This is a genomic window from Achromobacter sp. GW823-FHT04E03 (genome assembly GCF_058796095.1).
This window is the reverse complement of the sequence record NZ_JBXAIJ010000002.1, coordinates 617,888-729,194: the sequence shown is the minus strand read 5'-3', so window position 1 is coordinate 729,194 and position 111,307 is coordinate 617,888. Positions and strand designations below refer to the sequence as shown.

Sequence of the window (111,307 nt, the reverse complement as noted above, 5' to 3'; positions counted from 1 at the left end):
CGGCCAAGCCGCACCCGCATGCTTTCCAGGCAGGCCGGCTGCATGATGAAATCCGACGCGCCCAGTCTCAGCAGGTCTTCGATCGCGGGCGCCTTCACATCGGAGATCAGCAACAGCACCGGCGTGCTCAATGCGCTGCCCGCCTGTTGCAGCGCCATGCGCGTCCAGGCGAGCGATGATGGCGCCACCGGCAGGATGCAGCAGTCGTAGCGCCTGAGCGCCACCGCCAGCCGGGCCAGCGCCTGCACGTCCGCTTCCTGGCTGTCGGCCTGCGCGTCGGCGTCGGTCTGCGCGCCTGACACGGCATCGCGCGCCGCCATGCCCGCGGTCGCATAGCGCACCGGACTCAGCGACACCAGATGGAGCCGCACGCGCGTCTGCCTGGCCGGGTGCAGCGCGACCAGATCGCGCATCGGCCCATCATGGCCGGGCGCCAGCAATACCCCGCAATCCAGGACTTCTCGCACGCTTCCCCCTACGCTTGACTAGGAAGATTGAAGGCTACTGTTGCAACCGGCGTGCAGCTATTCGTAGTGATCGCATTGCGGCCCGCACAAAGGACGGCGGACCTTCACTCGGCAATGAAAAACAGGCATGAAAAAAGCGGCCCTGAGGCCGCTTCTTTCGATTCCGGGGCGAACCCCGGGGCACAGCTTCGCCGCTTAGTGCGAACGGCCGCCTTGGCGCAGCTTGCGCGCCGCGATGGCTTGCGCAGCCAGCATGGCGAGTTCCGCTTCGACCACGGCGATGTCCGCCTTGTCCTTGGCGTTGGCCAGGGCCTGTTCGGCCTTCTGGCGCGCTTCCAGGGCGCGGGCTTCGTCCAGGTCGGCGGCACGGATAGCCGTGTCGGCCAGAACCGTCACGCTGCCCGGCTGCACTTCCAGAATGCCCCCGGCGACGAAGATGTTTTCCTCGCCTTGGTCGGCACGAACGATCTTGACCGTCCCGGGGCGTATGCGCGAAATCAGCGGGGTGTGGCCGGGCAGAATGCCCAGTTCACCCGCTTCGCCAGGCAGCACCACGAACTTCGCCTCACCGGAGAAGATCGCTTCCTCTGCGCTGACGACATCCACATGCAGGGTAGCCATATCGGTTCCTTATTGCAGTTTCTTGGCCTTCTCGAAGGCCTCGTCGATCGAGCCGACCATGTAGAAGGCCTGTTCCGGCAGCGCATCGCACTCGCCGTTCACGATCATCTTGAAACCACGGATGGTTTCGGCCAGCGGAACGTACTTGCCGGGCGAACCGGTGAACACTTCTGCAACGTGGAACGGCTGCGACAGGAAGCGCTGGATCTTACGGGCGCGGGCCACGGCCTGCTTGTCTTCCGGCGACAGTTCGTCCATGCCCAGAATCGCGATGATGTCGCGCAGTTCCTTGTAGCGCTGCAGCGTTTGCTGCACGCCACGGGCCACGGCGTAGTGCTCTTCGCCCACGACTTGCGGGTCGAGCTGGCGGCTGGACGAATCCAGCGGGTCCACGGCCGGGTAGATACCCAGGGCGGCGATGTCACGCGACAGCACGACGGTGGAGTCCAAGTGCTGGAAGGTCGTGGCAGGCGACGGGTCGGTCAAGTCGTCCGCAGGGACGTACACGGCCTGGATCGAGGTGATCGAGCCGGTCTTGGTCGACGTGATGCGCTCTTGCAGCTTGCCCATTTCTTCGGCCAGCGTGGGCTGGTAGCCCACTGCCGACGGCATACGGCCCAGCAGTGCCGACACTTCGGTACCGGCCAGGGTGTAGCGGTAGATGTTGTCCACGAAGAACAGGATGTCGCGGCCTTCGTCGCGGAACTTCTCGGCCATGGTCAGGCCGGTCAGCGCCACGCGCAGACGGTTGCCCGGGGGTTCGTTCATCTGACCGAACACCATCGCAACCTTGTCCAGAACGTTCGACTCTTCCATTTCGTGGTAGAAGTCGTTGCCTTCGCGGGTACGCTCGCCCACGCCGGCGAACACCGACAAGCCGCTGTGCTGCTTGGCGATGTTGTTGATCAGTTCCATCATGTTGACGGTCTTGCCCACGCCGGCGCCGCCGAACAGGCCGACCTTGCCGCCCTTGGCGAACGGGCAAACCAGGTCAATAACCTTGATGCCGGTTTCCAGCAGTTCCACCGACGGCGACAGCTCGTCGAAACGGGGAGCCGCTTGGTGAATGCCACGCTTTTCGTCGTGCTGGATCGGGCCGGCTTCGTCGATGGGACGACCCAGCACGTCCATGATGCGGCCCAGCGTGCCGGTGCCGACGGGCACCGAGATCGGGGCGCCCGTGCCGGTGACCTTCATGCCGCGGCGCAGGCCGTCGCTGGAGCCCAGCGCAATGGTACGCACCACGCCGTCGCCCAGCTGTTGCTGCACTTCCAGCGTCAGACCCTTTTCGGCGAACGAGGAACCCTCGTCGGCCAGGGTAAGCGCTTCGTAGATCTTGGGCATTTGATCGCGGGGGAACTGAATATCCACCACGGCGCCGATGCACTGAACGATGGTTCCGTTGCTCATGTCGATTCCTTGCTTGATAGCTTTTGACGGGATGCTGCCTGCCTCAAACGGCGGCAGCGCCCCCTACGATTTCCGAAATTTCTTTGGTGATCGCGGCCTGACGGGTCTTGTTGTAGACCAGTTGCAGATCGCCGATGACCTTCTTGGCGTTGTCCGACGCCGCCTTCATGGCGACCATCCGGGCCGACTGCTCCGAAGCCATGTTCTCGGCCACGGCTTGGTACAGCAGGCCTTCAACGTAACGCTGCAGCAGGTCGTCGATCACGCTACGGGCGTCGGGTTCGTAGATGTAATCCCAGCTGTAGTCCGACTTCACTTCCGAGGTCTTGGCCAGGCTATCAGCGCCCGTCTGGTACGGATCATCCAAACCGCTGGCCAGAGGCAGCAGGCGCAAGAACAACGGCTCCTGCTTCATCGTGTTGACGAAGCGGGTCGAGGCCACGTACAGCGCGTCGATGCGGCCTTCCAGGTAGGCGTCCAGCTGCACCTTGATCGCGCCCAGCAGGCGGTCGAGTTGCGGCTTGTCGCCCAGTTGCACTTCCTGGGAAACCAGTTTGGCGCCGATGCGGGTCAGCACGCCCACGCCCTTGTTGCCGAAAGCGGTCGCTTGCACGGCGATGCCGTTCTTCTCGAACTCTTTCAGCTTGCCCAACGTCACGCGGGTGATGTTGGTGTTCAAGCCGCCGCACAGGCCCTTGTCGGTCGTGACCATGATCACGCCGACCGCCTTGACTTCGCGTTCGACCAGGTACGGGTGGCTGTACTCGGGGTTGGCCTGCATCAGGTGCGCAGCAATCTCGCGCACCTTGGTGGCATACGGACGGCCAGCACGCATCCGCTCCTGCGCCTTGCGCATCTTGGATGCGGCGACCATTTCCATCGCCTTGGTGATCTTGCGCGTGTTTTGCACGCTCTTGATCTTGGTTCGGATTTCCTTAATTCCGGGCATTGCGCTTTCCTGTGAAGACTGGCCGATGGGTTCCGCTGGCGCCTCATCCATCCGGGAAGGATGGGTGAGGCGTCGCGGACGCCTAACCCATCACTTTCTTAAAAAGCACCGTGCTTCTTGAATTCCTGGATGGCGGCGGCCAATTCGGCTTCGTCATCCTTGGACAGTTCCTTGGTGTCTTCGATGCGCTGGATCAGGGCCGCATGCTTGGCCTTCAGTTGATCCTTCAGCGACTTCTCGAACGACAGCACTTGGGCCACGTCCACTTCATCCAGGTAGCCGTTGTTGACCGTGTACAGCGTGACGGCCAGTTCCCACACTTGCAGCGGCTGGTATTGCGGCTGCTTGAGCAGTTCCACCACGCGCTTGCCGCGTTCCAGCTGGCGACGGGTCGCGTCGTCCAGGTCGGAAGCGAACTGCGCGAAGGCGGCCAGTTCACGGTACTGCGCCAAGTCGGTACGGATACCGCCGGACAGCTTCTTGACGACCTTGGTCTGAGCAGCGCCACCCACACGCGACACCGAGATACCGGCGTTGATTGCGGGGCGGACACCGGCGTTGAACAGGTCGGTTTCCAGGAAGATCTGGCCGTCGGTGATCGAGATCACGTTGGTCGGAACGAAGGCCGACACGTCGCCTGCCTGGGTTTCGATGATCGGCAGCGCGGTCAGCGAGCCGGTCTTGCCCTTGACGGCGCCGTTGGTGAACTTCTCGACGTACTCTTCGTTCACGCGGGCAGCGCGTTCCAGCAGGCGCGAGTGCAGGTAGAACACGTCGCCCGGGTAGGCTTCACGGCCCGGCGGACGGCGCAGCAGCAGCGACACTTGGCGATAGGCCCAGGCTTGCTTGGTCAGGTCGTCATAAACGATCAGGGCGTCTTCGCCGCGGTCGCGGAAGTATTCGCCCATCGTGCAGCCGGCGTAGGCGGCCAGGTACTGCATGGCGGCCGAGTCGGAGGCCGAAGCGGCCACGACGATGGTGTATTCCATCGCGCCGTGCTCTTCCAGCTTGCGCACCACGTTGTTGATCGTCGAAGCCTTCTGGCCGATAGCGACGTACACGCAGGTGACGCCCTTGCCCTTCTGGCTGATGATCGTGTCGACAGCGACGGCGGTCTTGCCGGTCTGGCGGTCGCCAATGATCAGTTCGCGCTGGCCGCGGCCGATCGGCACCATCGAGTCGATAGCCTTGATGCCGGTTTGCAGCGGCTGCGACACCGAGCGGCGGGCGATAACGCCAGGCGCCACTTTTTCGATGATGTCGGTGGCCTTGGCGTTGACCGGGCCCTTGCCGTCGATCGGCTCGCCCAGCGTGTTGACCACGCGGCCTTTCAGTTCGGGACCGACCGGAACTTCCAGAATGCGGCCGGTCGTCTTGACCTGGTCGCCTTCGGAAACGCCGGTGTAGTCGCCGAGAATAACGGCGCCGACGGAATCACGCTCGAGGTTGAGCGCCAGACCGAAAACGTTGTTGGGGAATTCGAGCATTTCGCCCTGCATCACGTCGGACAAGCCGTGGATGCGGGTAATACCGTCGGTCACGGACACGACGGTGCCCTGAGTACGGACATCAGCCGAAGCGCCCAGGCCCTCGATGCGGCTCTTGAGCAGTTCGCTGATCTCGGAGGGATTGAGTTGCATATTGACTCCTGGAATCCTGTTAGTTGCCTTAAGCGGCGAGCTGATCGCGCATGCGGGCCAATTGGGCTTGTACGGAAGTATCGAGCACCTGGTCACCGACGGCCACGCGCACGCCGCCGATCAGCGACGGATCAACGGTGACGCTGGGCTTGAGCTTGAGGCCGAATTTTTGTTCGAGCGCGCTGACCAGTTCTTTGACCTGGGCATCGCTCATTTCGAACGCGCTGGTAATTTCCGCCTGCGCCGTGCCGTCGTGACGATTCCGCAGCACCGCGAATTGCGCGGCGATGTCGGGCAGCAGCAGCAGCCGGTCGTTTTCGACCAGCAGCTCGATGAAATTGCGGGCGGCTTGAGGCAGTTCGGCCTTTACCAGGCCGGAGAACAGCTCGACGCGCTGCTTGTCGCCCAGACGCGGGTCGGCCATGGCCTCGCGCACGTCGGGGTTGGAGGCGACCTGAGCCAGTTCGCTGACCAGATCGGACCAGGCCGGCAAGCCGGCGCGGTCGTCGCGCGCCGCGCTGAAGAGCGCTTCAGCGTAGGGCCGGGCAACAGTGGAAAGTTCAGCCATGACGGTCCCGGATTAAAGCTGCGCGCGAAGCTGGTTGAGCAGCTCGGCGTGTGCGCGGGCGTCAACCTCGCGCTTGAGGATCTGTTCAGCACCCTTGACGGCCAGCGCAGCGACGTCGTCGCGCAGCAGGTCGCGGGCGCGCTGGACTTCCTGCGCGGCATCCTGGGCAGCCTGCGCCACGATGCGGGCGCGTTCGGCTTCCGCTTCACGGCGGGCCTGCTCGATCAGGGAGGCGGCTTGCTTCTCGGCCTCGATGATGCGGGCGTGGTTTTCGGACTTGGCAGAAGCCTCGATCAGACTGACGCGCGCCTGGGCTTGAGCCAAATCGGCTTTGCCCTTCTCGGCGGCGGCCAGGCCGTCGGCGATTTTCTGGCGGCGCTCGTCCATCGCCTTCGTCAGGGGAGGCCACACGAATTTCATCGTGAACCAGCCAAGAACGAAGAACACGAGCATCTGGAAAATGATCGTCGCGTTCAGATTCACGGTCGTTCCTTTAACACCTTGCGGCTCCGACCGCACCCGGAAAGGGGCGTCACGGAGCACTCGATACTTTGCTAGTCGGCGACGGAGCTTGCACCCACATCGCCGCCAGCGTCATGACCCGCCTTTTCGCCGGCGGGCGGTGCCTTAGCCGACGAACGGGTTGGCGAAGGCGAACAGCATGGCGATACCCACGCCGATCAGGAATGCCGCGTCGATCAGGCCAGCCAGCAGGAACATCTTCGTTTGCAGAGCGTTCATCAGTTCAGGCTGACGAGCCGAGGCTTCCAGATACTTGCCGCCCATCAGTGCGATGCCGATGCAAGCGCCGATAGCGCCCAGACCGATGATAAGACCGCAAGCGAGGGCAACGAAAGCGACGTTGGTCATGACAACTCCTTGGTTAGAAATCTGAAGTCAAAAATTGAAAAATAAGGGGTACTGCTCAATGCAAGATAATCTTGCTATCCCATGCTGGCCGGGTGGCCAGCATGGGAAATTCGGGGGATCAGTGGCCTTCGTGAGCCTGGCCGAGGTACACCAGCGTCAGCATCATGAAGATGAAGGCCTGCAGCAGAACGATCAGGATGTGGAAGATCGCCCAGATGGAGCCGGCCAGGATGTGGCCGATGCCCAGGCCGATGCTGGCGCCGTTGAAGCCGGTCCAGGCGCCGCCCAGCAGGGCGATTAGCATGAAAATCAGTTCGCCGGCGAACATGTTGCCGAACAACCGCATGCCCAGCGACACGGACTTGGCGGCGTATTCGATCAGGTTCAGCAGCAGGTTGAACGGGGCCAGCACGATGGCGCCGATGCCGTGCGCGTGGAACGGCGCGGTGAACAGTTCCTTGACGAAGCCGCCCGGGTGCTTGATCTTGATGCCGTAGTAGAACATCAGCAGCAGCACGCCCAGCGACATGCCCATCGGCACGTTCAGGTCGGCGGTCGGCAGAATGCGGTGGTAGTAGAGCGGATCGCCGTGCTCAGCGCCCAGGCCGGTCAGGCGCCAGATGGAGGGCAGCAGGTCGACGGGCAGCAGGTCCAGCGCGTTCATCAGGATGATCCAGAGGAACACGGTGAGCGCCAGCGGGGCAATGAAAAGACGGCTCTTGGCGTTGTGGACGATGCCCTTGGCCTGGTCGTCGACCATGTCGACGATCATTTCCACGAAGGCCTGGAAACGGCCCGGCACGCCACTGGTGGCGCGGCGCGCAGCGCGCCACAGGAAGAAAATGACGATCAGACCCATCAGGCCCGACCAGAACAACGAGTCGTAGTTGATGATGTCGAACTGAGCGATAGCGCTCTGTTTCTCACCCGTATTGTTCAGATGCACCAGGTGGTGCTGAATATACGCGGACTGAGGCGACACGTCGCTGGCAGCAGCCATTTGAATCCTACCCTATTTGCTGTGCCCGGCCCTTGCGAACCGGACGATTCCACGATTTCGTTTGCCGTAAACCTGCTCGGCGCTATGACAACTTGCGGAACATCAAGAGCAGGAGATAGCCCTTCAATGTGAGTATCAGACCGAGCAACGCGGCAGGCCATACGAGGCTATCCTGCGTCACACGCGAAAGCAGCCACAACAGCAGCGCCGTTGCGAACAACTTGATCAACTCACCAGAGAGAAAGGTAAAGGGACTGGCCTTACCGGCCCGTACGCTGACAGCCAGGCGCAATGCGAACAACGCATTGGGAATGAAATACGCTCCCGCCCCCGCCAGCGCCGACCAACCTGCCGCCGCCCCTCCGACAACCCCCGCAATTACTGCTGCTGCGAGCCCCATGGCACCTTGCGCTGCCAATGCCAACAGGAGCCCGCGGCTAGCTTGAGCATTCAGCGCCGCGCGATCCGCGTCACTGAGAACCAGAACTTTATCCGTCATGTCGTGGTCAAACATTGCTTGCTGCTGACCCTGACCGTCAACCGGACCCTGCCGCACTTCATGCTGCATGGAGTTCTGTTGCATCAAACTTCCTCGCTTTGCTTCTTTGCCCCTATCAGAACCGGCGCGTCTCGCTGCCCGTAGCTGCCCCCATAGCCGGCGCCAAGTCGTTGATTTCAAAAGGCTCATCAACACCGTGCCCGCTACTTGTCAGCCGCTACGTGTTCTTATCCCGCAAGCGTCAAACCCGCAGAGTATAGCGTGATTCTTTTTACCCTAGCAAATGAACTTTCGGCCGTTTGTAAGGCGCAAACAACGCTTGGATCGGCCGAAATTAGGGACGCGAATCACCCCTCGCAGCATGCTGCGCAAACCCTGCTCAATGAACCGCGGCCTCCGTCATGGAGGCCGCGCTTTATACCATCAAACCAGGATCAATCCTCCTTGACCGGCGGCGGCGCCCACAGTCCGTCCAACGCCGTATCCTGCGGCGAATACAGGCGCATGCTGAGCAGGAACGGCGCATCGGCGGCCGGGGTGGCGATCCAGTTCGAGCGCTTGCGCTCGCCGGGATCGCGGCGCTGGATGTAGATGTCCAGCGAACCGTCGGCGTTGTACTTCAGGCCATCGGTGCTGCGCAGTACGTAGCGGTTGGCCGGATTGTCGGCGAAGCCGTGCTTGTCGTCATAGACGTGCAGCGACCAGAAAGCGTTGACCGGCGGCAACTGCCCCTTGTCGAAGTGCAATACATAGTCTTCATCGGAATTCAGCGCGCGGCCCTTGGAGTCGGACACCGTGACCGGGTACAGCACGTCTTCCGGCGTCGGCGCGCCCAGGCCGGCATAGGCGATGGCGGCGCGGCGCGTGTAGTCGGTGCCATAAGTACCGATGCCGGACAGCACGGTGCTCCAGCCGTTCATGGGCGTACCCAGGCGCGACACGCCATCAGCGATGCGCCGGCCGGCCAACGGCTGGGCCTGCGCCAGCGCCTGCTGCACGGCCGGACTCAGGCGGCCATACGAGAACGGCTGGCGGCTGTCCAGGCCGATGCGGCGCATGCGGTCCAGAATGGGCGTGTCGTTGGCATGCGGCGGGTTGCTGCGCATCACGTCGAAGAACAGCGTGAAGAACGAGGCGGCGTCCATGCCGGCCGCCTGTTCGGCCGGCGTGCCGTCGGGCACCGTCACGGGCATAGGCGGCGGCAGGTCGCTGCCGATCGGCGCCGAACCCACGCCGGGCCCCGTTTGCGGATAGGCGCTGCGGGAACCGCGGTTGGCAGCGGGCCTGGCGAGCACGGGCGCGGCCATTGGGCTGGCGGTCATGCCGGCCTGGATCTGATTGACGGCCGCGTAGTCCTGCGGACCGCCCGCCTGGGTCCAGCCGATCAACCAGCCGGTGGCCGTAGGGCTGTGGATCACGTCCATGCCGGGGGGCACGCTACCCTGCCAGCCTGGGCCGACGATGGCGAACGACTGAGCGCCGTTGCCGTTGGTGCGCGTGCCGCGCGAGGCGAATACGTCGCTCCACATGTCCAACGCCGACAACACCATATAGCGGTCGCCGGTCGCGGGCAGGTTCACGATCAGCGGGGCGCGCGACACGTCGAACCAGAGGCTGGAATAGAGCGCGTCGGCGCTGGGCCAGGGCACGTCGCCTGCGCGCGGATCGGGGAAGGCGGCCTTGTGGCCGAACTGGTTCACCGGCGCCTTGCCGTCCAGCGGCGTCTGCACGGCGGTGGCCTTGCGGCGGGCCAACTCCATCAGCACCATCGGATAAGCATAGACATAGGCGTCGATGGCGATGTCGCGCAGCTCTTGCTCGCTCATCTGCGCCGCGGGCGCGGAGGCGGCCGGGTACGGCGTCTCGGACACCAGGCGCAAAGTAGGCCGCGGCGATTGCGCCTGGGCGGCGGTGACGAAGCAGGCGCTCAGTGCGCCAGCAAGGACCGCGGCGGACCAGCGGCGGGTAGCGATGGATGTACGCATGCAAGGCTCCTTATTGATTTTGTCTGCAAGCGAGCCGCCGCGCCGGGCTTGCCAGTTCGGGCAAGCCTCTCTGGCGCGGCACCTCGCGGTGACGCTTTTTCAGGATAGGGCCGAACTCTGCAACAAGGTGCTGCCGAACCGTTTCAAGGCGCAACTCCGCTCATGGGCCTGGAAGCGCGCAAAAAAACGCGCCCTGGGAGGGCGCGCGGGGCGGATCCTGGTGCACCCGGACAGGCCGCCCGGGCGTAACAAGGATTAACGGTGTTTGAAGTCCGGTTTGCGCTTCTCGGTGAAGGCGGCCATGCCTTCCTTCTGGTCTTCGGTCGCAAACAGCGAATGGAACACGCGGCGCTCGAACAGCAGGCCTTCGTTGAGCGAGCCTTCGAAGGCGCGGTTGACGCATTCCTTGGCCATCATGACCGACGGCAGGGACATGGAGGCGATGACGGTGGCCGCGTCCATGGCTTCTTCCATGAGCTTGTCGGCCGGAACCACGCGCGACACCAGGCCGGCGCGTTCCGCTTCCTCGGCGCCCATCATGCGGGCGGTCAGCGCCAGGTCCATGGCCTTGGCCTTGCCCACCGCGCGCGGCAGGCGCTGGGTGCCGCCCGCGCCCGGAATCACGCCCAGCTTGATTTCGGGCTGGCCGAACTTGGCGGTGTCGGCGGCGATGATGATGTCGCACATCATGGCCAGTTCGCAGCCGCCGCCCAGGGCGTAGCCGGCCACGGCCGCGATCACGGGTTTACGGATGCGCTTGAGGGTTTCCCAGTTGCGCGTGATGTATTCGCTGCCATACACGTCCATGTAGGACCAGTCTTTCATGGCGCCGATGTCGGCGCCCGCGGCGAAGGCTTTTTCGCTGCCGGTGATGACCACGGCGCCGATATCGGCGTCCGCTTCGAACGCCAGCAGGGCCGCGCCGAGCTCATCCATCAGTTGATCGTTCAAGGCGTTCAGGGCCTTGGGACGGTTCAGCGTCAGCAGGCCGACGCGGCCCCGGGTTTCGACCAGCACAAACGACTCGCTCATTGATGTCTCCGAATAAGTATGAAAGTAAGATATGGCCATGGAAAAAGACTACGCTTTGCCGCTACTTTACCGCCTCGCGCCCCATGATCCGGCCGGACACCGCTACCGGATAACCCTAAGCATCGCCGCGCCCTCCCCCGACGGCCAGCGCCTGTCGCTGCCGGCCTGGATTCCGGGCAGCTACCTGATCCGCGATTTCTCGCGCCAGATCGAATCGCTGGCGGCCTATTCGGGCACGCGGCGCGTGCCTGTCGAGAAGATCGACAACCACACTTGGCAGGCCGCGCCCTGCGAGGGTCCGCTGCGGGTGGAGTACGAGGTCTACGCCTGGGACCTGTCGGTGCGCGGCGCGCATCTGGACGAAACCCACGGCTTTTTCAACGGCACCAGCGTGTTCCTGCGCGTGCATGGCCAGGACCATCTGCCCTGCCTGGTGGACCTGGCGCCGCCGCGCTCGATCCAGGGCTGGAAGGTCTACACCAGCCTGCCTGAAGCGCGCGGCCACAAGGGCGCTGCGCGCCGCCACGGTTTCGGGCTGTACCTGGCGCCGGACTATGACGCGCTGATCGACCATCCGGTGGAGATGGGCACGCCACAGGTTTCGAGCTTCGTGGCGCATGGCGCCGAACACGAACTGGTGTTCACGGGCGTTGCACCCAATCTGGACCTGGCACGGATCACGGAAGACGTGCGCAAGATCTGCGAAACGCAGATTGCGTTCTTCGAGCCCCGCAGCAAGCGCGCGCCGTTCCTGGACAGCTCGGACCGCTATGTGTTCATGACCATGGTGACGGGCGACGGCTATGGCGGCCTGGAGCATCGCGCCAGCACGGCGCTGATGACGGCCCGCAAGGATCTGCCGGTGATGGGCCAGCAAGGCCAGGGCGAAGGCTATCGCGGCTTTCTGGGCCTGGTAAGCCATGAGTATTTCCATACCTGGAACGTGAAGCGGATCAAGCCGGAAGCCTTCGTGCCCTACGATCTTTCGCAGCCGGATCTGACGCGTCTGCTGTGGGTATTCGAAGGCTTCACGTCCTATTACGACGATCTGCTGCTGTTGCGCTCGGGCGCGATCACGCAGCCTGACTATCTGCGGCTGCTGGCCAAGACCATCACCAGCGTGGCGCGTACGCCGGGCCGGTTGAAGCAGTCGGTGGCGGAGAGTTCGTTCGATGCCTGGACGCGCTATTACAAGCAGGATGAAAATTCGCCGAACGCGCTGGTCAGCTATTACACCAAGGGCGCGTTGGTGGCACTGGGACTGGATCTGCTGATCCGCCGGGAAACGGGTGGCGCGCACTCGCTGGATGATGTGATGCGCTTGCTTTGGAGCCGCTATGGACGCGATTTCTATCAGGGCAAGCCGCAAGGGTTGCCGGAAGATGGACTGCCGGCGCTGATTCGTGAAGCCACTGGCGTGGATACGCGGCGCTTCATCGCGCGCCATGCCTATGGGACGGCGGATGTGCCGCTGACGGAACTGCTGGAGCCGCAGGGCATCAAGCTGCAATGGAAGACGGCGGCCAATATTCCTTCGCTGGATGTGCGTACGCGCAAGCAGGGGGAATCGCTGGCGCTGGCGACAGTGCTGGAGGGCGGCGCGGGGCATAAGGGCGGGTTGTCCGCCGGGGATGTGCTGGTGGCGGTGGACGGCTTGCGGGTGGATGCGCCGGCGGGGCTGGAACTGTTGCTGGCGCAGTACCGGGTGGGGGATCGGGTGACTGTGCATGTGTTCCGGCGGGATGAGTTGAGGGAGTTCCGGGTGCGGTTGGGTGCGCCGGAGGCTTTGGATTGTGTGTTGACGGGCTGAGTGCTTTCTTTGTTCGTCTTTGGGGGCCGTCTATTTGGGACGGCCCTTTTTGTTTCTTAAGGCCGCCTGGCGCGGCGGCCCGGCCGGTGGCGCGGGGCAACGATTGCGGTCCGGAGCGTTCGCTCCGGACTTCCCCTGCGTCATCCTCGTCCGCCTTCGGCTCCCTACGGATTCCCTTGGGCTTATCGACGCCCCGCGCCACCGGCCGGGCCGCCGCGCCAGGCTGTGCTGTCTGAATCTCGGCGGGCGCTGGGAAGAGTTGTTTGCTTGGGGTTCTCGCCTCGGTCTGGGTGGGTGGCGAGATCTTGCGGGGTTCGCCCCAGGGCGGCCGCGCGGGCGGCCTTCTGGGGCTTATGCGGTGTCTTGCGATTGGTGATGGCGCTGCGCGCAGCAGGGGGCTGGCTTGCTTTGACTGTCTCGCAGCGCATGCGATGGCCGCATGGTCGTCATCATTCGTCTTTCATCTGCGCCGCCGTCTGCAGAAACGTATCCAGCGCGCGTCTCCTGCCTTGCCGGCGCGTGACGGCGTAGACCATGGCGCGGGAGATGTCGGCGGGCAGCGTGCAAACGGCAATGCGGTCGGTTGCATGGCGGCATGTGGAACGCGGCACCAAGGCCACCCCCAGGCCCGCGGCGACCAGAGCCAGCTGGGCCGGGACTTCGGCGACGGTTTGGGCGGCGGACAGGGGCAGGCCGGCGCGGGCGCAGGTTTCGGCCAGCGTGCGGGCGAAGGCGGAGGTGTCCTGGCGCAGCATGACGAAGGCCTCGCCGGCGAGGTCGCCGAGCGCCAGCCGCTTGCGGGCGGACAGAGGGTGGCCCTTGGGGAGCACGGCCACGACGGGATCGGGCCATAGGGGCATGGACTGTAGTTCCTCGTCGTCGACGGCGGTGCGGGAGATGCTGACGTCGATGCGGTGGCCGCGCAGCGCGTCCAGTTGCGCGGCGGGGTTCATTTCGTTGAGCAGGACTGAGACCTGGGGGTGGGAGGCCTTGTAGCGGGCGATCAGCGCGGGTACCGGGCCCATGAAGTGCGAGCCGGACAGGCCGACCTCGATGCGGCCGGCCAGGCCCTGGTCCACGGCGCGGGCTCGGACGGTGGCGTCCTTCAGGCTGGCGAGGAGCGCGCGCACGTCGTTGAGAAAGGCTTCGCCGGCTTCGGTCAGGGTGACGCGGCGGTTGTTGCGGTCGAACAGCTTGACCTCGAGTTCGCGCTCCAGCTGCGCGATCTGCAGGCTGAGCGGCGGTTGCGAGATGTGCAGGCGCGCGGCGGCCCGGGTGAAGTTCAGCTCTTCGGCCAGCACGGCGAAATAACGGAGTTGGCGGATTTCCATGGCGGCCAGTTATTTGGGAAAGATATCAAACCAGATAAAAACTATATTGGAAAATATCGTTCCCGGCGACCAGAATAAGCCTTGCCGATAGAGCACACGACAAACATCCGGGGACCTGCCATGAGACCAGCGCTCACCGCCGCAGGCACTGCCACCGGCTGACATCCGTATTCCGCATTGCCGGGTTCCCGCGCGCCGCCGCGGGCCGGCCCTCTTACGCCTTTCGAGGAGCATCGCCATGACCGCATCCCCCCGCGCCCTGCGCATCGGCCAGATCGTCCCCAGTTCCAACACCACCATGGAAACGGAAATCCCGGCCATGCTGCGCCTGCGCGAGACCATCGCGCCGGAGCGTTTCACTTTCCATTCCAGCCGCATGCGCATGAAGCAGGTGACGGCGGCGGAACTGGCGTCGATGGACCGGGAGTCGGACCGTTGCGCACAGGAACTGTCCGATGCGCGCGTGGACGTGCTGGGCTATGCCTGCCTGGTGGCGATCATGAGCCAAGGGCTCGGCTATCACCGCGTCTCGCAGGAACGCCTGCACCAGGCCACGGTGGACAACGGCGCGCCGGCGCCGGTGATCTCCAGCGCAGGCGCGCTGGTGGAGGGCCTGCACGCCATCGGCGCGCGCAAGGTCGCTATCCTGACGCCCTACATGAAGCCGCTGACCAAGCTGGTGGTGGACTACATCGAGAACGAAGGCATCGAGGTGCAGGACAGCCTGTCGCTGGAGATTCCCGACAACCTGAAGGTTGGCGCGCAGGATCCGATGGCGCCGGCCAGCCACGTGGAACGCCTGAACACGCGCGGCGTGGACGCGGTGGTGCTGTCCGCCTGCGTGCAGATGCCGTCCCTGGCGTCGATTCAGCCGGTGCAGGACCGCCTGGGTCTGCCGGTGGTGACGGCGGCCGCGGCCACCGTCTATCGCATGCTGAAGGTGCTGGACCTGGAAGCGCGCGTGCCCAACGCGGGCGAGTTGCTGACGGGCAAGTACTGAAGCTGCGCGGCGCGCCCTACTTGCCCAGCGAAAGGATTTCGTTGGCGTTGACGATGGCGCCCGCGATCTCTTCGGTGGTGACGCGCTTGTTCATGGCCTGCTCGCGGATCAGGTCGTAGGCCTGGTCCTCGGTGACGTTGCGCGTGCGCATGAGGATGCTCTTGGCTTCCGCGATGCGGCGCACGCCCAGGAGTTTTCCCTCCAGCTTGCGCAGGCGCCGGGCATGCGACTTGATGTCGTCGTAGACCTGGCGCGCCACCACCAATGAAGACAACAGGCCGAACGAGCGCACGGGCGAAGGCAGCACTGCTTTCGCGCCGATGCGCAGCACGGCCTCGACGATGGTCGGATTCTCGTAGGTGACGATGGCGATGACCATGGGCGCGTCTTCGCTCTTGGCCCATTCGAAGCCCAGGTCGATCACATCTGGCCGCACGGCCAGGAACACCGCGTCCAGCCCTTCGGGCAACGTGGGCGCCGGAGGCCAGAAGGTCTGCACCTGACAGCCGATCCGTTGCAGCTGCTGCGTCAGTTGGCGGCCGTCGGCGTCGTCGGGATGATAGACGGCGATCCGCAGCGTACGCAGGTCCTTGAGCAGGGATGGCGTCGCGCGCTCCGCGCGCTGGCGGCTGGCGGTATCGCCCATCAGATATCCAGCGAACTCAGGGTGGCCGTCCAGTCGCCCAACGAATGGGTGACCAGGTACGGATCGGGATGCACGGGCCGCGTGGCCTCGCGCACGATGGTGAACTGGCCCTTGCCGTTGACCCGGCCGACGCGCGGATACAGGCAGGTGTGGTGGTTGGTGGGGTCGATGCGCACGCGGCCCTGGGGCGCCTGGAATTCGCTTTGCAGCACGCGCGGCAGGATCTGCGCGATCTCGTCGGTGCCGGTGTCGCGGAAAGCGTTGGCGAAGATGTGCATCTGGAAGTACGCCGCTTCCCAGCAGAGATTGGGCACGCAGTCATGCCCGAAGCGCCGCCGCAATCGTTCCAGGCAGCGCCGGTTGATGTCGGAATCGATGGATTGGAAATACGGCGCGGAAGTGAAGTGGCCGGCGGCGACCTCGGGCTCCATCTGGGAGATCTCCGCTTCGGAGGTCGTCAGGCTGGCGATGGGCATGGTCTTCGGATCGAAGCCCGCGTCCGCGTAGGCGCGGTACAGGCAGGCCGTGGAATTGCCCACCACCGTGGAGAAAATGAAGTCCGGACGCTTGTTGCGGATGTCGTCCAGGATCTCCCGGTAGTCGCGTTCCGTCGCGGTCAAAGGCACATAGCGTTCGCCCAGCTTGGCGCTGTCCTGCCGCTGCAGCACGAGTTCGCCCATGATGCGGTTGGACTCGTAGGGATAGATGTAGTCCGAACCAATCAGGTAGACCCGCGCGCCGAAGTTGGCGGTCATGAATTCGGCCAGTTGCACGCTGTTCTGGTTGGGCGCGGCGCCGGTGTAGATGATGTTGTTCGAAAACTCGAACCCTTCGTACAGCGTCGGGTAGAACAGCAGGCGGTTCCATTTCTCGACCACCGGCAGCACGGCCTTGCGGCTGCTGGACATGTAGCAGCCGAATATGACGTTGACGCGGTCTTGCGTGATGAGTCTTTCAGCCAGCACGCTGTAGGTGGCGGGGTCCGATCTCGGGTCGTAGCGCACCGGCACGATCTCGCGGCCGTCGACCCCGCCCGCCTCGTTGATCTCGTCGATGGCCAGCAAGGTGCCATGCAGCTGGGACCGGCCTATGGTCGATGTGGCACCTGTTTCGGAAAACAGCACGCCTACGCGGATAGGATCTTTGTTTGCCATGATCGGGAGGCCCGCTGGCGCGGACATCCATCCTTTGTCGAGTTCATCAGTTTCAGCACAGCCGCAGCCGCCGTCAACACGTGGATTCCTGGGGTGGTCATGGCGCGGTCCTGGCATAGGCGCGAACCAGCGCCTGCGGCAATGCCGCCGGGTTCGTCACGATCCGGTAACCGCGAAAGCCGAACATCGCGCGCAACTGCGGTTCGGCCTGCGCGTCCAACGCGACGCAATGCACGCTGACGCCTCGCCCGCGCAGTTCCAGCACCGCCTCGCGCGCATCGTCCACCAAATAGCGCGGGTCGTGCACATCGACATCGGAGGGTTCGCCGTCGGTGACGACGATGATGGCGCGCCGCTCTCCCGGCGCCTGCAGCGCCAGCGCGCCGGCATGCCGCAGCGCCGCGCCCAGGCGCGTTGAATAACGGGCCTGGGCGCCGCCTATGCGGCCCAACGCCGCCGCGACCGGGGCGCCGGATTCAAGCAGGCGGTAGTAGTACACCGCCGCCCGCGTGTCCGAACAAAAGCCGTGCACGGCGATCAGGTCGCCTTCGCCTGATGTGGCCTGCGCCAGCAGCATCGCCGCCCGCTTCTCCAATTCCAGCACTGTCGCCCCTGCGTCGGACGCCAGGTCGTTGGCCGAGGCCGACAGGTCCAGCAGCACCAGCGTGCTGCTGGCGCAGGGCTGGCTGCCCGGGCGCATGAAGAAGCGGGCGTCGGGCGCCAGGTCCAGGCGCCGGTCGATCAGGACCTCGATCGCGGCGTTCAGGTCGATGTCATCGCCCTCCCATTGGCGCCTCAGACGGCGCGCGCGGCTCAGGCGGCGCGACTGCGGCAGGGCCAGGCGCTGCGCGGGTCCGGCGAGCGCGGGCGGCGGCATGCCGGTCCAACCCGGCAGCTTCTCGATCACGGTGCACCAGTCCGGCCGGCTTCGGTCCAGCTTGTAGTCCCATTCGGGATAACGGTAGCGTCCCAGTTCCGTTTCGCTGGCCGCTCGCGCGGGCTGCTCCTGGCCTTGCGGCGCGGCGTCGCGCCGCTCGGGCGCCACACCCTGCGACCCCAGGGTCAGCTCAGGCGGCGGCTCTGCCGCGTCGCCGTAGTCCCACAGATAGGCGTTGTCGTCGCGGTAGGGCACGGGTACGGCGTACTGCTGTGGATTGAAGCGCACCCGCATCTGGCCCAGGTCATTCGCCAGCACCGACGCCAGGCGACGGAAGGCCGCCGTGTCACGCAGGTCGGCGGCCTGCGCCTCGAATAACGTGCGCGCCTTGTTCACCCAATGGTTGTCGTCGTGCAGCGACGGATCCATCAACAGCCGGCTCATGCGCTGGATCAGGGCCGCGAATCCCAAGTCCGCCGGATCGGGCGGCGGCGGCACGAAGGACAGGAACCAGCGCCGCACGCCGGGATAGTCGGCCGCCAGCAGCCGCTCCACCCGCGCATCCTCGATGGCGGATACCACCGCCACGCCCATGGGCTTGAGGCTCAGTACCGGCTGCGCCACTGGCGAGTAACGCAGATGGGCGGCCGCATGCGCCACCGCCGCGCGGTACAGCGCCCAGCGGTCGGCGCCGTCCAGCACGGTGTAGCTGTCCGGCACCAGCAGGTGCGAGGGCGCGAGGATGGGGCGCGACGGCGGGCCATCCAGCGCCGGACGCCGCAAGGCTTCGACCGTCATGCCCCTGCCCGACAGGCCGCACAAGAGCCACGCCAGCCTGGCCTGCGCGGCTTCCAGTTCCGGCGCGCCTGCTTCGCCGTTCAAGGCCTCGCGGGCGTAGGCGTCGCGCAGTTGGAAATATGCGCGCAGAGGACCGGGCTGGCGCTCGTAGCGCCGCAGGCCCGCCAGCATCCAGCGCCCCAGCCCGCCGGCCGTCAACTTCGCCATCAACTGGTCGAACCGCTCTGCCACCGCGGCGGCGCAATCGGGGTCTTCGCCGTGCAGCGCGTCGATCCAGCGCCGCGCTTGGACCGCCTGGTCCTCGCCGCTGCGCGCAGCCAGCCGGCGCAGCTTGTCATCCAGCGTCCCGGCCAGGCCTGCGCCGGCGCCAGCCCCTTCCCCCGCGGACAGGACGGCTCGCATGTTCATTCCAGGTTCGCGTCGACCAGCGCCCGCAGCGCCGCGGCCATGTCGGGGTCGTCGGTCAGCGCGCGGGTCATGGTCATGTCGCAACTTTCGGCAGGACTGACGCCGTCGCGGATGAGGATGCCCGCGTAGATCAGCATACGGGTGGACACGCCCTCGTCCAACCCATGGCGCTTGAGTTCGCGCGAACTGTGCGCGATGCGCACCAGTCGCTGCGCCAAGCCGGTGTCTATGCCGGCCTCGTGCGCCACGATCTCCGCTTCGCGCCCGGGCTCCGGATAGTCGAAATCCAGCGCCACGAAGCGCTGCCGGGTAGAGGGCTTGAGATCCTTGGCGCTGCTCTGGTAGCCGGGGTTGTAGGACACCACCAGTTGGAAGTCGGGATGGGCCCGCACCACCTCGCCCTTCTTGTCCAGGGGCAGGATGCGCCTCGCGTCGGTCAGCGGATGGATGACCACCGTAGTGTCCTGGCGCGCTTCGACGATCTCGTCCAGGTAGCAGATGCCGCCATGGCGCACGGCCTGCGTCAGCGGGCCGTCGTGCCATGCGGTGCCGTCAGCGTCCAGCAGGTAGCGGCCCACCAAGTCGGAAGCCGTCATGTCCTCGTTGCACGCCAGCGTGACCAGCGGGCGTCCCAGCTTCCAGGCCATGTACTCCACGAAGCGCGTCTTGCCGCAACCGGTGGGGCCCTTCAGGATCATGGGCAGCCGGTGCGCGTACGCATGTTCGTACAGCGCGGTTTCCCGCCCGGAGGGACGGTAGAAGGGTTCTTGCGCAATCCGGTAGGTTTCGAGCGGAGACGGCACGATTCATGTCCTCGGGAATCGTCCGTCCGGCGCGGCGGGCCGGACGGACCGGATGGTCGGCAGGCACGCCTAGCGGTGCTTGGCGTCCTCGTTGGGGATGCCGTCCATGGGGCACTCCGGCGTACCCACGGTGGACCGCGTGAAGGATTCGACCATCTTGCGCGTGCCCTCCGGATCGTTGATCCAGTTGGCGTAGAAGTTGTACGGGCATGCCGCGACGCCGGTGGCCTCTTCGCCGGAATTGATCTTGCCGGTGTAGCCGCGGTGCACCAGCTTGAACAAGTGGTTCTGCGACTGCATGTTCTTGCGCGCGTCGCGGATCAGGCTGGTGGAGAGCTCGGCGTACTGCACGCCCATGTCTTCTTCACCGCATTCGCCCAGCGTGCGGCCGTCGAAGCCGATGATGGCCGAATGGCCGAAGTAGGAATACACGCCGTCGAAGCCCGCGGCATTGGCCACCGCCACGTAGACGTTGTTCATCCACGCCATGGCCTTGGACACCATGACCTGCTGGTCCTTGGCCGGGTACATGTATCCCTGGCAACGCACGATCAGCTCGGCGCCGCGCATGGCGCAATCGCGCCAGATCTCGGGGTAATTGCCGTCGTCGCAGATGATGAGGCTGATCTTCAGTCCCTTGGGGCCTTCCGACACATAGGTGCAATCGCCCGGATACCAGCCTTCGATCGGCACCCAGGGCATGATCTTGCGGTACTTCTGCACGATCTCGCCCTTGTTGTTCATCAGGATGAGCGTGTTGTACGGCGCCTTGTTCGGGTGCTCTTCGTGGCGCTCGCCCGTCAGCGAAAACACGCCCCATACGTTGGCCTTGCGGCAGGCGTCGGCGAACACAGCGGTCTCTTCGCCCGGAATGGCCGAAGCGGTTTCGTACATTTCCTTGGCGTCGTACATGATGCCGTGGGTGGAGTACTCGGGGAAGATGACCAGGTCCATGCCGGGCAGGCCGCGCTTCATGCCCACGACCATGTCGGCGATCTTGCGGGCGTTCTCCATCACCTCCGCGCGGGTATGCAGCCGCGGCATCTTGTAGTTCACGACGGCCACGCCCACGCAATCGTTGCTGCTGGAGATATCTCCGTGTCTCATGACAATGCTCCTCGGTGGTTGACGGTCATACCGTCAGGAAAGATCTGACTTTGTCCTGGTCCAGGCTCTCGCGGCAGGCCTCGTGCACGATGCGGCCCCGGTCTATCACCAGGAAGCGGTCGGCCAGGTCCAGCGCGAAGCTCAGCATCTGTTCCGACACGACGATGGCGAAGCCGCGCTCCTCGCGCAGCGCGTTCAGGATCCGTGCGATGTCCTTGATGATGGAGGGCTGGATGCCTTCGGTGGGCTCGTCCAGGATCAGCACGCGCGGATCGGAAATCAGCGCGCGGGCGATCGCCAGTTGCTGCTGCTGCCCGCCGGACAGGTTGCCGCCCTTGCGCCGGCGCATCTCGTGCAGCACCGGGAAAAAGCGGTACAGGTATTCCGGCACGGCCTTCAGGCCGCTGCGCTCCGCGCCGGTCAGGATGTTCTGCTCCACGGTCAGGAAGGGAAAGATCATCCTGCCTTGCGGCACGAAGGCCAACCCGTTGCGCACGCGCTGGTAGCTCTCCATGCCGGCCAGCTCCACGCCGTCCAGCCGGATGCTGCCCGAGCCCGACCGCAGCATGCCGATCAGCGCCTTGAGCAAGGTGGTCTTGCCCATGCCATTGCGGCCCATGATGGCCACGGATTCCCGGGGCGCAACTTCGAAGCACACATCGTGGACGACGTGCGATTCGCCGTAACTCACGTTCAACCTGTCGATCCGGAACATGGCGCGTCCTCCTCTCAATGGCCCAGGTACACGTCCAGCACACGCGGGTCGGCCTGCACTTCGCCCACCGTGCCTTCGCTCAGCAAACGTCCCTGGTGCAACACCGTGACCTTGTGCGCGATGCGCTTGACGAAATCCATGTCGTGCTCGATGACCACCATCGACTTGCCGCGCGAGATGCGCGCCAGGAGCTCGGCCGTCTGTTCGCGTTCGCGCGGACTCATGCCGGCCACGGGTTCATCCAGCAACAGCAGCTGCGGGTTCTGCATCAGCAGCATGCCGATCTCCAGCCATTGCTTCTGTCCATGGCTCAGGCGGCCAGCCTTCTCCGCCAGGCGGTCCTGCAGGAAAACCTGCGCGGCCATGTCCTGGATGCGCTCGCGGATTTCCGCCGTGCGCCGGAACCGCAGCGAGCGGACCACCCCGTGCGCGTTCGGCAGCGAGATCTCGAAGTTCTCCAGCACCGTCAGGTCTTCATAAACCGACGGCGTCTGGAACTTGCGCCCGACGCCGGCCCGCACGATATCGAATTCCGCCATGCGCACCAGATCGCGGCCCTGGAACATAACGCGGCCCGCCGATGGCCGGGTCTTGCCGCAGATGATGTCCAGCAGCGTGGTCTTGCCCGCGCCATTCGGGCCGATGATGACGCGCAGCTCATCCTGCGCCACGCGCAGGCTCAGGCCGTCCACTGCGCGAAAGCCATCGAACGAGACCGTCAGGTCCTCGACGCTCAGGATGGCGCCGGGCGCCGGGCGGTCGCTGCTCATTTCCATGCTGGCGGGCTCCTGCAGGTCCAGGGTGGCACTCATCGCGTGCTCCCCGCGGCGCGGCGCGCCTGAATCTGGCCGAACACGCCGGCCAGGCCGTTGGGCATGACCACGACGACCGCGATGAAGATGGCCCCCAGGAAATACAGCCAGACTTCCGGAAACGTCTCTGACAGGTAGGACTTGAGAAAGCCGATCAGCAAGGCCCCGACCACGGCCCCGGGAATCGACAGCCGGCCGCCGACGGCCGCATAGATCACCATCTCGATCGACGCCACCACGCCAATGGCGCCCGGAGAGATCAGGCCTACCTGCAGGGTGAAGAACGCGCCGCCGATGGAGGACAGGACCGCCGCCACGCAAAAGATGCAGGCCTTTACGTGCGCGGTGTCGTAACCCGAGAACCGCACGCGATCTTCGCGGTCTCGGATGGCGATCAGGATCTTGCCCAGCCGGCTGCGCACGATGGCCAGCGCCGCCAGCATCGCCACGACCAGTGCGCCGGCTTCGATGAAGTACAGCGCCTGCTTGCCTTCGTCGCCGACGATGTCCCAGCCCAGCAGCGTGCGGAAGTCGGTAATGCCGTTGGCGCCGCCCGTGTCCCCCTGCTGGCCGATGATGAGCACGGTCAGCGTCATCGCCAGGGCCAGGGTCACGATGGCGAAATACACGCCGCTGACCCGCTTGCGGAAGATCGCCAACGAAAACAGGTACGCGGCCAGTCCCGGCAGGACCACGATCAGCAGCAGCGTCAAAGTCAGCGAGTGGAACGGTTGCCACCAGACAGGCAGGCTCTCCACGCTGCTCCACACCATGAAGTCGGGCAGCTCCGGCGCGGACGCCTCCAGCTTCAGGAACATGGCCATCATGTACCCGCCCAGCCCAAAGAAAATGCCTTGCCCCAGGCTCAGCACGCCGCTATAGCCCCAGGTCAGCACGATGCCTATCGCCACGAAGGCGAACGCCATGTACTTGCCGACCAGGTTCAGCCGGAACGGATCCAGCGACAGGGGCAGGACGGCCAGGATCAGCGCCGCGACCAGCAGGATCGCGATCTCTTCGGTTTTCCGGTGCAGGGTCTTCATCGCATCACCCCCGAGTCTTGTTGGCGAACAGCCCGTTCGGGCGGAAATAGAGGACCAGGATCACCAGGACGAGGATCGTGACCTTGGCCATCGAACCGCTCATCAGGTACTCCAGCGTGGTCTGCGACTGTGCGATCGCAAGGCCGGAGAACGCCGTCCCCAGCAAGCTCTGCACGCCGCCGAACACCACAACGATGAATGAATCCACGATGTAGAGCTGGCCCGTGCCGGGGTTGGTCGATCCGATCATGGTGAAGACGCAGCCCGCGATGCCCGCCAGGCCGGAGCCCAGCGCGAAGGTCAGCGCATCCACGCGCCGCGTGTTGATGCCGACGGCGCCCGCCATCGCGCGATTCTGGGTGACGGCGCGCACGCGCAGTCCCCAAGCGCTGCGGTAAAGCAGCAGATACACGCCCACCGCCACCAGCAGCGTCAGGCCCAGGATGAAGATGCGATTCAGCGGGAACTGCAGGTCGGGCGTGGGCTCCCACGCGCCGCTGAGCCAGGAGGCCAGCGGCACGCTGACCTCCTGCGCGCCGAACAGCGAGCGATAGGCCTGCTGCAGGATCAGGCTCAGGCCCCAGGTCGCCAGCAGCGTGTCCAGCGGACGGTTGTAGAACCAGCGGATGAAGCCGCGCTCCAGCACATAGCCGAATGCGAAGGTGACCAGAAACGCCAACGGAATCGCCGCGAACAGGTAGACGCCCATCCAGCCTGGTGCCCAATGCTGGAACGCCACCGAGACCAGATAGGTCGTGTAGGCGCCCATGGCCATCAGCTCGCCGTGCGCCATGTTGATGACGCCCATCAGGCCGAACACAACGGCCAGGCCGATCGCCATCAGCAGAAGGATGCTGAACAGGCTGATCCCGTTGAATAGCTGCATTGCCGCGATGTCGATATTCATGGTCACGTTCCTGGCTGCGCCGGCGGCAAGGCCGCCGGCCAAGGGCTTGCGCGCGTCCCGCAAGCGCGGGCTACAGCTTCGGGAAGGGATTGGGCTCGATCAGGTCGGCCGATTCCCAGACGATGTCGAACTGCCCGTCCGGCCTCGCCTTACCCACCCGAACCTTCTTCCAGACGTGATGGTTGGTCTCGTGCACGCGCACGGTCCCCTCCGGCGCCTGGAGCGTCAGCCCGGCGGACGCCGCGATCACCTTGTCGGGATCGAACGAACCGGCCTTCTCCACGCCGAGCTTCCACAGGTACACGCTGTTGTAGGCAACCTCCATCGGGTCGCCGATTACGCGGTCCTGGCCGTACTTGGCCTTGAAGGCCTTGACGAATTTTTCGTTGGCCGGATTCTGCAGGCTCTGGAAGTAACCCATGCAGGCGTAGTAGCCCGCCGCGTTGTCCTTGCCGATGCCTTCGATCTCGTTTTCGGACACCACGGTGGACAGCAGCACGACGCGCGTGCCGTCCAGGCCGGCCGCGCGCAGCTGCTTGTAGAACGCCACGTTCGAGCCGCCCACCACGGTGCTGTAGATGCACTCGGGCTTGGCGGCCTTGATCTTGTTGATGATGGAAGAGAACTCGGTGTGGCCCAGCGGCGCGTACTCCTCGCCCACCACCTTGGCATTCATGCGGGCGATGGCCGGCTTGGCGATCTTGTTGCAGGTGCGCGGATAGATGTAGTCGGAGCCGACCAGGAAAAAGGTCTTGCCCTTCTCCCGCGCCATCCACTCCACCGCCGCGATCACGGACTGCGTGGCTTCCTGCGACGGATAGAACACCCGCGCGTCCTGTTCCTGGCCTTCGTAATAGGTGGGGTAGTAGAGCAAGCCTTTGCTGCGCGCGAGCACCGGCAACAGCGCCTTGCGCGAAGCCGAGGTATAGCAGCCCACGATGGCGGCCACCTTGTCGCGGTCGAGCAGCTTGCGCGCCTTCTCGGCAAACACGGCATTCTCGCTCGCGCCGTCTTCTACCACGGGCTCGATCTTGCGCCCCATCACGCCGCCCGAGGCGTTGATCTCTTCGATCGCCAGCTTCTCCGCGTCCACCAACGACGCCTCGGCGATGGCGATGGTGCCGGACAGCGAGTGCAGCAGGCCCAGTTTGACTGTGTCTTGGGCATAGGCCTGGCGGGGCAAGGCTGCCATCCCCGACGCGGCGCTCAGTAGGACCATGGAGCCGCTGTGCTGCAGAAAGCGGCGGCGGTTGTATACGCTCATCGTTGCGCTCCTGTGCGTTTCTGAAGGCAAGCCTCCGGCTGGGGCTTGCACGCAAGCCCTGAACTGCCCGGGATTGGGCAGGCGCCTTTGCCCACCACATCACGACGACTGCCGTCCGCCCGCTGCCTGCCACGTTTCTTCAGGCAAAGCTGCGCCCACGGCGCAGCGAAACGCCATTCGAAGAAAAGCGATGGACAAACGGAAAACGAAAAGGCCCGAGCCGGAAATTCCGGCTCGGGCCTTTTTGCCCTACGCCTGACTGGCAACACTGGCAGTCGGCGAAAATTTGAAGACGAACGTGCGTCTGGAAGGCATTCTGAAGAAGCGTGTGGCGCTATGCCATGCGTATTTTCCCTTAGCGGCTGCGGCTCGCTGCCAAGGCGCGGCGCAAGGCTGGCGCGGCATTCTGCAGGTAGCGCCACAAGCGGTTCGAGACCGGGCCCTGCGCGCGGTCCGTGCGCCGCGCCGCGACCAGTTCTTCGACGCTGCCCGGCAGATGGCGGTTGGCAATCGAGATCAGGCGACCGTCGCGCAGTTCCTCATCGACGAGAAAGCGCGGCATGTGGCCCCAGCCCATGCCTTGCAGGATGATTTCCTTCTTCATCAGCTGGTCCGCCACCGTGCACTGGCGCGCGCCTTCCACGGTGAAGTAATCCTGCGGCGGCGTATGCCTGGCGGTGTCGCGCATGACGCATTGCGTGTAGTCGCGCATCAGCGCGGGCTTGATAGCACGCGGCACGGGCTCACGCAGAAAGCCGGGCGCCACCACGGGCACGAAAGGCACCTTGGCCAGGTCGACCCATTCAATGCGGGCATCGTTCTTGTCGACGCGATGCAGGATGAGGTCGGCCTCGCCGTCGTAAAGGCGTTCCAGCGGCCCGGACACGGCCTCGAAGTGCAGGTCCAGGCGCGTGGCCTGACAGTCGGCGAAAAAGCGGCTCAAGAGACCCAGCACATAAGGGCGCGGACAGAAGTCGCCGATCACGATGCGCAGTTCGGTTTCCTCGCCCATGGCCAGTTGCTCGGCGTGCGCGCGCAAGGCGGTCAGCTCGCGCAGCAGCGATTGCGCGCGCGCATGGAACGACTGCCCCGCGGCCGTCAGGCTCACGCGGTAGCCGCTGCGGTCCAGCAAGGCCAGACCCAGCTGCCGCTCCAGCTTGGCCACGGCGGCGAACACCGCCGGGTGCGAGCGGTGCAGCGTTGCCGCGGCCGCCTGGAAGCCGCCGTCGCGCGCCACCGCGTCGAAGCATTGAAGATCGTGCAGCGTGAATTCGCTCATGTCTGTTTTTCCGACAATGATTGTGCGAACTTTGTAATTTTTTCTTTAACGACGCGCAACTACGATTTGCCTCACACCCATCACCCAGAGGCGAATCATCATGCAAGACATCTCCCACTACACCGCCGGCGACGGCGCCCGCATCGCCTACCGCTACGATGGCCGCGCGGACCTGCCCACCCTGGTGCTGGCGAACTCCATCGGCACCACCCTGCACATGTGGGACGCGCAGATTCCCGCGCTGACCCGCCACTTCCGCGTGCTGCGCTACGACTACCGCGGCCATGGCGCGTCCAGCGTGCCGCAAGGCCCCTACTCTCTGGACCGCCTGGGCCGCGACGTGCTGGAGCTGATGGACGGGCTGGGCGTCGAGCACGCGCATTTCCTGGGCTTGTCGCTGGGCGGCATCGTCGGACTATGGCTGGGCGTGCACGCGCCGCAGCGCATCGACCGCCTGGTCCTCAGCAATACCTCGGCTTATCTGGGACCGGCGCCGCAATGGGACGAGCGCATCGCCGCCACGCTACAGGCAGAGAACATGTCGGAAACGGCCGAGACCTTCCTGAAGAACTGGTTTCCCGCGGCCTGGCTGCAGCAGAGCAATCCCGCCGTCGAACCGTTCCGCGCCATGCTGCTGGACACCGACAAGCATGGCCTGGCGGGCGCATTCGCCGCGGTGCGGGACTTCGACCTGCGCCGCACCATGGCGCTGATCCCCAATCCGACGCTGGTCATCGCCGGCCAGCACGACACGGTCACCGCGGCCAGCCACGGCGAGCAGATCGCCGCAACCATCCCCGGCGCCAGGCTGCTGACGCTGCCGGCCGTGCATTTGGCGAACATCGAACTGCCCCAGGCCTTCGAGGCCGCGGTGCTGGAGTTCCTGCTCGAAGGCTGAATAGCTAGTCCGCGCCGCGCTCCCAACGGCGCTGGATGGCCTTGGCCGCGACCACGCCGTCGGCCATGGAGGTCACCACGCAGGGATGCATGCGGTGCGCCACCTCGCCCACGGCGTAGATGTCGGGCACGCTGGTCTCGGCGGTGGCGAAGTCCGTGCGGATGTAGCCGCGCTCGTCGCGGGCCAGGTGCAGGCTGTCGGCAAAGCCGGCCTGAGGCTCCCAGCCGTAGAAGACCAGGATCAGGTCGTACTGCTTGCCGTCCACGCTGCGGGTGGCGGGGTCCACCTTGTATGGGCCGATATGCACGCCTTCGCGGCCGGCGCGCGTCACCCATTGCTGTTGGGCGCGGACGCTGCGGGCATAGAGATGCACGCTGCGGGCGCCGCGGTTGCGCACGTAAACGTAGTTTTCGAAGGCGTTGTCGCCCCCGCCCAGCACCGCCACCGACAGGCCCGAATAGTCCTGCGCCACGATGGGCGAGCCCGGGCCGATCAGCACGCCGGGCCAGGATGCGCCCGGCGGGTGGTCCGGCAGCCCCTTGGCGCGCACGCCCGAGGCGATCACCAGGGTGCGCCCGCGCACCAGGGATTCGGCGCCGTCTGCGTCTGCCAGCGTCGCCTCGATGCCGCCTTTGCAGGGACGCACCCCGGTTACGCGGGTTTCCAGGCGCAGCGGCACGCCGGCCGCGCGCACGCTGGCGTCGATGTTGGCGGCCACCTGCTGTCCGGTCACGCCCGGCAGCACGGCGATCCAGTCGTCGGCGAAGGGATTGTCATTGCCCAACCCGCCCAGCCGGGGGCCAGCCTCGACCAATAGCGGGGACAGGCCCAGGCGCGCCAACCACAGGGCGCAGGAAGCGCCGGCCGGGCCGCCGCCTACAATGACCGAATCGTGCATCTGTTGCATTTCACCCCTTATTGACTGCGCCGGCGCCTCACGGACGCCCGGACATGGCCGGATTGTAGCCAGCGCGCCGCCCCCGTTCCGCTGTCGCCTTACAATTCCGGGCTACCCCACCCAGGTTTTCATCATGCCTACACGCCGCATCATTCTTTCCGGGCTTGCGCTCGACGCCCGCATCGGCATCCTCGAGCACGAGCGCCGCGCCACCCAGCCCCTGCATGTCGACGCCGACTTCGACGTGGACATCCAGCGCTCGGTCGACGACCACGACATCCACAGCGTGCTGGACTACCGCCGGCTGCGCGAGGCCATCGTGGAAGAATGCACGCAGGCGCACGTGAACCTGATCGAAACCCTGTCGGAGCAGGTCGCGGCGCGCCTGCTGGCCGACTTCCAGGAAATCCGCACGCTGCGCCTGCGCATCAGCAAGCCCATGGCCTTTTCCGACTGCGCGGCGGTAGGCGTGGAAATCCAGATCACGCGTTGACCATGAACGATATCGCTACCCCTGAGGTGCGCTTTCGCACCGAGGCCGAAGAAAAGGCCCGCCACGAAGGCAACAAGCTGACCAAGCGCCTGGCCCGCGAAACCACGCGCGCCCTGTCCGACTACAACATGATCGAAGCAGGCGACCGCGTCATGGTCTGCCTGTCGGGCGGCAAGGATTCCTACGCGCTCCTGGACATCCTGCTGCAGCTGCAGAAGCGCGCCCCCTTCAAGTTCGAGCTGATCGCGGTCAACCTGGACCAGAAGCAGCCAGGCTTTCCCGACCACATCCTGCCGCAGTACCTGACGGAACTGGGCGTGCCCTTCCACATCGAGACGCAGGATACGTATTCCATCGTCACGCGCGTGCTGGAAGAGGGCAAGACCATGTGCTCGCTCTGTTCGCGCCTGCGTCGCGGCATCCTGTACCGCGTCGCCTCTGAACTGGGCGCGACCAAGATCGCGCTGGGCCATCACCGCGACGACATCCTGGGCACGTTCTTCCTGAACCTGTTCTACGGCGGCAAGGCCAAGGGCATGCCGCCCAAGCTGGTGTCCGACGACGGCCGCCACACGGTGATCCGCCCCCTGGCCTATGTGCCGGAAACCGACCTGATCGCCTACGCGGAGCTCAAGCAGTTCCCCATCATTCCCTGCAATCTCTGCGGTTCGCAAGAGAACCTGAAGCGCAAGGAAGTGGGCCGCATGATCAAGGAATGGGACAAGCAGCATCCGGGCCGCTCGTGGAACGTGTTCAACGCGCTGTCGCGCGTGGTGCCTTCGCACTTGATGGACCGCGACCTGTTCGACTTCGTGGGTTTGAAGCCTACTGGCCAGCCGGACGCCAATGGCGACACGGCGTTCGACGCCGAGGATCCGCAGGAAGATGCTGGCGAAGCCTGTGGCGATACGCCGCAAGCGCTGGAGCCCGGCGCCATTGTCGAAAAGAAGGTGACGTTCACGCGCAGCTGAAAACTGCGCGCAGAAATGAAAAAGGCTGCCCTGCGCAGCCTTTTTCATTTGCAGGCGCTACGCCTACGCGTTCAGCACGCGGATGGGCTTGCCGGCTTTCCACGCCTTCACCGCTTCCAGCGCATTCTGATAGAAGGCTTCGAAGTTCTCGCGGCTGACGTAGCCCAGGTGCGGCGTCAGGATCACGTTGTCCAGGTCCCGCACGGAATCCGTGGGCGACAGCGGCTCTTCGGGATAGACGTCCAGGCCGGCGCCGGCGATGCGGAACTTCACCAGCGCGTCCATCAAGGCTTCCTGGTCCACCAGGCCGGCGCGCGAAGTGTTGACCAGGTACGCGGTCGGTTTCATCGCGGCCAGCGCGGCCGCGTCGACCACATGGCGGCTGCGCTCGGACAGGATCAGATGCAGGCTGACCACGTCGGACGTGGCGAAGAGTTCGTGCTTGTCCACCCGCTTCACGCCCGCCGCCTCGGCGCGCTCGTCGGTCAGGTTGGGGCTCCAGGCCACCACGTCCATGCCGAAGGCCAGGCCTGCCTTGGCGACCGCCGCGCCCAGCTTGCCCAGGCCCAGCACGCCCAGGCGCTTGCCTGCCAATGGTTCAGGCATGGCCGTCTGCCACATGCCGCGGCGCATGGCCGCGTCTTCGGCCGGCAGGTGCTTGAACAGGCCCAGGATGTGCGCCCAGGCCAGTTCGGCCGTGGCGGTGTTGGCGTCGGCGCTGCCGGGCGCGCCGCAGACGATGATGCCCTGCTCGGCGCAGGCCCGCATGTCGATGGCGTTGTTGCGCATGCCGGTGGTGACCAGCAGGCGCAGGTTCGGCAGGGCGCGGATCCGCTCCGCGGGGAACGGCGTGCGCTCGCGCATGGCGACAATCACGTCGTAGGGTTCAAGCGTGGGCTCGACCTGTTCTTCGGGAATGAAGTTATTGAAGATCTGCACCTCGGCGTCACCGCCCAGCGAGGTCCAATCCGCATAGCGCTTGGCTACGTCGTGGTAATCGTCGAGTATTGCGATTTTCAAAAGCTGTCTCCGGGGGCTTGGCGCCTGTGGCGCCAGCCTCCCGGCCGGCGCCGCGCGCCGGTCAGTTCAAACGGGCTTTGAATTGCTCCAGCGGCAAGGCGCCGCTGACGCGCGAGCCGTCTGCAAAGAACGTGGTCGGCGTGCCGCGCACCATCAGCTTCTGGCCCAAGGCCAGCAGCTTGTCCTCGGGCACGTCGCAATTGGCGGTGGCGGGCTTCTTGCCGCGCAGCATCCAGTCATCCCAGGTGGCGCCCGGGTCCTTCGAGCACCACACATCGCGCACCTTGTCCTTGGAATCGGGCGACAGGATGGGATAGAGGAAGGTGTAGACGGTGATGTTGTCGACGTTTTCCAGCGTCTTGCGCAATTGCTTGCAGTAGCCGCAGTTGGGGTCTTCGAAGATAGCGACCTTGCGCGAACCGTCGCCCTTGACCTGCTTGATGGCGAGATCCAGCGGCAACTGGTCGAACGACACGGCGCTCAGGCGTTCCTGCGTTTCGCGGGTGACGTCGCGACGCGTCATGGCGTCGATCAGCGGACCTTCCATGACCCAGGTCACTTTTTCATCCGTGTAGATGAGGTCCATGCCCAGCTGCACTTCGAACAGGCCGTAGGGCGTGCGGCGCACGGCCGTGACGTCCATGCCGTCGAAACGCTGGCGGAAACGCTCCTTGACCGCGTCCGCCACGGGATCGGCCGGCGCCACCTGGGTGGTGGAGTAGCTCTTGTCGCCCTTGGCGGGCTGCCCCACGGACTGGGTGGAGACAGACTTGTCGCCCTGGGCCGCCGCGCCGGCGGACATGCCCAGGCCCGCGGCCAGGAAACAAGCCGCCAAGGTGGCGGATATGCGGAAATTCATCGGTACTCCTGTACTCATCTATCGTGTTCTTGTGCGGAAAGGGTAACCGATCCGCGCCTGGGCGAATCCGGTCTGCGGGCAGGCGCCCCCTAAGGATCAGACAATCCGCCCGCGGGCGAGGTTCCGCGGGACGGATCCGGCCCTAGTTGGCCGAGGCCCCGGTTATCAGGCGGCGCTTGATCAAAGGCGCCCGCTCTACCCAGTGCATGCCGGCATTGCGCAGCCAGACCAGCGGCGTCGCCCGCGACGCGAACAGCTTGTGCAAGCCGTCAGTGGCCAGGCGCATAGCCAGCACCGGCTCGGCGCGCGCGCGCTGGTAGCGGTGCAGCACGCGCAGGTCGCCCGCCGAGCGATAGGCTTCGCGGCCCGCGACCACGCGGGCCAGCGCCTCGACGTCGCCCAGGCCCAGGTTCAGCCCCTGGCCCGCCAGCGGGTGCAGGCGGTGGGCCGCGTCGCCCGCCAGCGCGATACCCGGCGCAACCATCTGGGCGCGCTCCAGCGTCAAGGGAAAGCCATGCAGCTTGCTGCGGACCTTCAGCGCGCCCAGGCGGCCTTCGGCGGCGTCGGCCAGCAGGGTTTCGAGGCGAGCGGCCTGCTCCTCGGGCGGCAGGGCCAGCAGTGCCTGGGCCAGCTCGGTGCGCATGGACCAGACCATGGAAACCTGCGGACCGGCAGAGGTATCGGGCAGCGGCAGCAGGGCCAGCACGCCGTCGTCTCGGAACCACTGGAAAGCGGTGCCCTGGTGCGGACGCTCAGCGTCCAGGTGCACCACCAGGCCCGTGTCGTCGTAGGACACGGATTCATGCTTCAGGCCGGCGGCCTCGCGCAGCGGCGACGCCGCGCCATCGGCGCCCACGAACAGCTCGGCCTCGATGCGCGCGCCGCTTTCGGTGTCGATGGCGCCGTCGCGGTAACCCGTGCAGCGGTCCTCCAGCCACGGGATGCCGAACATGCGGACCGCCTGGATCAGCACGCGCTCGATTTCGCCGGACTCGACGATCCAGGCCAGCTGCGGCAGCGCCGCCTGCCAGGCGCTCAGGTTCACCTGGCCGTCGGCGTCGCCGTGGATTTCCATGGCGTTGACCGGCGTCAGCCGGGACGCGGGCATGGCGTCCCACACGCCGAGCTCGGCCAGGAAACGCTGGCTGGCGGGCGAAATGGCGTAGACGCGCGGGTGGTAGCGGTCGGGATCGGCCGGCGGCACGCTGGCGCGCGGCGCCAGCACGGCCACGCGCTGGCCGCGGCGGGCCAGCGCCAGGGCAGTGGACAGGCCGACGATGCCGGCCCCGCAAACGACGATCTGATGGCTCATCTTGCGCTCGGCTCCCCAGCCTGTTTCGGCCACAGCACCCACATCTGGCCGCGTTGCTTCATGCGGCCGGCCTGCTGGCCGGCGTCGTCGCCGTAGCCCCAATAGAAGTCGGCGCGCGCGGCGCCGCGGATGGCCGTGCCCGTGTCCTGGGCCAGCACCAGGCGCTGCAGCGGCCGGTCGGACGCCGGATAGGTCGTGGCCAGGAACACCGGCGTGCCCAGCGGCACGAAACCCGCGTCGACCGCGATCGAACGCATGGGGGCCAGCGGCACCGCGTAGGCGCCCTTGGGACCTTGTTCCGGATCGACCACCGCCTCTTCGCGGAAGAACACCACCGCCGGGTTGGCGTTGAGCATTTCCGGCACGCGCTTGGGATTGCGCTGGGCCCAGGCGCGGATGTTCTGCATGGAAGCCTGGTCGGCCGACAACTCGCCGCGGTCGATCAGCCAGCGGCCGATGGAGGCGTAAGGCTGGCCGTTGTGGTCGGCATAGGCCACGCGGATGGTCTTGCCGGAATCGGGACCGTCGGTCAGCTGCACGCGGCCCGAGCCCTGCACCTGCAGGAAGAAGTTGTCGACGGGGTCATCCACCCACACCAGCACAGGCGGACGGCGGCCGGAGGACTCGATGGCGGCGCGCGAGTCATAAGGCACCACCCGCTTGCCGTCCAGCTTGCCGCGCACGCGCTTGCCCGCCAGTTCCGGATAGATCGAGCCCAGGTCGATGGTCAGCAGGTCCGCGGGCACGGTGTACAGCGGCCACTGATGGCTGCCGCCCTGGCGGCGCGAGCCGCGCACCAGGGGCTCGTAATAGCCTGTCACGGTGTTGGTGGCCGGCTTGCCGTCGGCGGCGATCAGACGCCAGGGCTGCAGATAGGTCTGCAGGAAGCGGCGCACGCCCTCGCCATCGCCCGCGGCAGGCGCGCGGGACGGATCCGCGGCGGCCGCGCAGACCGGCTGCCAGGCCCGCGGCGTGGCGCGCGCGGGCGCGGCCAGGTTGCCGCTGGTCGGCCGCATCAGGCCGCGGCAATTGCGCAGGAACAGAGGCCAGAAGCGCGACAGGTCATCGTTGGTCCAGCCGGGCATCTCGGCCCAGTTGGCCGCCTTGTACTTGCCAGCCAGCGCGCGCGGCGGAGTATCGGGCAAGGACGCCAGCGACGGCACCACCAGCGGGCCGTCGGCCGCGGGCGCGGACGGGCCGGGGATGCCGGCCGAACCGGAGTCGGGAGGAATGTCAGAGGGGGTGGAACATGCCGCCAGCAATACGGACAGCACGGACAGACTGAGAATGCGCTTCATGAGCAAATGAAAAAACGTGCGACGGATGGCCGGGCCATTCAATGCAGGGTACGCGGCATGGCCAGGACGAATTCGGAGATCGGCACTTCGAACGGTATGCCGTTCTCGCCGACGCAGTGGTAGGTGCCGCGCATCGTGCCCACCGGCGTGGGCAGGGGACAGCCGCTGGTGTACTCGAAGGTTTCGCCGGGCGCGAGCAAGGGCTGCTGGCCCACGATGCCCAGCCCGCGCACTTCCTGCACGCGCTGGTTGCCATCGGTGATGATCCAGTGGCGGCTGATCACCTGGGCGGGATGCTCGCCGGTATTGGTGATGCGGACGGTATAGGCGAACACGAACTGCTGTTCGCCAGGATCGGACTGTTCAGGCACGAAGCGCGGAGAGACAGAGACGCTCAGGTCGTAAGGTTTCACAGTCCTTCCCTGTGTGGTGCTGGCGGGCGGCCGTGGTACGGCGCCGGACGCTGGAAAAGACGCGGTTCCCGGACCCGCCGGGCCGGGCCATTCCCGGTACCGCGCCTCAAACTGCAATAATGGCACATTATGCCCTCCCCGATCCCGAACATCATGTCTACCCAACAGGCTTCCACCCGCATCACCCCCAGCATCCTGTCGGCCGACTTCGCCCGCCTGGGCGAGGAAGTCCGCAACGTCGTCGCCGCCGGCGCCGACTGGATCCACGTGGACGTGATGGACAACCACTATGTCCCCAATCTGACCATCGGCCCGATGGTGTGCGCGGCCATCCGCCCCCACGTCCAGGTGCCGATCGACGTGCACCTGATGGTGGAACCGGTGGACGACCTGGTGCCGATGTTCGCCAAGGCCGGCGCCGACTACATCAGCTTCCACCCGGACGCCAGCCGCCACGTGGACCGCACGCTGTCGCTGATCCGCGAAAACGGCTGTAAGGCCGGCCTGGTGTTCAACCCCGCCACCCCGCTGTCCTACCTGGACTACGTGATGGACAAGATCGACCTGATCCTGATCATGTCGGTGAATCCGGGCTTCGGCGGCCAGAGCTTCATCCCCGGCGCGCTGACCAAGCTGCGCGAGGCGCGCGCGCGCATCGACGCCTGGACGCAGGCCGGCGGCCAGGAAATCGTGCTGCAGGTCGACGGCGGCGTGAAGATCGACAACATCGCTGAAATCCGCCGCGCCGGCGCCGATACCTTCGTGGCCGGCTCCGCCATCTTCGGCAAGCCGGACTATGCCGGCATTATCAAGTCCATGCGCGAACAGATCGCCATCGGCGAAACCACCGCCATCTAAGCTCCGGGAACCGACATGACCGCTTTTCGCGCCGCGCTGCTGGACCTGGACGGCACCCTGCTGGATTCGATTCCCGACCTGGCCTTCGCCGCCAACGCCATGCGCGTGGAGCTGGGCATGTCGCCGCTGCGCAAAGACGTGGTGGCCACCTTCGTGGGCAAGGGCGTGGACAACCTGGTGCGCCGCAGCCTGGCCGGCAGCCTGGACGCGGCCGACCCCACCGCCGCCGAGTTCGATGTCGCCCGCGCCGCCTTCTATCGCCATTACCACCTGTCCAATGGCGAAAAAGCGCAGATCTACCCTGGCGTCATCGACGGCCTGAAGCTCATGCGCGAGCAAGGGCTGAAGCTGGCCGTCGTCACCAACAAGCCCACCGAATTCACCCTGCCGCTGCTGCAACGCACGGGCCTGGCGGGCTTTTTCGATGCCGTGGTCTGCGGCGACACCTGCGAGCGCCGCAAGCCCGATCCGGATCAGGTGGTGCATGCCTGCGACCTGCTCGGCGTCGCTCCGCACGAAGCCGTGACCATCGGCGATTCCGTCAATGACGCGCAGGCGGGCCGCAGCGCCGGCACCCAGGTCCTGGTCGTGCCTTACGGTTACAACGAAGGCCGGGACGTGCGCGAGCTGGATGTCGATGGTATAGTTGACACGCTAGTCGCCGCCGCCCAGTGGGTCGCGCTCTGGAATCAAAACCAGAACGCGGCAAAAACAGGCTCCTGAACAACGGCGGCTCACCGCGAATTCAATACTGAACAAAGCTCAATGAACGTTTCCATCCAGAACCAAATGCTCGGCGCCTCGTGGCGCTGGTGGCGTTTGTCTTCCGGGTGGCGATGATCCCTCCCGGCCCTGGACGCGTATGCCGCCTAGTGCCGTAGCTGTGTAAACACAGAACCAAGCCCGGAACCAGTAACCTGGACCGGGCTTTTTTGTTGCGCGCCTGGTCCGATAGCAGATAAATCGCTCACGAGACCCGACATGACCGAAATCGAATTCAAGGCCCTCGCCGCACAAGGCTACAACCGCATCCCGCTGGTCGCCGAAACCTATGCCGACCTGGACACCCCGCTGGGCATCTACCTGAAGCTGGCGCACGCCGGCCCCCAGGGCGGGCGCATGACCTGCCTGATGGAGTCGGTGGTGGGCGGCGAACGCTTCGGCCGTTATTCCTTCATCGGCCTGCCGGCCCGCACGGTGATCCGCGCCAGCGGCACCCGCACCGAGGTGCTGCACGACGGCAAGGTCGCCGAAACCCATGACGGCGATCCGCTGGCCTTCATCGAGCAATACCAGAGCCGCTTCAAGGTCGCCCTGCGTCCCGGCATGCCGCGCTTCTGCGGCGGCCTGGCGGGCTACTTCGGCTACGACACCGTGCGCCACATCGAGCCCTGCCTGGGCCCGGCGGTCAAGCCGTTCCCCGCCGGCATGGAAGGCGGCACGCCCGACCTGATGCTGATGCACGTGGACGAGCTGGTCATCGTCGACAACCTGGCCGGCCGCATCTACCTGATGGTCTACGCGGACCCGGGCCAGCCCGAGGCCTACAGCCGCGCCCAGCAGCGCCTGCACGACCTGCGCGCCCGACTGCGACGCCCGGTGGAAATTCCCTACAGCCACGCCAGCATGCAGACCGAAGAGCGGCGCGACTTCAAGAAGGAAGACTATCTGGCGGCCGTGCACCGCGCCAAGGAACACATCGCCGCCGGCGACCTGATGCAAGTGCAGATTGGCCAGGTCATCGCCAAGCCCTTCCGCGATTCCCCCCTCTCCCTCTACCGCGCCCTGCGGTCGCTCAATCCCTCCCCCTACATGTACTTCTGGAACTTCGGCGACTTCCAGGTGGTCGGCGCGTCGCCGGAAATCCTGGTGCGCCAGGAACGCGTGGTGGAAAACGGCGAACCCAAGTCGCAGATCACGATCCGTCCCCTGGCCGGCACCCGCAAGCGCGGCGGCACGCCCGAGGAGGACGCTGCCCTGGCCGCCGAACTGAAGGCCGATCCCAAGGAAGTGGCCGAACACGTGATGCTGATCGACCTGGCGCGCAACGACGTGGGCCGCGTGGCCCAGGTGGGCTCGGTCAAGGTCAGCGACACCATGGTGATCGAACGCTATTCGCACGTGATGCACCTGGTGTCCAACGTCACCGGCACGCTGAACCCGGGCATGAGCAGCATGGACGTGCTGCGCGCGTCCTTCCCCGCAGGCACCCTGACCGGCGCTCCCAAGGTCGAGGCCATGAAGATCATCGACGAACTGGAACCCGTGCGCCGCGGCATCTACGGCGGCGCGGCCGGCTACCTGAGCTACGGCGGCGAAATGGACGTGGCCATCGCCATCCGCACCGGCGTCATCAAGGACGGCACGCTGTACGTGCAGGCCGCCGCCGGCATCGTGGCCGATTCCAACCCCGAAGCCGAATGGGCCGAAACCGAAGCCAAGGCCCGCGCGGTGCTGCGCGCAGCCGAACAGGTGCAGCACGGCCTGGACGAGCCCATCTGAGGCCCCCGCCCCACCGGACATATCCGGGCCGCCGGGCGGCCCCACAGGAGAATTAAATGCTGTTGATGATCGACAACTACGACTCTTTCACCTACAACCTGGTGCAATACTTCGGTGAACTGGGCGAAGACGTGCGCGTGGCGCGCAACGACCAGATCACGCTGGAAGAGATCGCCGCCATGAACCCGGACCGCATCTGCGTGTCGCCCGGCCCCTGCTCGCCGGCCGAGGCAGGCATCTCGGTGCCCGTGATCCAGGCCTTCGCGGGCAAGAAGCCCATCCTGGGCGTGTGCCTGGGCCATCAGGCCATCGGCGCGGCCTACGGCGGCGATATCGTGCGCGCGCAGCAGATCATGCACGGCAAGACCGTGCAGATCTCGCATACCGGCACGGACATCTTCACCGGTCTGCCCACCCCGTACACCGTGATCCGTTACAACTCGCTGACCATAGACCCCGCCACCCTGCCCGACTGCCTGGCCGTGACGGCGACCGCGCCGGACGGCGACATCATGGGCGTGCGCCACAAGACCCTGCCGCTATACGGAGTACAGTTCCATCCCGAGTCGGTGCTCAGCGAGCACGGCCATGCCCTGCTCCGCAATTTCCTGAACCTCGCCTAAGAAGGACGCATCGTGACTATTTCCCCCGCCGAAGCGCTGACGCGCTGCATTGAACACCGCGAAATCTTCCACGACGAAATGCTGCATCTCATGCGCATGCTGATGCGCGGCGAAATGTCGCCGCAGATCGCAAGCGCCTTGCTGATGGGCCTGCGCGTGAAGAAAGAGACCATAGGCGAAATCACCGCCGCCGCGCAGGTCATGCGCGAATTCGCCACGCCCGTGGTCACGCCCAACCCCGCCGACCTGCTGGACATGTGCGGCACCGGCGGCGACGGCAGCCATACCTTCAACATTTCCACCACCGCCATGTTCGTGGCGGCGGCGGCCGGCGTGCCGATCGCCAAGCACGGCAACCGCAGCGCCTCGTCGTCCAGCGGCAGCGCCGACGTGCTGGAAGCCCTGGGCGCCAACCTGGTGCTGACGCCCGAACAGGTGGCCGAGTGCATCCAGGCCACCGGCATCGGCTTCATGTTCGCGCCCGCCCACCATGGCGCCATGAAGAACGTGGCCGCCGTGCGCAAGGAACTGGCCGTGCGCACCATTTTCAACATCCTGGGCCCGCTGACCAATCCGGCCGGCGCCGCCAACCAGTTGATGGGCGTGTTCCACCCCGACCTGGTCGGCATCCAGGTGCGCGTGCTGGAACGCCTGGGTTCGCGCCACGTGCTGGTGGTGCACGGCAAGGACGGCATGGACGAGGCCTCGCTGGGCGGCGCCACCCTGGTCGGGGAACTCAAGGACGGAAAGGTCCTCGAATATGAGATCCATCCCGAGGACTACGGGCTATCCATGATGTCCAACCGCAGCATCAAGGTGTCCAATCGCGAACAATCGCGCGAGCTTGTCATCGAGGCGCTCGAAAATGTCGAGGGCACCGCCCGCGACATCGTCGCGCTCAATGCGGGACTCGCCATTTATGCTGGCAATAAGGCCGATTCCATTCCCGAGGCATTGGCTCTAGCATTTGAACTTATCTCCACCGGCGCGGCGCGAGCCAAGCTGGAAGAATTCTGCGCATATACCCGGAAATTCCTGAAATGAACGATATTCTCGCGAAGATCCTCGCCGTCAAGGCCGAGGAAGTCGCCGCCGCTCGCCAGATGCGCAGCGAAGCCGAAGTCCTGCGCGAAGCGCAGGCGCGGCAGGACGTGCGTGGCTTTGCCCAAGCCATCGAAGACAAGATCTCGCAAGGCAAGCCCGGCGTCATCGCCGAAATCAAGAAGGCCTCGCCGTCCAAGGGCGTGCTGCGCGACCCTTTCAATCCCCCGGAAATCGCCGCCACCTATGCGGTGCACGGCGCGGCCTGCCTGTCGGTGCTGACCGACGTGCAGTTCTTCCAGGGCTCCCACGACCATCTGCGCCAGGCGCGCGCGGCCTGCTCGCTGCCGGTGCTGCGCAAGGACTTCGTGATCGATCCCTACCAGATCATCGCCGCGCGCGCCATGGGCGCGGACTGCGTGCTGCTGATCGTGGCCGCGCTCAGCCCGGCGCAACTGCGCGACTATGAAACGCTGGCGATGGAACTGGGCATGGACGTGCTCGTGGAAGTGCACGACGCCAAGGAACTGGACGTCGCGCTGACCATGAAGACGCCGCTGCTCGGCATCAACAACCGCAACCTGCGCACCTTCGAGACCAGCCTGTCGAACACCCTGGACCTGCTGCCCCGGATTCCCGCGGGCAAGCGCGTCGTGACCGAAAGCGGCATCCTCAAGCCGGAAGACGTGCAGCTGATGCGCCAGCACAAGGTCGACGCCTTCCTGGTGGGCGAAGCCTTCATGCGCGCCAAGGATCCGGGCGCGGAACTTGCGCGCCTGATGGGCTGACCCGCCGGCCCGGGAGCCCATGGACACCACCTTCCTGCTCAATTTCATCCAGGTCATCGAGCAGGGTTCGATCGCCGAGGTTGCGCGCAAGAACGGCCTGACACCGGCGGCGGTCAATCAGCGCATCAAGAAGGTCGAGGACGAACTGGGTTTCAAGCTGGTGGTGCGTTCCGGCCGCACCGTCAAACCCACGGTCGAAGGCGCGCAGATCCTGGCGCAGGCCAAGCACGTCATGGAAGAGGTGCGCAACCTGAAGGCCGCGTCCCAGGGGCCGGTGGTGTTCGGCCACCTGACCCTGGGCGCGTTCGATTCGGCCATGACCACGCTGATGCCCACGCTGCTGGCGCGTCTCATCGACCGGCATCCCAATCTCGAAATCAGCCTGGTCAAGGGCTATTCCGTCAATCTCTACAGCAAGATCTGCGACGGAGAGATGGACGCGGCACTGATACTGCAGCCGCAGTTCCAGATGCCCAAGAACCTGGAATGGCGCCGGGTGCGTGACGAGCCGCTGGTGGTGCTGGCGCCGGCCTCGCTCGCCGAGACCGACCCGCACCAGCTGCTGCGCGCCAATCCGCTGATCTGCTATGACCGCAAGCTGTGGGGCGGGCAGCTCGCCGCCAACTACTTCCGCCAGCACAGCATACGGCCCAAGATACGCATCGAAACCGCTTCCATCGAGGTCATCGCGCTGCTGGTAGGCCAGGGACTGGGCGTGTCCCTGGTGCCGGACGGCGCAGGCGAACTGCGCCCGGACTCCGGGCTGCGCAAGATCCCCCTGCCGGACGACGAGCACTTCCGCAGCGTCGGCCTGCTATGGAACCGGCAATCGGTCCGCGCCGCCCTGATCGAGGAAATCTACGAGATCGCGCGGGCCGCCTGAGGCGGGGCCTCAGCAGGTTCCCTCGGCGCCCAGGATGACCGTGGACTGGCTGGACAGCGTGCCGCCGTTGCCGTGCGCCAGGGCCAGGCGCGCATCCCGGACCTGGCGCTCGCCCGCCTGGCCGCGCAACTGGCGCACCGCTTCGATCACCAGGAACACCCCGTACATGCCCGGATGGACGCAGGACAACCCGCCCCCGTTTGTGTTCACCGGCAGCCTGCCACCCGGCGCAATGCCGCCGCCGCGCACGAAGGCCCCGCCTTCGCCCTTGGCGCAGAATCCCAGGTCTTCGAGGAACAGGATGGTGTTGATGGTGAAGGCGTCGTATAGCTGCGCCACGTCGATGTCGGCTGGACGATAGCCGGCCATTTCGAACGCCAGCGCGCCCGACTGGCGCGCCGCGGTGGTGGTCAGGCTCTCCATCGCGGATATCTGGCGGTTCCATACGGCGGTCGCGCTGCCCAGGATGTAGGCGGGAGGCTGTGGCAGATCCCGGGCGCGGTCGGCCCGCGTCATCACGAAGGCGCCCGCGCCATCCGTCACCAGGCAGCAATCGCGGACAGTCAGCGGATCCGATACCCGGCGCGCGCTCAGCACCTCATCAATTGATAGTGGATCGCGCGAATATGCTTCGGGATTGAGTTGCGCCCAGCGGCGCGCCGCCACCGCAACTTCGGCCAAATCCTCGCGCCGGGTGCCAAACTCGTGCATGTGGCGCCTGGCGGCCAGCGCGTAGGCGCTGGGCGGATTCAAAGGTTCATACGGCATTTCGTAGGGCTGAGGGTCCAGCGCCTTGCGCGTGGCCGCAATCGCCGAGCGTCCGACGGCAGCGGTCTTCTGCGCGCTGCCGTAGCAGACCAGCACGGCATTGCACTGCCCCGAATCCAGCGCATGGGCCGCGGCCAGGATGTAGGACATGAAGCTGGAGCCGCCCAGGCAGGTTCCATCGATGTAGGTGGGGCGGATGCCCAGGGTCTCGATGACGGACATAGGCCACATGCTGGCCGCCACGCTGGAGGTCGCGATGCCGTCGATGTCGCGCATCTGCAAGCCCGCATCCCGCACCGCCGCATGGGCGGCCCGCACCAGCAGCTCCATGTCCGTGTAGCCCGGCGCCTGGCCGAGGCCGAAGTGGCCAACGCCGGCGATGACCGTCTTACCCCGCAATTGCCGGTAGTTCATTGCTGCGCCTCCTCGAACAACACGGCGGCGGCGCCGTCGCGTTCGCCGATTACGGCCCTTACGGCCATGCCGATGCGCACCTGGTCAGGCGGCATGCCCACGACGTTGGACATCATCCGCACGCCCTCCTCCAGATCGAGCAGCGAAACGTTGTAGTCGCCGCCGGCCTCGGGCTTGCGCGCGACAATGGTGCAACTGTAGACAATGGCCCGACCCGTCGGTGCGACCCAGGTCAGCGCCTCGCTGCCGCAATGTGGGCAGATTTCGCGCGGCTGGAACACGTGCCGCGCGCAATCGGCGCAGCGCTGGATCAGGAAGCGGCCCTGCGTCAGGTGGTCGAAGTACTGCTTCTGGGTGCCTGCATTGGCGGCTGCGCTGTTCATCGCGATTCTCCCTGGCTTGCGGGCTGCTGCAGCGCCGCGATTTCAGTGTCGCTGCATCCGAGCCTGGCGCTCAGGACGCTCTGCGTATCGGCTCCCAGCAAGGGAGCCGCGTTGCGGTAGGCGACCGGGCTTTCCGAGAAACGCATCGGACTGCGGACCTGCGGCACGCTTCCGCAGACTGGGTGCGGCAACGAGAATTTCAGGCCGCGGGCGCGCACCTGCGGATCCTCATGAACCTGGGCGATGTCGTTGATCACGCCTACCGGCACGCCTGCGGCATCCAGCAGGCCGACCCATTCGTCGCGGCCTCGCGTGAGAAACAGCCGCTCGAGTTCGGGAATGAGCACGCCCTTGGCGAGCACGCGCCCGGTATTGGTCAGGTAGCGCTCATCTTCAGCCAGATCGGGCCGGCCCGCCGCGGCGCAAAATTTCTGGAACTGACCGTCGTTGCCAACGCCCAGCACCACATGCCCGTCCGCCGCCTCGAACACCTGATAAGGGGCCAGGTTGACATGCGCGTTGCCTTCACGGCGGGGCACCTCGCCCGACAGAAAGTAGTTGAAGTTCTGCACGCCCAACGCCGCCACCTGGCAATCCAGCATGGAGATATCGATCTGTTGGCCCAGGCCGCTGCGGCCGCGCTCATGCAGCGCCGCGAGGATGGCGCTGGTGGCGTACATGCCCGCCATCAGGTCGGCGGCGGCGTTGCCGGCCTTCTGCGGACCGCCGCCAGGCAGCGCGTCCTTTTCCCCAGTGATGCTCATCAGACCGCCCAGCGCCTGGATCACGAAGTCATAACCGGGCTTTTCCGCGTAGGGACCGTCCTGGCCGAAACCCGTGATGGAGCAATAGATGAGCCTCGGGTTCAGCTCCCGCAGGCTGGCGTAGTCCAGGCCGTACTTGCGCAGGCCGCCCACCTTGAAATTCTCGACGAAGATGTCGCATCCGGCTGCCAGCCGGCGCACCGCGTCCGCGCCAGCCTGGGTTGCGATGTCCAGGGCCAACGACTTCTTGTTGCGGTTGGCGGCCAGGTAATACGCCGACTCCTGCGTGCGCCGGCCTTCGGCGTCCATCAGATTGGGCGGCCCCCAGCCGCGGGTGTCGTCGCCCGATAGCGGGCGTTCGATCTTCAGTACTTCAGCGCCCAGGTCGGCCAGGTTCTGCGTGCACCAGGGACCCGCCATGATGCGGGTCATGTCCAGCACGGTGATGCCGCTAAGCGGAGGTTCTCTGTTAGACATAGGATGTGTGTACGTGGATGACGGAAGGGAAAGCCTCAGCGAGGGTAAAAGCCGCCGCCGTCGCGCGCCTGGGCGAGCAGCAGCGGCGCGGGCGTCCAGTACTGCTCGCCTGCCAGGCTGGCGTAATGGCGGATGCGCTCGCAGAGGCGCGCCGCGCCGATCTGGTCCGCATGGAACATCGGGCCGCCGCGGAACCGCGGAAAGCCGTAGCCGTTGAGCCAGATGGTGTCGATGTCCTCCGGCCGGCTGGCGACGCCCTCCTCCAGGATCAGCGCCCCCTCGTTGATCATGGCGTAGAGGCAGCGCTCCAGGATCTCTCCGTCGGAAATCTCGCGCCGCCTGATGCCGCGCCGTTCCGCGTTGCGCACGATCAGTTCGGAAATGGCCGGGTCCACCGACCGTTTGCGCTGCGCATCATAGGTATAGAACCCTGCGCCGGTCTTCTGCCCCAGCCGTCCCGCCGCGACGATCTCGTCCAGGATGTTGCAGGCCACCTCGCGTGGGCTCAAACGGTCCAGCCGGCTTTGGCGGTTGCGCCAGGCCACGTCCAGGCCCGCCAGGTCGTTCAGCTGGAACTGTCCCATCGGAAAGCCGAACTCGCACAGCACGCGGTCGACCTGCTCGGGCAACGCGCCTTCCTCCAGCATGAAGTAACACTCGCGGGTGCGTCGCGCCAGCATGCGGTTGCCGACGAAACCATCGGACACCCCCACCATCACCGCCACCTTACCCAGGCGCTTGCCCAAGGCCTGGATCGTGGCCAGCGCGCGCGGCGAACTGCGCGCGCCGCGCACGTTTTCCAGCAGCTTCATGATGTGGGCAGGGCTGAAGAAATGCATGCCGACGACGCTCTCCGGGCGGCGCAGGTCCGCCGCCAACGCATCGATGTCCAGGAACGAGGTGTTGGTGGCGATCAGCGCATCCGGCCGCAGGTTCTCTTCGATGCTGGCCAGTACCTGCCGCTTGACGCCCATGTCCTCGAAGACGGCCTCCACCACAAGGTCGCAGTCGCACAGCGGCTCGTATTGCTGCGTCGGCGTCAGCGCGCCGTTCCGCGCACGCTGCGTGGCTTCGGTGATGCGGCCCTTCGCCACATCGTTGCTATAGGTCTTGCCTATGGTCTCGACGCTGGACGCCAGCACCTTTTCGTTCTGCTCGACCAGCACGACGGGGATGCCCGCATTCAGAAAGCACATGGCGATGCCCGTGCCCATGGTGCCGGCGCCGACCACGCCGGCCTTGCGCACCGGCGCCGCGTCCTCGGCGGGCAGGCCGGCGGGCTTGGTCGCGATGCGCTCGGCGAAGAACGCGTGGCGCAAGGCTTGCGCCTGCGGCGACGCCACCAGTTCCCGGAAGCGCTCGCGGCCATAGACCACGCTGTCCTCGAAACTCGAAGCGACGCTGCGCATGGCCACGTCGACGCAAGCCTGCGGCGCCAACTGGCCTCGATGGCTGACCTGGAACCTGGCGCGTGCGGCCTCGAACAACTGAGGTTCGCAGGCCGGAACCGGCAATTCCCGCGTACGCCGCGCGCCCTGGCCCTCCGCCAGCAAGCGCTGGGCGTACGCAATGGCGGCGGCCCGGACATCCTCCTGTGCTAACGCGTCCGCCAAACCGGCTTCCAGCGCCTCGGCCGCGTCTATTGGTTTGCCGCCCGCAGCCATGTCCAGCGCCTTCTCGACGCCCGCCAGGCGCAGCAGCCGAGGAATACCGCCCGCCCCGGGGATGATACCCAGGGTGGACTCGGGCAGGCCCAGGCGGGCTCGCGCATCCACCACCCGGTAGTGGCAGCCCAGGGCCAGTTCCAGCCCCCCGCCCAGCGCGGAACCGTGGATCGCCGCGACCACCGGCTTGGCGCTGGATTCGATGGCGTGTATCACCTGCGACAGGTGCGGGTCCAGCGGCGGCTTGCCGAACTCCTTGATATCGGCCCCGGCCACGAAGGTAGCGCCGGCGCAGGCAATGACGATGGCCCGGGTATCGTCATCGCCTGCCGCCTGCTCCATGGCCTGCAGCAGGCCGGCGCGCACCGCCTGGGACGTGGCATTGACCGGAGGGTTGTCGATGACGATGACGCGGATGTTTCCGCTAAGCGTGGAAGTTACGGCTTGCATGGTTGTCCTGGAGTGATGGCGGCCTCGCCGCCGGTGTTCAGCGCGATGCCTGCAGCGGCACCTTGGCCGTCTTGATGACCTGGGCCCACTTGTCCTTTTCCTGGCTGATGTAACGCCCGAAGCCCTCGGGCGTATCGGTCTGCGGCTCCATACCCTGTTGCCGCAGCCATTGCGTGAAGTCGGGCTTGTCCACCATCTCGCGCAGCGCCGCGTTGAGTTGCGCGACGATCGGCTGCGGCGTGCCGGCGGGCGCGAGCAGCCCATACCAGCCTGCCGCCTGGAATCCCGGATAGCCGGATTCGGCCACGGTTGGCACCTGGGGCAGCGACTGGATGCGTTGCGCGGTTTCCACCGCGAGAGGCACCAATTGCCCCGACTGGATCAACGGCACCAACGTGATCGCGTTGTCGCTGACCGCGGAGATCAGGCCCGACTGCACGTCGACCAGCGCCGCCGAACTGCCCTTGTAAGGCACGTGCAGCATGTCCACGCCCGCAGTCGACTTGAGCAGTTCCATGGACAGATGCTGCGTCGATCCGGTGCCGGCCGACCCGAAGGTCAGCTTGCCAGGATCCTTCTTTGCCAGGGCCAGGAATTCACCCAGGGACTTCGGTCCGAGCTTGGGACTGACGGCAATGACCAGGGGCGAGACCGCCACGATGGTGATGGGCGCGAAGTCCTGGACCGGGTCGTAGGGCAGTTGCTGGTACAGCGAAGGATTGATGGACATCGCGCCCGAGAAGGTCATGCCCAGGGTGTAGCCGTCGGCGGGCGCCTTGGCGATGGCGGACATGCCCACGATGGCGGCCGCGCCGGGCTTGTTCTCGATGACCACGGGCTGGCCGAATTTCTCCGTCAATCCACGGCCTATCATGCGCGCCAGCGTATCGGCGGCGCCGCCGGCCGCGGCCGGCACGATCATGCGGATAGGCTTGTCGGGATACGGCGCGGCCCAGGCGGCCGTCGCGGCCATGGCCGCGCAAGAGAGGGCAAGGCTCTGCAGGATGCGTTTCAAGATTGTCTCCTTATGCTTGTTATGTGTTGCGGCCGGGTTCAGCCGCGGCGGCGGGTGATGGTTCCCACCTGGACCTTCTTTCCGTCAGCCAGGGTGCAGGCGTAGGCCAGCTCCAGCCATCCGGGTTCGCTGCGGGTCACTTCGAATGCAACGTCCACGGCCTCCCCCGGCCGCGTGAACGCCACGAACTTCGCCTCGATCTCACTGCCGTCGAGCCACGTATCGCCAAGCAGATCGGCGGCCATGTCGAGAACTGGCGCCATCACCAGCGCCCCCTGCACGATGACTCCGCCGAAAACGCTGTTGCGCGCATATTCGGGATCGGTGTGCGTCCTGCCGGTGGTACCGTGCAGCGCGCCGAAGCGGTTGATGTCTTCCTGTTCCGCGCCGCGCGCAACGCTACGGAACTTGTCGCCTACCTTGAATTCCATGCCGGCCTCCTCAGTTGGGCCAAACCAGGCTGCGCTCCGCCACCAGAGCGACGCGCGCGTTTTCCAGCTTGCGGACGGTGATCTCCAGCACCACGAAGCGCTTGTCGTTCTTCAGGTACTTGTCCTTCACCAGCACGCTGGCCTCCAGCTCCTCTCCTGGATACACGGGCGCCAGCAGACGGACTTTCTCGCGGGCGTGCAGCACGCCAGTCGGCCAGGCAAAGGCCGCGTGCTGCGGTTGAAAGCTGCCGACCAGCACCGGATGCACGCTGCGCACGGGCGCGCCGCCTTGCGCCAATACGGCGCGGCCGCTGCCGTCGAGGACCGGAGTGTGTTCGAAGGTGCCGATGAAAGCGTCGCTGTCTGCGGCGCCGATGCTGTAGCGGCTGGGAGGAAAGAGACGGCCTATTTCGAAGTCGTCGTAGAACAGCTCGTTGCTTGCCATGTCATCACCTGGGTTGAAGGGGATGCGGGCATCGTAAGCAGTTCTTCCCGTGTGCTGGGATAGTTAACCTATCTTCAAAAGATAGTTTTTGTGCACGCCTTGCGTACACGTGGAAAACATCGGCGCAGCCGCGCGCGCAAGGAACGGAAAATTCCGCTAGACCGGACGCGGCAGGCGGCGATAAAGCGTGCTGCGGTGTACGCCCAGCGCGCGCGCTGCGCGGCTGACATTGCCGCCGTGGGCGGCCAGGGCGTCGCGGATCGCGGCGTCCGTCATGGCTTGCAGATTGGTCGGGTCATCGCCGCCCGCAGCGGGCGGCGGTGGCGCCGCGCCACGGATATCGGCAGGCAGCATGTCGGCCTCGACGACACCGGCAGGTCCCGCCAGCACGTGCAGCGTGCGCAGCACGGCCACCAGTTGCCGGTAATTGCCGGGCCAGGCGTACGCAACCAGGATTGCTTCGATGTCGGGCGGCAAGACCGGCCCCGCGCCTTGCGCCGCCCACAGGCCGCGCAGCAGTTCCAGGCGGTCGGCGCGCGCGCGCAGCGGTTCCAGCGTGACGGTGTATTCGGCGATGCGGAAATACAGGTCCGGGCGCACCGGCGCATCGGGCCCTTCATGGGCCAGCGGCCGGTGCGTCGCGCATACCAGCGCAAAGTCCACGGCCACCGGCCTCGCCGCGCCCAACGGCGAGACTTCGCGCGTCTGCAGCACACGTAGCAGGCGCGATTGCAGCATCAGCGGCATGTCGCCGATCTCGTCCAGGAACAGCACGCCGCCGTGCGCCTGGCGCAGCAGCCCTTTGCTGCCCTGGCGCCGCGCGCCGGTAAAGGCGCCGTCTTCGTAGCCGAAAAGTTCGGATTCGATCAGGCTCTCGGGCAACGCTGCGCAGTTCACCGCCACGAACGGCCCGCATGCGCGCTTGCTGCGCGCATGCAGCTGACGCGCGAACACTTCCTTGCCGACGCCGGTTTCGCCTTGCAGCAGAATCGACACACCCGCATCCGACAAGTGCACGGCGCGCGCCAGCGCGCCCAGGGTTGGGGCATCGAAACTCGGCGCAGCGGGGCGCGAGCCGGCCGCTGGCGGCAGTGACGGCAGTGACGGCGCTTGCGGGGCGCGCGAGCGCGGCCAGCGCAAGCGCGCGTGGTACACGACGCCCGAACGCGCCTGCACCCGGCCCGCCGCGTCGGGGCAGCGTTCCATGTCGCCGTCGAACACGTCGCCGTAGCGGTACACGCCCAGAGCCGTGGGCGCCAGGCCGAGCGCCTGCAAGGCGCGGCGGTTGGCGCCGATCAGCAGGTCGCCCTGGAAGGCCAGCAAGCCCTCGCCGGGCGCGCCCAGTCCGGAGCGATCCACATGCAGCCGCAGCACGGCGTGCTGCTCGTAGGCTTGTTCGAACAAGCGGTGCTCGATCAGGTCGACGGCGGCGCGCACCAGTTCCAGCACGTCGGGCCGCAGGTCGCGCGCCGGGCTGGACAGGTCCAGCACGCCCAGCGTGCGGCCCTCGCTGTCGGTAATGGGGACAGCAGCGCAGGTCAGGATGCGGTTGGGTTCGAAATAGTGTTCCGCCCCGTGCACGGCGATGGGCCGGCCTTCCACCAGGGCGGTGCCGATGGCATTGGTGCCTGCCGCCGCTTCGTCCCAAGGCGCGCCGGGCATCAATGCCACGCGCGAGGCGCGCTGGGCGAAACCGGTGTCGCCGTCGGAATCCAGCACCAGGCCCTCGGCATCGGACAGGATCACCAGGCCGCCGCTGCCGCCAGCCTGGCGGCGCAGCATGGACATGGCGGGTTCGGACAGCCGGCGCAGCGCCTCGTTGCGCTGCTGGGCCTCGCGCAGCTCGCCCTGGGTCATGAGTTCGGCGCGGCGCACGCCGCGCATGTCGAAGCCCAGGTCGGCGCAGCGCCGCCACGACCGCAGGATGGGCTCGGCGACCACGCCGCCGGGCACCGCGCCTTGCTGGTTGAACAGCAGGCGCGCTTGCGTCAGCGCATGCTGACGGGATTGAGTGGCCATGCATGTCTCCTGGGACAGGCGTTCTGCGACACCTGTTCCGCGACGATGTCGCAAAAAGCGACAGGGAAGGCCCCCACGCCGCACCCGCTACGCGGGCTTGCTGCCCCCAAGGGGACTGGCCCGCCTTGGGACGGCCCGGCGGCGGGCCGGCCCTCGAGGGGCTCTACTGCATATTGCCCGTTCTGAAACCTACTTTCGCATGCAAGCCGCGGGCTGTCCAGCGGGGAAGCACCGACTGGCACGCTCCTTGCTTGATACGGGACAGGCAGCCGACTGCCGCACCCCCACAATACCGGAGACAAGCATGGACATCGCGACCCGCATCACCCCCGACTCCTACGGCACCCGCCTGGACCTGAAAACCCAGTACGACAATTTCATCGACGGCAAATGGCAGAAGCCCGCCGACGGCGAATACTTCGACAACGTCACGCCGGTCACGGGCCAGGTGCTGACGCGCAATGCCCGCTCCAAGGAGCGCGACATTGAACTGGCGCTGGACGCCGCGCACCGCGCCGCGCCCAAATGGGGAGCGACCCCGGCCGCGCAGCGCGCCCGCATGCTGATGCAGATCGCCGATGTAATGGAGGCGAACCTGGAACGCCTGGCCACGGCCGAAACCTGGGACAACGGCAAGCCCATCCGCGAAGCGCGCGCCGCCGACATTCCGCTGGCAATCGACCACTTCCGCTATTTCGCTTCCTGCATCCGCAGCCAGGAAGGCTCGCTGTCCGAGATCGACCACGACACGGTCGCCTATCACTTCAACGAACCGCTGGGCGTGGTCGGCCAGATCATTCCTTGGAACTTCCCCATCCTGATGGCGGCATGGAAGCTGGCGCCGGCCCTGGCCGCAGGCAACTGCGTGGTGCTCAAGCCCGCCGAGCAGACGCCGCTGGGCATTCTGCTGCTGATGGAACTGATCGGCGACATCCTGCCGCCCGGCGTGGTGAACGTGGTCACGGGCTTCGGCCTGGAAGCCGGCAAGCCGCTGGCGTCCAACAAGCGCATCGCCAAGATCGCCTTCACCGGCGAGACCACCACCGGCCGGCTCATCATGCAGTACGCCTCGCAGAACATCATCCCGGTCACGCTGGAACTGGGCGGCAAGTCGCCCAACATCTTCTTTGCCGACGTGGCCGCGCAGGACGATGACTTCCTCGACAAGGCGGTCGAGGGCTTCGTCATGTTCGCGCTGAACCAGGGCGAGGTCTGCACCTGCCCCAGCCGCGCGCTGATCCAGGAATCCCTGTACGACAAGTTCATGGAACGTGCGCTCAAGCGCGTGGCCGAGATCAAGCAAGGCAATCCGCTGGACGCGGACACCATGCTGGGCGCGCAGGCATCCACCGAGCAGCTGGAGAAGATCCTGTCGTACCTGGACATCGGCAAGCAGGAAGGCGCCGACGTGCTGGCCGGCGGCTCGCGCGCGCAGATGCAGGGCGCGCTGGAAGGCGGCTATTACGTGCAGCCCACGGTGTTCAAGGGCCACAACAAGATGCGCGTGTTCCAGGAGGAAATCTTCGGGCCGGTGGTGGCCGTGACGACCTTCAAGGATGCCGACGATGCGCTGGCCCTGGCCAACGACACGCTCTACGGCCTGGGCGCGGGCGTGTGGTCGCGCGACGCCAACACCTGCTATCGCATGGGCCGCGCGATCAAGGCCGGCCGCGTGTGGACCAACTGCTATCACGCCTATCCGGCGCATGCGGCGTTTGGCGGCTACAAGCAATCGGGCATCGGACGCGAGAACCACAAGATGATGCTCAACCACTATCAGCAGACCAAGAACCTGCTGGTGAGCTACTCGCCGAAGAAGCTGGGTTTCTTCTGACCCCGCCATGGCCTGGTGCCGGGCCGCGAGGCCCGGCGCGCCTCAAAGGAGCCTGACATGGCAGAGCAAACGCCGCGCGTGGTCGCCACCGACGAGGCGCGCAGCCTGATCGAGACCCTGCGGGCCAAGCATGGCCCGCTGATGTTCCACCAGTCCGGCGGCTGCTGCGACGGCAGTTCGCCCATGTGCTACGCCCAGGGCGAATTCATGGTGGGCGGTTCGGACGTGCTGCTCGGCGAACTGGAAGGCTGCCCGTTCTACATGGGCGAGGACCAGTTCGCGTACTGGGAGCACACCCAGCTCATCATCGACGCCGTGCCCGGCCGGGGCGGCGCGTTTTCGCTGGACAGCGCGGAAGGCAAGCGCTTCCTGCTGCGTTCGCGGCTGTACTCGGACGAGGAGTGGGCGCGGGTGGCGCCCGTCAGCAAGGGCTGACTGGCCCCTGCCGGCGTATGGCGCGGGGCCCTAGCGGCCCCGCGAGCCGCCTTGCGGACTGCCCTTGTCCGGCATGCCGACTGCTGCGGCCTGTTTCCACTGGAACGACACGCGCCGGATGCGCGCGGCCCGGAATTGCGTGAACGAACGGCCGCCCGGCATGGGCGCGCCGCGATAGGCACTGCTGGCGTTTTTCATTGCTGAAGTTGGGTTGACGAAAAAACTTGTTTGGGCGGCGCTCAGGCGCGCGTGGCCGATGCATTCCAGGCGCTGGCGGGCGCCTCGCGGCGGGTCCATTCCAGCGCGTCTTCCAGGCGGTCGTTGCCCCAGAACATCTCTCCGTCCACAAAGAACGTGGGTGCCCCGAACAGCCCCAGGTTGCGGGCACGGTCGACCTGGCGGCGCAGCGCCTCCTTGGCGGCTTCGGACTTGCCGCGGGCGATCAGCGCCGCGGCGTCCAGCCCCAGGTCCGTCAGCAGCCCGTGCACCACGTCCTCGGACTGGATGTCCAGGTCGTGCTGGAAATTGGCGCGGAACACCGCCACGCAGAAATCGCGGCCCCAGGGCTCGTCCTGCCCCAGCAGCGCGATGCGGGCGGGCAGCACGCTCATGCGCGGAAACAGGCGGGGACGGTTGTAGACCAGGCCGTACTTTTCGGCCAGGCGGGCGATGTCGCGCATCATGTAGGCGCCCTTGCCCGGAAACAGCCGGAAAGGCGTGTCGTTCCAGCCTTGGGCCTGGAAGATAGGACCCAGCAGGAAAGGGCGCAGATCGACCCGCACCCCGGCCTCTTGCGCCAGGGCGTCGATGCGTTCGATGGCCAGATAGCTGTACGGGCTGGCGAAATCGAACCACATCTCGATGCGGGGCGTGTCGGGCAGGGACGCGGTCATGACTGGAGCTCCGGGGCAAGCTGCTACGAAATTAGCGCGACCTGCGCATCCGGCAGGCCGCTGAGAACGACATCGCGATCGCTGCCGACGGTGATGGAATCCCCGGCTTGAAGCACGCTGTCATCGAAGCACCGGTACTCGGAAAGCCACAAGGTGCCGGCGTGACACACGATGCGGACGCCCGAGGCGTGCTTGAGCAGCATAGTCGAGCCGCCGGCCAAACGGAATGACATTCCCGCAGTGCAACATACCTGGATCATGGCGTACCCCTGGGCCGCGGCGGCGGCGATCGCGGCGGATTGCCGAGCTTTGCGCCCTTACACCCGTCGTCTGAGTCCTATTGAACGCCCTGGAGGTACTATTGCTCAAGCGACATTTCCGTCCGATACGCATGAGTTTTACGAATGCCATATCCGCTGGCCAAACTCCCGCCGCTTGATCTGGTCCGAGGCTTCGTGGCCGTGGGCCGCCGCATGAGCATCACGCTGGCCGCGCAGGATCTGCATGTGACCCAGTCGGCCGTGAGCCGCCAGATCCGGGCGCTGGAGGCCCACCTGGGCGTGGCCCTGCTGGTGCGCGGATTCCGCAGCGTGTCGTTCACCTCGGAGGGCGCGCAGCTGTTCCGAATGGCCGACGTGTGGCTGAGCCAGCTGGGCGACCTGACCGAGCAGCTGCGCGCACCCGAGCGCCGCACGCCCGTTACCGTCACCACGACCATCGGGGTGGCCTCGCTGTGGCTGTTGCCTCGTCTGGGGGACTTCCAGGCGGCGCATCCGCACATCGACGTGCGCGTGGCGGCCGACAACCGGCTGATCGACATCGACCGCGAAAGCGTGGACATCGCCATTCGCTACAGCCTGCGCGATGGCGTGCCAGACAGCGCGGCCTGGCTGTTCGGCGAGGCGGTGGTGCCGGTGGCCCACCCCTCGCTCAAGGCCCGCCTGCTGGATGCCGAGGAACTGCAACGCCATGTGCTGCTGGAATTCGACGACCCGACGCGCCCCTGGCTGCAATGGTCGGAATGGCTGAATGCGCGCGGCCTTGCCCGGGTGCCCGCCCGGGGCATGCTGCGCTTCAACCAGTATGACCAGATCGTGCACGCGGCGCTGGCGGGCCACGGCATCGCGCTGGGCCGGCTGGCGCTGATCGCGCCGATGCTGGCGGACAAACGGCTGGAGGCCGTCGGCGGCCAGGCCGCCAGCGCCACCGAGCACGCCTATTGGCTGGTGCGCAATACACGCCGCGCCACGCCGGACGCCGAGGTCGTCACGCGCTGGCTGATCGAACAGGCCGAAGCCACCGCGCGCGACCTGACCGTGTAGGCGCCGCGCCGCGCTACAAAATCCATACAGATCTTCATAACTTGGGATGGCTGCTCCGGTAGATTGCGGCGCTGGTCCGTAACCCTGCTCCCAAGATGTTGATTAGGCTTTTCCGTCCGGCGTTCGGGTGGCAAGACTGGTTCGTCAATTTTCAACGATCCTTTCTGGTCCTGCTGGCCCCCTGGCTGATCAGCGTCCTGGCGCAAAGCGCCGGGCGCGGCTACCTGCTGCTGCGCTATGCCGCGCCGGGGACTTATGACGCGTTGCCGCAGGACGTGCGGCGCACCCTGGCGACAGGGCTATTGTTCGACATCAAGGTCGCCAGCATCGCCTGTTCGGCGCTGCTGCTGCTGTCCATGGCAGCGGCGGCCAGACCCGGCCTGCAACGGCGCTGGCAGCGCCATCTGCCGGGGCTGGGCGCAGCCATGGCGACGCTGTTCGCGGCCATCACGATCATCAGCGTCTTCTACTTCGCCACATTTTCCCGTTCGATCGACATCTTCGTGTTCGGGCTGGTGGACGACGACACCCAGGCCATCCTGATGACCCTGTGGCATGGCTACCCGCTGGCACAGGCTGGCCTGCTGCTGGCGGCGGTGCTGGCGGGAACCTGGTGGCTCGGCCGCCGTTGGCGTGGCTGGGTGCAAGGCATGCTGTTCAAGCGCCGCGCGTTCATCCCCAGCCTGTTGCGGTTTGCGCTGATCATAGGCGTCACCGTGCTGGCCTGCAGAGGATCACTGGGCAAGTTTCCGCTCAACAAGGACGACACCAGCATCTCGTCGCTGCGCCTGCTCAACGACATCGCGCCCAATGGCGTCTCGGCCTTTTCCTGGGCCCTGTCCGACCGCGGCAACGACAAGCGCTTCGAACCCGTCACCTTGCGAGAGGGGCGCCTGCTCTATGAGCGCTTCCTGGGCTGGCCGGATGTTGGCCTGCGGCCCTTCATGGCCGCAACCGGGCCCCATCCGGCGGCTGCGGCGCGGCCTCCGCACGTGGTGCTGCAGGTCATGGAGAGCATGGGGGCACACCTGAACTCGTATGACCGTCCGGGGCGCGACGTGCTCGGCGCGCTGCGTCCGCACTGGAGCGAGGACTGGGTGTTCGAGCGCTTCGTGGCCGAAGGCAACGGCACCATCGAATCATTGAGCCTCCTGCTGGTGCGTAGCCCCATTGCAGCCGTCGGCCAATCGTCGGCGGTGGACACGCCATTCGCCAGCAATGCCTTCACGCCCTTTTTGCAGCGCGGCTACCGGGTCGTCTTCGTTACGTCCGGCGCCGCCACATGGCGCAACCTCGGCGTCTTCGCCACCAAGCTGGGCGCACATGAATTCGTGGACCAGCAGACCCTCAAGGTGCGCTATCCCCAAGCACGGGCCGGAACCTGGGGCGTACCGGACGAGTACATGTTCCGCTATATCGAAGAACGGCTGGCGCAAGGCAATCAGGACAGCCAGCCGCTCTTCATCGTCGCCTTGTCCACCACTCACCATCCGCCGTTCATCGTGCCCGACGGCGGGCAGCGCGGCGGCCTGCCCCTGGACGATGTGGCCAGCCTGCCCTACTTCAAGACCTGGGATGCGCTGGCTGCCGCATTCGACACGCTGCGTTACGCCAACGATCAGCTGGGTCGCTTCCTGACGCGCCTGAAGGCATCGGACTATGCGTCCCGGACCATCGTCGCCGTGACCGGCGACCACAACATCCTGGGTATCGATTATCAGGACCCGAAGGACGCGGCGCTGGCGCGCGCGGTGCCGTTCTACCTGTACGTGCCGCCGGCCTACCGGGCGCAGGCGCGCTACGACCCGGCGCGCGTGGGCAGCCACAAGGACATTCTGCCCACGCTGTATCACCTGAGCCTGCCGCAAACAGCCTACTTCCGCAGTGGCTGCGACCTGCTGGCCGCCCAGCCCGATCCGGCCTGGTGCTTCGGCTTCAACAGCAAGCACGTGCTGCTGACCGATGAAGGCGTATTCCGGCCGGACAAGCCCGGCCGCATCCTGCCCTGGGCAGGTCCATCAGGGCTGGCGCTGGAGGAAGAGCAGGACGCGACGGCGGAACAATGGGCGGAGCAGGTTCGCCTGAACGCCTACACGGAGCTGCTGCACTGGCAGATCAACTACCAGGTGCAGGAATTGGGCCGCGCCGGCCAGGCGCGCTAGCGCCCAGGCCAGCCAGGGGCCTTCAGTCGACGCGCACTTCCGGCTCGCCCGCCCGCATGTCGCCGATGATGGCCGCCTGCTCGAAGCCGTGCTGGAGGAACAGGTCCAGCACGGCCTGCGCGGCGTCCGGCGAGCAGGCCACCAGCAGTCCGCCGGCGGTCTGCGGATCGGTCAACAAGGCCCGCTCCGTGTCGCTCACGCCCTCGCCCAGGCGCACGGACGCGCCATAGGAAGCCCAATTGCGGCCGGACGCGCCGGTGATGACGCCGTCCGCGGCAAAGGCCTGCACGCCGGGCAGCCAGGGCAGCGCATCGCGCCGCACATGCGCCGTCAGCTGCGCGCCGCGCGCCATTTCCAGCGTATGTCCCAACAGGCCGAAGCCCGTCACGTCAGTGATGGCGTGCACGCCTTCCATGGCGGCCAGCGCAGGCCCCGGCCGGTTCAGACGCGTGGTCTCGGTGATCATGGCGCGGTAGCCGGCGTCGTCCAGCCGGTTCTTCTTCAGCGCGGCCGACAGGATGCCCACGCCCAATGCCTTGCCCAGGATCAGCACGTCGCCAGCGCGCGCGTCGGCATTGCGCTTGATGCGGCCGGGATGCACCAGGCCCATCGCCGCCAGGCCGTAAATGGGTTCGACGGAGTCGATGCTGTGGCCGCCGGCCACCGGAATGCCGGCGTCCTTGCAGACCGATTCGCCGCCGCGGAGGATGTCGGCAATGACGCTATGCGGCAGCACGTTGATCGGCATGCCCACGATGGCCAGCGCCATGATGGGCGTGCCGCCCATCGCGTAGACGTCCGACAGCGCATTGGTCGCGGCGATGCGGCCGAAGTCGTAGGGGTCGTCGACGATGGGCATGAAGAAATCGGTGGTGGCGATGAGCGCCTGCTCGTCGTTCAGCCGGTAGACCGCCGCGTCGTCGGCCGTCTCGGTGCCCACCAGCAGATCAGGGTAGCTGACCGCCGGGCCGAAGCGCTTGAGCAGCTCGGACAGCACGCCGGGTGCGATCTTGCAGCCACAGCCGCCGCCGTGCGAAAGCGAAGTCAATCGCGGCACCGCCGCGCTGGCAACATCCTGGGTGGTCATCTGAATCTCCATAGGTCAGTGGAAAAGGATAGCACCGCCCCCGGGATTGGCCCTATGATGATCCGGCAGCACGCAGCAACGGACGGCCGCCCGGCCCCGGGCGCACCGACAGCCAATCTTCACCGTGAGTGAGGGCTATATGGATCGCCGACATTTCCTCCGTTTCTCGGGCGCCCTGTGCGCCGCCAGCGCGGCCCTGCCCAGGGTGGCGCACGCGGGACTCGCCCCTGTCAGCGCCGGATGGCGCGCCTTCGAACTGACCACCGACATCACCGTGCAGGATCCGGGCGCGCATGCGCGCATCTGGATCCCGGTACCCTACGCCACTGACACCACCTACCAGCGCGGCGCGCAGAGCGCCTGGCAGGTCAGCGGCGGCGGCGTGGCCCAACTGACCCAGGCGCCCGGCTACGGCGTGCAGATGCTGGCCGTGCAATGGCCGGACGCGCAGGCGCCGCGCCAGGTCACGGTCACCAGCCGCTTCCAGACCCGCAACCGGCGCGTGGACCTGAGCCAGCCGCCCGCGGCCGACGTTCCCCGTGAAAGCGCGGCCGCGCTACGCGAATTCCTCCAGCCTACCGCGCTGCTGCCTACCGACGGCATCGTCAAGAGCACCGCCGACCGCATCACCCGCGGCCACCGCGGCGATCTGGCGCAGGCCCGCGCCATCTACGAATGGGTGGTCGAGAACACCTGCAGAACCGCGTCCACCCGCGGCTGCGGCGTGGGCGACGTGCGCTACATGCTCACGGCCAATGATCTGAACGGCAAGTGCGCCGACATCAACTCCCTGTTTGTCGCACTGGCCCGCGCCGCCGGCATACCGGCCCGCGATGCCTATGGCCTGCGGGTGGCGGACTCCGAGTTCGGCTACAAAAGCCTGGGCAAGGCGGGCGACGTCACCAAGGCGCAGCATTGCCGCGCCGAGTTCTATGCCGCGGGCTACGGCTGGGTGCCGGTGGACCCTGCCGATGTGCGCAAGGTCATGCTGGAAGAGCCGCCCGGCGAACTGCCGCTGACCGATGCCAAGGTTCGCGCCGCGCGCGTCATGCTGTTCGGCGCCTGGGAGATGAACTGGGTGGCATACAACCACGGCCACGACGTGGTCCTGCCGGGCGCTGCCCACGGTCCCGTGCCTTTCCTGATGTATCCCAACGGCGAAACCTCGGACGGCCGGCTGGACAGCCTGGATCCCGCCAGCTTCAGCTACAAGCTCAGCGCCAGGCCGCTTTCCCTCTGAGTCCACCCGCTGCCCACCCACGGGGACCGCCATGATCAGCCGCCGTCTACTCCTGCAGTCCGGCCTGTCGCTGGCGGCCCTGCCCTGGTATGCCCGGGCCGCCAGCGACGATGCGCTCAAGAAGGCCACCGGCCCGGACTGGGCGCCCTGGACCGCATCCACGCCGCCGCTGGCCCTGCCCGATCTGGCCGGCCGCGAAAAGAAGCTCGCCGCCTGGCGCGGCAACGTGATCATCGTCAGCTTCTGGGCCACCTCGTGCGACCCTTGCCGCGATGAAATCCCCATCATGTCCGCCATGGCCAAACGTCACCGCGAAGAAGGCCTGCGCCTGGTGGCCGTGAACGTCGGCGATTCGGCGGCCAGGATCAACGCCTTTCTGGCGAAATGGCCGGTCGCGGGTACCGTGCTGCACGACAGGAACAGCACGGCGTCAAAGCAATGGGATGCAGTCGGCCTGCCCGCAAACTATCTGGTGGACCGCGGCGGATCCGTCCGATATTGGCATCTGGGACAACTGGACTGGAAATCGGACCGGGTAGGCGGCGTGGTGACAGGGATGCTGCGGGCTTAGCGCGCCGCGCAAGGGATGGCGGAAGGCAGCAGGAGTCGAACCTACCTGGGAACGTCTGACGCCCCCAACTGGGTTTGAAGCCCAGCCGTGCCACCGGGCACGAATGCCTTCCACGGTGGCCGCCCATGATACCGGGTTACTGCGCCTGCCGCGGGCTTCCGTAGGCGCTTTCCTGGCGCAACACGTGCGTGTCGCGCAAACGCCGCGTGTACCCCACGCGGTCGAAGAACTCCAGGATCTGGATCGCGCGCTTTCTGCCCAGGCCCGTGGCGTCGCGGAACGACGCGGCGTTCAAGCCCGCGGGCTGCGCCGCCAGGCCTTGCGCAAGCACTGCCAACGCCGCCACCTGGTCGCGGTGATAGAACAAGTCTTTCACCACCTGGGCCACTTCGCCGCGCCGCAGCAGCTTGCGCAGCAGCTGCCGCATGCGGTCCTCGGGCTCGCCCAGCGTGCGGGCGAGATCCCGCACCCAGGGCGGGTCGAAGGCGCCGGCCGCCAGCAGAGGCAGCACGCGCCCGGCCAGCGCCGACTCCTCGGGCGCCAAGGTTGCGCTATGACCCGGCAGGTGCAGCCAGGGGCCATTGCGCACGATGCGGCCATCGCGCTGCAGATCGTCCAGCGCCGCCTGCCACAGCTCATCCGGGCCGACGGGCATGGCCATGCGGCGCAAGCGCGGGCCGTCAGGGCCTGGCTCGTCGGGCGCGCCTTGATGGAAGGCCGCCAGCGCCTGTTCCACGCGCGCGCGCAGCGCGTCCCAATGGGCAGTCAGGATCAGGGTGCGCGGCGCCTGCGGCGTGCGCGCCTCCAGCCATACCGCAGCGGGCGGCGCAGCGATCTCATTTACAGGCTTGCCCGTCAGGCGCTGCAAGGCGTCTTCGTCCAGCCCCAGCGCAGCGTGCTGCAGCACGGGATGCAGGCCGGCGCCGTCCAGCATGGCCGCCAGCGCCTGCAGCCACTGCATGCGCGCGGCGGACCGGCGCTTGCGGTCAGGAGCGTTCGGGTCCAGCACCCGGCCACCGCCGACCGTGCGCGTGGCCTGCGCGTTGCGCACAATGTAGCGGTCGCCCGGCATGACGCAGACGGGTTCGTCGAACACCAGCTGCACCCAGCCGGACTGTTCCGGGGCAAGCGATTCCGCGCTCAGCGGCACCACGTGCGCCACGTGGCGCGCGGCGCCGATGTGCACATGCAGCGGCGCCCATGCGCGCACCGGCGCGTCGGCGGTTGCCAGCAGCGTCAGCGCCACGTCGACATGGCGCGACGGCAAAAAGCAGCGCGCATCCGCGATCCAGTCGCCGCGCGCGATGGCGTTCTTGTCCATGCCGGCGAGATTCAAGGCGCAACGTTGGCCGGCCGCGCCGGTTTCGCTGCGCTGGTTCTGGGCATGGATGCTGCGCACGCGTACGCGTGTGCCGGCAGGCATCAGCCGCAGGTCGGCAGCGTCGTCGTCCGCCCGCGCGAGTCCGGCATGGGCCGTGCCTGTCACCACCGTGCCGTGGCCGGCCAGGGTGAACACGCGATCGACGGCCAGCCGGAACAGGCCCGCGCTGTCGCGCTGGCGCAGGGCTTGAGCCTCGCCGTGCAGATAGTCTTTCAGTTCCGCCACGCCCGGGTCGCCGGCCTGCGACGCGCATACGGCGTATAGCGGCGCATCCTGCAGGAAGGTACCCGCGGACAGTTCGGCGATTTCCGCGCGCACTGCCTGCAGCCGCCCGGCATCGGCGCGGTCGGTCTTGGTCAGCGCCACCGCGCCGCGTTCCACGCCCAGCAGGGTCAGGATCGCCAGGTGTTCGCGCGTCTGCGGCATGACGCCGTCGTCCGCCGCCACCACCAGCAGGCCGAAATCAATGCCGCTGGCGCCGGCCGCCATGGTGTGCACAAGCTTCTCGTGCCCGGGCACGTCGATGAAGCCCAGGACGTCGCCGTTGGGCAACGGGGTGTAGGCATAGCCCAGCTCGATGGAAATCCCGCGCGCCTTCTCTTCCTTGAGCCTGTCGGTATCGATGCCGGTCAGCGCCCGCACCAGCGTGGTCTTGCCGTGATCGATATGGCCTGCGGTGCCGATGATCACGCCAGGCGCTCCGCGAGTTGCGCGGTGAAGGCCGGTTCGTCGCGCGCTTCCAGGCAACGCAGATCCAGCCATAGGGCGTCGTCCGCAATGCGGCCGATCACGGGCACGGGCAGGCGGCGCAATTGCGTCTCCAGTTTGTCCAGGTGCCGGCCGGCGCGGCCGCTGCCGGTGTAGCGCGCGGCCAGGCCGTAGCTGGGCAGCTGGTCCACGGGCAAGGCGCCGCTGCCGATCTGGCTGAACATGGGCACGGCCTCTACCGCGTAGTGCTCGCCCGCCGCATGCGCCAGGACGCCGCGCAGGCGCTCGGCCTGCGGCTGGATGTCGCGTTGCGGGCGGGTCAACAAGCGCAGCGTGGTCAAGCGATCGGCCAGGAATTCGGGCGCGCGGTACAGGCCCAACACCGGCTCCAAGGCCGCCAGCGTCAGCTTGCTGACGCGCAGCGCGCGCTTGAGCGGATTCTTCTTGATCTTGCGGATCAGGTCCTTGCGGCCCACCAGCAGGCCGGCCTGCGGGCCGCCCAGCAGTTTGTCGCCGCTGAAGGTGACCAGGTCCGCGCCGGCCGCGATGGTTTCGCGCACGGTGTCTTCCTTGGGCAGGCCGAACTGGGTCAGGTCGACCAGCGTGCCGCTGCCCAGGTCCACGGTAGCGGGCAGGCCGCGCGCGTGCGCCAGCGCCGCCACCTCGGCCACGCTCACGCTCTTGGTGAAACCGGTGACCGCGTAGTTGCTGCAATGCACCTTCATCAGCATGGCGGTACGCGGGCCGATGGCGTTTTCGTAATCGGCGGCATGGGTGCGGTTGGTGGTGCCGACTTCGACCAGCTTGGCCCCGGCGCGCTTCATGATGTCCGGAATGCGGAACGCGCCGCCGATCTCGACCAGTTCGCCCCGGGACACTACGACTTCGCGCCGGTCTGCCAGGGCATTGAGCATCAGCAATACGGCGGCCGCATTGTTGTTGACGACGGTAGCGGCCTCGGCCCCCGTCAGTTCGCACAACAGTTCGTCGATCAGGTCGTCGCGGTCGCCGCGCCCGCCGGTGTCCAGGTCGAACTCCAGGTTGGCGGGAGTGGTGAGGGCGCGCAGCACCGACGCCACCGCCTCGTCGGGCAGCAGCGCCCGGCCCAGATTGGTGTGCAACACCGTACCGGTCAGGTTGTACACGGCCCGCAGCCTGGGCTCGGCGGCGCGGGCCAGGGCCGCGGCCACGCGCGCCGCCACGGCCTCGGCTTCCAATTCCTGGCGCGGCAACCCGCCGGCCAGCGCGCGTTCGCGCATCGCGTCCAGATCGCGGCGCAGGGCCGCCACCACCTGCGTGCGGCCGTGCACGTCCAGCGCGGCGCGCATGGCCGGTGCATTCAGCAACCGGTCCAGCGACGGGATCTCCGAGACCGCGGCCACGCCGCCTGCAGGCGCTGGCGCGGCCATTACTGCTCTGCTCCCGGCTCCGATCCGTGCCACAGCAACGGATTGCCGCTGGCCCGCGAATAGCCGGCCTCGCCGACCAGCACGTCCAGCATCAGGCTGGCCAGGTCGTCGGCCACGGGTTCCACCTGCAGGTCCTTGTCCTGGTAGAAGATCTTGCGATAGGTGTGGCAGTGGTCGCAGGTTTCGGCCTTGATGGCGGGCGTGCGGCCCTCGATGGCCTGGTAGGCCACCGATTCCACGTCTTCGCAATGCGAGCATTTCACCCGCACCATGTGCCACTGGGTCGCGCACAGGCTGCAGCACAGGTAGCGGTAGCCTTCGAACTGCCCGCCCACGCGGACCACGCTGGCCACCGGCAGGCTGGCGCAAACGGGACAGACGCCGAAGGGACTGGCCACTGGCAACTGCTTTTCGTCGAAACGGCTGGCCAGATCGGTCCAATAGACTTGCAGGGCCGCCATCACGAAGGGAGCGGCGGCGCCGTCCACGCCCTGGTCCTGCTCGGACAGCACGGCCTCGGCCAGATCCTCCAGCGACTCCGGGGACTCGGTCAGCGCGCGGCGCAGGCCGGCGCAGACTTCGATGGCCTCGGCCGGCACGTCCTTGGCGCTGGCGACGTGGTCCAGCAGCTGGCCCAGGATGTTGCGCCACAAGGGGTCGCGCGGCCAGCCCACGGCCTGCAGGGGCGGCATGCCATGCGCCTGCGCCAGCGAAATGCGCTCCTCGGAGGCCGCGGGCGCGGCGCAATCCTGCAGGGCGCGGTGCTGGGCGTCGACCAGATGCGCCATCAGCAGCAGGTAGTCGGCCACCGGGCTATCCGCCGCCAGCTGCCGCAAGCGGGCTGCACGCGTGGCAAAAACCGACGCGCGGTCCGGCAGGCTGACTTGGGGAATGCGGTTATGGTCTAGCGCTTCGATCTCGCCGCGCGGAAGAATTCGCTGCACTTGCGTCTCCAGATAAAAAAACACGGCTGCCAGCCTTCAAGGAGAAGGATAGCAGCCGTTGGGCGGATGCGTGGGCGCCAGGAGAGGCCCATTTGCCGCAGAGCAAGCGGGACGCGCCTGCCAGCGCGCCCCGTCAGCTTTATTTTCTGATTTGTTCGCGGAACCAGGCGCGGTGATGCTTCCACGCCCAACCCGCCGTCACATACCCGCGCAGCATCGCGGTCAGCGAACCCTTGACCCAAATGGCAGCGTAGATGTGCACGATGATGGCGCAGATCAGCACCAGCGCGCTGACGGCATGCACCACCGAGGCGGCGCGGATGACCCAGATCGGGAAGTAGAACGCGAAGTACTCGCGCCAGATCACGATGCCGCTGACGAACAGGCCCAGCATGCAGAGGATCAACACGTAGAACAGCAGCTTCTGGCCGGCGTTGTACTTGCCGACTTCCGGGAGCTTTTCCTCGCGGTTCTCGACCACGTCGTTCAGTTGCCGCATCCACTGGCGGTCGGCCTTCGTCATGAGGTTGTGCCGCCACATGTGTCCGGCGAACACGACGAAGCAGACGAACATCACGATCCCGATGAAGGGATGCAGGATGCGCGTCCAGGGACCGCCCCCGAACAGGTTGGTCAGCCAGTACATGGACGGGTGGAACAACGCCAGCCCGGACAGTGCCAACAGGATGAACGTGAAGGCGATGATCCAGTGGTTGGTGCGCTCACCTGGCGTGTAGCGCTTGATCCGGCGGTGATGGCGGTCTTCACTCATGGCGCACCTCCTCTTCGGCACGGCGTTCGTCTTCCTCGGACACCTCGTTGCGGCCAACGCGGGCGTAGTGGAAGAAGCCCGCCAGCGCGGTCAGGGCCATGGCGGCCACGCCCAGCGGTTTGGCCAGGCCCTTCCACAGCGAAACCATGGGGCTGATCTGCGGGTCCTTGGGCAGCCCGTGGTACAGCCCGGGCTGGTCGGCGTGATGCAGCACGTACATGACGTGGGTGCCGCCCACGCCCTGCGGGTCATACAGGCCGGCCTTGTCGAAGCCGCGCGACTTGAGGTCGACGATCCGTTCCTCGGCGTGCTGCGTCATGTCTTCCTTGGTGCCGAAGACGATGGCGCCGGTGGGACAGGCCTTGACGCAGGCCGGCTCCTGGCCGACGGCCACGCGGTCGGAACACAGGGTGCACTTGTACGCCTTGTGGTCTTTCTTGGAGATGCGCGGCACGTTGAACGGACAGCCAGTGATGCAGTAGCCGCAACCGATGCAGTTCTCTTCGTGGAAATCCACGATGCCGTTGTTGTACTGGATGATGGCGCCCGGCGAGGGACAGGCCTTCAGGCAGCCCGGATCCTCGCAGTGCATGCAGCCGTCCTTGCGGATCAGCCATTCCAGGTCGCCTTGCGGATTCTCGTATTCGGAGAAGCGCATGACGGTCCAGGAATGCTCGGTCAGGTCGGCAGGGTTGTCGTAGACGCCCACGTTGGTGCCGATCTCGTCCCGCAGATCGTTCCATTCCATACAGGCGCTTTGGCAAGCCTTGCAGCCGATGCACTTGGAGACGTCGATCAGCTTGGCCACCGAGCCCGTGACGGGCTCGCGGATGCCCGGCGGCGGCGTGGTGGTGGCGGAGCGCCGCTTGATGTCTAGGGATTGCATGGACATGTCGGTCTCCTTAGGCCTTCTCGACCTGCACCAGGAACGACTTGAATTCCGGCGTCTGGGAATTCCCGTCGCCCACGAACGGCGTCAGGGTGTTGGTGAGGAAGCCGGGTTTGGCCAGGCCCACGAAGCCCCAGTGGATGGGGATGCCCACGTGGTGCACGGTCTTGCCCTCGATGGTCAGCGCGCGCAAGCGCTTGGTGACCAGCGCCACCGCCTTGATGTAGCCGCGGTTGGACGACACCTTCACGCGCGACCCGTTGGCAATGCCCAATTCCTTGGCCAGCGCCTCGCCGATCTCCACGAACTGCTCCGGCTGGAGGATCGAGTTGATGCGGACGTGCTTGGTCCAGTAGTGGAAGTGCTCGGTCAGGCGGTAGGTCGTGGCCACGTAGGGGAACTTGTCCACGGTGCCCATCGCGGCCAGGTCGTCCTTGAAGACCCGCGCGGCCGGATTGCTGGTGACGCCCTTGGCCTTCGGATACAGCGGGTTGTAGCCCAGCGGCGTCTCGAAGGGTTCGTAGTGTTCGGGGAACGGCCCTTCGGCCATGCCCGCCCGCGCGAAGAAGCGCGCCACGCCCTCGGGGTTCATGATGAACGGACCCATGCCGCCGTCGGGATTTTCATCGCCCTTGAAGTCGGGGATGTCCGCGCCGGTCCAGAACTTGCCGTTCCAGGAGATCAGGCTGCGGCGTGGATCGAAGGGCTTGCCCGCCACGTCACAGGAGGCGCGGTTGTACAGGATACGGCGATTGGCCGGCCACGCCCAGGCCCAGTTCAGGGTCTGGCCGATGCCGGTCGGGTCGCTGTTGTCGCGCCGCGCCATCAGGTTGCCGCCAGGCCCCCAGGCGCCCGCGAAGATCCAACAGCCGCTGATGGTGGAGCCGTCGTCGCGCAGTTCCGCGAAGCCGGCCAGTTGCTCGCCGGCCTTGCGGGTGACCTTGGACGGATCCTTGGGGTCGGTCAGTTCCACCAGTGCCTTGCCGGTGTATTCCTTGGCCAGCTCTTCGGCGGTGGGATTCTGCGGATTGGAGTACGGCCACGACAGGTTGACGATGGGATCGGGATACTTGCCGCCCTCGTCCTGGTACATCTTGCGCAGGCGCGTGAACAGCAGCGCCATGATCTCGATGTCGCTCTTGGCTTCGCCCGGAGGCTCCGCGCCCTTCCAGTGCCATTGCAGCCAGCGGCCGGAGTTCACCAGCGTGCCGTCTTCCTCGGCGAAACAGGTGGTCGGCAGACGGAAGACCTCGGTCTGGATCTTGGACGGATCCACATCGTTGGCCTCGCCCGCGTTGCGCCAGAACTCGGAGGTCTCGGTGACCAGCGGATCCATGATGACCAGGAATTTCAGCTTGGCGAAACCGGCGTTCAGCTTGGCCTTGTTGGGCGCGGCCGCCAGGGGGTTGAAGCCCTGGGCGATGTAGCCATTCATCTTGCCCTGGTTCATGAGCTCGTAGACTTGCAGCATGTCGTAGAGCTTGTCCAGCTTGGGCAGGTAGTCGAACGCCCAGTTGTTTTCGGCCGTGGCGGACTTGCCCCACCAGGCCTTCATCAGGCTCACGTGGAACTTGCTGTAGTTCTGCCAGTAGCTAAGCTGATTGGGCCGCAGGGGTTTCTGCGTGCGCGACTCGATGTACTTGCCGTAGTCCTGCTCGGGCTCGTTGGGCAGGGTCATGTAGCCGGGCAGCAGGTTCGACATCAGGCCCAGATCGGTCAGGCCCTGGATGTTCGAGTGCCCGCGCAGCGCGTTCATGCCGCCGCCGGCGATGCCGATGTTGCCCAGCAGCAGCTGCACCATCGCGCCCGTGCGGATGATCTGCGAACCGATGGAGTGCTGCGTCCACCCCAGCGCGTAGAGGATGGTCGCGGCGCGGTTGGTGGTGGCAGTGGAAGCCAGCATCTCGCACACCTTCAGGAACTTGTCCTTGGGCGTGCCGCAGACGCGCTCGACCATGTCTTCGGTGTAGCGCGAGTAGTGCTTCTTCAGCAACTGGTAGACGGTGCGCGGATGCGCCAGCGTCGGGTCCGTCTTGACGTAGCCGTCGTCGCCGCGCTCGTAGTCCCAGCTGGCCTTGTTGTAGGTGCGCTTTTCGGCGTCGTAGCCGGAATACAGGCCTGCGTCGAACGCGAAGTCCTCGCGCACGATGAAGGAAAAGTCCGTGTAGTTGCGCACGTACTCGTGCTGGATCTTGTCGTTGTCCAGCAGATACTTGATGACGCCGCCCAAGAAGATGATGTCGGTGCCGGTGCGTATGGGCGCGTAGAAGTCCGCCACGGATGCCGAGCGCGTAAAGCGCGGATCCACGACGATCAGCTTTGCCTTGTTATGGGCCTTTGCTTCCGTGACCCATTTGAACCCGCAAGGGTGGGCCTCGGCGGCATTGCCGCCCATGATCAGTACTACGTCCGCGTTCTTGATGTCGACCCAATGGTTCGTCATCGCTCCACGGCCAAACGTCGGGGCAAGACCTGCCACCGTCGGGCCATGTCAGACACGGGCTTGGTTATCGAACGCCAGTATCCCCATGCTGCGCACAGTCTTGTGCGTGATGTAGCCGACCTCGTTGCTGCTTGCCGAGGCCGCCAGCATGCCGGTGGTCAGCCACCGGTTGACGGTCTTGCCGTCCGCGGTCTTCTCGACGAAGTTCGCGTCGCGGTCCGCCTTCATGAGCTTGGTGATGCGGGTCAGGGCGTCGTCCCACGACATCCGCACCCACTTGTCCGAACCTGGAGCCCGGTATTCCGGGTACTTCAGGCGGTTGGGGCTGTGGATGAAGTCGATCAGGGCAGCGCCCTTCGGACAGAGCGTGCCGCGGTTGACGGGGTGGTCGGGGTCGCCTTCGATGTGCATGATGCTGGCACGGGCATTCTTGGAGCCGTCGCCCAAGCCGTACATCAGCAGTCCACAGGCGACCGAACAGTAGGGACAGGTGTTGCGCGTTTCAGTCATGCGCGCAAGCTTGTACTGGCGGACTTCGGCCATGGCCGTGCCGGGGGCTGCCCCCAGCAAAGCCAGGCTGGAGCCTGCCAGCGTCGCACCGGTCACCTTGAAGAACTGGCGGCGATTCATGTTGACCATGAAACACTCCTCTCCTGGTGAAATGGAGGAAGCCGTTGGCTGGCCGAAGCAAAAAGCCCTACGGTTTCCAAGGATATTTTTCCAAGTATAGGCTTTGCGGGACGGACGCGCCATGGCATCCGGCCCCAAAGAGAGCTTCCTTATGTCTGAAATTTGGCGGCGAAATAGGGTTTTTTCGCAGATTTTGGATGATCCTGCGGCTGCTACCATTCCCGGCTGCCTGGACTGGCCCCCACGCTCCCCATTCGGGGACGCCGCGCCTCCAGCCTTCCCTCCTGTTTTCCGCATGACCGTAGGAGCGCCGATGCGCCGCCTTGTTGCCCTGGCCCTGTCCATCACCGCCGCGCTCGCGCCCGCCACGCTGACCCGCGCGGCCCCGGCCGCGCTGACTCCCGCGGCGGCGGCCACCGAGGCCGCCCACCAGGCGGGCATGGAAGGCTATCTGTACTTCTATCCGCTGGTCACGATGGACCTGACCCGCCGCCAGTTCACCCATCCGTCCCGCGGCAACGACGGCGCGCCGGCCAACACCTTTCTGCACGCGCGTGCGCTGCCGCAGCCGGGCGCCGCCACGCCCTGGGCCAACCCCGACATGCTGCGCAGCGTCGGCTGGCTGGACCTGACGTCCGGGCCGGTGGTGCTGTCGGTGCCGGATACCCAAGGCCGGCTCTATACGCTGACGCTGCTGGACATGTGGACCGACGTGTTCGCCACGCTGGGCAAGCGCAGCACCGGCACGGCCAAGGGCAATACCGTGATCGTTCCGCCGGGCTGGAACGGCGTGCTGCCCTCGGGCATGGCGCGCATCGACGCGCCCACCGCCTATGTTTGGGCCAAGAATCTGATCCAGGCCGATGGGCCTGCCGATTACCCCGCGGTCCACGCCTTGCAGGACGGCTTCCTGGTGACGCCGCTGGCGCAATGGAACCTGCCCGCGCAGGCGCAGCGGTTGAAGGCCGATCCTTCCCTGAATCTGCGCATCCCCGTGCGCGAGCAGGTCGAATCCATGCCGACCGACGCCTACTTCGAATATGCGGCGGAGCTGCTGCGCAAGAACCCGCCGCATGCCACCGACCAGCCGGTGCTGGCCAGGCTGCGCGGCGCCGGGCTGGTCGCCGGCCGGCCATTCGACTTCGCCCAGCTCGACCATCCTGCCAAACAGGGCTTGCGCCGCGGCCTGCGGGCGGCGCGCGAGCGCATGACGGCGGCAGCCGGCGCCACGGTGCGCAGCGTCAACGGCTGGCACCAGGAAACCGCCAGCATCGGCGTCTACGGCAATTCCTATCTGCGGCGCGCCCTGGCGGCGCAGGCGCAGCCGGGCGCGGGCCTGCCCGAAGACCTGAGCGTGCTGCTGCTGGCGGCCGACAGCCAGGGCGCACCGCTGGATGGCGCGCATGGCTACACGCTGCATTTCGAAAGCGGCCAATTGCCGCCCGCCGCGGCGCTGTGGTCGCTGGCGGCCTATGACGCGCAAGGCATGCCGTCGGCCAATCCACTGAACCGCTACGCGCTGGGCGACCGCGACCCGCTGCGCTACAACGCCGACGGTTCGCTGGACCTGCGCATCAGCCATGCGCCGCCCGCGCCCGAGGAACAGTCCAACTGGCTGCCGCTGCCTGCCGCCGGCGCGGTCAGCGTGCTGCTGCGCGTGTATGCGCCGGAACCCGCCCTGCTGGACGGATTGTGGACGCCCCCCGCCCTGCTGCGCGACGCCCCTCCCGAAGAAGCGACGCAAGAAACCCCGGAAGCCGCTGAAAAGACGCAGCCATGACAGGCGCCTGCCGCTACCATAGGCGTTTTATCCAAGATTGAACGCCCGCCATGGACGAAGCCTTTAGCCACCAATTGTCGATGACCATCCTGATGACGCCGGACATGGCGAATTTCTCAGGGAATGTGCACGGCGGAACCATCCTCAAGTACCTGGACCAGGTGGCCTACGCCTGTGCCAGCCGGTACGCCGGCCAATATGTGGTGACCCTGTCCGTGGACCAGGTCGTGTTCCGCGAACCGATCCACGTGGGCGAACTGGTGACCTTTCTGGCGGCGGTGAACTACACCGGCCGCACGTCCATGGAAATCGGCATCAAGGTCGTCACCGAGGACATCCGCAAGAAGCTCGTGCGCCACACCAACAGCTGCTATTTCACGATGGTTGCGGTGGATGATCAGGGCGCGCCGACCGCGGTGCCGCCGCTGGAACCGCGCAACCTGGAAGAGAAGCAACGCATGGAAGCCGCCCGGCTGCGCCGCGAACTGCGCCAGGAAATGGAACGCCGGCACGGCGAGATCAAGCGCGAAACCACGCACGACGCGCAACCCTGAAACGGAATTCCCTGCCCGCCCAAAACAAAACGAGCCCAGCGGGCTCGTTTTTTCATGCGCGGCCTTTGAGGCCAGGCCGCTTTCAGGCGCGTTCAACCGAGGCCGGCGGCGACGGCGGCGCGGCGGCGGGTTCGCGGTCGCGGCCCACCATGCGTTTCAAGCCCAGCCACTGCTGCGACCAGAAGCCGCGGCCGTAATCGCGCCCGCCCAGTTCCGCCTGCTGGTCATGAATGCCCGTGGGGCCGTAGCCCACGCCGAAGCGGGCGGTGCGGAACAGTACGTCCCAGATGGGAAACAGCGCCGCAAAGTTGTAGCCGCCCACCGGACCCGGCGTGGAGGCGTCGTAGGCGATGGAATGGTGGTGGCGGTGAAAGCGCGGACTGACCAGCAGGCGCTCGCCGATGGCGCCGAAATGCATGCGCAGATTGGCGTGCGAGAAACTCTGCGCCAGCTGAGTGATGGCCACCACCATGACGAACTGCGCCGGCGGCACGCCCACCAGTTGCGACACGAACACCACCAGCACGTCGCGCAGCATATCGTCCAGCAGGTGGTTGCGGTCGTCGCTCCAGATGGTCATCTGGCGCTGGCTGTGATGCACGGCGTGCAAAGCCCAGAGCCAGCCGAAACGGTGCTGGGCACGGTGGTAGATGTAGTCCACCGCGTCGAACAGCAACAGGTAGATGATCAGGCTGACCCAGGCCTTGTCCGTCACGCCGGGCCAGTACTGGTCCAGCTGGAAAGGCGCGAAACCCCAGACGTGCAGCTGACCAAACACGCTGTCCCACAATGGGTCGATGGTGAAGAACAGCAGCAGGCGGAAAGCGCCCAGCCGGTGGATCAGCGTGTACAGCACGTCAATGCCGATCTGGCGACGGTCGGTAACCGCCTCCACGGGGCGCATGCGCTGCAGGGGACCGAACACCAGGACCAGCACGACAATCTGCAGCAGGCCGACCAGCAGCCACATGGTGGCGTCGTAGCCGTCCTCGATGAAGTTGCTCATGCCCAGGTGGAACAGCGCGGGCTGAATCGCCGTTTCGAAGAGCCATTGCTGGCACTCTCCGAACAATTGACTAAGCGTATCCATGATCAGTGATGATTAGCGATCCAATCGCGATAGGACGGGTGCGTGTCCAAGGTAGCAAAACAATAGCCCTTGCGCTGCAAACCTTCAATCAGCGGCTCCAGCACGGCTGGCGCCCACGGATCCTGGCGCGACCAGATGCCCAGGTGGGCCAGCAGGATGTCGCCGGGCTTGATGGTGCGCAGCGCCTGGTCCAGCAGGCGGGCGTTGGGGTATTTATCACTGGGCAGTTCATCGCCCAGGAAGCCGGCGGGCGCCCAGCCCACGTGCTCGAAGCCGCAGGCCTTGGCCGCCTTCAGCAGCGCAGGCGAGGTCTTGCCGCCCGGCGCGCGGTAGATCGGCAGCATGTTCTTGCCCGTCATCTGATGGAAACGGGTGACGGACCGCTTGATCTCGGCGCAATACTGCTCGGGCGTCCATTCGGCGCGCTTGCCCGCGTCCGGGCCGGCGCTGGGCTTGACGCGGAACTTGCCGCCAGGAAGATCCGCCTGCCAATAGACGTGGTCATAGGTGTGCGAGCCGAAGACATGGCCTTCCGCCGCGCGCGCCTTCCACCAGGGCGCCCACACGTCATCCAGGCTGGAGCCGTCGGTCAGCGTGCGCTCGTTGGCCAGGAAAAAAGTGACCTTGACGTTGTGGCGGGCCAATACGTCCGCGATCAGCGGGGCCACGCCCATGTGGCCGGTATCGAACGTCAGGTAGACAGGCTTGTCGCAGGTCGCTGGCGCTGCCATTCCCATGCTGGGAAAGGCCAGCGCAAGCATCACCGCGGCGTGGACGCGCTTATCTCGTAGGAGCATGGTTCAGCGTCCAGACGCCGTGAGGCGACTTGCCCACCGGCACCTGATTGACCACCTTCTTCTGCTCCAGGTCCACCACGGTGAGCTTGCGGGCCCAGCGCGAAGTGACCAGCAGGGTCTTGCCATCGGCCAGCACGTCCATGCAGTCGGGACCGCCGGGCACCGGGAAGGTGTCGGTGACGGCCAGCGTCTGCAGGTCGATGCGGCTGATGGAGTTGGCGGTGCGGTTGCTGACGAACAGGTGGCGGTGGTCGCCCTGCGCGCGGAAGGCGTGGGCGCCCGCGGCGGTCTTGATGCGCGTCACCAGCTTGGCCGGGCCGTTGCTGACGTCGTAGGCCTCGACGTAGGAGTCGCCGGTCAGCGCCACCAGCAGGGTTTTCTGGTCGGGCGTCAGGAATACGTCCGCAGGCGTCTTGCCCACCGACACCGTCCATTTCGGCGTCTGCGTGGCCAGGTCGATGGCGATGAGCTGATCGCTGTCCTGCAGCGTCACGTAGGCCGTGGTGCTGGCCTTGTCGATCATGATGTGGCTGGGCGTCTTGCCGGCCTGGATGCGCTTGACCAGTTTGAGGTCGAAGCCTTTTTCCAGCGGATGCCAGGAATAGATGTCGATGTGGTCCAGGCGGTTGGCCGCGGTCACGAACCACTTCATGTCCGGCGAGAACTGCAACTGGTAGGGATCGACGATGCCGGTCAGCGTGCGCTGCACTTCACCGGTCTTGGGATCCATCAGCGTGATCGAATCGCTGGTGGCGTTGGCCACCATGAGCGACTTTTCGTCGGGAGTCAGGTACAGGTGATGCGGCTCCTTGCCCGTGGGCACGCGCCGCAATTCCTTGTAGGTGGCCGGATCGACGATGCTGACGTTGGCGTCCAGGGAGTTCAGGACGAAAATCGGGGCCGAGGCCGCCGCGGCGCTAAGCGCCATCCCTACGCCGAAGAGGGCGTAGCGGACAAAATGCATGGGGTTCAATTTCTAGGTCCGGCAAAGGGGTATCGGGCAGGGTCCCGGTGCTCGCCATTTTAGGCACAGCGGGCTGACAAAAGGGCGTCGCGCTACCCGATGCGGACAAACGGACACGCCTGTTGCGACCCAGCAACAGGCGTGTCCCGATTACTCTTCGGAAGCCGGAAAAATCATTTGCTGCCAACGGGTTGCGCGTCGGCGTCGGTCCAGGTTCCGGCACTGATATCGCGTTCCCGCAAGGCCGCGGCGCGTGCCGCGGACGCGGGTCCCAGGTCGGCTTCCAACACGCGCCCGTCGGGACCGACGACGAAGGAGTCGATGCCCGTCTGCCCGTAGCGCGCCGGCCAGGCCACGATTCGGTACGAGCCTCCGTCCGCGCCCGGTATCACCTTGTACCGGTAGCCGTAGTAAGCGTCGTCCAGCGGCACCTCCGGCCCCATGCTGAGCGCGTCCAACCCGTAGGCCTGCTGCGGTGCGCCCGGCACCTCGGGCCAGTACAGCCCGTCGCGTTGTCCCGGACGGCTGACCAGGCGGCTCGCGTAGCGTCCCTGGCCCACGCTGTCCTTGTATCGCCCCTGCGCGGCCTGCAGCTCGCGCAGCGTTTCGATGGCGGTCAGTTCGTTGCGGCCGATGGCGCGGCGGCGGATTTCCGCCGTGCCCGCCGCCGGGTCGAAACGCCAGCCCTGCCCGGCGCGCACGATGGGTACGGGCAGCGTCCAGCCCGAATCCCCGACCGCCAGCCAGGAACGGCCGCCATCGGCCACGATCTCGTGCTTGCGCGACCAGGCCGCCAGGAAACGGTAGATGTCGTCCTGCGCCACGCCGCCCGGCACGATCTTGCGATGATTCGGCCCCAACACCTTGGCCAGTTTGTCGAGGTCACTGGTGGCCATGGCGTCGACGAAGGCGTCGGCGGCGGCCTGCGGACTCGGATAAAGGCTTTGCGCCGCGGCGGGGGCCGCGAGGCCCAGCGCCAGCAGCGACGCGGCGCCCAGCGCGCGCAAACGAGCAATGGTCATGAGAGTTCCCTTGTCCATGATGCTTATCTCCGGCCGCCGAAATGTCCGCCGCCGCCACCGCCGCGTCCGCCGCCCCCATGTCCGCCGCCGCGCGGGCCGCCACCGCCGCCGCGGCTCATCTCGCTGCGCGTGTGCTGCTGCCGCATCTGGTCGCCGTTGCCGGCGCCGCTCAGCGCGTTGGCGCTATTGGAAGCGCGGCCGCGGTCGCGTGCGGCCGCTTCGTCGGCGCGCTGGCGCTGGGCCGCGGCCTGGCGGTCCTGCGTGGACACGCTGGAGGCAGGCCGGCTGTGCTGCGCCTGCCCGCCGCCCTGCGCCCGGTCGCGGGCGCCTTGTCCGCCCTGCCCGCCTTGTCCGGCCCGCTGCCCTTGTCCCTGCCCGCGATTGGCCGCGGCGTCTCCCCTGCCCGCCCCCTGGCCGCGCCCCGCGCCCGGTTCGGAATGGCCGGGTATGGACTGCCCGGTACGGCCTTCGAACGACTGCGCCGCGCGCTGGCGCGCGGCATCGCGGGAGTTCGGCGCTGCCGCTGCGCCCGGCGCGCGGCCCCCCTGCGCCCGGTTCTGCACGCCGGCCTGACGCTGGCTGTCGAAGCGCTGGCGGCTGGCCTGGTCGGCATACGGCGTATTGCCGCGGTTGGCCGGGTTGTGCTGCCAGGTCGTTCTATTGTTGTTGATGTTGTTGCGGTCTATGCGCTGGTTGACGTTGATGTTGTTGTAGCGGTTGACGTCGATGTCGACGTCGTTATGCCCCCAGTCGAACCCGCCCCACATCGAGTTGACCGCGGCCACGCCCAGGCCGAAGCCGATGCCGGCCACCAGCGAGGTGGCGAACACCGAGCCCGGAGGCGGCGGATAGTAGTAAGGCGGATAGGAGGGATAGGCCCAGGTGCCGTACACCACCGTCGGGTTGTAGCTGGGCACGTACACCACCTGCGGATCGGCCGGCTCGATCACCACGACGGTCTTGTCGTTGGTGGTGCTGGAGGTGACCTTCTGCTGCGGCGTGCTCTTCAGGTTGCCGGCCTTCTGCGCCTGGACGCGCAGCCGCTGGACCGAATCCATGACGGCGTCGGGCTGCGCCAGGAAGGCGTCGCCCACGGATTTCACCCAGTCAGGCTGGCGGCCCATCATGTCCATGACCGAGGGGAAGGCCACCAGGGATTTGACGCTGGGATCCCAGGACTCGCCCTCGACCGCCTTGACGGCCTGGTCTCCGGATTCCGAGGTGTGGGCGGCCGACCATTTGGCGGCCGCCGCGACATCGTCGGGGTAGGTCGCACCCATGAGGATTTGCGAGAGCAGCGAATCCGGATACAGCGCCACGGGCGCCATCAACTGATCCAGTTGCGCGTTGTCCAGCTTGGTCTGCGCCGTGGCGGGAAGGCAGACCGCCAACCCCAGGCATAACCAGCCGATGAACCATTGTTGCAGTCGACGCATTTTCCGTTCTCCGTGTATCGCCAAGCGTAAAGCCACAAGCCAGGAGGAACTGCCGGATATCGCGCTGACAATATATGCCTAACCCCGGCGCAGGGGAAGCGCCGGCGTGGGTCTGCCTCGGTTCACAGTTTGGCGACGGAAACCTCGGTCGCCTTGACGAAAGCCAGCACCTCGGTGCCGACCTCCAGGCCCAGCTCCTTGACCGACCGGGTGGTGATCACCGAGGTCACGATGCCGGCCGGCGTATCCACGTCCACCTCGGACACCACCGGACCCAGGATGATCTCCTTGATCTTGCCGCGGAACTGGTTGCGGGCGTTGATGGATTGAATGCTCATGGTCTTGCTCCTGGGGTAAAGGGCGGCGTCATGCCGCCCATGGGGGAATCGCCGGGCGCGGTCTCAGACCGCCAGCCTCAGGTGCCGGATCTGGATGACGGGCGCCAAGGGACGGCCAGCGTCCGGCGTGTCTTGTTGACGCAAGGCGGCGCGCAGCACGCGGGCCTCCAGGGCGGCGACAGCGGCCGAACCGCGCACGCGGGGACGCGCCAGGCCGACGCGCTCGTCCAGCGCCACGCCGCCTTCGTCCAGCACCAGGATGCGGTCCGCCACCGCCACGGCCTCGGCCGCGTCGTCGGTCGCCAAGACGGCGGTAAAGCCCTGCTGGCGCCAGAGATCCTCCAGCAGCCGCTGCGCCTCGATGCGGCTCAGCGAATCCAGCTCCTGGAAAGGCTCGTCCAGCAACAACAAGCCGGGACGGCGCGCCAGGGCCCGGGCCAGCGCCACGCGCTGGCGCTGCGGTTCGGATAGCTGCGCGGGCCACTCGCCGCCGCGGCCGTCCAGTCCGACCTGCCGCAACGCTTCGGCCGCCGGCGCCGTGCCGGGCAACCCCAGGGCGACGTTGTGCAACACGGTCTTCCAGGGCAAAAGGCGTGAGTCCGACAGCAAGAGACGCACGCGGGCGTCGGGCTCCCAGACGGGAAAGTTGTCGAACAGCAGCGGCGGACGGCCCGGCTCGCCACCTTGCTCGCCGCTGGGCGCAAGCTTGCCGGCCAGCAGATGCAGCAAGGTGCTCTTGCCGCTGCCGGCGCGCCCGACCACGGCCACGAACTCGCCGGCCGCGATCTCCAGGTCCAGCGGCTGCAAGGCAATGCGGTCGCCGTGGCGCTTGGCGAGCTTGCGCAAGGTCACGCGCAGCGCAGCCTGCGGCTCGGCCTCGGGCGCTTCGTCCGGCTCCGTCGGCTGGCGCACGTCCAGGTGCTGCAATAGCTCGAATTCGTTGGGATTGATGAACATCATCGCGGCCTCCAGCGCAGCAGCCAGCGCTCCAGCGCGCTTACCAACGCCCCCGAGCCCACGCTGAGAGCCGCGTAGAGCGCAATCGCCAGCAACAGCGTCGTCGCACCCGGCGGACCGCTGCCCAGCCATTGCGGAATTCCCAGTCGCGTCGGCGTCGCGAACAGTTCCAATGCGATCAGGGTCAGCCATAGAAGTCCCAGCCCCTGCCTCAGGCCCGTCAGGATGAACGGCAATGCGCCCGGCAGCAGCACATGCCAATAGAGCGCCCAGCCGTTCAAGCCATGAGACCGACCGGTTTCGACCAGCGCCGGATCCGCCGCGCGTATGCCGCGCACCGTCTGGTACAGGAGCGGCGCAAGCAGGCTCAACGCCGGCAGCGCCGGCCTGGCCGTCTCGCTGCCGCCCAGCCAAAGTGCGGCGAGCAGCGCGCCTCCCAGCCAGCGCAGAGCCGGGGCGTCGGGAGCGTTGCGGGCGTGGGCGCGGCGCATCGGTCAGACGCTGAAGGCGCCCGCCAACGCGAGCCGGCCCAGATCGTAGGATGGGCTGGAAACGGCGACGCGCGGCAAGACCAGCTCGGACAGACGCTCCACCGAGTCATCCAGCCGCCGGCTGACCTCCCCGTCTATCTCGCGCGCGCCGAATTCGTCCAGGCGAACCTGCGTATCGGTGGCGTAGACGCCCGCCAGGATGTGGCGCGCGCCCAGCGCTGACAGCACGGGCTTCAAGCCATACTCCAGCGCCAACAGATGCGCCGGGCTGCCCCCCGTGGCGATGGGCAACACCACCTTGCCGGCCAACGCCTTGGGATCCAGCAGGTCCAACACCGCCTTCAACCCGCCGGAAAAGGAAGCCTGGTAGACCGGCGAGGAAATCACCACCGCGTCTGCCGCCGCCACGCGTGCGCGCAGCGCGTTGGCCGCGGGGCCGGCGTAGTTGCCTTCTATCAGGTCTTCGGCGGGGATATCGCGCAAGCCCAGTTCTCCCACGCTCAAGCCCCGCCGCTGCAGGATCCCGGCGGCGTGCCGCAGCAGCACCGAGGAACGGGAGCGCTGCGATGGACTGCCGGCGATGGCAAGGACGCGGGCGTGAGCCTGGTGACGTGGCGATGACATGAAGGGTCGTTTCCGGCGGTGGGTTCAAGAAGTCGAACCGATTCTGTCATCGCCGCGCGGCGCCGAAAAATACTTAGTCGATATGAGGTTATGTTGAAGCGCGGGTTCGGCCGCTTTGGGAAATATGCGAAGACTGCCGCCCGGGCGCCTCGTCCGTATGCAGGACTGGCTTGCACCTGGCGGCGAGCCTATACTGGATTGGCTAGTTGCTCCCGATTCCTTTTCCTAAAGGAGAGGCAACATGTATAAGCACCTGCTCGTCGCCGTGGACGGCTCCCTGCTGTCTGAATCGGCTTTCAAGCGCGCTCTTGTTTTCGCCAAGGAAATGGGAGCCACCGTCACGCTCATCCGCGCCATTCCGGAGGACCATCTGCTGGTCTACCAGGCCGAAATGCTGGGCACCACGCAGGCGCACCACACCGACCAGGCGCGCAAGAATGCGCAAACCTACCTGGACAACCTGGAAATGGAAGCGCGCCACGCGCTGGTGCCATGCAATGCCGTGGTCACGGTCAACGACCATCCGCACGAAGCCATCGTCGAGGCGGCGCAGAACCAGGGCTGCGACCTGATCGTCATGGGTTCGCACGGCCGCCACGGCATGACGGGCTTCCTGCTGGGCAGCGAAACCCAGCGCGTGCTGGCGCGCACCAAGCTGCCGGTGCTGGTGTACCGCTAGGCGCGGCCGCTCAGGCCGCGGCCAGCGCGTGCTGGAAGGTGAAGCTGTCGGAGTACATGTGATCCAGGCTGGCGCCGCGCGCGGCCAGCAGGCTCTTGGCTTCGTGGATCATGTCCGGCGCGCCGCACAGGTAGAAGGCGTGCTCGGACAGATCCTGGTGGTCCTCCAGGACCGCCTGCTGCACATGGCCGCGGCGGCCCTGCCAATCGGCGCCCGCGCGCGACAGCACCGGCACGAAGTTGAATTCGTACAGCCGCCCCGCCCAGCTTTCGATCTCGTCGCGCAGATACAGGTCTGCTTCGGTGCGCATGCCCCAGTAGAGCGTGACGGGCGGGCAGTCCTCGTTGTCCAGCAGCGATTCCAGGATGGCCTTGATCGGCGCGATGCCGGTCCCCGTGGCCATCATGATGAGCGGCCGCCAGTCTTCCTCGTGGTAGCTGAATACGCCCAGCGGCGCTTCGATCTCCACGCCGGCGCCGGCTTGCGCCTGGCCCAGCCACTGATCGGTGTAACGGCCGCCGGGAATGCGACGCACATGGAAATCCACCAGGTTGCCGGCGGGTGCGGAAGCCATGGAAAAGCTGCGCGTCTCGCCGTCGGGCAGCACCACGTTCATGTACTGGCCCGGCACGTACTCCAGGCCCGCCTCTGGCAGCGCCAGCGTCAGGTGGATGACGTCATCGCATAAGCGCTCGATGCGGTGGATGGTGGCGGGCAGGCGGCGCGGTTCGGGAAACGACTGCCGGCTGCTGGCCACGCTGATGCAAAGATCGCCCAGGGGCCGGGCCTGGCAGGCCAGCGCGTAGCCTTCGGCCGCTTCTTCGGGTGTCAGGGCCATGGGGAACTCTTCGTACTCCACGGCGCCGGATTCCAGCTTGATGCGGCAGGTGCCGCAGCCGCCGAAGGTGCACTCGTGCGGCAGCTTCACCGCCGAGCGTTCGGCGGCCTGCAGCACGGATTCGCCTTCTTCGACCTGGAACGACTCGTCGGTTTGCAGGATATGCACGCGGTATGCCATGGCCGGCCTCGCTTATTTCTTGATGTCAGCCTCGACCAGCACTTTCATGCCGCGCGGCTCCAGCAGCGTCGCCAGTGCCGCAAGCGCGGCCAGACCAGCCTTGGTGTCCTGTTCGCCGTTGCCGCCGCTCAGGCCCACGCCGCCGATCACTTCGTTGTTGACCACAATGGGAAAGCCGCCGACAAACACGGCGAACTTGCCGTCAAAGCTCCACTGGATGCCGAACGCTTCGTTGCCGGGCAGCGCGGGACCGTTGGGCGGCGTGTTGAACAGATGCGTGGAACGCTTGTGCCCGGCCGCTGTGAATGCCTTGTTCCAGGCAATCTGCGGGCCGGTGATGCGGGCGCCGTCCATGCGTTCCAGCGCGATGGGATAGCCGCCGTCGTCGACGATGCAAATCGTCTCCAGCACGCCGATCTCTTCCGATTTGGCGATGGCCGCGCGCACCATCACGCGCGCTTCTTCAAGTTCCAGACGATAGACCTGCTTCATGGGGATGACCTCCTTTGCTTGCGTGTAGGGACCGCAGCCTCAGCCGGCGCGGTAGACAGTCTTGATCTGCGTGTAGAACTCCAGTCCCACGCGCCCCGATTCGCGGAACGTGGAAGTGCTGGAGTGCTTGAGTCCGCCGAACGGCGCGTTGATCAGGTTGCCGGTGGTGGTCCGATTGATCTTCACGGTGCCGGCCTGGATGTCGCGGGCGAAACGGTGGGCATAGCGCGCATCGGTGGTGGCGATGGCGGCCGACAGGCCGTATTCGGTGTCGTTGGCGCGGGCAATGGCGTCTTCGTAGCCGTCCACTTCAATCAGCGCGATCACCGGGCCGAAAATCTCTTCACGGGCGATGCGCATCTGCTGCGTGACGTCGGTGAACAGCGCGGGCGACACGTAATAGCCGCGCTCGAACCCGGCACCCGTCAGGCGGTCGCCGCCGTACAGGTGCGTGGCCTCCTGCTTGCCGACCGCCACGTAGCCCAGCACGTTGTCCAACTGCTTGGCGGTGGCCAGCGGCCCCAGGTCGAAGTTGCCGTCCAGGCCGTTGCCTATGGTCAGCGTCTTGATGCGGGCCAGCAGCTTGTCGGTGTAGGCCTGGCGCACGCGCTTGTCCACCAGCACCCGGCTGGTGCCGGTGCAGGCCTGGCCGCTGAGCGAAAAGCCGCCCTTCACAGTCAGGTCCACGGCGCGGTCCAGGTCGGCGTCCGCCAGCACGATCAAGGGATTCTTGCCGCCCAGTTCCATCTGCGTGCGGGTGGTCAGGCCGGCGGTCCGGTGTATCTGCTCGCCCGCGGCGGTGGAGCCTGTAAAGGAAATCGCCCGTACCGCGCGCGCACCGGTGATGGCCTCGCCCACGGCGCCGGCCGGGCCGGTCAGGAAGTTCAGCACCCCGGCCGGCAGGCCTGCCTGCACGAAGGCTTCGGTCAGCCGGTAGCCCGACATGGGTGCGTCGGACGAGGGCTTGAACACCACGGTATTGCCCGTGATGAGCGCCGGGGCAATCTTGCGGGCGGGGATGGATATAGGGAAGTTCCAGGGGGAAATCACCGTCACCACGCCCAGCGGTTCGCGCTGGCTGTAGACCACCATGTCCGGATCGTCGTTGGGATAGGTTTCGCCCGTGAATGACTGCCCTTCCACTGCGTAGAAGCGGATCGTCTGCGCCGAACGCAGCACCTCGTCCCGGGCCAGGTTCAGGCTCTTGCCCTCTTCGCGGGTCAATTCGCGCGCGATGTCGTTGGCGTGGTCTTCCAGGTACTGGGCCGCGCGGAACAGGATGGCGGCGCGCTTGGAGATCGGCGTATCGCGCCAGCCGGCGAAGGCGGCCTCGGCGGATGCCACCGCCTGGCGGGCGTCTTCGGCGTCCGACACCTGGAAACGGCCCACGATGTCGCTGGTGTCGGCCGGGTTGATGTTGGGCGCCGTCTTGCCGGTGCCGCTGGGCACCCAGCTGCCGCCGATGTGGTTCAGGAATGTTTGCTGCGAGAGATCGTCCACGGAAGCTCTTCCTTAGTCTGCGCCCGTCTGGCCGCAAGTGCCTGGGCGGGTTGGCTTATGAACATTGTATACTTTAATCAATATGGATCGATACGTGTAAACCCCTGCTCCGGACAGGTCGCCACCTGGAAAAAAGGGTCCCCGCAGGGACCCCAAAGCAGCGCCACAAACAGGTATCAGCTCCAGATCAGCACGGCGCAGATCGTGGAGACGAACAGCGCCAGCAGCACCGGCACCAGCAAGGCGCGCACCAGCGACAACACGTTCACCCGCGCAAAGCCCGCCACCGCGATCAGCGAGGACCAGGCGATCAGCGTGCCGCCGCCCGTCCAGACCGCGCCCATCTGGCCCACTGCCGCCAGCGTCGCCGGGTCCACGCCCACTACAGGGCCCAGGGCGCCGGACAGGGTGCCGGTCAGGGGCAGGCCGGCGAAGCCCGATCCGTCGATGCCGGTGATCATCCCGACCAGCAGCACGCCGAACGCCACGAGGAAATGGTTTTCGGGGATCAGGTGCTGGCCAGCGGAGATCACCTCGAACAGCAGGCCCGGCGCCTGCGCTTGCGGCACGCCCAGGATCTGCGCGGCGGTTTCATTGGCGCCCACGAAGAAGAAACCCGCGATCGGCAGCACCGACCCCATGGCCTTGAAGGCGAACACGAAGCCGTCGGTGACGTGTTCCGGACAGACGTCCAGCATCTTGCGCGGGCCTTCCGCGGCCAGGGTCACCAGCATCATCACGACAAAGGCCACGCCGCCCACCAGCGCCGCCGCATCGCCGCCGCGCAGCGCGGGCAGGGACGGGAACAGGCGCGGCAGCACCATGACCGCGATCACCGCGAGAAAGGCCAACGGCGTCACCACGGCAAAGGTCTTGGACCAGCGCACGCGGCGGCGCTCTTCGTCGCTCAGGGCCGGGCCGCTGGGCAAGGCAGGGTCCGCGCCCATGGTGCCCCGTGCCAGCTCGGCCTTGTCGAAGGAGCCGGACTGTTCGATGCGCGCCAGGCTGCCGTCCTGCGCGCGGGCCTGCCAGGCGGACAGGAGCCCCGCATCGGCCGGCACGATGTGCTTGCGGATCAGCAGGTAAGCGGCCACCAGCGCGACCCCGCCGGTGATGAGCGATAGCACCAGCGCGCGGTCCGCGACCACGGCGGCGCTAACCGCCGCCCCGGCAGCCTTGGCGCTGATGCTGGGCGCCACGCCGATCACGTAGTCCGAGGACAGCGCCATGCCCTGGCCGGCGATGGCGATGGCCATGGCGCCCGCCAAGGGCGGCAGGCCCGCCGCGATGGCCGCGGGCAGCAGGATGGCGGACACCAGCGGCACCGCCGGCGTCGGCCAGAAGAACAGCGAGATCACATAAGTACAGAGAGCGATGATCAGGAAGGACGAATGCCCGCCCCGCATGACGCGGCGAAACGGCTGCACCATGCGCACGTCCGCCTGCAGGGTTTTCAGCGCATTGAGCAGCGCCGTCATGAAGGTGATCACCAGGAAGATGTTGAACAGCTCCTTGGCCGCCACGAAGCTGGCCGAGAAGATGCCTATCAGGGCGCTGATCGGATTGCCCGTGATGGCCAGCACCACCAGAAAGGTGCCGATGACCGACGGCACCACCACGTTGGCCCGCAGAATCATCGTCAGGATGATGGCGGCCACGCTGATCAGGTACATCCAGTGAGCAGCGTTGAGCACTACGTCCGCTTGCATGTGCTATTCCCCTTGTATGCGTGGCAGTTATGTCGCCACGTTCGGTATACTATATTTCGTTTGTAGCCATACCAATCAAAATATGCAGCGCCTAGGGAAAGCGATAATTCTGAAAAATCCATGAATAGCGCCGAAAAATCAGGGGATTACCCTAGTTTTTGAAGCACTTCATGAAATTCGGAAAAATCCTGGATAGACTATCGTATACATAGTAAAGACTGCTCCAGGCATGCCATCCTCCCTGCCGTATCCCGATCTTCTGCAGTACGCCACCATGGCCGCCGTGGTGTTCGGCGCCGCGATCGCGCAGGGCGTGGGCGGCGTGGGCTTCGCGATGTTCGCCGCGCCGGTGGCGGCCATGTTCTTTCCGCAGTTGGCGCCGGGGCCGCTCTTGACGCTGGGCGGCTTCATTTCGCTGCTGACCGCATTGCGCGAGCGGGCCGCCATCGACTGGCCTTCGGTGTCCTACGCGCTGGCGGGACGCGCCGTCGGTACGCTGATCGCGATCTACGCCATGACGCGCTTCGCGCCGCAGGCGCTGGGGGTGCTGTTCGCCGCCCTGATCCTGGTGGCCGTGGCGCTGAGCGCGGCCGGCCTGCACTTTTCCGCCACGCCCGGACGCGTGTCCGGCGCGGGCGTGGCCTCGGGCATCATGGGCACCATGACCTCGGTGGGCGCGCCGCCCATCGCCATCGTGATGCAGCACGCGGCGCCGCCGCGCCTGCGCGCCACGCTCGGCATGGTGCTGTTCCTGGGATCGATCTTCTCGCTGGCCATGCTGGCATGGGCCAAGCGGTATACGGGCTATCACGCCGGACTGGCGCTCAGCCTGGCGCCTTTCCTGCTGGCCGGTTTTGCGGTCTCCAACCGGCTGCGCCACCGTCTGCCGCCGCGCGCGGTGCGCGGCGTGCTGCTGGCGGTATGCGCCTTGGGCGCGCTGGGCGTACTGGCCAAGGCTTTTTGGGGACACTGATGCGGTGCGCCCCCCAAGCCATGCAGCTACACCCGGTAATACAATGGAGACTGTATCCATTAAGCCAAACCTGCTCGCCATGACAACCTCACCCGTCAGCCCGCAAGCCGCAGCAACGCAGCATTCCGCCTCGCTGAAGATCGGCGAGCAGCATCCGCAGTTGTTTGCCGTCATCCGCGACAAGCTGCGCGAGCGCATCCTCAGCGGCGAGTTCACGCCCGGCGACCGCCTGGTCGAGGGCCGCCTGTCCGAGGAAATGGGCGTCTCGCGCATCCCCGTGCGCGAAGCGCTGCGCGCATTGGCCGCCGAAGGCCTGGTGACCATCGAGCCGCGCCGCGGCGCGTCCGTGTCGGTGCTGTCCGACGCCGTCGCCTACGACATGGTGGAGGTGCGCGCCACGCTGGAAGGCCTGAACGCCAAGCTCGCGGCGCAGCGCCGCGATGAGAAAACCGTGGAACGCCTGCAGGCCTTCCTGCGCGAAGGCACGGAAGCGGCGCGCGGCGAACAGCTGGACAAGTTCCTGGCGCTGAATTCCCAGTTCCACGAAATGCTGGCCACCATCGGCGGCAACGTGGTGCTGACCGACCTGATGCGTTCGTTGCGCGACCGTACGGCGCTGCTGTTCGCGCCCAGCAATATGCTGCGCGCCAAGCAGAACTGGGATGAGCATTCGCAGATCCTCAACGCCGTCATCGCCGGCAACGGCGACCTGGCCGCGCTGCTGGCCAGCCAGCACGTGCATAACGCCGCCAAGGCCTATACGGAAGCCCAGCAGCAGCCGCACGCGTCGGTGGCCTGAACGGGCCTGCCGCGCCTGAAACTCATCACACCGAGCCGGCCGCGCGGCCAGGAGCCAGCGCCGGTCGGCCAGGGCCTTGCAGCCCTCAGGTCGCCGCTTCCACGGGATCGGATGCCGCGCCGACCACCACGCCCTTGCCGTTCTGGATCACCCACGACACCTTCACATCGCCATTGACGAAGGTCTGGCAGGCCATGCGGTAGCCGGCCTCGAAGTCTTCGGGACGCAGATGCTTGCGCTCCTTCGGCTTGATGGCGTCGGTGTTTTCCAGCCCTTCCTCGATGCGGCACTTGCAGGTGCCGCACAGGCCGCCGCCGCACTTGAAGGGAATGCCGCCCTTTTCCTTGAGCGACACGCGCAGCAGATTGCTGTTCTCGGGCGCCGTGGCGACCTTGCCGCCATTGGAGATGAATGTGATCTGGACCATGTTGTTCAGTGCTCCGCGGCGACCGCGCCGGAGCGCAGCGTCAAGGTCGATTCCATGCTGCCAAAGCGCGTCAGGTGGGCCAGTTCCTTGCGGGCGGCTTCCACCGACGCGAACTTCTCCAGGAATTTGGAGGGCACGCGGTTCACCACGTAGGGCGGCGTTTCCTCGGTGACGATGAGCTTGGTGTCGCCATGCAGGCGGGCGATGCGGTAGACGGCCAGCGCGCGGCCGTAGAACGCGTAATCGTAGGTTTCAAGGATATCCACCGCGCCATCGTCCGCTTCCGTGCGGAATACGCCGGGCTTGGTGGTCAATATGACGTATACCGGGTCCATTGCCGCTACGCCTCCACGTCCTGGACCAGCTCGATATCACTGGTAAGCCAGAGCTGGCACGCCAGCCGGTAACCCTGGTCGATGCGTTCGCCCAGCTGCTTTTTTTCCTTCCAGTTCACCGGCGGCAGATGCTCGGCCCCGGCCAGCACGCGGCAGGCGCATTTTGCGCACTTGCCCATGCCGCATTCGTAGCGCAGATGCGGATACGGAAACTGCTTGATGCCGGCCCGCACCACCAGGTTGGTGTTGTCCTTCACCACGTCGGTGTAGGTCTGGCCGCCCTTATGAAACACGATGGTAGGCATGGATACTCTGCTCTGGGGTCTGCGGGGCCGCGGCCGTCCGGCGCGAAAGCGCCAGACGGCCTTGCGGTGTGCTCAGGCGGCAAGGCCCAGTTCGGGCAGCGTGATTTCCTGCTGCACGTAGTCGGTGTAGAGCGCGGTCGTGTACAGCAGCCGCATCTGCGCGCCGATCTCGCAGATCTTCAGGCAGCGCTGCTGCAGGTCCACCGTGTTGGCGTGCTCCAGCACGATCTGGTAGCCGCGTTCGCCGTGGATTTCGTCGGACACGATGTGCAGGTCGAAGAACTCCACTTCCTCGTCGGTGAAGCCGTACTTCTCGCGCAGGGTCGGGGTCTGCTTGCGGTAGATGGACGGCACTTGCGATTCCAGGCCCACCACCAGCCCGGCCACCGCCACGATGGGGTCCTCGCGCATGGCCACGGCGTAGCACCAGCTTTGCAGGGCGCGCGTGGTGGGCGACATGTTGTCGGGGTTGGTGACGCGTTCGCGGGTGGTGCCGCAGGCTTCGGCAAAGCGGATCAGCAGGTCCGTGTGGCGGTCGCCCCCGATTTCCTCTTCATACATATTGGCCAGCAGGAAGTCCTTGGCCTCGGTGTAGGAGTCGGGCGTGCGGGCGTACAGATAGCCCAGGTAGTCGGCGAACGGGCCCACGTAGTGGTAGTGGTTCTCGGCCCAGCGCTGCAGATGCTGGCGGCTGAGCTTGCCTTCTGCCCAGGCGATGGAAAAGGGCGAAGCGTTGGCGCTCTTGCCCTTGATCGCGTTTTCCAACGCGGTACGGAATTCATCTCGGTTCATCAGTTCAGCCATGACTCGCTCCAGGTCCATTGGTGAGGATTCCAGGCTGGTCTAAGCCCGGGCATGTTGAACATTGTATACCGTCTACTATTTTGAGCTGCTAGGGCAATCCCGGAGATTGGTCAAACGCTGCCCAATAAACAGGGACAGTCTTTATGGATCAATGACTTGGCGTGCGCACGCGGGGGCTGGCCGGAATGCGCACGCACTGGTACAATGAATACACTTTCAATGCAATACGGAAATACCATGAATACCCGCCATCCCCTGGGAGACGCCCCGATCGGCCAACAATTGCTGACGCATTACGCCCGCCGCGACGCCGTGCGCCACGCCACCCCGCTGTTTCCTTCGTCCTGGGCCGAGCTCTTCGCGCCGTTCCGCAACGCCCGCCTGCAGCCGCTGCGCGCAGCCAAGCCCGCCGCGCACGCGCACGACGACGGGCCGGTCTGCCAGGCAGGCTGATTCCCTGATGGAAGCCCGGCTGATTCGGCCGGACACAAAGACGAAAAGCGCCTAGGCGCCGCGCAACGCGGCGCCCCGCCGCCGGTTCCAGGCGGCCAGCGCCAGCACCAGGAAGAATCCCAGCGTATAGGCCAGCATGTCCCACCAGTCGGGCACGCTGCCCAGGATCACGCGCAATACCGGCTGCTCCAGCCGCCAGCCGAAATACCGGGCCAGGTACTGCCCCAGTTCCACCGCGTAGCCGGTGCACAGCGCGGCCAGCGCCAGCGGCAGCACGCCGGCGCGGATGAAGCTGCGATACACCAGATAGGCCCAGCCCACCGCCACCACGTCGCCCACGAAGCCCCGCAACAGGGGATAGGGCGCGCCCAGGGTGGCGATCAGCGCTTCCAGCGCGGTTACGGCCAGCAGCGCGGCAAAGGCGCGCTTGTTGAAGGTCAGGGTCATCGGTGCGAAAAACGCGGAAATTGAAACGGGCAGCGCGGACGTTAACGCATTTGTCAGGCCGCCGCGCGTAGGCTCGTCTGAACGCGCCGGGGCAGGGCGCTGACAAGAACGAGGAGACACCAAGATGAGCACATCCGACCCGAATGGGCGCCGGCGCTTCCTGCGCCAGGCCTGTACGCTGGGCGCCACCGGCACGCTGGCCGGCCATGCGCTGACCAGCCTGGCGGCGCCGGCCACCGTCACGCTGCCGTTCGCCAACGGCGAGCGCGACCTGATCGCCTATCCGCAAAAGCGGCCCCTGATCCGCCAGACCTCGCGCCCGCCGCAGCTGGAAACGCCGTTCGCGGTCTTCAATGAGAACATCATCACGCCCAACGACGCGTTCTTCGTGCGCTACCACCTGGGCAACATCCCCACCGCCATCGACCTGAACACCTACCGCATCAAGGTCAGCGGGCTGGTGGACAAACCCCTGGAGCTGTCGCTGGCCGACCTGAAGCAGCAGTTCGGCAAGCCCGTGGAACTGGTGGCTGTCACCCAGTGCTCGGGCAACAGCCGCGGCTTCTTCGCGCCACGCGTGGGCGGGGGGCAACTGGGCAACGGCGCCATGGGCAATGCCCGCTGGCTGGGCATCCCGCTCAAGCGCGTGCTGGAAAAAGCCGGCATCCGCGCCGGCGCGCGCCAGGTGACGTTCGAGGGCATGGACCGCCCGGTGCTGCCCGGCACGCCGGAGTTCGTCAAGGCGCTGGACGCCGCCCATGCGCTGGACGGCGAAGTCATGCTGGCCTACGCCATGAACGGCGCCGACCTGCCCATGCTCAACGGCTATCCCGTGCGCCTGGTGGTGCCGGGGTACTACGGCACCTACTGGGTCAAGCACCTGGCCGACATCAAGGTGCTGGACAAGGAGTTCGACGGCTTCTGGATGCAGAAGGCCTACCGCATTCCCGACAATGATTGCGCCTGCACGCCGCCGGGCAAGGCGCCGGAGAAGACGCGCCCCATCGGCCGCTACAACGTGCGCAGCTTCATCACCAGCCTTGCCGAAGGCGCCCGCGTCGCCCGCGGCAAGCTGGTACAGGTGCGCGGCATCGCCTTCGATGGCGGCAAGGGCATACGCGAGGTCCAGTTCTCGTCGGACGACGGCAAGACCTGGCAGGCCGCCAAGCTCGGCCGCGACCTGGGCCGCTATTCCTTCCGCGAATGGCACGCCGATTTCACGCCCAAGACCGCCGGCGACTACACGCTGAAGGTCCGCGCCACCAACACGGCCGGCGAAACCCAGCCGCTGGACCCGCTGTGGAACCCGGCCGGCTACATGCGCAACGTGGTCGAAGCCGTCCGCGTCACCGCCGCCTGAGGAGAGCGCCATGAACCGCCTTATCCGTCGCTGCCTGCCGGCGCTCGCGCTGGCCTGCGCCTGTCTCTCCCCGGCCGCCCAGGCCCTGGAAATCAAGCTGCCCCAGGAAACCGCCACACTGCATTCCGGCACCGGCGCGGGGGCCCAGCATGCGGCCCTGTGCCTGATGTGCCATTCGGTGGACTACGTATCGTCGCAGCCGCCCATGCCCCTGGGCTTCTGGGACGCCGAGGTCAAGAAGATGGTGGGCACCTACGGCGCCCCCATCCCCGCCGACCAGGTACCGTTGATCGTGGAATACCTGAACCAGGCCTATCCGCCGGCCCCTGCGCCGGCCCCGGCCGCCAAGCAATAGGCGGCCTCCCTGCAGCAGCCCCGGGGCGGCGCGCGACCGCCCCGCAGCGCCGCGCGCGCTCCCTTCGATCGCTGGCTTAGGCGTACCATTACCCGACCCAGACCACGTCCGAAAGGAGCGCCCGCGCGGCGCCCCGGAAGAACCCCATGCTGCAACCCGTTTCGGCCAACACCGATCTGCCCGCGGACGCGCCAGCCGCCCCCGCCCCCGTGCTGCAGGTCAGCACGCTATCCCCCTTCGCGTTTCCGGCGTTCCGCATCATCTGGATTGCCAACCTGTTCGCCAACCTGGGCACCTGGGCGCAATCCGTCGCTGCCGCATGGATCATCACCACCGAGCAAAGCAGCCCGCTGATGGTCGCCATGATCCAGGTAGCCGCCGCCTTCCCGCTGGTGGCGCTGTCCATCCTGACCGGCGTGCTGGCGGACAACTACGACCGCCGCAAGGTCATGCTGACCGGCATGCTGCTGGAGCTGACGGGCGGCGTCTTCATCACCATCCTGGCCTTTGCCGGCCTGCTGCATCCCATCACGCTGATCGCGTCGGTGTTCTGCATCGCCATCGGCAGCGCCATCGTCACGCCAGCCTGGCAGGCCGCCGTAGGCGAACAGGTGCCGCGCGCGCACGTCGGCAGCGCGGTACTGCTGAACAGCGTCAACTTCAACGTGGCGCGCGCGGTCGGCCCGGCCATCGGCGGCCTGCTGCTGGGCGCCATGGGCGCGCCCTGGGTGTTCCTGCTGAACTGCTTTTGCTACGGCGGCCTGATCTGGGCGATCTGGCGCTGGAAACGCGACCTGCCCGTGCGCCGCCTGCCGCCCGAAGGCATCCTGGAAGGCGTGGTCGCCGCGCTGCGCTACACCCAGCATTCAACCGTCACCCGCGTCGTGATGCTGCGCTCGTTCGCCTTTGGCCTGTCGGCCAGCGCGCTATGGGCCTTGCTGCCGCTGCTGGCGCACGAACACGAAGGCGGCAGCGCCCTGCTGTACGGCTACATGCTGGGCGCGCTGGGCCTGGGCGCGATCCTCGGCAGCGCCGTGGTGCGGCGGGTCCAGGCGACCTTGGGCGCGAGCGGCCTGATCAGCGTGGCGGCGGCCCTCCTGGCCGCGTGCCTGCTGGCGCTGGGCCTGGCCGGCACCCTGTGGGTGGCTTTTCCCGCGCTGCTGCTGTCCGGCAGCTGCTGGATCGGCGTGCTGGCCACCTACAACACCACCGTCCAGATGCTGGTGCCGGACTGGGTCAAGGCGCGCGCGCTGGCGCTGTACCAGACGGCCATCTTCGGCGGCCTGGCGGCTGGCTCCTTCATGTGGGGCCATTTCGCCGGCACCATGGGCGTTTCCGGCGCCCTGGCCACCGCCGGCATCATGCTGGGCATCACCGTCGCGCTGATGTACCGCTCGCGGCTGCCCGAACATCTGGACACCACGTCGCTGGCGCGCGCGGACGCCACCGAGCCGGCGATGGCCGCGGTCGGCTTCAACACGCAGCACGGCGCGGTGCTGGTCGCCGTGGAGTACCTGATCGAAAAGGAAAAGCTGTCCGCGCTGATCGGCGCGGCGCATCCGCTGCGCCTCATGCGGCTGCGCAACGGCGCGCAGCAATGGCAGCTGTTCCGCGACCTGGAGCGCGAGGGCGTCTGGCGCGAAGTCTTCCTGGTGGAAAGCTGGATGCAGTACCTGCGCATGATCGACCGCATGACGCTGGAGGACAAGATGGTGCTGGACAAGGTGCGCGCGCTGCACGCCGGCGACAAGCCGCCGGTGGTGTCGCGCAACGTCAGCTATCTGGCCATGAACGAGGCGCAGGGCTTCTCGCTGCGCCGCGATCCGGAGTCTCTGTAGGCGCCGCGCCGGCGGGCCTGCCGGGCTTCAGGCGGCCGTTTCGGGCGCCCAGCCCGCGGCCGTGCGGCGCATGCGCGGCGACTCGAACGCACAGGCCACCGGAATCGGCGCGCCATCCGCGTCCACCAGCCGCTCGCGCCAGCGCTCGCCCTGGCACATGGCCACGACGATGCCCGCCACTTCCGCGCCGCAGCGCGCCAGCAGTTCCAGCGCGGACAGCATCGTCTGCCCCGTGCTGACGGCGTCGTCCACCACCAGCACGCGGCGCCCCGCCAGGCTGCCCGCCAGATTCGGATCCACGTACAGCAGCTTTCCGGCATCCGGCGTGGTCAGCGACTGTACCGGCACGGCCAGGCGTTCGTCGTACCAATACTTGCGCGAATAACCGAAGGGCACGTAGCGCGTGAACCCCAGGCCGCGCGCCACCATGGGCGCGAAAGCGAGGCCCAGCGTCGGCAGGCCCACGACCACCTCGGCCTTGAAGGCGCGCGCGCGCTCGGCCATGAAGCCGGCCAGGGCATCGACCACCTCCAGGCTGGCATGGTTGGCAATCAGCGAGGCCACGCAGCGATCAGGGTCGCCGGGCACGCCGCGCAGCGGCAGCACCAGGTAGCGGCCGTCAGGCAGCCGTGCTGGATAGCCGCGGGAATAGGGCGGACCCACCGGCAGCGCCAGCGCATCGGCGCTGACGATCTCCTGCCAGTAGTCGGTGGTGGCGTCGAAGGCCGGCGCGCCGGCGGCAATCGGGTCGTGTGAGGCAGTCATGCGTCGCGGAAAAGTAGCGGCTGCCGGTCAGCGCGCGCCGGCGGCCAGATAGGCTTCCGCCAGCGTCACCCAGTAGCTGGCCGTGACCGGCAGGATGTCGTCGTTGAAATCGTAATCGGGGTTGTGCACCATGCAGCCGCCTTCGCCCTCGCCATTGCCGACGATGAAATAGCTGCCGGGCACCTGCTCCAGCATGAAGGCGAAATCATCGCTGGCCTGCAACGGCTCCAGGTCGGGGATCAGCAGGTGTTCGCCCAGCCAGCCGCGCGCGACCTCGGCCGCGAACTGCGTGGCGGCGCGGTCATTGACCACCGGCGGATAGCGCCAGCGGTAGTCCACGTCGACGCTGGCGCGGTGCACCGCGGCCTGCGCCGTAGCGATCGCCGTGATGCGCTCGCGCAGCAGCGCGCGCGTTTCAGGGCGGCGTGCGCGCACCGTCAGGCGCAGCTCCACCGACTTGGGAATCACGTTGGGCGCGTCACCGCCGTGGATGGCGCCTATGGTCACCACCGCCATGTCGTTGGGATCGATCTCGCGCGAGACGATGGTCTGCAAGGCCAGCACGATGCTGGCCGCCGCCACGATGGGGTCCACCGCCACGTGCGGCATGGCCCCATGGCCGCCCACGCCGCTGACGGTCAGGATTACCGTGTCGGACGAGCTGTACATCACGCCGGAGCGGAAGCCGAAATGGCCGGCCGGATAGCCCGGCTCGTTGTGGAAGCTGTAGACGGCGTCGCAAGGAAAGCGTTCGAACAGGCCGTCGGCAATCATCTTCTGCGCGCCGCCATGGCCTTCCTCGGCGGGCTGGAAGATCAGGTGCACGGTGCCGTCGAAACGGCTGCGTTCGGCCAGCGCGCGGGCCGCGGCCAGCAACGTGGCCGTGTGGCCGTCGTGGCCGCAGGCGTGCATCTTGCCGGGATTCTGGCTGGCGTAGGGCAGGCCGGTGGTCTCATGGATGGGCAGGGCGTCCATATCGGCGCGCAGGCCCAGCCGGCGCGCGCCGCTGCCCCGGCGCAAGGTGCCCACCACGCCGGTCACGCCCAGGCCGCGATGCACTTCGTAGCCCCAGGCCGCCAGCCTTTCGGCCACCAGTTCGGCCGTGGCGACCTCTTGATAGGCCAGTTCGGGATTGGCGTGGATGCGATGGCGCAGCGCCACCATCTCTTCCTGGATGGCCTGGATCTCGGGCAGCACGGGGGGGGTATTCATGGCATGGCTTCCTGCAAAGGGGCAGGCCTATTCCTGCTGGATGTTGGCGCTCTTCACGATGTGCGCGTACAAGGCTTTTTCCTTCTTCAGGAAAGCGGCGAAATCCTGCGGCGTGCCCTGTCCGGGCATGGCGCCGCCTTCGGCCAGGCGCTTTTGCACCTCGTCCATGTGCAGCACCGCATTCAGCTCCAGGTTCAGGCGCTCGACCACGGCGGGGTCGGTGCCAACCGGCACGAACACGCCGGTCCAGGTGTTGAGTTCAAAGCCCTTGAGCGCCGGCGTCTCGCCAAACGCCTGCACCTGCGGCAACGTGTCCACGCGCGCGGCGGACGTCACGCCCAGCGCGTCCAGCTTCTTCTGCTGCACCAGCGGCGTGGCGCTCGTGGTCACCAACAGGCCCAGGTCCACCTGGCCGCCCATGACGTCGTTGGTGATCTGCGCGCCGCCGCGGTAGGGCACATGCACCAGCTTGACCTTTGCCTGGTCCTGCATCACCTCCATCGCCAGATGCAGCACGGTGCCCACGCCCGACGAAGCGTAGGTCAGCGTGTCGGGTTTCTCGCGCGCCAGCGCGATCAGCTCGTCCATGTTCTGCACCGGCAGGCCCGGACGCGCCAACAACACCACGGGCGCGGTGGTCACCAGCGCCACCGGCGCGAGATCGGCTTCGGCGTCGTACTTCACGGCCGAGTTGATCAGCCGGGCCACGCTGATCGGGCCGTCAAAGCCCATCACCAGCGTGTAGCCGTCCGGCTTGGCATGCACGGCCTTGGCCACGCCCAGCACGCCGCCCGCGCCCGCCACGTTGTCGACGATGACGGACTGCTTGAGGCGGTCCGACAGCTTTTGCGCCACCAGGCGCGCCGTGGTGTCGACGTTGCCGCCCGGACTGAACGGCACGATCAGGGTCAGGGGCCGGGCGTCGGGCCAAGTGTCGGCGCCGGCCGCGGGGGCAAGGCACAGCGCGGCGGCCAGCGCGGACACGGACAGGAACAGGCGTTTGAACATGGAAGGAGCGGGGTCGGAGCGAGGAACGCGCGTGGAACCGGCAGCGCGGAGGAGGGCGACGGCGCCATCCTAACCAGATCCTGGTGATAACTGAAATGCTATATTTTTATAGATTCATCAGGCAAATCTATGACCAAGCGCCCTGCTTCCGATAGCCACGCTGCCCCCGCCCGCCAGCCCACGCTACGCCAGCTGCGCGGTTTCAAGGAAGTGGCCCGCCACGCCAGCTTCAGCCGCGCCGCCGAGGCCCTGGCGCTGAGCCAGCCGGCCCTGTCCGCCGCCATCCGCGAGCTGGAAACGCTGATGGGCGTGGCCCTGTTCGAGCGCAGCACCCACCATGTGCGCCTGACGCCCGCCGGACAAGCGGCGCGCGCGCAGATCGAATGGCTGCTTAACAGCTATACGCAGGGCGCCGAAGACCTGCAGCGCCTGCTGGACACGCAGGCCGCCACGGTGCGCATCGGCTGCATTCCGTCCACCATGCACCTGCTGGCGCCGGTGGTGGCGCAATGGCGCCTGCGCCATCCCGAAATCGTGCTGATCCTCAGCGACCACCTCAACGACGAACTCATGGCCGCGCTGGGCAATGGCGAACTGGATATTGGCCTGGGCCTGGACTTCGGCCTCACGCCCGGCGTGGCCGCGGCTTTCGTGGCCGAGGACGACCTGGTCGCGGTGCTGGCCGATACGCACCGGCTGGCGCGGCGCCAGGCGGTGACCTGGCAGGATTTGAAGGCGGAGCCATTGGCCGTGCTGTCGCGCGGCAGCACCTACGAAATGATCGTGGCCACGCTGCGCCAGCTGGGCTCGGACCTGGCCGCGACCGACACCCTGAATTACACCGACACGCTTTACAGCCTGGTGCGCGCGGGATTGCGCGTGGGCCTGATCTCGCGCCTGTACACGCAGGGGCAGCGGCAGGACGGCCTGGCCATCGTGCCATTGCAGCGTCCGCGGCTCACGCGGCGCATCTGCCTGATGATGCGCGCGCCCGAACAGCAGGCCCGCGCCGCGGTGCGGCTTTGCCACGCCGAACTGGCCCAATTGCTGCGTGAACGCGCGGCCATCCGGACACCCTAGAAAGCCGGACGCGGGCGCTCAGCCGCCCGTCCGCGCACGCCAGGCCACGGCGCGTTCGGCCCAGGCCTGATGGATCGCGTTCATGTTGCGCGCCAGCGTGGCGGCATCGCCGAAATTCACACGCGACCCCTGCAAGTGCAGCTGCATGCGGACTTCCTCCGATTCGAGGGCCCGCGCCACCTGCTGCTGCAGTTGCTCGACGCGGGCCGGTGCCACGCCGCGCGGCGCGAACAAGCCGGCCACACCGCCGCGCTCCAGTCCCGCGAAGCCCTGCTCGGCAAAGGTGGGAACATCGCCCAGATCGGCATGGCGGCCTGGACCCGAAATCGCCAGCAGGCGCAGCCGCCCGGCGCTTGCCGGCTCCCGCAATTCGGCGAGGGATGTCAGGCCCAGCGCCAGATAGCCGGCCTGCAGATCGGTCACCAATGGCGCGCCGCCGCGATAGCACACTGCCGTGGCCGCCACGCCGAAACGCTCGGCCAGCAGCTCCACGGCCAGCTCCGGCACGCTGCCGGGCGCCGGCACGCCCACCGGCAGCGGCCCCTCGTGTCCGCGCAGATCCTGCAGCTTCAACCAAGGCGAATCCGCCCTGACCGCCAGCGCAATGGCGCTCTGGTCGGTCGTCTGTGCCACCGCCGCGAAATCATCCGGCGACGCAAAGCCGGCCTGCGCCACGATATGCGGCAAGATGGCCAAGGTGTGCTCGTTGGTGAACAGCAGGGTATGCCCATCCGGGCGCGCAGCCAGCAGCTCCTGCGCCGCCAGCAAGCCCCCCGCGCCGGGCCGATTTTCGACCAGCACCACCTCGCCCAGGCCGGCCTCCAACTGCCGCGCCAACAAACGGGCGATCACATCCACCCCGCCCCCCGGAGGAAAGCCGACCAGGATGCGAGTCAGAGGCACGGCCCCAAGACGCCCTGCCGCCGCAGCGCCCAGAACGCCCAGCGCGAGCGCCGGCAAGAGCCGGCGACGGCGCTGGGATACGCCAAATTGCATGGTCGACCACTCCTTGGAAACGCGGCCGGGTGCCGCGCAGGCGGCAGGATAAGGAGAAACGCCCTGCAAGGAAAGCCTGCTCTCCACCCGGTCCGCGGGCCGGATCCCTTAACACGTTCTAGAATCAGTGATCGCAGCTTCCGGCCCTCTGTCCGGACGCGTTGCCCCCCGTGGTCCCGTACATGCTCTCGTTCTCCCGCAATACCGTCTATCCGGCCGGCGTCGGCCTGCCGGCAGCCGAACGCCCGGGCGCGCTCCTGGCCGTCATGCTGGCCCTGTGCATGGCCAGCCTGGACACCGCCATCGCCAACACGGCGCTACCCACCATTGCGCGCGACCTGCAGGCCAGCGATGCCGGGTCCATCTGGATCGTCAGCGGCTATCAGTTGGCCATGGTGGCGGGCCTGCTGCCGGCCGCGGCGCTGGGCGAAATCCTGGGCCACCGGCGGGTCTATATCGTGGGGCTGGCGATCTTCATCCTGTCTTCGCTGGCCAGCGGCCTGGCGCCGTCCTTGCCCACGCTGGTGATCGCGCGCGTGCTGCAAGGCCTGGGCGCGGCCGGCGTCATGAGCGTCAATGGCGCGCTGCTGCGCTTCATCTACCCCTCGCACCTGTTGGGCCGCGGCCTGGGCCTGAACGCCATGGTGGTGGGCATCTCCTTCGCGGCAGGGCCGACCGTGGCTTCGGCCATCCTGCTGCTGGGATCCTGGCACTGGCTGTTTCTGATCAACGTGCCCATCGGCCTGCTGGCTTTCGCGCTGGGCCTGCGCAAGCTGCCCGGGACCGCGCGTGCGCCGCATCGCTTCGACGGCCTGGCCGCAGTGCTGTGCGCCCTGACGCTGGGCCTGTTCGTGCTGGGGTCCAACGAATTGGCGCACGCCGCCCCCTTGCCGCGCGTGGCGCTGGAATGGGGCATCGCCGCAGCCAGCCTGTGGCTGCTGATGCGCCGGCAGGCCGGCCACCCCGCGCCCATCCTGGCGGTGGACCTGTTGCGCCGGCCCTTGTTCGCGCTGTCCGCAGCCACTGCCGTGTGCGCGTTCGCGGCGCAGGCGCTGGCCTTCGTGTCGCTGCCGTTCCTGCTGCAAGCCACGCTCGGCTACAGCCAGGTGCAGACCGGCTTTCTCATCACGCCCTGGCCGGTGGTGGTGGCGATCATGGCGCCGATAGCGGGACGGCTGTCGGACCGCTATGCGGCCGGCGCCCTGGGCGGCGTGGGTTTAGCCCTGCTGGCGCTGGGCCTGGCCTCAATGGCGCTGATGCCGGCCTCGCCATCAGTCTGGGACCTCTGCTGGCGCATGGCGCTGTGCGGCGCCGGCTTCGGCTTCTTCCAGTCGCCCAACCTGCGCGCCATCATGATGTCGGCGCCGGCCTCGCGCGCCGGCGGCGCCAGCGGCATGATAGGCACGGTGCGGCTGCTGGGCCAGGCCTCGGGCGCGGCCCTGGTAGCCGCCTGCTTCAACATTTCCAGCACGCACGGCGCCATTGCCGCGCTGTGGCTGGGTTGCGTGTGCGCCGCGCTGGCCTGCGTCGCCAGCTTTTCGCGGCTGCGCTTTGACGCGAGCGAGCCGGCGCAGGCCGGCTCGACGCGCTAGCGCCGCGCTATTCCCGCACGTAGCACGGGTACTGCGACTGCTGCGCGCGCGCACGCGCCGGATCCACCTCGATCACCACGATGGATTCGGTGTCGCTGGTTTGCGCCAGGGGTTCGCCATCCGGCTGGAATGCGAATGCCGTCCCCCCGAATACCTGCCCCGCCGCCGTGCGCCCCGCTCGGTTCGAGCTGACCACATAACAGCCCGACACCAGCGCCGCCATGGCGCCCGCCGTCAGCCAGCGGCGCGTCGACGCGCTGCTGGCTCGCGGCGCCACGATCAGCTCGGCCCCCGCGCGTCCGTAGGCGCGCGAGCGCTCGTTGAACATCAGTTCGGTGCATAGCTGCACGCCCAGGCGTATGCCGCCCACCTCGAATACCTCGAAGCCGTCCATGGCGGCATGGAACCAGGTCGCTTCGAAATAGCCCGGTTCCTCCGGGAAGTATTGCTTGTGGTGCAGCCGTGTATAGCGGCCGTCCTGCAAGGCGAACGCCTCGTTGGCCAGCCGTCCACCCGCATGCACCGGCCGCGACGACACGACGGCCGGCACTCCCAGCGCCGCCAGCGCAGCCAGGCCCGCCTCGTGGATGCGCACCGACGCTGCCGCGCGATCCGCGTCGTATTGCGGGTCCGCGGCCACCCAGGGGCCGAACGGCATTTCACTGGTCACCAACAGATCCGGGGCCAGCTCGCCGATGCGTTCGGCGATGCCTTCCCAGGTCGCGCCCTTGGGCTCCAGATCGGCCGGCCCTTCCATCATGCATATCCGCATACCCACATCCAATCTGATCGCGCGCTCCGGGATGAACGCGTCATCCACGGATGGTAGACCGCCTGCGGCGACTGCGGACGCGCGCGGGTCCAAGCCGTCCGTTGCGGGCGCGATCCTGTCCGGATCTGCCCGTTTCAGGCAAGCGTTGCGGCGTCGACCAGCGCGCCATGCCGGACCACCCGCTTGGGCAGATCGCCGCCTATCCAGTAGGCCAGTTCGGCGGGATGCCGCACCTCCCAGGCGACGAAGTCCGCATACTTGCCGACTTCCAGCGTGCCATGCGTGGCCTGCAGGCCCAGCGCTTTGGCCGCATGCGCCGTCGCCCCCGCCAACGATTCTTCGGGCGTCAGGCGGAACAGCGTGCAGGCCATGCTCAACATCAGCCGCAGCGACAGAGCGGGCGAGGTGCCGGGATTCAGGTCGCTGGAGATGGCGATGGGTACGCCATGGCGGCGCAACAGGTCGATGGGAGGCAGCTTGGTCTCGCGCAGGGCGTAGAACGCCCCAGGCAGCAGCACCGCCACCGTGCCGGCCTGCGCCATTGCCAGCACGTCGCTTTCGGTCAGGTATTCCAGATGGTCCGCCGACCAGGCGCCATAACGTGCGGCCAGCGTCGCGCCGTGCAACAAAGACAGTTGCTCCGCATGCAGCTTCACGGGCAGCCCCAGTTCACCCGCGGCCTGGAACACCCGTTCGACCTGCGCCGGCGTGAATGCCAGATGCTCGCAGAAGGCATCCACCGCGTCGATCAGGCCCTCGGCCGCCAGTACCGGCAACATGCGGCGCGCAACTTCATCGACGTAGTCGTCGGCCCGCCCGGCATACTCGGGCGGCAGCGCGTGCGCGGCCAGGCAGGTCGCGCTGACGGTCAGCGGCAAAGTCTGGCCCAGGCGCCGCGCCACCCTGAGCATCTTGCGCTCGTTGGGCAGGTCCAGCCCATAGCCCGATTTCACTTCCAGCGTGGTCACGCCGTCGCGCATCAGATGCAGGGCGCGCCTGCGCGCGCTGGCGTAGAGTTCGTCCTCGCTGGCGGCGCGGGTGGCGCGCACGGTGCTGGCGATGCCGCCGCCTTGCGCGGCAATGGTGGCGTAGTCCACGCCTTGCAGGCGCTGCTCGAACTCCAGGCTGCGATCGCCGCCAAACACCAGATGGGTGTGGCAATCGATCAATCCGGGCGTGACCCATGCGCCGCCCAGGTCATGCTCGCCCGCAACGTCCGCTGGCGGCAGCGTTGCCTCGGGACCGATCCATTCGATACGGTTCTCGCGCGTGACGATGGCGGCCCGTTCGATCACGGAGTATTTGCCTTGCGCCATCGTGGCTGCGTGGCAATTGCGCCAGACCTGTCTCATGCGTAGGCTCCTGTTGCGCGCCGGCGTTAAAGACTGGGCAACAGGCCCGCCGGCACCAGCGCCGTCAGACCCTGGCCCGCGATGAGCAGACTCGCCGCCTCGATGTCGGGTGCGAAGAAGCGGTCCCGCTCATAATGCGCCACTTTCTCGCGCAACAGGCTGCGCGCACGCTCCAGCTTGGGCGCGGTCTTCAGGCCCTGGCGGAAATCCAGGCCCTGGCAGGCGCCCAGCCATTCGATCGCGAGGATGTCGCGCACGTTCTCGGCCATGGGCCAGAGCCGCTTGCCCGCATTCGGCGCCATGGACACGTGGTCCTCCTGGTTGGCCGAAGTCGGCAGGCTGTCCACGCTGGCCGGGTGCGCCAGCGCCTTGTTGTCGCTGGCCAGCGCCGCCGCGGTCACCTGGGCAATCATGAAGCCGGAGTTCACGCCGCCGTTGCTCACCAGGAACGGCGGCAGCTGCGACATGTGCTTGTCCATCATCAGCGAAATACGGCGCTCGGACAGCGCGCCGATCTCGGCCAGCGCCAACGCCAGGTTGTCCGCCGCCATGGCCACGGGCTCGGCATGGAAGTTACCGCCCGACACCACGTCGCCCTGCTCGGCAAACACCAGCGGATTGTCCGAGACCGCGTTGGACTCGATCTCCAGCACCTGGGCCGCATGGCGTATCTGCGTCAGGCAGGCGCCCATGACCTGCGGCTGGCAGCGCAGCGAATAGGGGTCTTGCACCTTGTCGCAGTTTGCGTGTGAATGCCCGACCTCGCTGTCCTCGGTCAGCAGATTGCGGTACACGGCCGCCACGTCGATCTGGCCAGGCTGACCACGCGCGGCGTGGATGCGGGGATCGAACGGTGCGCGCGATGCCAGCATGGCTTCCACGCTGAGGCTGCCGCAGACCAGCGCGGCAGCCAGCAGATCCTCGGCCTCGAACAGGCCGCGCAGCGCATAGGCCGTCGAAACCTGCGTACCGTTCAAGAGCGCCAGGCCTTCCTTGGCCGCCAGCGTCAGGGGTTCCAGCCCCGCCTGGGCCAGCGCTTCGCGCGCGGGCAGCCAGGCGCCGCGATGGCGCGCCTTGCTCTCGCCCAGCAGCAGCAGGGACATGTGCGCCAGCGGCGCAAGGTCGCCCGACGCGCCCACCGATCCCTTCAGCGGAATATGCGGATAGACCTCGGCGTTCACCAGCGCGATCAACGCGTCGATGACCTTGCGGCGGATGCCCGAATAACCCCGCGCCAGGCTGTTGATCTTCAGCACCATGATCAGCCGCACCATCGCGTCGTCCAGCGCCTCGCCCACTCCGGCCGCGTGCGACAGCACCAGCGAACTCTGCAGGGCTTCCAGGTCCTCGCGCGCGATCCGCGTCGTGGCGAGCAACCCGAATCCGGTGTTGATGCCGTAGGCCGTGCGGCCTTCATCGATGATGCGTTCGACGCAGGCCACGCTGGCCTCGATCGGCCCGGCGGCAGCCGGGTCCAGCGTCACGCGCGCCGGCTGCTGATAGACGCGCCGCAGGTCCGCCAAGGTCATGTGGCCGGGTGTCAGATGCAATTCCATTGTTGTTCTCCTAGGCGAGTGCCGGCGTCAAAGCGTATGGGTGGCGCGGGCGGCGCCGCGAGGTTGCGGTACGGCATCCCGGCGCGCGAACAGGTAATACAGGATGCTGGGCACGACCAGGCCGATGATCCACGAGATATCCACCCCGCCCAGGCGCTCGACCATCGGACCCGTGTAGAGCTTGGTCGAAATGAAGGGCATCTGCACCAGCACCCCGAACAGATATATTAGGATCCCTGGCCAGTTCCAACGGCCATAGCGCCCATTCGGATCCGACAGCGCTTCCACGTCGTATTGCTCGCGGCTCACGAAGTAGTAGTCGACCAGATTAACCGCGCTCCACGGCACGAAAAACGCCAGCAGGAACAGGATGAAGGACTTGAACGCGTTCAGGAAGGAATGCTGCCCGATTAGCGCCACCGCCGTGGCCGCCGCGACGATCACCAGCACCAGCAGCGCGCGCTGCCGGCGGGAAATCTCCACATGTCCGCGAAAGCCGCTGGCGATGGTCGCGATGCACATGAAGCTGCCGTAGGAGTTCAGCGTCGAAATCGTGACCTTGCCAAACGCGATGATGAAGTACAGCAGCGCGGCCATGGCTCCCGTGCCGCCCAGCCCGACGATGTAGGCGACCTCGCGCCCGGCAAACTGGCCGGCCGCCATGGCCGCGGCCAGCACGCCCAGCACCATTGCAATCTGCGCGCCCAGCACCGAACCCAGCCCTACCGCCAGGAAGGTCTTGAACGACGAGGTCCGGCTCGGCAGATAGCGCGAGTAGTCCGCGACGTAAGGCCCATAGGCGATCTGCCACGATGCCGCCAGTGAAACCGACAGCAGGAAGGAACTCCACGTGAAGTGGCGGATCTGCAGCAACTGGCCCACGTCGCCCAGCGCGATCACGCGGCTGAACAGGTAGAAGAAGGCAATGATGCCCAGCACCGTCGCGATCCGCCCGATGATGTGGATCATGCGGTAGCCGAACAACGTCACCCCGGCGATCACGGCGGCGAATATCAGGATGCCGGCCGTATCGCTCACGCCGAACAACTGGCCCAGGGCCTGCCCCGACAGCACCGTGCCCGTGGCCGTGAATCCCAGGTACATCAGGCACACCAGCACGATGGGGATCGCCGCGCCATAGACGCCGAACTGCACCCGGCTGGAGATCATTTGGGGCAATCCCAGCTTGGGTCCCTGGGCCGCATGCAGCGCCATCACCGCGCCGCCAAAAACCTGGCCGACGAACAGCCCGATCAGCGACCAGAGAACGTCTCCGCCCAGCACCACCGCCAAGGCTCCGGTGATGATGGCGGTGATCTGCAGATTGGCGCCCATCCACAGCGTGAACTGGCTGTAGAGCTTGCCGTGGCGCTCCGTTTCGGGAATGAAATCGATCGAGCGCCGCTCGATGAGCGGCCCTCTTGCTGCCTGGCTGTCCTGAGTCATTGCGTAGTCTCGGTCATGGCGTATGGACGGGCGCGGTCGCGGCCCGCAGGTATGGGCGGCGCGGTATCAGCGCTTGCCCGCAAGCATGGGCAGATTCAGGCCCTGCTCCTGCGCGCATTCAATGGCGGCTGCGTAGCCCGCGTCGGCATGCCGCATGACGCCCGTGCCCGGATCGTTGGTCAGCACGCGGGCGATGCGCTCGGCCGCCTCGTCCGTGCCGTCGCAGACGATGACCATGCCGGCATGCTGCGAAAAGCCCATGCCCACGCCGCCGCCATGGTGCAGCGACACCCAGGTCGCGCCGCTGGCCGTGTTCAACAAGGCATTCAGCAGCGGCCAATCGGATACCGCGTCCGAACCGTCGCGCATCGATTCCGTTTCACGGTTGGGGCTGGCGACAGAGCCGGAATCCAGATGGTCGCGGCCGATGACGATGGGCGCCGACAGCTCGCCCGTGCGGACCATTTCATTGAACGCCAGGCCCAGCTTGGCGCGCTGACCCAGGCCCACCCAGCAGATGCGCGCCGGCAGGCCCTGGAAGCTGATGCGTTCGCGCGCCATGTCCAGCCAGCGGTGCAGGTGTGCGTCGTCCGGGATCAGTTCCTTGACCTTGGCGTCGGTCTTGTAGATGTCCTGCGGATCGCCCGACAGCGCGGCCCAGCGGAACGGGCCCACGCCGCGGCAGAACAATGGCCGGATGTAGGCGGGCACGAAACCCGGAAAATCGAACGCGTCCGCCACGCCTTCTTCCTTGGCCATCTGGCGGATGTTGTTGCCATAATCGAAGGTCGGAACGCCCTGGCGCTGGAAGGCCAGCATGGCCTGCACGTGCACCGCCATGGACTGCTTGGCCGCCTTGATGACGGCGGCCGGTTCGCGCTTGGCGCGCGCGCGATAGTCCTGCCAGGTCCAGCCGGCCGGCAGATAGCCGTTCAGCGGATCGTGCGCGCTGGTCTGGTCCGTCACCATGTCCGGGCGCACGCCGCGGCGCACCAGTTCCGGCAGGATCTCGGCGGCGTTGCCGCACAGGGCGATGGAAACGGCGCGGCCTTCCTGCGTGTACTTGGCGATGCGCGCCAACGCGTCGTCCAGGTCGCGCGCCTGTTCGTCCACATAGCGGGTGCGCAGGCGGAAATCGATGCTGGTCTGCTGGCATTCGATGTTCAGCGAGCAGGCGCCAGCCAGCGTGGCCGCCAGCGGTTGCGCGCCGCCCATGCCGCCCAGGCCGGCGGTCAGCACCCAGCGCCCTTTGAGGTTGCCGCCATAGTGCTGGCGGCCCGCCTCGACGAAGGTCTCGTACGTACCCTGCACGATGCCCTGGCTGCCGATGTAGATCCAGCTGCCCGCCGTCATCTGGCCGTACATGGCCAGGCCCTTGGCATCCAGTTCGTTGAAGTGTTCCCAGGTGGCCCAGTGCGGCACCAGGTTGGAGTTGGCGATCAGCACGCGCGGCGCGTTGGCATGGGTCTTGAAAACGCCTACCGGCTTGCCGGATTGCACCAGCAGGGTTTCGTCTTCGTTCAGGTTCTTGAGCGATTCGACGATCTTGTCATAGCAATCCCAGTCCCGGGCGGCGCGGCCGATGCCGCCGTAAACCACCAGTTCCTTGGGGTTCTCGGCCACGTCGGGGTCCAGGTTGTTCATCAGCATGCGCAAGGGGGCTTCGGTCAGCCAGCTCTTGGCGTTCAGTTGGTTGCCGCGCGGTGCGCGGATGACCACGTCGCGGTATCGGTTCGAGTTGTCCAAGAGGCTCTCCTTGATCGGTTCGGTTGCGCGCCTGCGTGGCGCTGCGCTTGTCTGGATCATAGGATGCCTATGCTTGTATATACAAGTCAATATGAGTCGATTTTTCTCAGGGATTACCCGAATAAAAAAGCCGAGGCGACAGCACCCCGGCTTTCATCGGCAACAACGGAATACGGCCGCTCCAGGCGGCCGCGCAATCAGACGCTACGCGGCAACAGTTCGATCACGCAGGCGTCCAGCGGCGCTTCGGCCTCCAGCCGGTATTCGGCCAGGCAGTCCATGGACTCGGCATGCAGGCAGTCGTAACGCGACGGCAGCACTTGCGGCTTGCCGTCGATGCGCACCGTAAGCGCGCCGCCCGCCGTCAGCACCAGCACATCGCGCGCGGCGCTGTGGAATGTCCATGGCCCCGCGCCCGCCACCCACTGCAGCCGGGCATGCCAGCGCGCCGGCGCGTAGATCAGGTTGAAGTCGCGTATCGGCCCATCCAGCAGACGGCACTGCACTTGGGCCTCGCCTGCGAAGGCATAGGCCTGGCGCGGCGTGAGCGGCGTCTGCAGGCTGCCGTCCACCGTCAGCTGGATGCCCGAGCCCTCCAGTACCGTGATGATGCGCTGATAGCCCGTGAACGCGGAAAAGCCGCCGTCCTGCGCCACATCGGCGATGGACAGGCGCCAGTCGAACCCGGCCGCGCTGCCGCCGGGATTGCAGACGACTTCCTGCGTGGTGCCGCCGCCGTTGCGCCAGGGCATGCGCGGATAGTCGGCGGCGCGATACAGATGGACTTCGGGTTGCTTCATGAGGTGAACTTGCCTTCCAGGCGGTGCCGGGAACCAGGGTGAATCAAACGGGCCAGGGTGACGGCGCGATCGCCCGACCAGGTGCGGCGGCTGATCAACAGACAGGGCTCGTCGCGCTCGATCTGCAACAGCTGGCATTCGCGCGGCTTGGCGAGGATGGCCTCGACCACGTGCTCGCCTTCGCTCAGCGGCGCGACGCGCGTCAGGTATTCGTACGGCGTGCTATGCGTAAAGTCCTGCTTCAGGTAGTCCGGCGCCAGGCCCACATTGACGTAGCGGTCCTCCAGCTGGATCGGCAGGTCGTCTTCGTAGTGCACGATGATCGAGTGGTACACCGGCTGCCCGGCGCGGATATCCAGCGCCAGCGCCTGTTCGGCGCCTGCGGGCTCTTCGGCCAGGCGCACCACGCGGCTGTGGTGGCGATGATTGCGCGCCGCGATCTCGTCGGCGATGTTATTGACGGCGAACAGCGCCGAGCGCGCCTTGGGCTGGGCCACGAAGGTGCCCACGCCCTGCATGCGCACCAGCAGTCCCTCGGCCGTCAACTCGCGCAAGGCGCGATTGATGGTCATGCGGCTGAACCCGAGCTCATCGACCAGTTCGCTTTCCGACGGCACCCGGTAGTGTTCCGGCCAAGCGCCGCTGCGGATCTGCTGCGCGATCATTTGCTTGACCTGCGCATAGAGTGGCGCAGGCGGCGCATTGGCCTGGATGGGCAATTTGGGGGGATTGGAAGCCATGGGAGATCCTGTAATGCGGCGCCAGGCGACGGATGGCGGTCAGCGCCTAGTATAGACAGGTACAGACGGCTCGCGGATCCGCAGACCCCGCGCGGCCCCGGCTTGTCGCCCGCGCCGCGCCTAGGCATGGTCCCCGGCGCGGGAGTACCGTAGTGGACGTGGGCAGCCAGATTTTCTATACTCCCCCCCTGTATTCATCGGAGCCTGCCGTGCCGCACTCCCCGGAAGAGAAAAAACGCGTCGTCACCCGCTTGCGCCGCATCCAGGGCCAGGCGCTGGCGCTGGAGCGGGCCGTGAACGAAGGCACGGAATGCGGCGCGCTGCTGCAGCAGCTGGCCGCCTTGCGCGGCGCCGCCACCGGCCTGATGGCCGAGGTGCTGGAAAGCCATCTGCGCGAAACCTTCCTCCAAACCGCCCAGGGCGGCCGCCAGGACGCCACGATCGAACCCGAAGCCGAGATCGATCTCTTGATGCGCCTGGTCCGTTCCTATCTGAAATAACGCCATCTGACATACGTGGAGCCCTAACTATGAAATCACGCGCAGCAGTCGCATTCGGACCCGGCAAGCCGCTGGAAATCGTTGAAATCGACGTCGCCCCGCCGCAGCACGGCGAAGTGCTGGTGAAGATCACCCACACCGGCGTCTGCCACACCGACGCCTTCACCCTCAGCGGCGACGATCCGGAAGGCCTGTTCCCCGCCGTGCTGGGCCACGAAGGCGCGGGCGTGGTGGTCGAAGTCGGCGAAGGCGTGACTTCGCTGAAGCCCGGCGACCACGTCATCCCGCTCTACACGGCCGAATGCCGCGAATGCAAGTTCTGCCTGTCCGGCAAGACCAACCTTTGCCAGAAAGTGCGCGCCACGCAGGGCAAGGGCGTCATGCCCGACGGCACCTCGCGCTTCAGCTATGAAGGCAAGCCGCTCTACCACTACATGGGCTGCTCGACCTTCAGCGAATACACCGTGGTCAACGAGATCTCGCTGGCCAAGATCAATCCCGCCGCTCCGCATGAAAAGGTCTGCCTGCTGGGTTGCGGCGTCACCACCGGCCTGGGCGCCGTGCACAACACCGCCAAGGTCAAGGAAGGCGACACCGTCGCCGTGTTCGGCCTGGGCGGCATCGGCCTGGCCGTGATCCAGGGCGCGGTGCAGGCCAAGGCCGGCCGCATCATCGCCGTGGACACCAACCCCAACAAGTTCGTGCTGGCCAGCGCCATGGGCGCCACCGACTGCGTCAACCCCAAGGACCACGACAAGCCGATCCAGGACGTGATCGTCGAAATGACCGACGGCGGCGTGGACTTCTCGTTCGAGTGCATCGGCAACGTGCACGTCATGCGCGCCGCGCTGGAATGCTGCCACAAGGGCTGGGGCGAGAGCATCATCATCGGCGTGGCTGGCGCCGGCCAGGAAATCAGCACGCGTCCGTTCCAGCTGGTCACGGGCCGCGTCTGGCGCGGTTCGGCCTTCGGCGGCGTCAAGGGCCGCACACAGCTGCCGGGCATGGTGGAAGACGCCATGAGCGGCAAGATCGACCTGGACCCGTTCGTGACCCACACGCTGCCGCTGGAACGCATCAACGAAGCCTTCGACCTGATGCATGAAGGCAAGTCGATCCGCACGGTGATCCACTACTAAACCCGCGTCTTGCGGCAACGACGGGCCCGGCGCGACATGCGCCGGGCCCGTTGCTTTTGCATGACAGGCTTGCGACATGTCGTCGCGCAACATGACAGCACTGTCATTCATTTCGGCGTCATCTTGACCCGCGACCATTCGCCCTCCGATGATAGAGGGGTACACGCGAATGAACACGTGGAAGAGGAACGCAGGCGCGGCCATGCTGAGCGCACTGGCGCTGCTGGCCGGCTGCGGCGGCGATGACGATGACGACAAGCCCGTCGAACAACCCGAGCAGCCGGCTCCCGGCAGGCCGATGGAACTGACGATCCTGCACATCAACGATCATCATTCCAACCTGGATAGCAAGAAGAAGGACCTCAAGCTCAAGAACGCTGCCGGCGGGCGCGTCGCCGTGAACGCCGATACGGGCGGCTTTCCGCGAGTGACGGGCGCGATCAACGCCCTGGCTGCGCAATCCGCCAACGTGCTCAAGCTGCACGCGGGCGACGCCACCACCGGCACGCTGTACTTCAACCGAGCGGGCGAACCGGGCGAGGCCGACGCGGCCATGATGAACACCGTCTGCTTCGACGCCATGACCCTGGGCAACCATGAGTTCGACAAGGGCGACAGCGGCCTGAAGCGCTTCATCGAACTGCTGCACGCGGGCGCCTGCCAGACGCCCGTGCTGAGCGCCAACGTCACGTTCGCCGCCGGCTCGGCGCTGAATCCCTCGCGCGCCCCCGGCATGGTCAAGCCCGCCGTGGTCCTCAAGCGCGACGGCCAGGATATCGGCCTGGTGGGCCTGACCATCGCCGCCAAGACCCAGCAGTCCTCCAGCCCGGACGCCGGCACCGTGTTCTCGGACGAGACCATCGCCGCGCAGCAGCAGATCGACGCGCTGCGCGCGCAGGGCGTCAATAAGATCGTGGTGATGAGCCACATCGGCTACAGCTATGACAAGCAGGTGATCGCGCAGCTGAGCGGCGTGGACGTGGTGGTGGGCGGCGACTCGCACACGTTGCTGGGTCCCGCCTCCATGGCGGACTATGGCGTGGGCTCGCCCGCGGGCGCCTATCCCACGGTGCTCCAGGACAAGGACGGCAAGCGCGTCTGCCTGGTGCAAGCGTGGGAATACTCGCAGGTGGTCGGCGAGCTGAAGGTGAGCTTCGACGCCAACGGCGACGTCACCGCCTGCGCCGGCACGCCGCATGTGCTGATGGACGGTCCGCTGAAGGTCGCCGGCGCCGCACCCTCGGCAGCCGACGAGGCGGCGATCCAGGCCGACATCCAGGCCAGTGGCTTCCTGCGCATGCAGACGCCGGACGCGCAGGCCGCGGGCGTGCTGCAGCCGTTCAAGGCCAAGGTCGACCAGTTCAGCCGCAGCCTCGTCGCTTCGGTGCCGCAGGAACTATGCTCGCGGCGCGTGCCGGGCGGCCCCGGTTCGCGCGACTACAGCCGCTCCAGCGCCGCCTGCAACACGCTGGGCAGCGTCAGCCTGCGCGGCGGCGACATCCAGCAGCTGGTGGCCCAAGCCTACCTGGACGTGGCCAACGCCAGTTATGGCGGCGCCGACATCTCGCTGCAAAGCGGCGGCGGCGTGCGCGTGCCGCTACTGGGCAACGTAACGGCGGCCAACGTGATCGAAGTGGTGCCTTTCGGCAATATG

Annotated in this window: 110 protein-coding genes and 1 tRNA gene (2 of these 111 cut by a window edge); 33 read left to right on the top strand and 78 right to left on the bottom strand. The window is 66.7% G+C overall.

The window, feature by feature from the left end:
- The 11 genes from AC1RHV_RS14745 to AC1RHV_RS14695 form a co-directional block, all read right to left on the bottom strand.
- Positions 1-413, bottom strand: partial view of a helix-turn-helix domain-containing protein gene (locus AC1RHV_RS14745; RefSeq protein WP_492301763.1) — the 5' portion only. The gene continues 400 nt to the left of window position 1, outside the view; the window shows 413 of its 813 coding nt (coding positions 1-413); it begins with the start codon at positions 411-413; its stop codon lies off the left edge, out of view.
- Positions 414-662: 249 nt separating this feature from the next.
- Positions 663-1,088, bottom strand: coding sequence for a F0F1 ATP synthase subunit epsilon (locus tag AC1RHV_RS14740; protein ID WP_013391134.1), 426 nt, complete (start codon positions 1,086-1,088; stop codon positions 663-665).
- A gap of 9 nt (positions 1,089-1,097) precedes the next feature.
- The gene (gene atpD, locus AC1RHV_RS14735; protein WP_054455184.1) at positions 1,098-2,498 is read right to left on the bottom strand and encodes a F0F1 ATP synthase subunit beta; all 1,401 of its coding nucleotides are present in this window, start codon (positions 2,496-2,498) and stop codon (positions 1,098-1,100) included.
- A 43-nt stretch (positions 2,499-2,541) separates the two neighbouring features.
- A complete protein-coding gene (gene atpG / locus AC1RHV_RS14730; protein WP_054455186.1) occupies positions 2,542-3,447 on the bottom strand; it encodes a F0F1 ATP synthase subunit gamma in 906 nt (301 codons plus the stop codon).
- Between the two features lie 98 nt (positions 3,448-3,545).
- Positions 3,546-5,087 carry a F0F1 ATP synthase subunit alpha gene (atpA, locus tag AC1RHV_RS14725; RefSeq protein ID WP_054455187.1) on the bottom strand — a complete coding sequence of 514 codons (1,542 nt, stop codon included), beginning with the start codon at positions 5,085-5,087 and terminating at the stop codon, positions 3,546-3,548.
- A gap of 28 nt (positions 5,088-5,115) precedes the next feature.
- Positions 5,116-5,655 carry a F0F1 ATP synthase subunit delta gene (locus AC1RHV_RS14720; RefSeq protein ID WP_054455189.1) on the bottom strand — a complete coding sequence of 180 codons (540 nt, stop codon included), beginning with the start codon at positions 5,653-5,655 and terminating at the stop codon, positions 5,116-5,118.
- A 12-nt stretch (positions 5,656-5,667) separates the two neighbouring features.
- Positions 5,668-6,138: a F0F1 ATP synthase subunit B gene (locus AC1RHV_RS14715; protein ID WP_013391129.1), complete on the bottom strand. Its 471-nt coding sequence runs from the start codon at positions 6,136-6,138 to the stop codon at positions 5,668-5,670.
- Between the two features lie 144 nt (positions 6,139-6,282).
- Entirely contained in the window at positions 6,283-6,525 is a 243-nt protein-coding gene (gene atpE / locus AC1RHV_RS14710; RefSeq protein ID WP_003815363.1) for a F0F1 ATP synthase subunit C, read from the bottom strand.
- Between the two features lie 118 nt (positions 6,526-6,643).
- Complete coding sequence (gene atpB, locus AC1RHV_RS14705) at positions 6,644-7,525, bottom strand: F0F1 ATP synthase subunit A (RefSeq protein ID WP_054455191.1); 882 nt, start codon at positions 7,523-7,525, stop codon at positions 6,644-6,646.
- Positions 7,526-7,607: 82 nt separating this feature from the next.
- The gene (locus AC1RHV_RS14700) at positions 7,608-8,024 is read right to left on the bottom strand and encodes an ATP synthase subunit I (RefSeq protein ID WP_367648175.1); all 417 of its coding nucleotides are present in this window, start codon (positions 8,022-8,024) and stop codon (positions 7,608-7,610) included.
- 434 nt (positions 8,025-8,458) lie between these two features.
- Positions 8,459-10,009, bottom strand: coding sequence for a DUF1254 domain-containing protein (locus AC1RHV_RS14695; protein ID WP_119452132.1), 1,551 nt, complete (start codon positions 10,007-10,009; stop codon positions 8,459-8,461).
- Between AC1RHV_RS14695 and AC1RHV_RS14690 the strand changes: the two genes are divergently transcribed.
- Positions 10,008-10,268, top strand: coding sequence for a hypothetical protein (locus AC1RHV_RS14690; protein WP_119452131.1), 261 nt, complete (start codon positions 10,008-10,010; stop codon positions 10,266-10,268). The genes AC1RHV_RS14695 and AC1RHV_RS14690 overlap by 2 nt on opposite strands.
- Here the strand turns inward: AC1RHV_RS14690 and AC1RHV_RS14685 are convergent.
- Positions 10,265-11,041: an enoyl-CoA hydratase gene (locus AC1RHV_RS14685; protein ID WP_054455195.1), complete on the bottom strand. Its 777-nt coding sequence runs from the start codon at positions 11,039-11,041 to the stop codon at positions 10,265-10,267. The two genes, AC1RHV_RS14690 and AC1RHV_RS14685, sit on opposite strands and share 4 nt — an antisense overlap.
- Positions 11,042-11,072: 31 nt before the next feature.
- On the opposite strand from AC1RHV_RS14685, the gene AC1RHV_RS14680 reads away from it, so the two are divergent.
- A complete protein-coding gene (locus AC1RHV_RS14680; RefSeq protein ID WP_492301176.1) occupies positions 11,073-12,851 on the top strand; it encodes a M61 family metallopeptidase in 1,779 nt (592 codons plus the stop codon).
- Between the two features lie 449 nt (positions 12,852-13,300).
- Here the strand turns inward: AC1RHV_RS14680 and AC1RHV_RS14675 are convergent, their stop codons facing one another.
- Positions 13,301-14,182: a LysR substrate-binding domain-containing protein gene (locus AC1RHV_RS14675; protein ID WP_054455200.1), complete on the bottom strand. Its 882-nt coding sequence runs from the start codon at positions 14,180-14,182 to the stop codon at positions 13,301-13,303.
- 238 nt (positions 14,183-14,420) lie between these two features.
- Between AC1RHV_RS14675 and AC1RHV_RS14670 the strand changes: the two genes are divergently transcribed.
- Entirely contained in the window at positions 14,421-15,182 is a 762-nt protein-coding gene (locus tag AC1RHV_RS14670) for a maleate cis-trans isomerase family protein (RefSeq protein ID WP_054455202.1), read from the top strand.
- A gap of 16 nt (positions 15,183-15,198) precedes the next feature.
- On the opposite strand, the gene AC1RHV_RS14665 is transcribed toward AC1RHV_RS14670, so the two are convergent.
- The 11 genes from AC1RHV_RS14665 to AC1RHV_RS14615 all read right to left on the bottom strand — a co-directional run bounded on the left by AC1RHV_RS14665 (position 15,199) and on the right by AC1RHV_RS14615 (position 26,995).
- Positions 15,199-15,828 carry an ANTAR domain-containing response regulator gene (locus AC1RHV_RS14665; protein ID WP_054455204.1) on the bottom strand — a complete coding sequence of 210 codons (630 nt, stop codon included), beginning with the start codon at positions 15,826-15,828 and terminating at the stop codon, positions 15,199-15,201.
- Positions 15,828-16,982 (bottom strand): transporter substrate-binding domain-containing protein, encoded by a 1,155-nt coding sequence (locus AC1RHV_RS14660; protein ID WP_054455892.1) that lies wholly within the window; start codon positions 16,980-16,982, stop codon positions 15,828-15,830. The genes AC1RHV_RS14665 and AC1RHV_RS14660 overlap by 1 nt, the downstream gene beginning before the upstream one ends.
- 97 nt (positions 16,983-17,079) lie before the next feature.
- Positions 17,080-19,059: a nitric oxide reductase activation protein NorD gene (locus AC1RHV_RS14655; protein ID WP_492301175.1), complete on the bottom strand. Its 1,980-nt coding sequence runs from the start codon at positions 19,057-19,059 to the stop codon at positions 17,080-17,082.
- A 2-nt stretch (positions 19,060-19,061) separates the two neighbouring features.
- Positions 19,062-19,868 carry a CbbQ/NirQ/NorQ/GpvN family protein gene (locus tag AC1RHV_RS14650; RefSeq protein ID WP_054455209.1) on the bottom strand — a complete coding sequence of 269 codons (807 nt, stop codon included), beginning with the start codon at positions 19,866-19,868 and terminating at the stop codon, positions 19,062-19,064.
- A 69-nt stretch (positions 19,869-19,937) separates the two neighbouring features.
- On the bottom strand, positions 19,938-20,975 hold the full coding sequence (locus tag AC1RHV_RS14645) for an aliphatic amidase (RefSeq protein WP_054455211.1): 1,038 nt from the start codon (positions 20,973-20,975) through the stop codon (positions 19,938-19,940).
- Between the two features lie 25 nt (positions 20,976-21,000).
- Positions 21,001-21,690, bottom strand: a complete 690-nt coding sequence (gene urtE, locus AC1RHV_RS14640; protein WP_054455212.1) for an urea ABC transporter ATP-binding subunit UrtE — start codon at positions 21,688-21,690, stop codon at positions 21,001-21,003.
- A gap of 14 nt (positions 21,691-21,704) precedes the next feature.
- On the bottom strand, positions 21,705-22,466 hold the full coding sequence (gene urtD / locus AC1RHV_RS14635) for an urea ABC transporter ATP-binding protein UrtD (protein WP_082401110.1): 762 nt from the start codon (positions 22,464-22,466) through the stop codon (positions 21,705-21,707).
- 32 nt (positions 22,467-22,498) lie between these two features.
- Positions 22,499-23,545, bottom strand: a complete 1,047-nt coding sequence (gene urtC / locus AC1RHV_RS14630; protein WP_054455214.1) for an urea ABC transporter permease subunit UrtC — start codon at positions 23,543-23,545, stop codon at positions 22,499-22,501.
- Positions 23,546-23,549: 4 nt separating this feature from the next.
- Positions 23,550-24,452 (bottom strand): urea ABC transporter permease subunit UrtB, encoded by a 903-nt coding sequence (urtB, locus tag AC1RHV_RS14625; protein WP_492301173.1) that lies wholly within the window; start codon positions 24,450-24,452, stop codon positions 23,550-23,552.
- 70 nt (positions 24,453-24,522) lie between these two features.
- On the bottom strand, positions 24,523-25,716 hold the full coding sequence (gene urtA, locus AC1RHV_RS14620) for an urea ABC transporter substrate-binding protein (protein WP_175161221.1): 1,194 nt from the start codon (positions 25,714-25,716) through the stop codon (positions 24,523-24,525).
- Positions 25,717-26,071: 355 nt separating this feature from the next.
- Entirely contained in the window at positions 26,072-26,995 is a 924-nt protein-coding gene (locus AC1RHV_RS14615; protein ID WP_125473357.1) for a LysR family transcriptional regulator, read from the bottom strand.
- Positions 26,996-27,095: 100 nt separating this feature from the next.
- On the opposite strand from AC1RHV_RS14615, the gene pcaD reads away from it, so the two are divergent.
- On the top strand, positions 27,096-27,893 hold the full coding sequence (gene pcaD, locus AC1RHV_RS14610; protein ID WP_054455222.1) for a 3-oxoadipate enol-lactonase: 798 nt from the start codon (positions 27,096-27,098) through the stop codon (positions 27,891-27,893).
- 4 nt (positions 27,894-27,897) lie between these two features.
- Here the strand turns inward: pcaD and AC1RHV_RS14605 are convergent, their stop codons facing one another.
- The gene (locus AC1RHV_RS14605; RefSeq protein WP_054455224.1) at positions 27,898-28,800 is read right to left on the bottom strand and encodes an NAD(P)/FAD-dependent oxidoreductase; all 903 of its coding nucleotides are present in this window, start codon (positions 28,798-28,800) and stop codon (positions 27,898-27,900) included.
- 124 nt (positions 28,801-28,924) lie between these two features.
- On the opposite strand from AC1RHV_RS14605, the gene folB reads away from it, so the two are divergent.
- Positions 28,925-29,284: a dihydroneopterin aldolase gene (gene folB / locus AC1RHV_RS14600; protein WP_492301170.1), complete on the top strand. Its 360-nt coding sequence runs from the start codon at positions 28,925-28,927 to the stop codon at positions 29,282-29,284.
- A 2-nt stretch (positions 29,285-29,286) separates the two neighbouring features.
- Entirely contained in the window at positions 29,287-30,255 is a 969-nt protein-coding gene (gene ttcA / locus AC1RHV_RS14595) for a tRNA 2-thiocytidine(32) synthetase TtcA (RefSeq protein WP_054455226.1), read from the top strand.
- Positions 30,256-30,318: 63 nt separating this feature from the next.
- Here ttcA and AC1RHV_RS14590 read toward each other — a convergent pair whose 3' ends face one another.
- The 5 genes from AC1RHV_RS14590 to apaG form a co-directional block, all read right to left on the bottom strand.
- Entirely contained in the window at positions 30,319-31,275 is a 957-nt protein-coding gene (locus AC1RHV_RS14590; RefSeq protein ID WP_175180403.1) for a D-2-hydroxyacid dehydrogenase family protein, read from the bottom strand.
- Positions 31,276-31,336: 61 nt separating this feature from the next.
- Positions 31,337-32,134 carry a DsbC family protein gene (locus AC1RHV_RS14585; RefSeq protein ID WP_125473353.1) on the bottom strand — a complete coding sequence of 266 codons (798 nt, stop codon included), beginning with the start codon at positions 32,132-32,134 and terminating at the stop codon, positions 31,337-31,339.
- Positions 32,135-32,276: 142 nt separating this feature from the next.
- Positions 32,277-33,446 (bottom strand): UbiH/UbiF family hydroxylase, encoded by a 1,170-nt coding sequence (locus AC1RHV_RS14580; RefSeq protein WP_054455232.1) that lies wholly within the window; start codon positions 33,444-33,446, stop codon positions 32,277-32,279.
- Positions 33,443-34,744, bottom strand: a complete 1,302-nt coding sequence (gene mltA, locus AC1RHV_RS14575) for a murein transglycosylase A (protein ID WP_492301168.1) — start codon at positions 34,742-34,744, stop codon at positions 33,443-33,445. Before mltA ends, AC1RHV_RS14580 begins: the two co-directional genes overlap by 4 nt.
- A gap of 38 nt (positions 34,745-34,782) precedes the next feature.
- Positions 34,783-35,157, bottom strand: a complete 375-nt coding sequence (apaG, locus tag AC1RHV_RS14570; RefSeq protein ID WP_039882644.1) for a Co2+/Mg2+ efflux protein ApaG — start codon at positions 35,155-35,157, stop codon at positions 34,783-34,785.
- Between the two features lie 129 nt (positions 35,158-35,286).
- Here apaG and rpe point away from each other — a divergent pair, with 129 nt between their 5' ends.
- The 7 genes from rpe to AC1RHV_RS14535 all read left to right on the top strand — a co-directional run bounded on the left by rpe (position 35,287) and on the right by AC1RHV_RS14535 (position 41,852).
- A complete protein-coding gene (gene rpe, locus AC1RHV_RS14565) occupies positions 35,287-36,015 on the top strand; it encodes a ribulose-phosphate 3-epimerase (RefSeq protein ID WP_054455236.1) in 729 nt (242 codons plus the stop codon).
- Positions 36,016-36,030: 15 nt separating this feature from the next.
- Positions 36,031-36,738 carry a phosphoglycolate phosphatase gene (locus tag AC1RHV_RS14560; RefSeq protein ID WP_492301167.1) on the top strand — a complete coding sequence of 236 codons (708 nt, stop codon included), beginning with the start codon at positions 36,031-36,033 and terminating at the stop codon, positions 36,736-36,738.
- 258 nt (positions 36,739-36,996) lie between these two features.
- On the top strand, positions 36,997-38,517 hold the full coding sequence (trpE, locus tag AC1RHV_RS14555) for an anthranilate synthase component I (RefSeq protein ID WP_054455241.1): 1,521 nt from the start codon (positions 36,997-36,999) through the stop codon (positions 38,515-38,517).
- Between the two features lie 56 nt (positions 38,518-38,573).
- Complete coding sequence (locus tag AC1RHV_RS14550; protein WP_054455244.1) at positions 38,574-39,140, top strand: aminodeoxychorismate/anthranilate synthase component II; 567 nt, start codon at positions 38,574-38,576, stop codon at positions 39,138-39,140.
- Between the two features lie 12 nt (positions 39,141-39,152).
- Positions 39,153-40,184, top strand: coding sequence for an anthranilate phosphoribosyltransferase (gene trpD, locus AC1RHV_RS14545; protein WP_054455246.1), 1,032 nt, complete (start codon positions 39,153-39,155; stop codon positions 40,182-40,184).
- A complete protein-coding gene (gene trpC / locus AC1RHV_RS14540; protein ID WP_054455247.1) occupies positions 40,181-40,969 on the top strand; it encodes an indole-3-glycerol phosphate synthase TrpC in 789 nt (262 codons plus the stop codon). The genes trpD and trpC overlap by 4 nt, the downstream gene beginning before the upstream one ends.
- 19 nt (positions 40,970-40,988) lie before the next feature.
- The gene (locus tag AC1RHV_RS14535; RefSeq protein ID WP_054455250.1) at positions 40,989-41,852 is read left to right on the top strand and encodes a LysR family transcriptional regulator; all 864 of its coding nucleotides are present in this window, start codon (positions 40,989-40,991) and stop codon (positions 41,850-41,852) included.
- Positions 41,853-41,861: 9 nt separating this feature from the next.
- On the opposite strand, the gene AC1RHV_RS14530 is transcribed toward AC1RHV_RS14535, so the two are convergent.
- From AC1RHV_RS14530 to AC1RHV_RS14495, 8 genes are all read right to left on the bottom strand, one after another.
- Positions 41,862-43,034, bottom strand: a complete 1,173-nt coding sequence (locus tag AC1RHV_RS14530; RefSeq protein ID WP_054455252.1) for a thiolase family protein — start codon at positions 43,032-43,034, stop codon at positions 41,862-41,864.
- Positions 43,031-43,417 carry a Zn-ribbon domain-containing OB-fold protein gene (locus AC1RHV_RS14525; protein WP_492301166.1) on the bottom strand — a complete coding sequence of 129 codons (387 nt, stop codon included), beginning with the start codon at positions 43,415-43,417 and terminating at the stop codon, positions 43,031-43,033. Before AC1RHV_RS14525 ends, AC1RHV_RS14530 begins: the two co-directional genes overlap by 4 nt.
- Positions 43,414-44,658, bottom strand: a complete 1,245-nt coding sequence (locus AC1RHV_RS14520) for a CaiB/BaiF CoA transferase family protein (protein WP_119451206.1) — start codon at positions 44,656-44,658, stop codon at positions 43,414-43,416. Before AC1RHV_RS14520 ends, AC1RHV_RS14525 begins: the two co-directional genes overlap by 4 nt.
- 35 nt (positions 44,659-44,693) lie before the next feature.
- Complete coding sequence (locus tag AC1RHV_RS14515) at positions 44,694-46,772, bottom strand: 3-hydroxyacyl-CoA dehydrogenase NAD-binding domain-containing protein (RefSeq protein WP_492301165.1); 2,079 nt, start codon at positions 46,770-46,772, stop codon at positions 44,694-44,696.
- 37 nt (positions 46,773-46,809) lie between these two features.
- Positions 46,810-47,787 (bottom strand): Bug family tripartite tricarboxylate transporter substrate binding protein, encoded by a 978-nt coding sequence (locus tag AC1RHV_RS14510; RefSeq protein ID WP_492301164.1) that lies wholly within the window; start codon positions 47,785-47,787, stop codon positions 46,810-46,812.
- A gap of 38 nt (positions 47,788-47,825) precedes the next feature.
- Positions 47,826-48,218, bottom strand: coding sequence for a MaoC family dehydratase (locus AC1RHV_RS14505; protein ID WP_119451209.1), 393 nt, complete (start codon positions 48,216-48,218; stop codon positions 47,826-47,828).
- Between the two features lie 10 nt (positions 48,219-48,228).
- Complete coding sequence (locus AC1RHV_RS14500) at positions 48,229-48,663, bottom strand: MaoC family dehydratase (protein ID WP_054455264.1); 435 nt, start codon at positions 48,661-48,663, stop codon at positions 48,229-48,231.
- A 156-nt stretch (positions 48,664-48,819) separates the two neighbouring features.
- The gene (locus AC1RHV_RS14495; protein WP_492301163.1) at positions 48,820-50,682 is read right to left on the bottom strand and encodes a sigma-54-dependent Fis family transcriptional regulator; all 1,863 of its coding nucleotides are present in this window, start codon (positions 50,680-50,682) and stop codon (positions 48,820-48,822) included.
- 304 nt (positions 50,683-50,986) lie between these two features.
- On the opposite strand from AC1RHV_RS14495, the gene adh reads away from it, so the two are divergent.
- Complete coding sequence (gene adh, locus AC1RHV_RS14490; RefSeq protein ID WP_054455268.1) at positions 50,987-52,516, top strand: aldehyde dehydrogenase; 1,530 nt, start codon at positions 50,987-50,989, stop codon at positions 52,514-52,516.
- Positions 52,517-52,573: 57 nt separating this feature from the next.
- A complete protein-coding gene (locus AC1RHV_RS14485) occupies positions 52,574-52,951 on the top strand; it encodes a DUF779 domain-containing protein (protein ID WP_054455269.1) in 378 nt (125 codons plus the stop codon).
- 30 nt (positions 52,952-52,981) lie between these two features.
- Here AC1RHV_RS14485 and AC1RHV_RS14480 read toward each other — a convergent pair whose 3' ends face one another.
- The 3 genes from AC1RHV_RS14480 to AC1RHV_RS14470 are packed head-to-tail and all read right to left on the bottom strand — an operon-like array spanning position 52,982 to position 54,077.
- The gene (locus tag AC1RHV_RS14480) at positions 52,982-53,149 is read right to left on the bottom strand and encodes a hypothetical protein (protein ID WP_166738452.1); all 168 of its coding nucleotides are present in this window, start codon (positions 53,147-53,149) and stop codon (positions 52,982-52,984) included.
- A gap of 41 nt (positions 53,150-53,190) precedes the next feature.
- Positions 53,191-53,844 (bottom strand): 2-hydroxychromene-2-carboxylate isomerase, encoded by a 654-nt coding sequence (locus AC1RHV_RS14475; protein WP_054455273.1) that lies wholly within the window; start codon positions 53,842-53,844, stop codon positions 53,191-53,193.
- A gap of 23 nt (positions 53,845-53,867) precedes the next feature.
- Complete coding sequence (locus tag AC1RHV_RS14470; protein ID WP_492301161.1) at positions 53,868-54,077, bottom strand: DUF2917 domain-containing protein; 210 nt, start codon at positions 54,075-54,077, stop codon at positions 53,868-53,870.
- 171 nt (positions 54,078-54,248) lie between these two features.
- Here AC1RHV_RS14470 and AC1RHV_RS14465 point away from each other — a divergent pair, with 171 nt between their 5' ends.
- Both AC1RHV_RS14465 and AC1RHV_RS14460 read left to right on the top strand, forming a co-directional pair.
- The gene (locus tag AC1RHV_RS14465; RefSeq protein ID WP_054455278.1) at positions 54,249-55,166 is read left to right on the top strand and encodes a LysR substrate-binding domain-containing protein; all 918 of its coding nucleotides are present in this window, start codon (positions 54,249-54,251) and stop codon (positions 55,164-55,166) included.
- Between the two features lie 95 nt (positions 55,167-55,261).
- Positions 55,262-57,328, top strand: a complete 2,067-nt coding sequence (locus AC1RHV_RS14460; RefSeq protein WP_492301160.1) for an LTA synthase family protein — start codon at positions 55,262-55,264, stop codon at positions 57,326-57,328.
- A gap of 22 nt (positions 57,329-57,350) precedes the next feature.
- Here AC1RHV_RS14460 and selD read toward each other — a convergent pair whose 3' ends face one another.
- On the bottom strand, positions 57,351-58,415 hold the full coding sequence (gene selD / locus AC1RHV_RS14455) for a selenide, water dikinase SelD (protein ID WP_310533678.1): 1,065 nt from the start codon (positions 58,413-58,415) through the stop codon (positions 57,351-57,353).
- A 139-nt stretch (positions 58,416-58,554) separates the two neighbouring features.
- Between selD and AC1RHV_RS14450 the strand changes: the two genes are divergently transcribed.
- Positions 58,555-59,655: a transglutaminase-like domain-containing protein gene (locus tag AC1RHV_RS14450; protein ID WP_492301158.1), complete on the top strand. Its 1,101-nt coding sequence runs from the start codon at positions 58,555-58,557 to the stop codon at positions 59,653-59,655.
- 31 nt (positions 59,656-59,686) lie between these two features.
- A complete protein-coding gene (locus AC1RHV_RS14445; RefSeq protein ID WP_054455285.1) occupies positions 59,687-60,226 on the top strand; it encodes a TlpA disulfide reductase family protein in 540 nt (179 codons plus the stop codon).
- A gap of 16 nt (positions 60,227-60,242) precedes the next feature.
- On the opposite strand, the gene AC1RHV_RS14440 is transcribed toward AC1RHV_RS14445, so the two are convergent.
- From AC1RHV_RS14440 to fdnG, 7 genes are all read right to left on the bottom strand, one after another.
- A tRNA-Sec gene (locus AC1RHV_RS14440) sits at positions 60,243-60,338 on the bottom strand.
- Between the two features lie 24 nt (positions 60,339-60,362).
- Positions 60,363-62,297: a selenocysteine-specific translation elongation factor gene (gene selB, locus AC1RHV_RS14435; RefSeq protein WP_492301156.1), complete on the bottom strand. Its 1,935-nt coding sequence runs from the start codon at positions 62,295-62,297 to the stop codon at positions 60,363-60,365.
- Positions 62,294-63,724, bottom strand: a complete 1,431-nt coding sequence (selA, locus tag AC1RHV_RS14430; RefSeq protein WP_492301154.1) for an L-seryl-tRNA(Sec) selenium transferase — start codon at positions 63,722-63,724, stop codon at positions 62,294-62,296. Before selA ends, selB begins: the two co-directional genes overlap by 4 nt.
- Complete coding sequence (fdhE, locus tag AC1RHV_RS14425) at positions 63,724-64,668, bottom strand: formate dehydrogenase accessory protein FdhE (protein ID WP_054455896.1); 945 nt, start codon at positions 64,666-64,668, stop codon at positions 63,724-63,726. Before fdhE ends, selA begins: the two co-directional genes overlap by 1 nt.
- Positions 64,669-64,807: 139 nt before the next feature.
- Complete coding sequence (locus AC1RHV_RS14420) at positions 64,808-65,440, bottom strand: formate dehydrogenase subunit gamma (protein WP_119451218.1); 633 nt, start codon at positions 65,438-65,440, stop codon at positions 64,808-64,810.
- Positions 65,433-66,332, bottom strand: a complete 900-nt coding sequence (gene fdxH, locus AC1RHV_RS14415; protein ID WP_054455293.1) for a formate dehydrogenase subunit beta — start codon at positions 66,330-66,332, stop codon at positions 65,433-65,435. The genes AC1RHV_RS14420 and fdxH overlap by 8 nt, the downstream gene beginning before the upstream one ends.
- Before the next feature lie 10 nt (positions 66,333-66,342).
- Entirely contained in the window at positions 66,343-69,411 is a 3,069-nt protein-coding gene (gene fdnG / locus AC1RHV_RS14410; protein WP_147400263.1) for a formate dehydrogenase-N subunit alpha, read from the bottom strand.
- Positions 69,412-69,715: 304 nt separating this feature from the next.
- Between fdnG and AC1RHV_RS14405 the strand changes: the two genes are divergently transcribed.
- Both AC1RHV_RS14405 and AC1RHV_RS14400 read left to right on the top strand, forming a co-directional pair.
- Positions 69,716-71,182, top strand: a complete 1,467-nt coding sequence (locus AC1RHV_RS14405; protein ID WP_492301150.1) for a DUF1254 domain-containing protein — start codon at positions 69,716-69,718, stop codon at positions 71,180-71,182.
- A 50-nt stretch (positions 71,183-71,232) separates the two neighbouring features.
- On the top strand, positions 71,233-71,736 hold the full coding sequence (locus AC1RHV_RS14400) for an acyl-CoA thioesterase (RefSeq protein WP_119451221.1): 504 nt from the start codon (positions 71,233-71,235) through the stop codon (positions 71,734-71,736).
- A gap of 82 nt (positions 71,737-71,818) precedes the next feature.
- Here the strand turns inward: AC1RHV_RS14400 and AC1RHV_RS14395 are convergent, their stop codons facing one another.
- The 9 genes from AC1RHV_RS14395 to ssuE form a co-directional block, all read right to left on the bottom strand.
- Positions 71,819-72,826, bottom strand: coding sequence for a sterol desaturase family protein (locus AC1RHV_RS14395; protein ID WP_492301147.1), 1,008 nt, complete (start codon positions 72,824-72,826; stop codon positions 71,819-71,821).
- Positions 72,827-72,828: 2 nt separating this feature from the next.
- Complete coding sequence (locus AC1RHV_RS14390; RefSeq protein ID WP_166738279.1) at positions 72,829-73,623, bottom strand: polysaccharide deacetylase family protein; 795 nt, start codon at positions 73,621-73,623, stop codon at positions 72,829-72,831.
- Positions 73,607-74,587 (bottom strand): YVTN family beta-propeller repeat protein, encoded by a 981-nt coding sequence (locus AC1RHV_RS14385; protein ID WP_054455303.1) that lies wholly within the window; start codon positions 74,585-74,587, stop codon positions 73,607-73,609. The genes AC1RHV_RS14390 and AC1RHV_RS14385 overlap by 17 nt, the downstream gene beginning before the upstream one ends.
- Before the next feature lie 173 nt (positions 74,588-74,760).
- Positions 74,761-75,627 carry a DUF2950 family protein gene (locus tag AC1RHV_RS14380; RefSeq protein WP_054455305.1) on the bottom strand — a complete coding sequence of 289 codons (867 nt, stop codon included), beginning with the start codon at positions 75,625-75,627 and terminating at the stop codon, positions 74,761-74,763.
- A gap of 5 nt (positions 75,628-75,632) precedes the next feature.
- The gene (locus AC1RHV_RS14375) at positions 75,633-77,045 is read right to left on the bottom strand and encodes a DUF3300 domain-containing protein (protein WP_119449916.1); all 1,413 of its coding nucleotides are present in this window, start codon (positions 77,043-77,045) and stop codon (positions 75,633-75,635) included.
- Between the two features lie 122 nt (positions 77,046-77,167).
- On the bottom strand, positions 77,168-77,383 hold the full coding sequence (locus AC1RHV_RS14370; RefSeq protein WP_054455309.1) for a TOBE domain-containing protein: 216 nt from the start codon (positions 77,381-77,383) through the stop codon (positions 77,168-77,170).
- Between the two features lie 63 nt (positions 77,384-77,446).
- Positions 77,447-78,343 (bottom strand): ATP-binding cassette domain-containing protein, encoded by an 897-nt coding sequence (locus AC1RHV_RS14365; RefSeq protein WP_192330547.1) that lies wholly within the window; start codon positions 78,341-78,343, stop codon positions 77,447-77,449.
- A complete protein-coding gene (locus AC1RHV_RS14360) occupies positions 78,340-78,831 on the bottom strand; it encodes an ABC transporter permease subunit (protein ID WP_119449914.1) in 492 nt (163 codons plus the stop codon). Before AC1RHV_RS14360 ends, AC1RHV_RS14365 begins: the two co-directional genes overlap by 4 nt.
- A gap of 3 nt (positions 78,832-78,834) precedes the next feature.
- Complete coding sequence (gene ssuE / locus AC1RHV_RS14355; protein ID WP_054455313.1) at positions 78,835-79,455, bottom strand: NADPH-dependent FMN reductase; 621 nt, start codon at positions 79,453-79,455, stop codon at positions 78,835-78,837.
- Positions 79,456-79,696: 241 nt separating this feature from the next.
- Here ssuE and AC1RHV_RS14350 point away from each other — a divergent pair, with 241 nt between their 5' ends.
- Positions 79,697-80,134: a universal stress protein gene (locus tag AC1RHV_RS14350; protein WP_054455315.1), complete on the top strand. Its 438-nt coding sequence runs from the start codon at positions 79,697-79,699 to the stop codon at positions 80,132-80,134.
- Between the two features lie 10 nt (positions 80,135-80,144).
- Here the strand turns inward: AC1RHV_RS14350 and AC1RHV_RS14345 are convergent, their stop codons facing one another.
- The 4 genes from AC1RHV_RS14345 to AC1RHV_RS14330 all read right to left on the bottom strand — a co-directional run bounded on the left by AC1RHV_RS14345 (position 80,145) and on the right by AC1RHV_RS14330 (position 84,853).
- Complete coding sequence (locus AC1RHV_RS14345; protein ID WP_492301143.1) at positions 80,145-81,152, bottom strand: 2Fe-2S iron-sulfur cluster-binding protein; 1,008 nt, start codon at positions 81,150-81,152, stop codon at positions 80,145-80,147.
- Between the two features lie 12 nt (positions 81,153-81,164).
- Entirely contained in the window at positions 81,165-81,644 is a 480-nt protein-coding gene (locus AC1RHV_RS14340) for a GlcG/HbpS family heme-binding protein (RefSeq protein WP_013391063.1), read from the bottom strand.
- Between the two features lie 39 nt (positions 81,645-81,683).
- A complete protein-coding gene (locus AC1RHV_RS14335) occupies positions 81,684-83,144 on the bottom strand; it encodes an aldehyde dehydrogenase family protein (RefSeq protein ID WP_054455318.1) in 1,461 nt (486 codons plus the stop codon).
- Between the two features lie 176 nt (positions 83,145-83,320).
- Entirely contained in the window at positions 83,321-84,853 is a 1,533-nt protein-coding gene (locus AC1RHV_RS14330) for a hypothetical protein (RefSeq protein ID WP_175162036.1), read from the bottom strand.
- A 229-nt stretch (positions 84,854-85,082) separates the two neighbouring features.
- Between AC1RHV_RS14330 and AC1RHV_RS14325 the strand changes: the two genes are divergently transcribed.
- Positions 85,083-85,826, top strand: a complete 744-nt coding sequence (locus AC1RHV_RS14325) for a sulfite exporter TauE/SafE family protein (protein ID WP_054455320.1) — start codon at positions 85,083-85,085, stop codon at positions 85,824-85,826.
- 79 nt (positions 85,827-85,905) lie between these two features.
- Complete coding sequence (locus tag AC1RHV_RS14320; protein ID WP_054455322.1) at positions 85,906-86,625, top strand: GntR family transcriptional regulator; 720 nt, start codon at positions 85,906-85,908, stop codon at positions 86,623-86,625.
- An 85-nt stretch (positions 86,626-86,710) separates the two neighbouring features.
- Here AC1RHV_RS14320 and AC1RHV_RS14315 read toward each other — a convergent pair whose 3' ends face one another.
- The 4 genes from AC1RHV_RS14315 to AC1RHV_RS14300 form a co-directional block, all read right to left on the bottom strand.
- A complete protein-coding gene (locus AC1RHV_RS14315; protein WP_054455325.1) occupies positions 86,711-87,061 on the bottom strand; it encodes a 2Fe-2S iron-sulfur cluster-binding protein in 351 nt (116 codons plus the stop codon).
- Positions 87,058-87,387, bottom strand: coding sequence for a hypothetical protein (locus AC1RHV_RS14310; RefSeq protein ID WP_054455326.1), 330 nt, complete (start codon positions 87,385-87,387; stop codon positions 87,058-87,060). Before AC1RHV_RS14310 ends, AC1RHV_RS14315 begins: the two co-directional genes overlap by 4 nt.
- Positions 87,388-87,392: 5 nt before the next feature.
- Complete coding sequence (locus AC1RHV_RS14305; RefSeq protein ID WP_054455328.1) at positions 87,393-87,692, bottom strand: 2Fe-2S iron-sulfur cluster-binding protein; 300 nt, start codon at positions 87,690-87,692, stop codon at positions 87,393-87,395.
- 72 nt (positions 87,693-87,764) lie between these two features.
- Positions 87,765-88,496 (bottom strand): iron-containing redox enzyme family protein, encoded by a 732-nt coding sequence (locus AC1RHV_RS14300; RefSeq protein WP_054455904.1) that lies wholly within the window; start codon positions 88,494-88,496, stop codon positions 87,765-87,767.
- Positions 88,497-88,733: 237 nt separating this feature from the next.
- On the opposite strand from AC1RHV_RS14300, the gene AC1RHV_RS14295 reads away from it, so the two are divergent.
- Complete coding sequence (locus AC1RHV_RS14295; protein WP_175180385.1) at positions 88,734-88,949, top strand: hypothetical protein; 216 nt, start codon at positions 88,734-88,736, stop codon at positions 88,947-88,949.
- 51 nt (positions 88,950-89,000) lie between these two features.
- Here AC1RHV_RS14295 and AC1RHV_RS14290 read toward each other — a convergent pair whose 3' ends face one another.
- Positions 89,001-89,396, bottom strand: coding sequence for a DUF2809 domain-containing protein (locus tag AC1RHV_RS14290; protein WP_175162034.1), 396 nt, complete (start codon positions 89,394-89,396; stop codon positions 89,001-89,003).
- Positions 89,397-89,520: 124 nt separating this feature from the next.
- Here AC1RHV_RS14290 and sorA point away from each other — a divergent pair, with 124 nt between their 5' ends.
- The 3 genes from sorA (at position 89,521) to AC1RHV_RS14275 (ending at position 92,949) form a co-directional block, all read left to right on the top strand.
- Entirely contained in the window at positions 89,521-90,756 is a 1,236-nt protein-coding gene (gene sorA, locus AC1RHV_RS14285) for a SorA family sulfite dehydrogenase catalytic subunit (RefSeq protein ID WP_054455332.1), read from the top strand.
- A 10-nt stretch (positions 90,757-90,766) separates the two neighbouring features.
- Complete coding sequence (sorB, locus tag AC1RHV_RS14280) at positions 90,767-91,111, top strand: SorB family sulfite dehydrogenase c-type cytochrome subunit (protein WP_054455334.1); 345 nt, start codon at positions 90,767-90,769, stop codon at positions 91,109-91,111.
- Positions 91,112-91,257: 146 nt separating this feature from the next.
- On the top strand, positions 91,258-92,949 hold the full coding sequence (locus AC1RHV_RS14275) for an MFS transporter (RefSeq protein WP_119449907.1): 1,692 nt from the start codon (positions 91,258-91,260) through the stop codon (positions 92,947-92,949).
- A 27-nt stretch (positions 92,950-92,976) separates the two neighbouring features.
- On the opposite strand, the gene AC1RHV_RS14270 is transcribed toward AC1RHV_RS14275, so the two are convergent.
- From AC1RHV_RS14270 to AC1RHV_RS14260, 3 genes are read right to left on the bottom strand one after another with little or no spacing between them, the layout of a single operon-like run.
- Positions 92,977-93,714: a phosphoribosyltransferase gene (locus AC1RHV_RS14270; protein WP_119449906.1), complete on the bottom strand. Its 738-nt coding sequence runs from the start codon at positions 93,712-93,714 to the stop codon at positions 92,977-92,979.
- Between the two features lie 27 nt (positions 93,715-93,741).
- Complete coding sequence (locus AC1RHV_RS14265) at positions 93,742-94,926, bottom strand: M20 aminoacylase family protein (protein WP_119449905.1); 1,185 nt, start codon at positions 94,924-94,926, stop codon at positions 93,742-93,744.
- Positions 94,927-94,953: 27 nt separating this feature from the next.
- Positions 94,954-95,934: a Bug family tripartite tricarboxylate transporter substrate binding protein gene (locus tag AC1RHV_RS14260; protein WP_492301139.1), complete on the bottom strand. Its 981-nt coding sequence runs from the start codon at positions 95,932-95,934 to the stop codon at positions 94,954-94,956.
- Between the two features lie 129 nt (positions 95,935-96,063).
- On the opposite strand from AC1RHV_RS14260, the gene AC1RHV_RS14255 reads away from it, so the two are divergent.
- Positions 96,064-97,014 (top strand): LysR family transcriptional regulator, encoded by a 951-nt coding sequence (locus tag AC1RHV_RS14255; RefSeq protein WP_119449903.1) that lies wholly within the window; start codon positions 96,064-96,066, stop codon positions 97,012-97,014.
- An 18-nt stretch (positions 97,015-97,032) separates the two neighbouring features.
- On the opposite strand, the gene AC1RHV_RS14250 is transcribed toward AC1RHV_RS14255, so the two are convergent.
- The gene (locus tag AC1RHV_RS14250) at positions 97,033-98,010 is read right to left on the bottom strand and encodes a tripartite tricarboxylate transporter substrate-binding protein (RefSeq protein WP_306651848.1); all 978 of its coding nucleotides are present in this window, start codon (positions 98,008-98,010) and stop codon (positions 97,033-97,035) included.
- A gap of 182 nt (positions 98,011-98,192) precedes the next feature.
- Here AC1RHV_RS14250 and AC1RHV_RS14245 point away from each other — a divergent pair, with 182 nt between their 5' ends.
- Positions 98,193-99,602 carry an MFS transporter gene (locus AC1RHV_RS14245; RefSeq protein ID WP_175162023.1) on the top strand — a complete coding sequence of 470 codons (1,410 nt, stop codon included), beginning with the start codon at positions 98,193-98,195 and terminating at the stop codon, positions 99,600-99,602.
- Between the two features lie 7 nt (positions 99,603-99,609).
- On the opposite strand, the gene AC1RHV_RS14240 is transcribed toward AC1RHV_RS14245, so the two are convergent.
- The 7 genes from AC1RHV_RS14240 to hutC all read right to left on the bottom strand — a co-directional run bounded on the left by AC1RHV_RS14240 (position 99,610) and on the right by hutC (position 108,014).
- Positions 99,610-100,362 (bottom strand): carbon-nitrogen hydrolase family protein, encoded by a 753-nt coding sequence (locus tag AC1RHV_RS14240; protein WP_233564521.1) that lies wholly within the window; start codon positions 100,360-100,362, stop codon positions 99,610-99,612.
- A gap of 146 nt (positions 100,363-100,508) precedes the next feature.
- Positions 100,509-101,726, bottom strand: a complete 1,218-nt coding sequence (gene hutI / locus AC1RHV_RS14235) for an imidazolonepropionase (protein WP_492301137.1) — start codon at positions 101,724-101,726, stop codon at positions 100,509-100,511.
- 26 nt (positions 101,727-101,752) lie between these two features.
- Positions 101,753-103,282 (bottom strand): histidine ammonia-lyase, encoded by a 1,530-nt coding sequence (gene hutH, locus AC1RHV_RS14230; protein WP_492301136.1) that lies wholly within the window; start codon positions 103,280-103,282, stop codon positions 101,753-101,755.
- Between the two features lie 27 nt (positions 103,283-103,309).
- Positions 103,310-104,728: a purine-cytosine permease family protein gene (locus tag AC1RHV_RS14225; protein ID WP_492301134.1), complete on the bottom strand. Its 1,419-nt coding sequence runs from the start codon at positions 104,726-104,728 to the stop codon at positions 103,310-103,312.
- Between the two features lie 66 nt (positions 104,729-104,794).
- Positions 104,795-106,474 (bottom strand): urocanate hydratase, encoded by a 1,680-nt coding sequence (hutU, locus tag AC1RHV_RS14220; RefSeq protein ID WP_175162015.1) that lies wholly within the window; start codon positions 106,472-106,474, stop codon positions 104,795-104,797.
- Positions 106,475-106,671: 197 nt separating this feature from the next.
- Positions 106,672-107,274 (bottom strand): HutD/Ves family protein, encoded by a 603-nt coding sequence (locus AC1RHV_RS14215; RefSeq protein ID WP_119449897.1) that lies wholly within the window; start codon positions 107,272-107,274, stop codon positions 106,672-106,674.
- The gene (gene hutC, locus AC1RHV_RS14210) at positions 107,271-108,014 is read right to left on the bottom strand and encodes a histidine utilization transcriptional repressor HutC (protein WP_054455358.1); all 744 of its coding nucleotides are present in this window, start codon (positions 108,012-108,014) and stop codon (positions 107,271-107,273) included. The genes AC1RHV_RS14215 and hutC overlap by 4 nt, the downstream gene beginning before the upstream one ends.
- A gap of 209 nt (positions 108,015-108,223) precedes the next feature.
- Between hutC and AC1RHV_RS14205 the strand changes: the two genes are divergently transcribed.
- From AC1RHV_RS14205 to AC1RHV_RS14195, 3 genes are all read left to right on the top strand, one after another.
- Positions 108,224-108,514 carry a metal-sensing transcriptional repressor gene (locus AC1RHV_RS14205; RefSeq protein WP_054455908.1) on the top strand — a complete coding sequence of 97 codons (291 nt, stop codon included), beginning with the start codon at positions 108,224-108,226 and terminating at the stop codon, positions 108,512-108,514.
- Between the two features lie 29 nt (positions 108,515-108,543).
- Complete coding sequence (locus tag AC1RHV_RS14200) at positions 108,544-109,653, top strand: S-(hydroxymethyl)glutathione dehydrogenase/class III alcohol dehydrogenase (protein ID WP_054455360.1); 1,110 nt, start codon at positions 108,544-108,546, stop codon at positions 109,651-109,653.
- Positions 109,654-109,822: 169 nt separating this feature from the next.
- Positions 109,823-111,307: the 5' portion of a bifunctional metallophosphatase/5'-nucleotidase gene (locus AC1RHV_RS14195; RefSeq protein ID WP_492301132.1), read on the top strand. 435 nt of this gene lie beyond the right edge of the window; the window shows 1,485 of its 1,920 coding nt (coding positions 1-1,485); the start codon lies at positions 109,823-109,825; its stop codon lies off the right edge, out of view.

Excerpts from the sequence above, each read along its gene's own strand:
- AC1RHV_RS14740 (WP_013391134.1), bottom strand. The coding sequence starts at position 1,088 with ATGGCTACCCTGCATGTGGATGTCGTCAGCGCAGAGGAAGCGATCTTC.
- atpD (WP_054455184.1), bottom strand. The coding sequence starts at position 2,498 with ATGAGCAACGGAACCATCGTTCAGTGCATCGGCGCCGTGGTGGATATT.
- atpG (WP_054455186.1), bottom strand. The coding sequence starts at position 3,447 with ATGCCCGGAATTAAGGAAATCCGAACCAAGATCAAGAGCGTGCAAAAC.
- atpA (WP_054455187.1), bottom strand. The coding sequence starts at position 5,087 with ATGCAACTCAATCCCTCCGAGATCAGCGAACTGCTCAAGAGCCGCATC.
- AC1RHV_RS14720 (WP_054455189.1), bottom strand. The coding sequence starts at position 5,655 with ATGGCTGAACTTTCCACTGTTGCCCGGCCCTACGCTGAAGCGCTCTTC.
- atpE (WP_003815363.1), bottom strand. The coding sequence starts at position 6,525 with ATGACCAACGTCGCTTTCGTTGCCCTCGCTTGCGGTCTTATCATCGGT.
- atpB (WP_054455191.1), bottom strand. The coding sequence starts at position 7,525 with ATGGCTGCTGCCAGCGACGTGTCGCCTCAGTCCGCGTATATTCAGCAC.
- AC1RHV_RS14700 (WP_367648175.1), bottom strand. The coding sequence starts at position 8,024 with ATGACGGATAAAGTTCTGGTTCTCAGTGACGCGGATCGCGCGGCGCTG.
- AC1RHV_RS14690 (WP_119452131.1), top strand. The coding sequence starts at position 10,008 with ATGCAAGGCTCCTTATTGATTTTGTCTGCAAGCGAGCCGCCGCGCCGG.
- AC1RHV_RS14695 (WP_119452132.1), bottom strand. The coding sequence starts at position 10,009 with ATGCGTACATCCATCGCTACCCGCCGCTGGTCCGCCGCGGTCCTTGCT.
- AC1RHV_RS14685 (WP_054455195.1), bottom strand. The coding sequence starts at position 11,041 with ATGAGCGAGTCGTTTGTGCTGGTCGAAACCCGGGGCCGCGTCGGCCTG.
- AC1RHV_RS14680 (WP_492301176.1), top strand. The coding sequence starts at position 11,073 with ATGGCCATGGAAAAAGACTACGCTTTGCCGCTACTTTACCGCCTCGCG.
- AC1RHV_RS14675 (WP_054455200.1), bottom strand. The coding sequence starts at position 14,182 with ATGGAAATCCGCCAACTCCGTTATTTCGCCGTGCTGGCCGAAGAGCTG.
- AC1RHV_RS14670 (WP_054455202.1), top strand. The coding sequence starts at position 14,421 with ATGACCGCATCCCCCCGCGCCCTGCGCATCGGCCAGATCGTCCCCAGT.
- AC1RHV_RS14665 (WP_054455204.1), bottom strand. The coding sequence starts at position 15,828 with ATGGGCGATACCGCCAGCCGCCAGCGCGCGGAGCGCGCGACGCCATCC.
- AC1RHV_RS14660 (WP_054455892.1), bottom strand. The coding sequence starts at position 16,982 with ATGGCAAACAAAGATCCTATCCGCGTAGGCGTGCTGTTTTCCGAAACA.
- AC1RHV_RS14655 (WP_492301175.1), bottom strand. The coding sequence starts at position 19,059 with ATGCGAGCCGTCCTGTCCGCGGGGGAAGGGGCTGGCGCCGGCGCAGGC.
- AC1RHV_RS14645 (WP_054455211.1), bottom strand. The coding sequence starts at position 20,975 with ATGAGACACGGAGATATCTCCAGCAGCAACGATTGCGTGGGCGTGGCC.
- urtE (WP_054455212.1), bottom strand. The coding sequence starts at position 21,690 with ATGTTCCGGATCGACAGGTTGAACGTGAGTTACGGCGAATCGCACGTC.
- urtD (WP_082401110.1), bottom strand. The coding sequence starts at position 22,466 with ATGGAAATGAGCAGCGACCGCCCGGCGCCCGGCGCCATCCTGAGCGTC.
- urtC (WP_054455214.1), bottom strand. The coding sequence starts at position 23,545 with ATGAAGACCCTGCACCGGAAAACCGAAGAGATCGCGATCCTGCTGGTC.
- urtB (WP_492301173.1), bottom strand. The coding sequence starts at position 24,452 with ATGAATATCGACATCGCGGCAATGCAGCTATTCAACGGGATCAGCCTG.
- urtA (WP_175161221.1), bottom strand. The coding sequence starts at position 25,716 with ATGAGCGTATACAACCGCCGCCGCTTTCTGCAGCACAGCGGCTCCATG.
- AC1RHV_RS14615 (WP_125473357.1), bottom strand. The coding sequence starts at position 26,995 with ATGAGCGAATTCACGCTGCACGATCTTCAATGCTTCGACGCGGTGGCG.
- pcaD (WP_054455222.1), top strand. The coding sequence starts at position 27,096 with ATGCAAGACATCTCCCACTACACCGCCGGCGACGGCGCCCGCATCGCC.
- AC1RHV_RS14605 (WP_054455224.1), bottom strand. The coding sequence starts at position 28,800 with ATGCAACAGATGCACGATTCGGTCATTGTAGGCGGCGGCCCGGCCGGC.
- folB (WP_492301170.1), top strand. The coding sequence starts at position 28,925 with ATGCCTACACGCCGCATCATTCTTTCCGGGCTTGCGCTCGACGCCCGC.
- ttcA (WP_054455226.1), top strand. The coding sequence starts at position 29,287 with ATGAACGATATCGCTACCCCTGAGGTGCGCTTTCGCACCGAGGCCGAA.
- AC1RHV_RS14585 (WP_125473353.1), bottom strand. The coding sequence starts at position 32,134 with ATGAATTTCCGCATATCCGCCACCTTGGCGGCTTGTTTCCTGGCCGCG.
- AC1RHV_RS14580 (WP_054455232.1), bottom strand. The coding sequence starts at position 33,446 with ATGAGCCATCAGATCGTCGTTTGCGGGGCCGGCATCGTCGGCCTGTCC.
- mltA (WP_492301168.1), bottom strand. The coding sequence starts at position 34,744 with ATGAAGCGCATTCTCAGTCTGTCCGTGCTGTCCGTATTGCTGGCGGCA.
- rpe (WP_054455236.1), top strand. The coding sequence starts at position 35,287 with ATGCCCTCCCCGATCCCGAACATCATGTCTACCCAACAGGCTTCCACC.
- AC1RHV_RS14560 (WP_492301167.1), top strand. The coding sequence starts at position 36,031 with ATGACCGCTTTTCGCGCCGCGCTGCTGGACCTGGACGGCACCCTGCTG.
- trpE (WP_054455241.1), top strand. The coding sequence starts at position 36,997 with ATGACCGAAATCGAATTCAAGGCCCTCGCCGCACAAGGCTACAACCGC.
- AC1RHV_RS14550 (WP_054455244.1), top strand. The coding sequence starts at position 38,574 with ATGCTGTTGATGATCGACAACTACGACTCTTTCACCTACAACCTGGTG.
- trpC (WP_054455247.1), top strand. The coding sequence starts at position 40,181 with ATGAACGATATTCTCGCGAAGATCCTCGCCGTCAAGGCCGAGGAAGTC.
- AC1RHV_RS14535 (WP_054455250.1), top strand. The coding sequence starts at position 40,989 with ATGGACACCACCTTCCTGCTCAATTTCATCCAGGTCATCGAGCAGGGT.
- AC1RHV_RS14530 (WP_054455252.1), bottom strand. The coding sequence starts at position 43,034 with ATGAACTACCGGCAATTGCGGGGTAAGACGGTCATCGCCGGCGTTGGC.
- AC1RHV_RS14525 (WP_492301166.1), bottom strand. The coding sequence starts at position 43,417 with ATGAACAGCGCAGCCGCCAATGCAGGCACCCAGAAGCAGTACTTCGAC.
- AC1RHV_RS14520 (WP_119451206.1), bottom strand. The coding sequence starts at position 44,658 with ATGTCTAACAGAGAACCTCCGCTTAGCGGCATCACCGTGCTGGACATG.
- AC1RHV_RS14515 (WP_492301165.1), bottom strand. The coding sequence starts at position 46,772 with ATGCAAGCCGTAACTTCCACGCTTAGCGGAAACATCCGCGTCATCGTC.
- AC1RHV_RS14505 (WP_119451209.1), bottom strand. The coding sequence starts at position 48,218 with ATGGAATTCAAGGTAGGCGACAAGTTCCGTAGCGTTGCGCGCGGCGCG.
- AC1RHV_RS14500 (WP_054455264.1), bottom strand. The coding sequence starts at position 48,663 with ATGGCAAGCAACGAGCTGTTCTACGACGACTTCGAAATAGGCCGTCTC.
- AC1RHV_RS14495 (WP_492301163.1), bottom strand. The coding sequence starts at position 50,682 with ATGGCCACTCAATCCCGTCAGCATGCGCTGACGCAAGCGCGCCTGCTG.
- adh (WP_054455268.1), top strand. The coding sequence starts at position 50,987 with ATGGACATCGCGACCCGCATCACCCCCGACTCCTACGGCACCCGCCTG.
- AC1RHV_RS14485 (WP_054455269.1), top strand. The coding sequence starts at position 52,574 with ATGGCAGAGCAAACGCCGCGCGTGGTCGCCACCGACGAGGCGCGCAGC.
- AC1RHV_RS14480 (WP_166738452.1), bottom strand. The coding sequence starts at position 53,149 with ATGAAAAACGCCAGCAGTGCCTATCGCGGCGCGCCCATGCCGGGCGGC.
- AC1RHV_RS14475 (WP_054455273.1), bottom strand. The coding sequence starts at position 53,844 with ATGACCGCGTCCCTGCCCGACACGCCCCGCATCGAGATGTGGTTCGAT.
- AC1RHV_RS14470 (WP_492301161.1), bottom strand. The coding sequence starts at position 54,077 with ATGTCATTCCGTTTGGCCGGCGGCTCGACTATGCTGCTCAAGCACGCC.
- AC1RHV_RS14465 (WP_054455278.1), top strand. The coding sequence starts at position 54,249 with ATGCCATATCCGCTGGCCAAACTCCCGCCGCTTGATCTGGTCCGAGGC.
- AC1RHV_RS14460 (WP_492301160.1), top strand. The coding sequence starts at position 55,262 with ATGTTGATTAGGCTTTTCCGTCCGGCGTTCGGGTGGCAAGACTGGTTC.
- selD (WP_310533678.1), bottom strand. The coding sequence starts at position 58,415 with ATGACCACCCAGGATGTTGCCAGCGCGGCGGTGCCGCGATTGACTTCG.
- AC1RHV_RS14450 (WP_492301158.1), top strand. The coding sequence starts at position 58,555 with ATGGATCGCCGACATTTCCTCCGTTTCTCGGGCGCCCTGTGCGCCGCC.
- AC1RHV_RS14445 (WP_054455285.1), top strand. The coding sequence starts at position 59,687 with ATGATCAGCCGCCGTCTACTCCTGCAGTCCGGCCTGTCGCTGGCGGCC.
- selA (WP_492301154.1), bottom strand. The coding sequence starts at position 63,724 with ATGGCCGCGCCAGCGCCTGCAGGCGGCGTGGCCGCGGTCTCGGAGATC.
- AC1RHV_RS14420 (WP_119451218.1), bottom strand. The coding sequence starts at position 65,440 with ATGAGTGAAGACCGCCATCACCGCCGGATCAAGCGCTACACGCCAGGT.
- fdxH (WP_054455293.1), bottom strand. The coding sequence starts at position 66,332 with ATGTCCATGCAATCCCTAGACATCAAGCGGCGCTCCGCCACCACCACG.
- AC1RHV_RS14405 (WP_492301150.1), top strand. The coding sequence starts at position 69,716 with ATGCGCCGCCTTGTTGCCCTGGCCCTGTCCATCACCGCCGCGCTCGCG.
- AC1RHV_RS14400 (WP_119451221.1), top strand. The coding sequence starts at position 71,233 with ATGGACGAAGCCTTTAGCCACCAATTGTCGATGACCATCCTGATGACG.
- AC1RHV_RS14395 (WP_492301147.1), bottom strand. The coding sequence starts at position 72,826 with ATGGATACGCTTAGTCAATTGTTCGGAGAGTGCCAGCAATGGCTCTTC.
- AC1RHV_RS14390 (WP_166738279.1), bottom strand. The coding sequence starts at position 73,623 with ATGCTCCTACGAGATAAGCGCGTCCACGCCGCGGTGATGCTTGCGCTG.
- AC1RHV_RS14385 (WP_054455303.1), bottom strand. The coding sequence starts at position 74,587 with ATGCATTTTGTCCGCTACGCCCTCTTCGGCGTAGGGATGGCGCTTAGC.
- AC1RHV_RS14380 (WP_054455305.1), bottom strand. The coding sequence starts at position 75,627 with ATGGACAAGGGAACTCTCATGACCATTGCTCGTTTGCGCGCGCTGGGC.
- AC1RHV_RS14375 (WP_119449916.1), bottom strand. The coding sequence starts at position 77,045 with ATGCGTCGACTGCAACAATGGTTCATCGGCTGGTTATGCCTGGGGTTG.
- AC1RHV_RS14370 (WP_054455309.1), bottom strand. The coding sequence starts at position 77,383 with ATGAGCATTCAATCCATCAACGCCCGCAACCAGTTCCGCGGCAAGATC.
- AC1RHV_RS14365 (WP_192330547.1), bottom strand. The coding sequence starts at position 78,343 with ATGATGTTCATCAATCCCAACGAATTCGAGCTATTGCAGCACCTGGAC.
- AC1RHV_RS14360 (WP_119449914.1), bottom strand. The coding sequence starts at position 78,831 with ATGCGCCGCGCCCACGCCCGCAACGCTCCCGACGCCCCGGCTCTGCGC.
- ssuE (WP_054455313.1), bottom strand. The coding sequence starts at position 79,455 with ATGTCATCGCCACGTCACCAGGCTCACGCCCGCGTCCTTGCCATCGCC.
- AC1RHV_RS14350 (WP_054455315.1), top strand. The coding sequence starts at position 79,697 with ATGTATAAGCACCTGCTCGTCGCCGTGGACGGCTCCCTGCTGTCTGAA.
- AC1RHV_RS14345 (WP_492301143.1), bottom strand. The coding sequence starts at position 81,152 with ATGGCATACCGCGTGCATATCCTGCAAACCGACGAGTCGTTCCAGGTC.
- AC1RHV_RS14340 (WP_013391063.1), bottom strand. The coding sequence starts at position 81,644 with ATGAAGCAGGTCTATCGTCTGGAACTTGAAGAAGCGCGCGTGATGGTG.
- AC1RHV_RS14330 (WP_175162036.1), bottom strand. The coding sequence starts at position 84,853 with ATGCAAGCGGACGTAGTGCTCAACGCTGCTCACTGGATGTACCTGATC.
- AC1RHV_RS14325 (WP_054455320.1), top strand. The coding sequence starts at position 85,083 with ATGCCATCCTCCCTGCCGTATCCCGATCTTCTGCAGTACGCCACCATG.
- AC1RHV_RS14320 (WP_054455322.1), top strand. The coding sequence starts at position 85,906 with ATGACAACCTCACCCGTCAGCCCGCAAGCCGCAGCAACGCAGCATTCC.
- AC1RHV_RS14310 (WP_054455326.1), bottom strand. The coding sequence starts at position 87,387 with ATGGACCCGGTATACGTCATATTGACCACCAAGCCCGGCGTATTCCGC.
- AC1RHV_RS14305 (WP_054455328.1), bottom strand. The coding sequence starts at position 87,692 with ATGCCTACCATCGTGTTTCATAAGGGCGGCCAGACCTACACCGACGTG.
- AC1RHV_RS14300 (WP_054455904.1), bottom strand. The coding sequence starts at position 88,496 with ATGGCTGAACTGATGAACCGAGATGAATTCCGTACCGCGTTGGAAAAC.
- AC1RHV_RS14295 (WP_175180385.1), top strand. The coding sequence starts at position 88,734 with ATGAATACCCGCCATCCCCTGGGAGACGCCCCGATCGGCCAACAATTG.
- AC1RHV_RS14290 (WP_175162034.1), bottom strand. The coding sequence starts at position 89,396 with ATGACCCTGACCTTCAACAAGCGCGCCTTTGCCGCGCTGCTGGCCGTA.
- sorA (WP_054455332.1), top strand. The coding sequence starts at position 89,521 with ATGAGCACATCCGACCCGAATGGGCGCCGGCGCTTCCTGCGCCAGGCC.
- sorB (WP_054455334.1), top strand. The coding sequence starts at position 90,767 with ATGAACCGCCTTATCCGTCGCTGCCTGCCGGCGCTCGCGCTGGCCTGC.
- AC1RHV_RS14275 (WP_119449907.1), top strand. The coding sequence starts at position 91,258 with ATGCTGCAACCCGTTTCGGCCAACACCGATCTGCCCGCGGACGCGCCA.
- AC1RHV_RS14270 (WP_119449906.1), bottom strand. The coding sequence starts at position 93,714 with ATGACTGCCTCACACGACCCGATTGCCGCCGGCGCGCCGGCCTTCGAC.
- AC1RHV_RS14265 (WP_119449905.1), bottom strand. The coding sequence starts at position 94,926 with ATGAATACCCCCCCCGTGCTGCCCGAGATCCAGGCCATCCAGGAAGAG.
- AC1RHV_RS14260 (WP_492301139.1), bottom strand. The coding sequence starts at position 95,934 with ATGTTCAAACGCCTGTTCCTGTCCGTGTCCGCGCTGGCCGCCGCGCTG.
- AC1RHV_RS14255 (WP_119449903.1), top strand. The coding sequence starts at position 96,064 with ATGACCAAGCGCCCTGCTTCCGATAGCCACGCTGCCCCCGCCCGCCAG.
- AC1RHV_RS14250 (WP_306651848.1), bottom strand. The coding sequence starts at position 98,010 with ATGCAATTTGGCGTATCCCAGCGCCGTCGCCGGCTCTTGCCGGCGCTC.
- AC1RHV_RS14245 (WP_175162023.1), top strand. The coding sequence starts at position 98,193 with ATGCTCTCGTTCTCCCGCAATACCGTCTATCCGGCCGGCGTCGGCCTG.
- AC1RHV_RS14240 (WP_233564521.1), bottom strand. The coding sequence starts at position 100,362 with ATGATGGAAGGGCCGGCCGATCTGGAGCCCAAGGGCGCGACCTGGGAA.
- hutI (WP_492301137.1), bottom strand. The coding sequence starts at position 101,726 with ATGAGACAGGTCTGGCGCAATTGCCACGCAGCCACGATGGCGCAAGGC.
- hutH (WP_492301136.1), bottom strand. The coding sequence starts at position 103,282 with ATGGAATTGCATCTGACACCCGGCCACATGACCTTGGCGGACCTGCGG.
- AC1RHV_RS14225 (WP_492301134.1), bottom strand. The coding sequence starts at position 104,728 with ATGACTCAGGACAGCCAGGCAGCAAGAGGGCCGCTCATCGAGCGGCGC.
- AC1RHV_RS14215 (WP_119449897.1), bottom strand. The coding sequence starts at position 107,274 with ATGAAGCAACCCGAAGTCCATCTGTATCGCGCCGCCGACTATCCGCGC.
- hutC (WP_054455358.1), bottom strand. The coding sequence starts at position 108,014 with ATGGCTTCCAATCCCCCCAAATTGCCCATCCAGGCCAATGCGCCGCCT.
- AC1RHV_RS14200 (WP_054455360.1), top strand. The coding sequence starts at position 108,544 with ATGAAATCACGCGCAGCAGTCGCATTCGGACCCGGCAAGCCGCTGGAA.